Consider the following 94460-nt stretch of genomic DNA (forward strand, 5'->3'; position numbering starts at 1 on the left):
CAACGGGCTTGCCGGTCTTCTCAGGTCAACATAACGGTAGGGTTCCCCTGAGCGTTGCAAAGCGATCAGGATCGCCAGCTTGCTCTCAAGTTCATCCTCGTTGCCAAAGCAAATGGTTGTATTGCCATCAATCGTGAGGGTCATGCCCTTTTTCGGATCGTGATTGGCTTCGGTCACATACATGCCAAGGTCGGTGAGTAACCTGCCGACGACCCGGTGTGTCGCCGGATCAAGTTCAGGTTGATCGCCAACCGCTTGTTGCATCAAGCCCAGCTCGAAGGTCGGCATCACCCTAGCCTCACGCCCGCCCATCAGTTCCTCGACCCCCGCCCCTTCGGGCACCAGATCGGGCTCGATGGCCCCGAAGACCTTCAAAAACTCGGCATACTCAAGCGGATGTACATCTTCCATCGCGACTTCGGGGAGGCTTCGGGTCATAATCTGGCGTGCCAGGCGGTCAAAGATGACCTCAAAACGTGGTTCGGTGAGGGCCAGTTGGCATGCATCGGCGAGCTCGCGAACGCCACGGTCAAGTGGAATACTTGCCAGTACCGGCAGATTAATCCGCTCGGCAAAGCGTTCGGCGACACCACTCCCGTCATCCCGATTGACAATCAACCCGATCAGGCGCGTGCGCCCTCCCATCTGGGCAAAATAGCGGGCCGCACTCGCAATATTATTGGCCGCATAGAGGCTCTGGCGGTCATTGCCACAGAGGATGATCACCTCTTCGGCTAGCGACCGCGAGAGCGGTGTGGCAAAGCCTCCACAGACCACATCACCCAGGAAGTCCATCACAATATAATCAAGCGCCCACTGGCTCATCCCGAACTTTTCGAGCAGATCAAAGCCAAAGGTAATGCCACGCCCTCCACAACCGCGTCCGACCTCAGGGCCACCAATTTCGCAGCCATAGACAGTCGCCTGATCCATTACCCGTGTCTTAAAGATGACATCCTCGGCGCGCAACTGATCTTCCCGGCCAGCTTCTTTCAACTCACGCCAGACATCACCGAGCGTTGGCAGGCTGACCCCTCCAAAGAGGGCATTGCAACTGTCGTGCTTGGGATCGCAGCCGAGTTGCATCACCCGATTGCCAAGCAGGGCTAGTTTGCTCACCAGATTTGTCGTGAAAAAGGACTTGCCCATGCCACCTTTGCCATAGACGGCCAGCATCCGGGCATGGTTCGTTCCGTTTTGTCGCATTTTCGCAGGCATGAACGCCTCTCTTTGCACGTCTAACTTTGAGTCAGACCTCGCTCGTTGCTTCGTCCTGCGGCCATTCCACGACGACTTTGAGACAACTCGGATCTTCAAGGGCGAGCCGATAGGCGGCCTGAATGCGATCAAGCGGCACCCGGTGGGTCAGCAGGCCACTGACATGCAGATCGCCCGAGGCGATCATATCGCGCACGCGGGGCAGGTCACCATCGGCCCCAAATTGCCATTCGCGGGCCACCAGGATCTGTGCCTCACGCATAAAGACCGGGGCATACGGAATGTTGATATGATCATAATAGCCGAGCAGCAGAACGCGCCCATGGTTAGCGAGCAGCGGCAGGGCCCCGACAAGCGCAGGCATCGAGCCAGTTGCCTCAATGATGACATTGATATTGGCTTCGCCGAGTGCTTCGTCTAGTGACTCGCGGGTAATATCAATGACCTGATCCGCCTCGGCCACAGCCAGACGTACGCCCACCCGGTCGGCGACCGCCACATGCTGTGCCCCCTGAATACGAGCGAGGCGGGCGGCCAGTTGCCCAACGATCCCCTGACCAAGCACCAGTACGCGGTCAGTCTTACGGATCTGGGCGACATTGAGTCCATGCAGTGCAGTCGCGGCAAGGGCGAGCACCACCCCGGTCGCCGGGTCAATCGAACCCAGCGGCACGACGCGGTCGGCCTCGGCACTGATATACTCGCTTTGCCCACCCCAGGCCGGGTTGACGCCACGGAAACAGCGGGCACCACCAACATATACCCATTGCCCTAGCAATTCCTGAGGGGCTTTGGCCCCCACCTTCACGACCTGGCCTACCGTTTCATAGCCGGGGACTACCGGAAAGAGCAGCGCGGGATGCGGCATCCGGCCATCAAGCAGCATTCGCTCGGTTCCAGCGCTAATCGAGGTAAAGGCAGTGCGGAGTAGCACATCACCCGCCTGTGGTTCAAGGACTTGAACCGTGCGCAATTCAATGGTATTGCGGCGAGGGATGACTACGGCGCGAGATTTGATCGGCATGTGGGCCATCGCTTTCTAGCGAATGTCGAAAAAAGGTATCTGCAACTGGTGCAGATCATCAGGCCTCTAGGCACCCTACATTTGTGAGGCTGCCTGGCGGAGCGAACGGCGTTGGCGAGCTGAATTTACCCCTCGTATGATAAATTGAACCGCGTTAAAGAGGTAGGTGATATAGGCAAAGACCATTACCCACATCACGGTGCGCGAGTCGGCTCCCACCCATTGCGCCACAAAGTAGAGGTTATGCGTGATAATCGCAATCAGATTGCCGACATCTTCCCAGAAAAACTCTTTTGCCATGAAATAGTGATCAAACATATCATATTCCCAGAGCATTCCGGTAATCGTGAGCGCCCAGATCAGCGCAATTTTGATCCAGATACTGATCGTTGCAATCAAGTATCCTTCGCCAGTGGCAAGATACCGTAGTACTAGGGCAAAGCTGATCAAAAAGACCACAAACTGGATCGGGGCCAGAATGATTTGTACTTTTGTCCAGCGTGAGCGTTCACGACGGCGTAATTGATCCTCAGTATACATCATAACAATCACCAGGTTAGCTATGCATCACTTCCGGTTCAGTGGTGCCAATGCGCGTAACATTCAATATAAACCGTTGTTCTACCATTTCGGGTTCGGTCAGATCTGACCACGTTGCTTCAGCCCAGGCATGCACGCGCTCCATAACGGCAGCGAGCATTGTATCGCTGAGCACCCATGTCTCGGCATCAAAGCGTGCCGCCATCCCAGCCAGGACGTCGGCTGGGCTGATGGAACTTACCCACGTGGCTGCTACCAAAGGTTCGCTCGTCGTACCGCCAGCGCGAGCCAGCGCTGACGTAAGCGCCGCCCCTGCGCCCGGTGGGCGGCTTCCAGGCATGAACTCAATGGCGGCCAGTCGCAGTTGCGTCCGCAGGCGTCCGACACACGAATCAGGGTCTCGCCAATCGCTGCCTTGCACAAAGAGCCCACCTGGTTTGAGGACACGCACGATCTCACTCAGGGCTGAACGCCAATCGGGCAAGAGGTGCAACACATGCACCGCAAGCACGGCCTCAAAGCTCTGATCCGGGAATGGCAAGTGCTGGGCGTCACCACAAATCAGTGCAAGTTCTACCTCGGCAGCTTTGGCTCGTTGGGCTGCCAGAGCCAACATCTCGGCTGAAATATCCAACCCAGCCACCAACCCACCGGCCTGAGCCGTCGGCAGCGCAATGCGCCCCGTGCCTACTCCCAGTTCGAGCAGCGACGCACACGAACCGGTCAGGCCCACAATCGCCTGACCGATCTGTGCCGCTACTTCGGGCGGATGGGCTCGTTGCGCATCATAGACCGAAGCTATATTCTCAAAACTAAACGCAAGCGCCATAACAATCTTCTCCGCAGCGAGCGTATAGTTGCTCGCTGCGGCATTCCCTTTAGCTCAACGGACTAGCTCGCGGTATCCATCGCCAGCACCGTTCCGATATCCTGCTTGGTCAGGCCCTTGAACTCTTGCACACTGACACTGCGCAGGATGCCAATGGCGACGACCATCACGATGGCCTCGAAGCCAAAGATGAGGGTGTACCCAAGGGTTGGGCTGAACAAGCCCGTGCCAATCATCGCCGTGACGAGACCGCCACTAAAGACGTTGGCAAACCCATTGCCCAGACCCTGAGCCATACCCCAGATCCCCATATAGAGGCCCGTCTGCCCTTCGATCGTCATTTCCATCATCATCGAGAGCGCACCGACGTTGAAGAAGCCGATCCCAACCCCCATGACCAGCAGCGCCGGATAGACCAGGCCAGGCTGATAGGTAATCGAAGACATCGCAATCGTTGCCAACGCGGCGGCAATGCCGAGCCCCCCCAGGCTGGCGATCAGTTTTTTGGAGATGGGGAAGATCGAGGAGAGCACGCCAATCGAAAACATGCCGAGCAGTGCTCCGGCCCCCCATGCCTGCTGGTAGGCAGCCGTCTCGGCCTGAGTTTTGCCGAAGACCTGCGCGCCAAATGGTTCAAGGATCGCATCCTGGAGGAAGATGCCCATAATCGCCAGCAGGACAAAGAAGAAGAAGGCCCGTACGTGGGGATTGGTGCCCATCAGTTGACGCGCCACGCGGAAGGTGCCCAGGGGCGAAGTGCTCTCTTGCGGCTGTGCAGCCAGCAGGGCCGCGTGCTCTTCTTTGGTGATGCGGCGCTCCATCCCGACCACCCCGAGCAGAATGGTCACGACGGCAATGATTGGCGTCAGGTTGTAGAGCTGTCGCATAGCTTCAGGTGAGTATTCGGGCATAATCACCCGCGAAACACCTGCCGAGACAATGCCGCTGATGATGATCGCTGCCCAGATCACGGCCACGACGCCGCCACGCTCTTTCGGGGTGGTGACTTCGGCAACCAGCGAGTTTGACGCGCTTCCATTCATGGCCATAAAGACACCGAATATAGCCATCAACAGGAATGCTTCAACGGTTGCAACCAGTTCCCGTGCCCCAAGACCCACCGCAATATAGGGCAGAAACAGAAAAATCAGTGAAGCTCCAACACCGCTAATGAAGATATAGGGAGTGCGGCGATAGCCGAAAATGGGATAACGATCAGCAAAGCGCCCCCAGTAGACCTGGAAGAACGAGATGAAGTGGTGCATCCCGATCAGCGAGGTGACAATGACCGCGATGGCCCCGAGATCGGCAATCGCAACTCGGTTGAAGTTAAACGTTACGAGCGCAAACATCCAACCAATGCCCAGGCGCATTGTCGCCAGGCGAAGTGTTTTAATGACGAGACGCAGGAAACCCATGCGACTTGCCCCTTTCCGTATCTAGAACAGCGAATACTGTAAGAAGTACTACAGACTTAGAACTACATTATTAGGTGGGGATGCAGGATACGATAGAAACCTCTACATCGTGGGTTAGTGAAGAGGCGCGATCCCGCTGATATGCTTGATTGTAGCTACTCTCCTAATCCAGTTCAGCTAGATCAGTTGTAGAAAGGACGGGGCCAAAAGACGACTAGAGGGCATATCCTTAATGAGCGAAAGTATAGCATATGCTCAAAAAGGTTGCAATATGTGCAAAATTATGGCAAAACCTAGACATTTTGTTTATTACATTTATTCAAAAATTTGACTTGTTGTGCTATACTAGAACAACAACAAATTATTTGAGGTTACACATATGTATGTCCGCTGGGTGGTCAGGCGCCACAAAAACGCCACGATCGCGGATACCAGCTTTTATGATGCGTATCTCGTTGCCAGTTATCGTGACGAGCGGGGTGTTCCGCGTCAGCGCACCATTTGCTATCTGGGCAACATTCGTCAGATCGCTGACGAGTTTCCTATGATTGAGCGCGAGCTGTTTCTCCTCCGTGCCGAACGCATCCTTCTCTCGATTGAGGAATTGGGTGAAGTTGACCGTGAAGAAGCTCTCGATGCGCTTCGTCAGAAGGTGCCTCCGCTGACCCGTGAGGAAGTGATGACGGCCTTTGTCGAGAATTTACGCTGGTATCGGCGCTGGTGGGAGCAGAATGGTGGTGGCCCGACCGATGATGAGTTGATCAAGATTGTCCAGTTAGCCCGCGGGCGTCTCGGGCCTGTCTGATAGCGCGGTAGCGTTGTTTCACCCTTTACAGGTTCGGCCCATATCTGCTATGATCAGAGAGCTATGGGAAACGAGACAATTCTTGCTATTGACGATAATCCACAGATGTTGAGCATTCTGGCGGATCTCTTGCAGCCGCTCGGCTATACGGTCGTGTGTGCTGCCAATGGGCCTGATGCGCTGGCTCTGGCGACGGCCAACCCGCCCGATCTGGTGTTGCTTGATGTGATGATGCCCGGGATGGACGGCTTTGAGGTCTGTCGTCATATGCGCGCTCATCCGGCGCTTGCTCATGTGCCCGTTGTGCTCGTGACCGCGCTTGATGATCGCGAGTCACGGGTTGAAGGCTTTGAGGCTGGTGCTGATGAGTTTGTGACCAAGCCGTTTGACTATGTCGAGTTGCGGGCTCGCGTCACGACGATCCTACGCCTGAATCGCTATCGAACGCTTGTTGAACAGCAACGCCGTACGGCAACGGAACGAGCACGGTTTGTTTGGGCCGTGGAACATAGTGATGACGGTATTTTGCTTCTTGATGAGGCTGATCAGGTTCACTATGCTAATCCCCGCGCTCGCACGATCCTTGGGCTTGCCCCCGCTGTTTCCCTCGATCATGCCTTTTTGCCCCTCGCTACCCAACAGTATCGCCTGACACCCCCTGAAGCATGGGACGCCTGGCCCCAGGTGCCCGCTCACGATGATCAACCTCGCTTCCTGGTTAGCCCTGAACGCGCGAGCAGTGTCGAACGCTGGCTCCGCGTTGATTTGTTGCCCCCCGCCGAGAATGATCCGACCCGCGTCTTGCGGCTGCGCGATGTGACCGAACAGATGATTACCCAACGCGAGATGTGGACGTTTCATACCATGCTGGCGCACAAGCTCCGTACGCCGCTGGTAGGCATTCTCGGTGGGTTGAATATTTTGAGCGGTGGCGGCGCGACGATGGATCGCGAGAGCATCGTCCGTATTGCTGAGGTGGCGCTTGCCGGGGCACGACGTTTGCGCTCGGAAATCGAGGATATTCTGCATTACCTCCGCTCACCATCTGATGTCTATGGGCTCGATAGCATTATTGTCTCGGAAGTTTCGCTGTTGCTCGATCAGGTTGCCCGTGACCTTGACCTCAAACATGTGACGATCGAAGCTCCTTTGCCCGAGTCAGCTAATCATCGCATTGCGCTGACGCAGCATAGCCTTGAAGTGTTGCTGCGTGAAGTGCTGGAAAATTGTGTCAAATTCCATCCTCATCGTGACCCCGAGATTCAGATCAAGCTCTCACTGCTGGAACCTAAGATGCTGCGGCTGGAGATTATTGATGATGGCCCTGGGATGAGTAATGAACAACGTCAGCGGGCGTGGTACCCGTACTATCAGGGTGAACGCAATTTTACTGGTCAGGTGGAGGGTATGGGGCTTGGGTTGGCGCTGGTTGCCCGCATTGTCCATGCGGTCGGTGGGCGCTGTGCGCTTGCCAATCGCACTGATAGCCATGGGACAATCGTGACGCTTACGCTTCCTCTTGCGAGTTGACGTTGCTAGCGGCTTCTGCTACCATCCACCCGGGGTGAAGATTGCTGCGTACGCACGGGAAGGCTTGCATGAAGGTAGCAATTACTGGGGCACGTGGGCAACTCGGCAGTGAGTTGTGTGCGGTGCTGAGTGATGAACATACGATTATCCCGCTCGACCATACCAACCTCGAACTTGGCTCGCCCGAGGCTGTCGCGCAGATTGTCGCTACGGGGGCCGATCTGGTGCTGCATCCAGCGGCTTTTACCAATGTTGATGCCTGTGCCCGTGATCCCGAACTGGCCTATCGGATCAATGGCCTAGGCACGCGCTTTGTTGCGCTTGCCTGCCGCAAGCTCAAGGTGCCACTCGTCTATATCAGTACCAACGAGGTCTTTGCCGGTGATGCGTTGACCCCGTACTACGAGTACGATCAGCCTCGCCCGGTCAATGCCTATGGTCGCTCGAAGCTGGCCGGGGAACTGGCGGTGCGTGAGTTGCTTGATGCGTTCTATATTGTGCGGGTGGCTTGGCTCTTTGGTGGGACACGCAATTTTGTCCGTACGGTTCTTCGTCTGGCTGAGCAGCCACCAGAAGGCGGCTTGCGGATGGTTGATGATGAGTTTGGTAGCCCAACCTATACCTTTGATGTGGCTCTCGCGCTGCGTGAGCTTATCACGAGTGAGCAGTATGGGACATACCACGTGGTCAATGGCGGGGTTGCTTCACGCTATAGCTTTGCGACGACGATCCTGCGTCTTGCCGGTTACGAAAATGTGGCGGTGACGTCGATCAAACTGGCTGATTTTGTGCGTGATAGTACCCCGCCCCCTTATACGCCACTTGCTAATCTGGCCGGTACCGCGTTGGGCTTGTCCTTGCGCCCCTGGGAAGATGCCGTGGCCGCTTTTTTGCAACGCTAGACGATGATTGATATTATTATTCCCAATTATAATGGTGCTGATCTGTTGCCGACGTGCCTTGATGCGCTGCGTGCCCAGACCCGCCGTGATTGGCTTGTGACGGTTGTTGATGATGGCAGTACCGATCATTCGCTGGCCTTGCTGACCACAGCCTACCCCGAGGTGCGCGTTGTTGCCCTTGAACGTAATCGTGGCCTCGCTGCCGCCGTCAATGCCGGGCTCGCTGCAACCAGCGCTCCGTATGTGGTGCTGTTGAATAATGATACCGAGGCCACGCCGCACTGGCTTGCCGAGTTGATTGGAGCGCTTGAACGCTATCCGGCCTATGGTTTTGCCGCGAGCAAGTTGCGCCTCTTTGATCGTCGCGAGATGCTCCATTCGGCTGGTGATTATTATCAGTTTGATGGTGAACCAGGGAGCCGTGGTGTCTGGGAACGTGATCGGGGGCAGTATGATGCCCTCACCGAAGTCTTTGGCCCTTGCGCTGGTGCTGCGGCCTATCGTCGTGCGATCCTTGAAACGCTGGCGCAGTCAGGCCGGGTCTTTGATGAAGATCTTGTGATGTATTGCGAAGATGTTGACCTGAATTTACGCGCCAGACATCATGGTGTCCGCACACTCTTTGTGCCTACCGCTATTGTCTACCATCGGCTCAGTGCCACCGGTGGTGGTGTCCTCGCAAGTTATTACTGTGGGCGTAATTTTTTGCTTGTCTGGATCAAAAATATGCCGCTGCCTCTGGTTCGCCGTCATTGGGGCGCTCTGTGTGTTTCTCAGTTGCGCTTTGCCTTCGCTAGTGTGCGGCATCTCCGCGAGCCTGCTGCCCGCGCCCGCCTCAGGGGGCAGTGGGCGGCTCTCTGTGCCTTGCCTCTTTTTGTTGGTAAACGTCGGCAGCAGTCACATTTGAGTGATACAACGCTCGCTGGCTTTGCTGCCGCATTGAACCTCGGGCTTACCGCGAAAGCGAGGATGTAGTCGTGTCCGATACGATGCCCTGGCTTTCGATTGTGATTCCGGCCTATAATGAGGCAGGACGTTTGCCGCAAACCTTGACCATGATCCAGCGCTATCTGGCGACCCAGTCGTTTACGAGTGAAGTGCTGGTTGTTGACGATGGAAGCTCTGATGCAACGGCCGATCTTGCTGCCGCGATGCCGGGTGTAGCGGTCTTACGGCTCGATCATCGTGGCAAGGGGTTTGCTGTACGTGCCGGTGCGCTTGCTGCACGCGGTCACTATATTCTCGTGTCTGATGCCGATCTCGCGGTGCCGGTTGAAGAGTGGGCGCGCCTCGAACAGATGCTGCAGCATGGCTATGAAGTTGTCATTGGCTCACGTGAGGGTATCGGCGCGACGCGTGATGGTGAACCCTGGTATCGCCATGTGATGGGGCGTGTCTTCAATGGCTTGATTGCCTTGATCGCCCTGCGTGGGATTAATGACACGCAGTGTGGCTTCAAAGCCATGCCTCGTCACGTGGCCCATGATCTGTTCCGGCGGGTGCGTATTTATGGCGATGGTGCGCCGGTGCTTCAGGGGGCCGCTGTGACTGCGTATGATGTTGAATTGCTCTTTCTCGCCCGGAAAATGGGCTATCGCATCGCCGAAGTTCCCGTGCGCTGGCACTATGGCACCGAGACAAAAGTCAATCCTCTCCGTGATTCGTGGCGTAATTTGCGTGATGTGGTGACGGTTCGGCTTAATGATCTGCGTGGGCGCTATCGTGCTGCCCCAACGACGCTTGACTCTTCCGAAGAGGGTTGGCGTGATACGGTTCCTCCAAAAAACTCATGACACAACTGACAAATGCCCAACGCGCCTTTCTGCGCAAAATGGCACATCCACTCAAGCCCACGGTGATGCTTGGCAAGCAAGGGTTGACGGAACAACTGCTCGCCAAGCTTGACCAGGAGTTGAATGCGCACGAGTTGATCAAGGTGCGTTTGATCGATGGCAAAGACCAAAAACAAGAACTTGCCGAGACGATAGTGGCCGCAAGCGAAGCTACTCTGATCAGCATGGTTGGCTATGTGCTGGTGCTCTATCGTGAGCAGGTTGACCCCGAGCGGCGTACGCTTATCTTGCCCGCAGGAGGAGACGGGTGAGCCTTGATGCGCTTGTGATGCGCTGCTGGTTCTTCTGCTGGGGGATGGTGGCGCTTGTGCTGGCCCGCAAGAGTCTGGTGCCTGCACGTATTATCGGGGTTGACTGTGCGTACCTGTGCGGCGGTAACCCTTCGCTCGTGCATGTTCGCTGGATCTATAGCGAAGGCTTGCGCCCGCGTAGTGTCATCGTTGACCTGGTATACCCCGGAGATCGTGTCAGTGCCACGGTGGGCTATGGCATATGCGCGGCGGTGCTTCCGGTGGCTACCCCGCTTGAAGGCACCTGCGAGGTATCTTTGAGCGCGACCTATCGCAGCGTTGGGCCTGCGTATACCCTGATAACCCGTGTCAGCATGATTTGACGCAAAGCCGCAGAGGCGCAAAGCTGCGTATGCAGATCCATCAAACCTTGGGGCCTCTGCGGCTTTGCGTCAAATACCCCGACGTATGTGCAAGGTGTTGTGCCTAAGCGGAGGACGCCTGGTGGAGCGCAGCGATCTGAGCACGAACTTGCCGCGCAAGCCGTTCGAGTTCCCGGTTGACGACATATTGCCATTCTTCGGCCTCTTTGTCATCGAGGGCACCCCCGCCGTAACGTAACTCCATCGCCAGAGGCCAGCCTTTGCGGGCGGCAAATTGCTCAAGTTCTTGCTGGCGACTCGGCAACCAGCGGCGTTTGATAAATGCACGAAATGCACGCTCCATACGGTGTGAGCCATCGGGGTTGAGTGATGGCAGGGCGAAAAACGGTTCGGCATCACGTGGATCGGGATCGGTCGCCTTGCTAAAATAGAGGGCTTGATGGGGAATAGAGTAGCGCCATTCGCCATCACCGTCATAGTGGGACGGATTATTCGCAATGGCACCAGTGAGCATACGGTCAGTAATTGTCATAGTAGCCATCCTCAACAATACGACAATGCCTCTACGGGGTGCATGATCGCGCTGCTTCTGCCAGGATAGCATGCTCTGGCGTTGCTGGCAATGTCGGCTTACTGGCGTTTGGGCGAGCTTTATGCTACATTGTACGTGCATGTCTGGCCTTGCGGGAAAGGAGCGGAAAGGAATGGCTGAACAGGAAGATCACACCCGTATTACTCCCGCAGTGGAAGACTATCTGAAGGCTATTTATCATCTGCAACAGCATCAGCCAGTGGTTACGACGTCGTTGCTTGGTGAAGAGCGTGGCTCTCGCCCCGGTTCGGTGACGGGCATGATCAAGAAACTGGCCGAGATGAACCTGGTGCAGCATACTCCTTATCAGGGGGTGCAGTTGACCCCGGCTGGTGAGCGGATTGCGCTTGAGGTGATTCGACATCACCGTCTGCTTGAACTCTATCTGGTGGAAGCCCTGGGCTATAGCTGGGACGAGGTACATGAAGAGGCTGAAAAGCTTGAGCATCACATCAGCGAGAAGCTTGAGGCGCGGATTGCTGCTCACCTTGGTCATCCCACCTTCGATCCACACGGTGATCCCATTCCAAGCCTCGAAGGCACGTTGCCGACGAGTCTCGATCTTCGTCTCGCTGATATGAAGGTTGAGGAGTGCGCCCGCGTGATCCGTATGCGCGATCAGAGCGCCGAGCGCCTGCGTTATCTTGCCGACCTGGGCTTGATGCCCGGTGCATTGGTTGAGATTACCGCAAGTGCCCCCTTCGACGGACCAATTACGGTACGCCTCGGGGAGGTGGTCTATGCTCTTGATCGCCGTATGGCTCGTACAATCGAAGTTGAACGTGTCGAATGATCAGGCCCTCAGTCCAAGCCAGTCGCGGTAGGCTTGCTGTTGCTCAGCACTTTGCGCTTTTATTGGCACGAGTTCGAGCCCGTCGGGTGGGGCCTCGGCCAGGGTGAGCGGTATGTCGATGAGTTGCTCACCACGGAAAAGGGTGAACCGGACGACCTGACCTGGCTGATGTTCGGCGAGCCGGGCGTTTAGTTTTGTTTCGTTGATCCGCCAACCGTTGATCGCTAGTAGTTCATCGTCGGGGTAGATCCCGGCTGCATACCCTGGGCCATCGCTGTGTACGGTTGCCACGATCGTGCGTTGTCCTTCAGACCGTAGCGCTAAGCCTGTCCAGGCGCGTAAGCCATGACGCTTCCACACTAGCATTAGGCCGACCACCGCTAGCGCCGCATGATAGTCGAGCTCGGTTGTGCCAGCAATAGCGTTGGCAAAAAATTCGCGGAAGCGCCCATCGCATCCTCCCGCCACCTCTTCGACCGCAGCAAGGATCGCTCCATCCTCGGGCATCCCCGTCCCATTGAGGGGATATCGAGCAAAGAGCAGCCGCATAACATCATCAAATGAAGCCTGTCCGTGGGTTACCTCACGGATCGCAAGATCGAGCAAGAGGCAGATGAGGCTCCCCTTCAGGTAGTACGAAATACCAGAATTGGCGCTGTTTTCGTCAGGCCGGTAGAGCTTGATCCAGGCATCGAAGCTACTTGCTTCGAGGCTCTGCACATGGCGCCCCGGCTGGCTCTGGAGACTGAGGATGGCTTCGCTGAGGCGCGCAAGGTAGCGTTCAGGTTTCATCAGGCCAGCACGAACTAGCAGCAGGAGGTCATAGTAGCTTGTTGCGCCTTCAACAAACCAGAGCAGGCGCGTATAATTTTCGATCTGATAATCAAATGGGCCGAGTGCGGCAGGGCGCAGGCGCTTCGCATTCCAGACGTGAAACAACTCGTGGCTGGTCAGCGCAAGGTAGCGCTCGTAGCTGCGTTCTGGTTGAAACGTCCATCGATCAACCTGATTGCTCACACTATTGCGGTGTTCGAGTCCACCCCCGCGCCCGTCGGTCAGGTGAAGGATAAACGTATAGCTGCTGTAGGGCAGTTGCCCAAAAAAATCACGCTGAATTTCGACAATACGGCGGGTATCTGCGATCAGGCGGGCCTCTTGTTCGTTGCCCTGACCCCAGAGTGCAATCTGATGCGGAATGCCGTCTACGTCAAACGTCAAGAGACGGTGGGTGCCACACTCAATGGGACAATCAATTAATTCGTCGTAGTCGTTTGCCGTATAGAGATTGATTTTGGGGCGAGGATCAGGCATCAGGGCGTCACCAACTAGGGGGCGTAGCCCTGTCGTGACGAGCCAACCACTAGGGACATCAATTAATACCCGCACATGTTCGCTGGTGCGCTCGGGGACATACATAAAGACGGTCGCCCCATTGATGTACCCGTGGCTCGTATCGAGATGACTGGTGCGCACGGTGAGCTCATGCGCATATACCTGATAGCGGGCAATGACTTTTGAGGAAGCTTCGGTCGCAATGCGCCAGGTTGATTTGGTTACTTTCTGCCAGGTGAGAGGCTGACCATGATCAGTAGACGCCGAAAAAGACTGGACATGGCGGGCATACTCACGGATCATATATGACCCGGGTGTCCAGACTGGTAATTTCAGATCTACATAATCATCGGTTAGATTGTCGACTTCGACTGATATATGAAACAGATGCGTATGAGGCGCGGGCATCGCAATGGTATAGGTCAACATAGGCATCACTCCGGGAGCGCCTGTGCCAGCATCCGCAGCCAGTTATCACCCATGATCAACTGAATATCGGCATCGGCAAAACCCGCACGATTGAGGGCTTCGGCGACACGTGGGAGATCAGCGATGGTGTCAATTTCACGGGGGATCTGCTGACGGCCCAGTCCTCCATCGAGATCGGTTCCAAGGCCTGTATGGCGGGCATTGCCGGCGAGTTGACACACATGGTCAATATGGCGCACGACGAGATCAAGCCCATAGTTTTCTTTCGGCGCACCGCGCTGGTAGTCACGGGCAAGAAAGCCATTGAAAAAGACCGTCCCAATCACGGCACCGTGGGTGATCAACTCTTTGATCATCGCATCGCTGAGGTGACGGTCGGCGTTGAACTGAGGGGCGAGCGAGCGACAGTTGCTGTGTGATGCGATGACCGGGCCATCCCAGCGATCCATTGCCTGCCAGAAACTCTCCTCGGCCATATGGCTCACATCCAGCACCATCTGGTTGCGGGCGAGTTCAGGCAAGAGCGCCCGTCCGAGGGGGGTAAGCGGGCCTGGCTGCTTTGTCCCACCGCAATAGCGCGTGGCCTGCCAAGCCGGACCGACGAGACGCACACCCTGTTCTGCCCACCAGACACTCTCGGCGGGTTCAGTGATCGGATCGGCATTCTCCATCAACAGCACCAACCCCAGTGGACTGGAGGCCTGCTTCCAGGTGGCTTGATGGTGGGCGAGATCGGCCCTCGTACGTATAATACGCACCAGGTCACGTGCTTCGAGTTCTTGATAATACGTGAGTTGGGCCCGGGCAAGCGCGTGGGCCTCGGCAGGTGTCGCATAACTTGCTTCTTGGGCGAGGTCAGTCGCAAGCGCTGAGGCAGGCAGCGTAAAGAGCGTGGCAAAGACCAGCCCGACCCCACCTGTCCGTAATTCTGGCAACGCAACCGTTGCCTCCCCCTGAGTTTGTGAAGGCGGCTGTTCGTGGGTACGGATCGCCGCAACACCCGCCAGAAGATCACGCTCAAAAGATAGCGCGTTATAGGCGAGATCGAGATGACCATCAACCAGCATATTGTTCACTCGATATAAGGAAAAAAGAGCTTGGTAACCAGCACTTCGCTTCCTGGCGAGTCATCTGGAATGCGTTCATAGAGGGCAATGACCTTTGCCGCCTGGTCACGTCGTCGCCAGAGTGCCTCAGCGAAACGGGTATCAAAGATGACGCCGCGTTCTTTGAGAAAGGCATACAATTGCTTGATCGCGGTGCAAAGCTCACGTACCTGTCGTTCTGAGGTATGCGCACTCGATTGAGGATAGTAGAAAAAGAGATACTCATCCAGGGTGGCATAATCGCCTTCGGCGAGCGTACGTCCATAGAAAGTAGCCAGAAACTCGGCATATACATAGAGCGCCCGGCTGCGCACGCGCGCTGTGGTATCGCGCTTGCCCATCTCTCGCAGGTAGTCATAGAATTGGCCAATCAGATCGCCGCTCTGATCGAGGGCCGCAAGCGTTGTCTGATCTTCAAACTCATCATCTGGATCGTCATAGAGATCCGATTCTTCGTCATCGGCTTCATCATCATCCCAGGCCTCATGCCAATCCTCATCATCATCAAACGCGGTAACGGCGTGATCGACATAATCTACGGGTGTGATGTGATCGATGCGCGGAAAGAGCTCGGGTGCTTGTACGAGCAGCCTATTGAGGTGGCTTGCCACAATAACCTCGGCCTCTTCTGGGCGTGCCTCGCGGAGTCGTTCAACGTCACGCGGTGGGAGGATGGCAAAGAGCCGTTCCTGGATTTCTTCGAAAGTATAGGTGTGCGTATCGACCAGGCGGGCTGGATCTGGCTCATACTCTTCGCCCAGCCAGGGATCGTCCAGTTCCCACATGCCGTCATACAGCACATCTTCGAACCCCCCAAGGAGGCCATGTTGCCCTGGTTCGGTGTGTTCGAAACGTCCGAAATGGGCCGAAGCGCGCTGGATTTGCCCACTCCAAAGTCCCGCTTCAGCATCGTGTTGACGTGCGTAGCGTAATTCTTTCTGAAGTGCGTCAATTTCGGCGAGTAAGGCGGCATCAAATGCGTGCAGTGCCTGTTCGCTTTGGGGAGGGGCTTCAAAGACCTCATCATGCCCAAAGAGCGACAATACGGGCAAATGCTGAGTTGTTAGAAAGATATCATCGACCAGTTGGAGGCGTCTGTCATTCAGCACAAGATACTGCCACGGCGTACCAGGATACGTTGTACGCCACGAGGCCGTCGCAAAAATGGGTAGTACGATCTCATCACAAGGTACGAGCGCCACCTGTGAGCGTCGTACGCGTTCAACGATGGCATCAATTAATTCAGCATCCTGGGCCTTCACTGCGTCATTGCGCAAGGCTGTATAGGGTTCATGCTCAAGGCTCAGGGTAACTGGTTGCGCCTTGACCACAGTGACAATGATGCTATCACCAGGGCCGAAACCGGTTCGCTCATACCACGCACGGAGATCAACGGCAGGCAAAGAGGGATGGCGAAATTCCTCTTGTTCAATCCCAAGCAATGGAAGCAACTTGCCATCCGCATCTTGAACCAGGCAATCATACGTCCGCAGACCGGCAAATGGTTGCAGATGCACAACTGGCAGTAATCCATCGATTAGATCACAGTCGCGAGGTTGACAACGAAACGTCAGATCCTGTAAGGCAATACGGAGCGGGATCAACTGGGTACGGCTAAGCCGTACCCATCCCAACGTCAAGCCATCCCAGCGCAGGCGATCACGAATGGTTGCATATGGATTCTTGGCACTACTCGGACGTCGAGCTAGTACTTGATCAAGCAGGGTGCGTTCGTCCACAGAACCCTGGTGCTCTTCAGCGAGGAGACGTAGAATGCTCGCAATTGTAGGCTCGTGGTAGGTCATAAACCGACTCCATACGTGTGATCACCCCCACGGTTACAGGGTAGCATCAGGTGGTGGGGGTGTCAAGCCGTTTTACTGTAACACCAGCACCTTCAGAAAATTGGTTGGCCCAAAGCGGTAGATTGGATGGCCGCCGGTCAAAATCAAAACATCACCGCGTTGCACCATTCCGCGCTCGTAGAGTTCTTGCTGGATCCGTTGTTCCAGTTCATCGAGGCGATCCGCCGCCTGAATAAACAGGGGCGTGACGCCCCAGTAGAGGGCTGTCCGCCGTGCGGTCTCATCACCAGGGCAAATCGCGATAATTGGCACGTGCGGGCGATAGTGTGAGACTAGGCGTGCGCTGGAGCCTGTCTGGGTCAGGACGGCAATACCGCGCACAGGCTGATCGCGCGCAATCGTGCATGCGGCATCGGCAATGGCGCGTGGGATCGAAGGCGCCTGCGCAATGGCCCAGCGTGGAATGGCAATGTCACTTCCCTGATAGGCGTCGCTCCCCTCGATCGAGTCGGCGATCAGCGCCATCATCTGAACAGCTTCGATTGGATAGGCCCCTGCCGCGGTTTCACCACTGAGCATCACTGCATCCGAGCCGTCAAGAATCGCATTCGCAATATCGCTGGCCTCGGCGCGGGTGGGACGTGGATTGGTAATCATTGACTCAAGCATCTGGGTCGCCGTAATGACGGGAATCAAGGCCCGATTGGCTGCATCAATGATCTGTTTCTGCACCAGGGGAACCCGTTCAGGTGGCATCTCAACACCAAGGTCGCCCCGTGCAACCATCACGCCATCGGCGACGCTCAAGATAGCTGGTAGGACATCGAGGGCTTCAGGACGCTCGATTTTCGCAATGACGGGCGTGGTTTTGCCTGCCTGCTGAATGATCTCTTTGATCTTGACTATATCAGCAGCGTGACGTACAAAAGAGAGGGCGACATAATCAACTCCGTGAGCAAGCCCAAACTGGAGGTCGTCCAGATCCTTGGCGGTTGCGGTAGGCGCACTGACTCGAACATTGGGCAGATTGATGCCCTGTTTCTCTTTGAGGCGTCCACCATGCACAACTCGTGTAATGACCTCGGTGGTACTGTGATCGACGACAATCAGTTCGATCAAGCCATCTGAGAGCAAGATGCGATCCCGTGGACGAACATCCTGAGGCATGAGTTCATACGTGGTTGATACACGTGCCGCATTGCCTTCAATGAACTCGGTGGTAAGGGTGAAGGACTGACCTGCAACAAGTTCCACGGGGCGACCGCCTTCAAGCTTGCCGGTACGGATCTTGGGCCCCTGAAGATCTTGCAAAATCGCGATATGCTTCCCGGTTTGGGCTGCGGCCTGACGTACCATCGCAATGTGGGCGGCGTGTTCTTCGTGGGTTCCGTGTGAGAAGTTGAGCCGTGCAACATTCATCCCGGCGCGGATAAGCCCCGTAATTCGTTCGGGGGTACTGCTTGATGGCCCCAGTGTCGCGACAATTTTTGTCCGCCGCATTGACTCTCCTAATCCTCAATTAGCGTCCCACTGTGACGAGTGGTTCAAGTTGCCCAAAGAGTTTGTCGCCAATCCCAGGCACATCACGCAGTTGTTCAACGGCGGTATATGGTCCCTGCTCTGTTCGGCGTCCTACGATACGTTGAGCCAGAACGGGTCCAACGCCAGACAACGTTTCGAGTTCGGCAGATGTGGCTTGATTCAGGTCAATCAGTTGTGTTCCTCCTGCCGTATGCATTGTCTCACCTGGATCTGCACGCGAAGCCTGCCCATCCTGTTGATAGGGCACGTGAATATGCTCTGCATCGAGGATGGGTTGGGCCAGATTGATCGCTTCGGTAGCCGCATCGGGTGTAAAGCCACCAGCGGCCATCACCACATCTTTGATCCGTGCCTCGGCAGGAAGGCGGTAAACATCAGGCCTGAGCACGGCTCCTGAAATATAGATCACGAGTTCGGCAGGCTCAGTTGTTTCCAATGCTTCAATCGGTGCATCAAGCGGGACAACATCAGCGAAGAGATCGGATGGTTCACCCAAGCCAGATGTGAACCCTACCGGTTGTGGTTGTGACCAGTGACTGATAAAGCCTACTCCTGCCACAATGATTCCCAGCGCAAAGCAGACTACTGCTGCAATCAGGCGTGGTTGACGTAACCAAAATTCACGATCCATACGGTATTCTTCCAGTTTCAGTCGTCATTCTTTCAACGAGTCAACCTTGTGTCTGAGTTCAGGCGTGGGTTAGACTCACCTATCTATACCGTTTGTGACTGGAAAATGGTGCGTGCGTGGCTTTATTATACCAAACCACTCGGTGGTTGTTGTTCGGGATCCTGCAACCCATGCACATTACGTTGAGGGCCTCCGCTCTAAAAACCCATGGTGCTTCTGGGAGCCGTATCGCCAAACCTCGCTGCTGCACTCGGCAAACTGCCAGCTACCCTGGCAGTTTGCCGAGTGCAGCAAGGATCCGTGGGGCCGCAGGCCCTTGTCAGAAATGGTACAATGAGTATAGTGCTAGTAGCTACCACAGATTATGGAACAATCATGCATAAACCAGACCAACCAGATCCTGATATGCAGCCATCAGACCAACCAGATCCCACGCATGGGTCTGAGTTACCGACTCATCAGATCGATCTTGATGCCAGCCTGATTGGGGAGATGCTTGCCTCGTATAATCTCCTTGGGGTTGCCTATGGCGATGCTGATGCTCAGACCATCGCTGAAGATCGTTTTGCCGGTTATAACTTCCGGGTTGATCTTATGCACGAGCCGCCACAGTGGTTGTTGGTGGTCAAAGTTCAGCCGCTCCTTGACGCAGGGGTTTTGCTTCGCTTGCCTGATCGGATGCTGCGGGGTATGTTTGACCATGAGGGTGTCATCGTCTTTCGCGATCTACCCGTTGAGGGCTTGAAAGAGCACGTTGAACTTACGGTTGAGTTCGAGGCGGGCTACAACTAGTCTGGGTCTGGACGAAAGACTTTGAGCGGTTGCCATACGTTGTGCTCAGCTTCCTGCCGCTTCAGCAGGGCCAACAAGCTCTGATCAGAGCAATGAGCACGTAGATAGATGCCAGTCACGGGCGGCAAGGTGACTGGCATGCCATGAGCGATCCGTTGGGCCTGTTCATCTTCTACGATGATGACTGTCCAGTCGGCAATCGCTGTCTCTGGGGGCAGCAAGGCATCGGTCAGCAGAGCGGGGTTGTCGCGCAACTTGCTCAGCGGCAGGGCGTTGGCCAGGGTGAAATGACCGACAAACGTTCGCTCGAGGTTTGCGAGATGTGCGCCACACCCAAGGGTCGCCCCAAGATCGCGGGCAAGCGCACGAATATAGGTGCCCTTGCCGCATGTCACCTCCAGACTGAGGGTGTCTTCACGCGAGCGATGCCAGGCCAGGTGATGAATCATCACTGGACGTGGCGGCAAGGTTACCGTTTCACCCGCTCGTGCCAGATCATAGAGGCGCCGTCCCTGATGATGAAGCGCCGAATAGTGTGGCGGTACTTGCATAATCGCCCCGCGAAGGGGAGCGACTGCGGCCTCGATTTGTGCATCGGTGAGAGGTGGCACGGGTTGCTGGCTAAGTATTTCGCCCTCAGCATCGTCGGTGGTTGTCGTTATCCCCAGACGCACCAGCCCGCGATAGCCCTTGCGTGCGTCACTCAGGTACTCGATCAGCCGAGTTGCCTGCCCGAGGGCGATCGGCAATACACCTGTTGCTGCTGGATCGAGCGTACCTGCGTGGCCCACCTTGATGCCTCGGCCAACCATCCGGCGGACGCTAGCGACAACATCATGGGAGGTCATGCCTGCTGGCTTATTCAGATTCAAAAAGCCATGCATTGGAATGTTCACTCTGCATGCTCAAGGGTTGCCCGTAGCAGGGGTAACACTGTGGCCTGAGCCTCTTCAAGCTTCATTGGCAAGGTGGCCCCGGCAGCCTGTTTGTGTCCACCTCCACCCCAGATACGGGCAATGGCGGCTACATCAATGCCTGGTATCGAACGAAGACTGAGCTTGACTGTGCCATCAAAGCGTTCTTTGAAGAGGGCCGCAATCTGCATGCCCTCGACGCGTTGCAACTGCCTAATCGCATCGTCAGGGGCCTCGTCACCTGCCCGCGTGCTTGCCATCTGCTGTTGCGTCACCGTTGTCCAGATCAACCCGCCTTCACGTTGCATGGCACTGAGCGTCAGGGCACTGAGGCGCACGACACTTTCGGGGACGCTAAAGTAGATCGCCGAGATGACGGTGCGTTGATCGGCACCTGCTTCGAGCATATCTGCCGCAATGCGCAGTGAACGCGGTGACGTACTACTCGTCTGGAAACTCTGCGTATCAGTGGTCAGGCCGAGCAGCATACTGGTGGCAGCGGCTGGTCGGATGGGCAATTCCATCGCCTGGAGCAACTGGAAGAGCAATTCGGCAGTTGAAGCTGCGGAAGGATCGATCAAATTCACGACCCCGCCGCCGTCATTGGTGACATGGTGATCGGTGATGATCAATGGTCGTGCAGAAAGGGCAGTTTCGTGTTCGTCAAACACCGCCCCAACCCGACTCAGCGCTGCGGTATCGAGCATCCAGATCAAATCGACTTCGGGAAAGGCGCTGCCCCGCTGATAGATCTTCACCTCATCGATCCCTGCGAGGCACCTGGTATAGCCGGGGATCGCCGATGACGCCAGGGCCGTCACCTGTTTACCGACATCGCGCAGCGCGTGAAAAGCACCGAGCATCGAACCAATCGCATCGCCATCGGGATTGACGTGCGTGAGCAAGAGAATATGCTGCGCCTGATCGATCTGGGCGCGAAAAGCTGGCGCGGCATGGGTAGGGTCAGAATAGATCATTATCGTGATAGTGAAGGATAGATGCGATAAACAGTATAACCAGAGCGCTTTTTCATCTCTTTCAGTCGCAACTGATGGCGTGGTCCTAGCCGAGGGATCAGGTGATTCAAGCCGCTCACCACCACAAACCAGTAGACACCAGTGGGAGCAAGGAGGGTCAGCGGTTTGAGGACAAACTCTTCTTCAATGGCCGCATCGCCGATCTTCGCGGGAATGTTCGAGACGATCAGATCGTAGGGGCCAGGTGGCACCTGTTCGAGCCCAACACTTCCGATCGCGGTCGCATTGGTCACGGCATTGAGGGTCAGATTATGACGGGCATAGCGCACCGCGAGCAGATCCTTATCGGCCATCACCACCTCGGCATCGGGGAAGCGCCGGGCCAGGGCAATCCCGATCACCCCACAACCACAGCCCAGATCGAGCATCCGAGTTGGCGAGTTAGGCAGATCAATCGTACGCAGCAGCAAATCGGTGCCATCGTCAACCTGAAACGACGAAAAGAGCGTATGGCCCACATCAAACGCAAAAGGCTGATTGTGGAGGGTATAGGTAATGCGCTTTTTATAATAAGCGTCAGGCCCGTCCATGATCCTCGGGTTCATCATCAAGTTTTGGCGGATTAGCCTTGCGTTCAGCTTCTACTTCATGGAGGACTTCTTCGATGCGCATGCTATAGGCAAGCGATGTATCGTGTACCAGACGTAATTCAGGCACAAAGCGCATATGGCTCATCTCTTCGGCGACGCGCTTGCGCAGAAAGCCACGTGCACGTTGCAAGCCTTCCATGGTTGCGGCTTGCTCATCGGGCTCGCCCATCACCGAGACACGCACAGTGGCGCGCTGCAGATCGGCGCTTACCTCGACACCCGTAACCGTGACAAAACCGACGCGTGGGTCTTTCAACTCGTACTGGATCACCTCACCGAGGATCTGTTGCATCGTATCGGCGACCTGTTGTAAGCGTTGTTTGGACATACATGTTCCGACTTGTCGTGCAGTCTGGAGTGGTTTTTACCACTCCAGACCTCATCACGAACGGATCTAGAGCGTTGCCTCGACCCGTTCCTCGCGATAGAACTCCATATTATCGCCGACCTGAACATCGCCGAAGCCATCAACAATCAAGCCGCACTCATAGCCTGAGGTCACCTCACGGACATCGTCCTTAAAGCGCTTGAGGCTACTAATGCGCCCATCGTGGATGACCGCGCCATTGCGTAGGACGCGCACCTTCTGGCCTGTACGCGTAATCTTGCCATCAGTCACATAGAGGCCAGCGACGACCTCACGCGAGGGCAAGCGGAAGGTATTGCGCACATCAGCGAAGCCTTCGACAACCTCCTTAAAGGTTGGCGCAAGCATACCCACCATCGCCTTTTTGATATCATCGGTCAATTGATAGATGATATTGTAGAACCGAATATCAATGCCTTGATGTTCGGCTGCCCGGCGGGCAGCGGGGTCAGGGCGGACATTAAAACCAATAATGATTGCCTGCGACGCCATCGCGAGATTCACATCGCCCTCACTGATGGCACCGGTAGCGCGATGGATTACCCTGATCTGCACCTCATCTTGCGACTCACTGAGTTGCTTGAACTGGTGCTCGATCGCCCCGAGCGAGCCTTGCACATCAGCTTTCAAGATCACATTCAGATCTTTGACCTGTCCCTGTTGCACTTTGCTGAAGAGATCCTCGAGAGTCGTACCTCGTGTTGATGCAATAGCCTCCATCCGGGTCTGGCGGGTGCGTTGGAGGGCCACCTCGCGGGCGATGCTGAGGTCATCAATGACCTGGAGAATATCGCCGGCCTGGGGTACGCCTTCAAGTCCAAGGATTTCCACAGGGGTGGAAGGCTCAGCGTGACGAAGGCGTTTGCCACTATCACTAAACATCGACTTGATCTTGCCCGAGACCCCGCCGACGAGCACATTATCTTCGGGGCGGAGCGTGCCATTCTGGATCAAGACCGTTGCGACTGATCCTCGATTCTTGTCGAGTTCGGCTTCAATAATTGTCCCGACAGCAGGTGCATCAGGATTCGCTTTAAACTCTTCGATATCGGCCACGAGCAAAATCATCTCGAGGAGACCCTCGAGATTCAAGCGAGCCTTAGCTGAGACTTCTACCGAGGGCACCTCACCGCCATAGGCCTCAACCACCACATCGTGAGCAGCGAGTTGTTGTTTGATACGATCGACATTTGCGGTTGGCAGATCAATCTTATTAATCGCGACAATCATCGGCACGCCGGCTGCTTTCACGTGACTAATAGCTTCAAGCGTCTGGGGCATCACACCATCATCGGCTGCGACGACCAGGACAACAATATCGGTGGCTTGGGCTCCACGTGCGCGCATAGCGGTAAAGGCTTCGTGGCCGGGCGTATCGAGAAACGTGATCTTGCGATGATTGACCTCGATCTGATACGCACCGATATGCTGGGTGATGCCGCCGGCTTCACCTTCGGCAACGCGGGCGGAGCGGATCGCATCAAGCAATTTTGTCTTGCCGTGATCGACGTGGCCCATAATGGTTACCACTGGTGGCCGTGGACGAAGTTCGCCTGGGGCCTGGGCATTGAGCACATCTTTGACATTATCCACAATGCCAATTAGTTGTTCAGGCACTTTCTCGGTGGTTTCGATGGCGAAGTCTGCCGCGATCAACGCAGCGGTCTCATAATCAATTTGCTGATTAATGGTTGCCAGCACCCCACCCTTCATCAACGCCTTCAGGATTTCAGATGCTCCGATCCCGGTGGCCTCAGAAAGCTCACGTACTGTCATCACACTGGGCAATTCAACGGGGCCGCGCGGGCGCACTGGCACGGCAGGTCCCGGACGTCCCCCAGACCCGGGGCGTCCAGACGGGCGGCCACGACCACCGCCGAAACTACCCTCACGGTCATCACTGCCAGGGCGATTGCCACCCGGTCGACCACTGCGGCTCCCGCCACTGCCGCTTCCTGGGCGACTATTGCGATTTGCATTTCCCCCGGGGCCACGATTACTGCCGCCGCCGGGGCCGCCGGGGCCACCGGGGCCACGATTACTGCCGCCGCCGGGGCCGCCGGGGCCGCGATTACTGCCGCCGCTGGGGCCGCCGGGGCCGCGGCTACTACCACCACCGGGGCCGCCGGGGCCGCGATTACTGCCGCCGCCGGGGCCGCCAGGGCCGCGGCTACTACCACCACCGGGGCCGCCAGGACCGCGGCTACTGCCGCCACCGGGGCCACGCCCCCCAGAGCCACCAGGCCCCCCAGAGCCACCAGGCCCCCCAGAGCCACGGTTACTCGGGCCACCGGAACCACGTCCACCGGAGTCACCGGGGCCACGCCCTCCGCCACTACCAGATCCGCGGTTGCCACCACCTGATCCACCCGAGTCACGACTGCCAGTAGCAGAAAGATCGGCATCACGGGAAGAGACGCCTGTAGTAGTTTTCATTTCTTGTTATCCTTTCACTTCCCTGAGCCGTTGAGGTGGCCGAATACCACCCTGACCGACCAATGGAGTTAATCTTTGTCTGTACTTACATTATCAGCGATTCATATCTTCGTTGTTTCTAGATCGCGCACATATGCCAGTAACAGAGCACTCACGTCAGGTTCAATACTTGCCACGCGCAGGGCTCGTTCGAGGTGATGCCGCTTGAGGGCAACCTCCCAGCAGGTTATCTCAGGGCAGAGATAGGCCCCACGTCCATTGAGGCGACCCGTCGGATCAACCACTACCCGGCCCTCAGCATTACGCACCACGCGAATAAGACCTTGTTTTGCGTCGGTACGCCGACATGCAACGCAGGTACGTTGAGGGACGGGCCTAGTTTTACGTAATCCTGACGGATGTGCCATCTTCACCTCACGAGCAAGCTATTCTTCTTCTTCGTTGTCACCCTCACCTTCAATCAGGATATAGGATGCGATCAAGCGATCACGGTCATAGATATACAACTTCTGTGATGTTGCGCGAAGTTGTATCGTCTCACCGACCAGTTCATTGCCGAGCGGGCCATAGCGATGGTTTTGATACATCACGGTACCATCAGGCCTCACCTTGCGATGTTCAACCCGAGCGTGTGAAAGTTCAGCCTCAGTTTGCATCTGTTCAGCCTCGGCAAAGCCGCGCGCTTCTGAGGATGCCCGTTCTTCTTCCAAGAGGGCGGTTGCGCTCTTGATATCAATGCGCCAGCCGGTTAATTTTGCGGCGAGGCGAACATTTTGGCCCTCTTTGCCAATTGCCAGGGAGAGTTGCTTATCGGGGACGATCACGAGGGCTGCGTGTTCATCTTCATTCAGATGAACCTCAACCACCTGAGCTGGTGAAAGGGCATTAGCGATGAAATCTTTGGGATCAACTGACCATTGCACCACATCAATTTTTTCGCCGTTCAGCTCATTGACAATATTCTGAATACGGATACCCCGCATTCCAACGCACGAGCCTACGGGATCAATCCCCTCTTGACGGGCGGCCACGGCCACCTTGGTGCGTAAACCTGGCTCACGGGCGATTGACTTAATCTCCACCGTGCCATTATAAATCTCAGGCACTTCCATCTCAAAGAGGCGCATGATCAACTGTTTGTGCGTACGTGAAGCAATCAGACGAGGGCCACGATCCTCACGTCGGATCTCCATCAAATAGACTTTCAGGCGTTGACCGTGATAATAGCGGTCGTTATCCACCTGCTCTTTGGGTGGGAGGATGGCCTCGGCTTTGCCCATTTCGAGGATCACATTGCCTTTGGCCATACGTTGAACTGTCGCAGTGATCAGTTCACCCTCACGATCCATATATTCGCCATAAATATACTCACGCTCAACCTCTTTGATCCCCTGGAGCACAACCTGTTTTGCCGTTTGTGCGGCGATGCGCCCGAAGTCATGCGGCGTACTCTCAACCATAATCGTTTCGCCGAGTTGTGCATCCGCCTTGACTTTCTGGGCATCGGCGATATCTATTTCAAAGCGCTCATCGAGCACATCATCAACAACCTGTTTTTCGGCATAGACCACTGCCGCCCCGGATTGTGGGTCAAGGCGAACAGTGACCTCCATAGGGGGTAGATTTGTTCCCAGGGTGCGCTTATAGGCGGTGATGAGGGCTTTTTCCATCACGTCTAAAATTGCCTCTTTGGGAATGCCCCGCTCTGCCGCAATCTGTGAAATCGCTGTATAAAAGTCGCTCTTCATTGGTTTACTTCTCGCCTACAATTAAGAAAAGTGGGGGCTACCCACTTTTCCACAACCTCACAACTCAGGCCGCAATGCTAATAGATTGGTAGGCGCAACCAGTTCTGGTTGGGCGATACCTTTGCCTGGACGCAAACTCAGCGATACTTCATCGCAGTGTTCCTGAACGGGCTAATGCGGCGTGACCGAACGGTTTTCGCAAAATAATATGCACAGCAAGGCAGCAAGATGCTGCGCACACAACCGTGTCGCGGTGACAGTATAACATCTCTAGATCGCTTTGGCAAACCTGAGGTCTGGCAAAATTGTGAGTAAAAACTCACAATTTTGGTATGGACGTGGTGCCTAATCTTAGGTATACTTAGAATATAGACAACCACGTCGCCTGGCGACGATGGTAGTGTCATAGTCGAAAGGATTGCTGCTATGGCTCTTTTCTTCATGCTGGTTGTGATGGCCGCCGTCCTGGCGCTGGTCTTCGTTGCCTCCTTCGTGTCTTTGCAGCGTGAGCCTGTGCTGCTTCCGATTGAGCGTTCATCTCGTCATGTACGACGTCGCGATATGTAGGTCGATCCTGGCAAGGTACGATGAGGTTTGACGAATACCGTCAACCTTTGAGCGTGCCTTGCCAGTTTCTTTCTTCAGGCCACCTTCGGCTGGTTGCCCCGTCTGCCTTTGCGACTGTTTGCCTCGTTTGCATGTGATTCTCTGCGTTGTAGCGCTTGCTATCACGCTTTTTTCAGTTTGCTCCTGGCTGTTCAGTATTATACTGTGGGCGGTAGTGGTTCTAAGGTCACTCCCGCCTTGTTGCGTTGGCACCGGTAGATTTGCTTGTCTGAAGGCACGCATCTATGAAGTCGCGCTCACTGCACTGGTTGCCTGTGCTGCTCGCATTGGTGGTGCTCATTGCACCGATGCCAGCGCTTGGTGCTGCTCAAGCCGAGATGTTGTCGTTGCACGCCAGGCCGTTGTTTGGCGATGTCTTTCGCACGGCGACGTGGTTCCCTGTGGTTGTTGAGGTCGAAAATCGTGGTGCCGATCGCACGGTGCAAGTGCAGGTTGGTACGCGTGACGGGGCACAGTATGCAGCATTGCTTGAGTTGCCTCGTGATGCACGCAAAGCGGTGACGCTCTATGCATATATGACTCCTTCGTCACGGCGTCTTTTTGTGCGCGTGCTGGAAGACGGGCGCGAACTGGCAACCCAGCCCCTGCAGTTGATGCCAGCGAATGCACGGGCACATGTGATCGGTGTTGTTTCTGATCGTGATCGTTCGCTGCGCTTGCCCGAGCACTTACCTGATGGTCAACCTCTGCTGGTTATGCCGGTCATATCTGCCGATCTCCCTTCCCATCCCCTTGGCCTAACGATGTTTCATACGCTCCTCCTCGATGAGATCACGGCTACCGAGTTGCGCGACGACCAGCAGATGGCTTTGCATGAATGGGTGATGCGGGGTGGACGTCTGATGATTGGTGGAGGCGATCAGCTTCCGGGTTTGCTTGCCAGCCTCTCCGCTTCGCTTCGTGCAGCGCACGTCGTTGAGGTGCGGCCGCTGTCGGCGGTGACACTGGTGGGTGCTTCAGGGGTTGCCGTTGCGGATGTGCCGTTTGCGCGGCTTGAGCCGGTTGCCGATCAAGCGGGTCGCTTGTCCTATCGCTTGCCACTCACATTGCCAGGCATTGATGATCCCATTGCTCTAGAACAGACGCTGGGGCAGGGTTTGCTCACTGTCCTTGCCGTGCCGCCCGGCCACCCGACCTTGCTCGCCTGGGATGGGTGGAGCTTCTTCTGGGGTGAGTTGTTGCGCTCGGCAAGTCCACTTCCTCCGGGTTTTGTACCGGAACAGACGAGCATGGATAGTTTTCTCGAGAGCAATATGGCGGCGAGTCTGACCAGCTTGCCTGCCCTCGAGTTTCCTCCGCTTGGTTTGTTGATGGTGCTGGTTGCGACTTATATTCTGCTGGTTGGGCCGGGTACCTTTCTGCTACTGCGCCACCTCGACCGTCAAGCGCTCGGCTGGATCGTGGTGCCGCTGCTTACCCTGGTCTTTGCAGGCTTGACCTATGGCGTTGGGTTCTCGCAGCGGGGCAATGCGGTACTTTTCAATCAAGTGACCCTGATTGAACCTGTCGCAGGGAGTGGGGGTGTTGCGCGCGCCCGTTCGTTTCTGGGGATTTTTTCGCCCCGGCGTGAGCAGTACACCCTCCCTGTCCAGACAGTTGTCTCGTCGCGTTTCCGACCGTTGATGCGCCCGATTTCGATCCAGGGTCCCTGGGATCTGGCCGTGCCGGGCGGCGGGATCTACTATCAAGATGATCGTTTTAGCGCCGTACGGGATCTGGCGATTGCGCAGTGGTCGATGCGCGCCTTGATGACCGATACGTCGATTCCGCTGGAAGGGTTGCAGTCACGGGTGATGTTGCATGGTGAGCGTCTTGAAGGCGAAGTGACGAATAATACCCCGCTGATCCTGCGCGAGGTGCATCTGATGCAGGGCAATCAGGTCTTGCGCCTTGGCGATCTGGCTCCTGGTGCGACAGCGAGCGGCGTCTTGCAGGTGGTGCAACAGGATCAGATGTTTGGCGCGGGGTTTGTGCCGGTTAGCTATCTTATCTATGGGGAGGAATTGGAGCAGCAGGGCCTCCCCGGTGGTCAACCACTTAGCCCCGATCTCCAACAGCGGGTACGGATTCTTGATGCACGGTTTAGTTATGGGCCAGGACAGCATCAGAGCGAGCCGCTGCTGGTGGCCTGGGCTGATACGGCTGCGGTGCGTTTTGGTGACGAGCAATTGCGCGTGGATCGCCAGGAACTGGCCTTGATTACGGTAGTTCCGCGCTTAGAAGTCAGTGTCACCGAGGTAAACCTGAGCGAGCAATGGATGCAGGTTCAGTTTGAGCCGAGTGCGACGAATTTTTGCTATGGCGGCCAGGGCAATGGCCTCGCGCTAATGCCGCAGCCGCAAGTCTTGCAGCTGCGGCTGCCGCGTGATCTGTATGGGTTGCGTGCAACGGTGTTGACGTTGTTGACCAGCAGTGATGGGGGTTGGCCTGACGGCACCAACGTAGCCCTCTATGATTGGGTGACGGGCAATTGGGTTGCCCAGCCGGTTGGTTCGAGTATGCGTGATCGCTCTTTTGGTGTGGCCCAACCTGAGCGCTTTTTAAGCAGCAATGGGATGGTACGTGTGCAGGTGAGCAATGAATTGCCCCAGGTCGCTTTTAGTTGTGTTTACCTTGGAGTCAGTGTCAGAGGAGCCTTGCCGTGAACCCTGCGATTGAGACGATCAATTTGAGCCGCCGTTATGGGCGTATGATCGCGCTTGACCAGCTCAATTTACGGGTCGAGCGTGGCAGTATTTATGGCTTTATCGGGCCGAATGGGGCGGGTAAAACGACGACCTTGCGCTTGCTTGCCGGTCTTCTTGAGCCGTCGAGTGGAGAAATCCGGCTTTCAGGACAACGGTTAGTACCAGGAAGTGGTCAGCGTCTCGTCGGGTATATGCCTGATTTTTTTGGCGTCTATGATGATCTGCGTGTCTGGGAGTATCTCGATTTTTTTGCCCGTTGTTATGGTATTCCCTCGGATCGTCGTAGCCGTACGGTTGATGAGTTGTTGAGTCTGGTTGATCTCAGCAGCAAACGCACGGCGTATGTGCAGACGCTCTCGCGGGGGATGCAGCAGCGGCTGTGCCTGGCGCATGCGCTGGTGCATAATCCACCGGTTCTGTTGCTTGATGAGCCAGCCAGTGGCCTTGATCCGCGGGCACGCGTCGAACTGCGTGAGTTGTTGCGTACCTTGCGTGAAATGGACAAAACCGTGGTGCTGAGTTCGCATATTCTCAGCGAACTGGCCGAAATCTGTACCGAAATTGGCATCATCGAAAGTGGCAAAATGGTGATCAGTGGGCCTGTTGACGAAGTTCGTCGCCAGTTGCAAGGTGGTGCGCAGTTGCGGATCCGCGTGCTGCACAGTGTTGAACAGGCCGAAATTGTTTTGCGCGGACTCGTCGGCACGGCAAGTGAAACGTTGCCACATGTGCGGAATGTGCGGCTTGCGCCAACCGAGGAACGAACCCTGATCATCGAACTTGACGAAGCTGATGAGACGTTGCAGACGCGCCTGCTGCACTATTTGATTGGTCAGGGCCTGGCGATCAGTGAATTCCGTGCTCAGGCCGAGAATCTGGAAGAACTCTTTTTACGTCTGACTGCGGGTGAGTAGCTGGTGCATGCCATGTTCTGATGATTTAACGCAAAGACATGGTTTCAGGGTGTTGTACCGTTTACGTTCATCGGAGTGCCGACATCAGTCGGCTTCCATTTCAGCCGACTGATGGTTTTTCAGTACATAATCCGGTATGCGTGACACGGGCGAACCCTCACAGGTCTCGCAGACCTGTGAGGGCTGGTCGAGCGGATTCATTTCTGGAAGACCATACGTCGGCACTTCGAGGCGAGGGTAAAGAGGTGAGGCGCGGATGCGAGCATGGCATGTTCAACTGAACCCGATCATTGTCAAAGAGGTGCGCACCCGGATGCGGGGCATGCGTCCGTATCTGATCTTGACGGGATTTCTGGTGTTGCTGGCGCTGACCGGGTTGGGCATCTATCAACTGATGTTGCAGCAAGCGCGTTTTGGGGGGACAGTGCTGAGTGCGCAGGTTGGACAAGCGCTCTTCCGTGGGCTCAGTTTTGTGGAATTGCTCTTGATTATTATGTTGGCTCCGGCCTTGACGAGCGCGACGATCAGCAGTGAGCGGGAGCAACTTACCTACGATATGCTCATGGCTACCCCGCTGCGCCCGGGGCAACTCCTCTGGGGCAAGTTGCTTGCCGCCTTGAGTTACCTCTTTTTGCTCATTTTTGCTTCGCTTCCAGTCTTTAGCATTGTACTCGTCTTTGGCGGGGTGGAACCGCGGGCGTTGGTCAAGACGGTGGCGCTTTTGCTGGTAACGACGGTTACCTTTGGCGCGATCGGGCTCTTTTGTTCGAGCCTTTTTCGGCGTACGGCCCGGGCAACGACGGTTGCCTATCTGCTGGTCGTGCTCTTGATTGGTATTCCGCTGCTCATCGGTGCCGTGTGGGGCCAGTTCAGTAACCCACCGGGGCAACCACCGCCCCCAATGCTCTACTATCTAAACCCACTCAGTGCGCTCTTTGCGGTGACAACGATTGAGCCGGGGGTGATCGAAGGTGGCTTTGATCCAGGGATGATGCCGTTTATTGCTTTTGACTTTTCGACCGGGGGCTTGCCCTTTTTGCACCTCTTGAGCTCGGGGGTAATCTTTTACGGCCCGGCTGGCGTGGTCGTCATACCGATCTATCGGGCGACCCTGATTGGCTATAGCCTGATGACGGTGTTGCTCTGCTGGATGAGTGCGCACCTCGTCTTGCCGCATCGCCGCTGGCAACTGCGCTGGACTGATCTTGGTTTTGCTTTGCTGCTGATAGGGCTTGTGGTGATTGCGTATCTTACCTATGGATGGTGGTATCTTGTGCCGCCACCGTTGGTAATGGGGCCAGCGGGATGAAGAGGGATTTGAGGGAGGAAAGAAGGCCAGCTAAACTGGCCTTCCTTCCTCTCTCAAGCCGCTGTGGTCTATTCGACGCTACGGATCACACCGACCACGCGCCCCTGAATATGCAGATTATCAGGCGTCGTAAAGATCGGCTCCATCGTCACATTGGCTGGTTGCAAGCGGATACGTTCACCCTCGTGGTAGAACTTCTTGAGGGTGACCGCATTTTCGTCGACAAGGCGAGCGACGACGGTCTGCCCATTATCGGCGGTCTCTTGATAGCGCAAGAGCACGATATCGCCGTCGCCGATCAGCGCATCAACCATTGAATACCCACGTACCTTGAGGGCATAGACATCACGCAATTTGTCGGCTGAACCCAGTTCAGCGGGAACCTCGATTTGTTCAGCATCTTCGACATTGATCGCTTCAGGGTCGGGCAAGGGTGAACCGGCGGTAATCATCCCGAGCATTGGTACCGTAAAGCTGTGTGACGTTAGTGCAGTCTGATTAAGAACCATGCCTGGAATGCTGATGCCGCGGGAAATTTTGCCATCGCGGGAAATTTTGCCTTTCTCTTCCAGGATGCGCAGATTGTAGGCGACAACTGACGTTGAACTGATCCCGAGGTCATTCTGAATGTCACGAATTGCCGGCGGATAGTTGTTCTTTCTGACAAAGTCCTTGATGTAGTTCAGGATTTTCTCCTGGCGTACGGAAAGCCCATTTGAAGACCGCATATGCCCTGTCCTTTCTTCAGACCGCAGCCCAGACAGGGGGCCAACGGCAGTATGGATGCATTGTTCAATCGTCGACCTTAACACGATAGAACGTATGTAGGATGTATTATAGCAAGCAAACACTTGTGCTGTCAAGTGTTTTCTCCACAGAGAGTCAATCAGCGTGCTATAATCGAAGGTATGGACTACGTAATTGCAGTTGATATTGGGGGAACCCAACTCCGTGCTGCGCTTGTGACGCTCACGGGTGAGATTGTTGCGTCTGAGCGTACCGCGACGCTGGTGCATGAAGGTGCCGAGGCAGTTCTGGGGCGTGTCCTGAAGCTGATTGAACTGGTGCGGGCCGTGGTTCTGCCCAATGATCGGTTGTTGGGTCTGGGCATTGGTGCACCGGGCCCGCTTGATCCTGTCACCGGGATGATCTATTCGCCGCCGAACATGCCGGGGTGGGATGCCTTCCCGTTGCGTGATCGGGTTGCCGCAGCGACGGGCTTGTCTGTCACCCTTGGCAATGATGCCAATGTGGCTGCCCTGGGCGAGTGGCGGTTTGGACGTGGCCGAGGGCTACGCCACCTGGTTTATCTGACGGTGAGTACAGGGATAGGTGGCGGCATTATCGTTGATGGTCAATTGTTGCTTGGGCGCCTAGGGGCTGCTGGGGAACCAGGTTTTTTGATTGTGGATCAGGCGACCGGGGCGATCTGGGAAGATCTCGCTTCGGGGACAGCCCTTGGCCGTGAGGCGGCCCTGCAGATGCCCCACTATCCCGATAGTGCCCTGCACAAACTGGCGACACCGGCGACGGTCACGGCCGCCGAGGTCTCTCTGGCGGCGCAGCAAGGCGATCAGTTGGCCCGGCAGTTAATGCAGCGTGAAGCTCATCTGCTGGGCATGGGTTTTGCCTCGATGCTGCATCTCTTCAGTCCTGAAATTCTTTTGGTAGGGGGAAGCGTCATTCTGCACAATCCAGCCTTGCTGGAGACCGCTCGGGAAGTGGCGTATGCCAATGTACGGGTTCCACTCTATCGTGAGGTGCCCATTCTTGCGGCTTCCTTAGGCGATCAAGTCGGGTTGCTTGGTGCCGCTGCCCTTGCGTTGCAGTGCATAGAGTAGATAAACATTATGCAAACAGCTGATTCAGGTCTTGCCTTACGCCAGGCTGCTCAACAGCGGACGCTGAGCATTGCCTGGGCAAGCCTGCTCTTCTTTTTTGCCCTTTTTGTCGGATTGCTGACATGGGCAGGGTTGACCATACGGAATGTGTATCAAGAGGCAACGCTCACCGGTGAAGCGACGCTGATTGTGCGTGGTCCGGCTGAGTCGTTGAGTTGGCGCCCGGCGCAGCGTACGATCTATCAGGGTGCGCCTGATGGGTTGATGTTGGCTGAGGGCGACAGTGTGCGTACGACGGCGACGGCCGGTTATGGTCAGGTAGCGACGATCAAGCTTTTTGATGCGAGCCAGTTTGATCTGTGGACGGGAACTGAACTGACCCTTGAGACGATGGAGTTTAGTCGGTGGAGCCAGGATCATTTTCGCGTGGTGATGCGGCAGAATAGTGGCTACATCCGCTACGATCTGGCCGAAGCTCAGCCGTATGACCATGTCCAGTTCCAGGTTCATGTTGGCGATGCGGTGATCGAGTTGACGCCGGGGGGCAGTTACAGTGTCGAGTTGCGGCCCCCGGCACGCTCGGTGTTGCGGGTTGATCCCGGTCTTGCGCAGGAAGTTGACGTTGCGGTGCGCAGTGGTTCGGCCATGGTGATCGGGGTGGATGGCGAAGCGGTAAGCCTCGGTACTCGTGAACGAGTGACGATCGATGCGGCTGGTTACCCGGGGCTTGTGGTTCCGGCACGCTGGGATCTGGTACGGGACGGTGGTTTTAGCCAGTTTACCGAGGTGGAATACAATAATACCACGGTGACTGATCCAACACGACCACGTTCCGAGTACTGGCACGTCTATTCAGGGCCAGATCTGCCGCGTGAGAACCAGGGCTTCTTTCGGCTTGCGCAGACCTGTCGGCCCCCGATTGTCAATAACTTTTGTGCCCCCAACGAGCGACGGGTTGCCGCATGGTTTTATCGTGCGGGTGGGCAGACAAGTAGTTTCACCACCGGCATCAAGCAGGAACTGGGGACGCAGGGGCTGGGTGTGGACATCTCGGAGTTTCCCAGTTTGCGCCTATCGCTCTGGGTGCGGGTGCTCTATCAATCCTTGCCCGACACGGGTGATCGCGGCGTCGAATGCCCGGTGATGGTGCGGCTCATCGCGAAGCGGACGACCCCGGCTGATCCCGAAGAGCAGCGTGACTATTGTGTCTTTGTTGATGAAGATGCGGTTGCGCCGATGGTGCGTGAGCCAGGGGTGACGTATTATCCTGTGCCATTAGCCGAGTGGGCTTTGATCAGTTTTGATCTGCGTGAGCAAGATAAACTGCCCGATTTTCGTTATTTGCGGAGCATCCAGATCTTTGCGCAGGGCCATGACTATGATTCACGAGTTACCGAGGTTTCACTTGTTGGTGAGCAATAGTTCATGATTTATCATGGCATTGATCTCGTAGAAGTCGGGCGTGTACGTGAAGCGGTTGAACAGTGGGGCGAGCGTTTCACGCAGCGGGTCTTTACCCCAGGCGAACTCGAAGACTGTGGCCTCGCGACGCGAGCGCCACGCTTTGATTCGCTGGCGGCTCGCTGGGCGGCCAAAGAAGCTACGGTGAAAGCGCTTGGGCGTGGCTTTAGCGGCCTCGGGGCTGCCGAGGCGACGGTGCCGCTGTTGCATCTGCACGAGATCGAGGTTCGACGGGCTGATGATGGTCGGCCCCAGCTCGTGTTGCATGGCGCGGCCGCAGAGGCTGCGGCGGCTCTTGGTCTGGCCGAGTTGTCACTGAGCCTGACACATACGCGGGAGTATGCGATGGCGAGTGTGGTTGGATTGGCAGGCTTGCCGTGAAAATTGTTGCTACAGCAGAAATGCGGCGGCTGGAACAGGCTGCGGTTGAGGCCGGCGGTACGTGGCAAGGCTTGATGGAGCATGCCGGCCTTGGGGTGGCCCGTGAAGCCTTGCGTTACCTTGGCGACCCCGCTGGCCGCCGGGTACTGGTGCTGGTTGGTCCTGGCAATAATGGTGGCGATGGCTTGGTGGTCGCCCGTCATTTGCACGATGCAGGTGCTGTCGTCGCGCTCTATCTCTGGCGGCGCCAGCGAGTTGAGGATGATGCCAACTGGCAGCAGTGCCGTCAAAGGGGGCTCATTGAGCACGAGGCTGCGCACGATCCTGAGTTGCATTGGCTCACGGTCGCCCTGGATGGTACCGAGATGGTGGTTGATGCGCTGCTTGGCATGGGTGCTTCGCGGCACCTCGATCCGAGTCTGGCAGCGATTGTTACGCGAGTCAATGCCGTACGCCGTCAGGCCAGTGTGACGGCTGGCCCGCATCCACTGGTTGTTGCGGTTGATCTTCCCACGGGCGTGCAAGCGGAGAGTGGTGCTATCCTCGGAACGGCACTCTATGCCGATCTCACGGTGGCGACCGGCTTGCCCAAACCAGGGCTTTTTGCTTATCCCGGACGAATGTATCGAGGGCACCTTGCCCTGGCCGAGCTTGAAATTCCTACGCATGATTTGGAGGCGCTTATGAGCGATCTGCTGACCGCAGCCTATGCTCGATCGTTGTTACCGGAACGCCCACTCGACGCACACAAGGGAACCTTTGGCAATGTGATGGTGGTGGCTGGTTCACTTCGGTATCCTGGGGCGGCTTTTCTCGCCTGTGCTGGAGCGGCGCGTGCGGGGGCAGGGTTGGTGACCCTTGCCGGTGCTCGTACGGTGCTGGGAATGGCGGCGCGGCTCCCTGAGGTGACGGTGTTGCCGCTGGCTGAGGGTGATTGGGGGGCGTTGGGCCCTGCTGCGCTCGAAGAGTTTGGCAAAGAGGTAACTGGCTATAAGGCTCTGGTACTTGGCCCTGGACTTGGTCAGGCTGACTCGACCCGGGCTTTTGTGGAACGGGCCTTTGGCCTGGATACACCAAAAACAAAACCACGTGTTGGTTTTCTCGCCAGTAGTGCGGAAGAACAGCCTTCGACCGCAGTTCCTTCCCCGTCCTTACCTCTGACAGTGCTTGATGCCGATGGTCTTAATCTGCTGGCGACGATTGACGACTGGAGTGAGCGGTTGCCGAAAGAGCGTTTTGTTTTTACCCCGCACCCCGGAGAATTGCGTCGTTTGTTGAAGATAGAGAGCTTGCCCGAAGATCGGTTGGTTATCGTGCGTGAGGCTGCCGAGCATTGGGGGCAGGTCGTGGTGCTCAAGGGGGCAACCACGCTGATTGCAGCCCCGGATGGACGGGTACTTGTGCATGACGGGGCCAACCCGGCTCTCGCAACGGCGGGCACGGGCGATGTGTTGGCGGGGGTGATTGGTGGCCTGCTCGCGCAGGGGTTGGGTCTGTATGATGCCGCTGCGCTGGGTGTCTATCTGCACGGGGCCGCTGGCGCACGGGTGCGCGACGAATTGGGTGAGATGGGCACGTTGGCTGGCGATCTGTTGCCCGAGTTGCCACGGACGATCAAGGATCTACGTTATGCGCATGGTTGATCTGATTGCCAGGAAGCGCGATGGCCTGGCCCTGACCCGTGAAGAGATCGACTGGCTGATCGCTGGCTACAGTGATGGAACCATCCCTGATTACCAGATGAGCGCATGGGCGATGGCTGTATTGCTGCGGGGCATGGATGATCGCGAGACAGCCGATCTTACGCTGGCAATGGCGCAGAGTGGCGATATGCTCGATCTCCACGATCTGGCCCCAATCACGGTGGACAAGCATTCGACCGGCGGTATTGGCGACAAGACGACCCTGGTACTTGGGCCAATGGTGGCGGCCCTCGGCTTACCTGTTGCCAAGATGAGTGGACGTGGACTTGGGTTTAGTGGTGGCACGATTGACAAGCTCGAAAGCATTCCCGGTTTTCAGGCAACCCTTGATGGTGCTACCTTTCGCCGCCTGGTACGCGAGGTTGGCCTGGCGGTCGTCGCCCAAAGTGGCGACCTGGCTCCTGCCGATAAACGGCTCTATGCCTTACGCGATGTGACGGCAACCGTTGAGTCGATGCCCTTGATCGCCGCGAGTGTGATGAGCAAGAAACTGGCTGCTGGCGCAGATTGCATCGTGCTTGATGTAAAATACGGGAGCGGTGCGTTTATGCGTACCCTCGGCGAGGCCCGGCACCTGGCGCAGATCATGGTCAAAATTGGGCAACTTGCGGGTCGTCGGGTTGCCGCAGTGCTCAGTTCGATGCAACAACCGCTTGGCCAAGCAGTTGGCAATGCGTTGGAGGTACGTGAAGCGCTTGCTGTGTTGCGCGGAGGTGGGCCGTCTGATCTTGTTGAGCTTTGCCTGGTGCTGGGAAACGAACTTGTGTTGTTGGCAGGGTTGACGCATGAGCCTGATGAGGCGCGGGCCATGCTGCAAGCGACGTTAACCAACGGTTCAGCCTGGGCGAAGTTTCATGCGATGGTCAGCCATCAGGGTGGCGACGTGCGCGTGATAGAGCAACCGGATTTGTTACCGGTGGCCCCGGTGCAGCAGCCGCTCGTTGCGTCAGGTACAGGTTATATTGCCGCAATTGATGGTATGGCGCTCGGGTTGGCGGTGAATGCCCTTGGGGGCGGTCGCGCACGGAAAGAGGATCTGATTGATCCGGCGGTCGGGTTGATGATCCAGGCCCGTGTGGGGGATCTGGTTGAGGCCGGAGGCTCCTTACTGACGATCCATGCGGCCGACGAGTCCGCTGCTGCTCGGGTTGCGCCCGCTTTGTTGGCTGCCTACCGCTTCAGTGACCAGCCGGTTGCGCCTCCTGCGCTTGTTGAAGCCATCTTACGTTAAACTTCAGAAAGGGAGATACGGCTACCTATGCCAATTTACGAATATCTCTGTCCAACGTGCAACGGTACCTTTCAGAAGCTGGTACGAGGTTTTCAAGATCCCGAAGGCCTGAATTGCCCCCGTTGCGGCAATAGCGAGGTACAGCGCGCGGTTTCGCGGTTTGCTACCTTGAAATCAGAAGAGGCACGGATGGAAGCCCTGGCCGACCCTTCGACCCTCGCTGGACTCGACGAGAGCGATCCGCGCTCGATTGCACGCTGGGCCAAACGTCTCGGCAAAGAATTGGGTGAGGAGGCTGGCGAAGATTGGGACGAGATGGTTGAGCAGATGCTTGATGAAGAGCTTGCAGGTGAGGGCAACACGGGTGAAGAAGGCGAGGGTGAAGGAAAACCCGCCCCTGCGCGGGCCAAACCACACGATCTTGGGTGGGGCGATTAAGTGGCCTGGTGTGCGGAAGAGCGCTATGCGCCGATGGTCATATGGTATGCTTGCAGCGATAAAGGAGTGAAAAGATGAGTACGTCACAAACAGTTGATTTGAGTGAGCGACCTGCCGAGCTACCGGGGCCAAAGGCGCGTCATTTTGTTGAGCGTGATCAGCGGGTTATGGCCCCGATGGGTCGTGTTTATCCGCTGGTCATTGATCATGCGTTGGGGTGCGAGGTCTGGGATGTTGATGGGCATCGTTACCTCGATATGACGTCGGGCATTGCGGTGCTTGCCGCAGGGCATTGCCACCCACGGTTAGTCAAGACAGTTCAGGAGCAGGTGACGCGCTTTACACATATGGCGGGGACGGATTTTTACAATGAGCCGATGATCAAGGCTGCCGAAAAACTTGTGTCATTGATGCCAGGAGGCGCAGGCTGGCAAGTTTTTTATACCAATAGCGGTACCGAGGCGATTGAGGCAAGCATCAAGTTGGCGCGATATGCCACGGGTCGTCAAAATATTATTGGTTTTTATGGTGCTTTTCATGGTCGTTCATATGGAAGCCTCTCGGTGACGGCCTCGAAGCCCCGTCAACGTGAGGGATTCTTTCCGCTCTTGCCGGGCACCTTTCACACGTATTATCCCAACTGTTACCGTTGCCCGATCAATCTCACGCATCCTGCGTGTGGCATTGCCTGCCTCGATCTCATTGAAAAGACACTCTTTCGGACAACAACGCCCCCTTCGGAGGTGGCCGCGATTGTCGTTGAGCCGATCCAGGGCGAAGGAGGCTATCTGGTGCCACCAGAAGGGTCGTTGGTCAAACTGCGTGAGCTCTGTGATCGTCATGGTATTCTCTTGATCTGTGATGAAGTCCAGAGTGGGATTGGGCGCACGGGCAAGATGTGGGCGTTTGAGCATGAAGGCATTGTGCCTGATATCGTCGCGTCGGCCAAAGGGCTTGGTGGTGGCTTGCCGATCGGGGCCATGATCGCCCGCGAAGACCTGGCGCAGCGCTGGCTTCCCGGGGCGCATGGCAATACCTATGGCGGCAACGGTCTGACCTGTGCCGTGATGCACGACGTGCTGAGCCTGGTCGAAGAGGAGTTGATGGCTAATGCGGCGACGGTTGGCGCGCATCTGCTGGCTGGGCTTCAAGCCTTGCAGGCTGAATTTCCACAGATCGGAGTCGTGCGGGGCCGTGGCTTGATGATCGGGGTTGAGTTTATCGAACCCACCTCTGGGGCGCCTGACCACGATCTGGCCGAGGCGATTATGCAGGAAGCCTTTCTCAACAACCTGCTGGTATTAACCTGTGGAGCCTCAACCATCCGTTTCTGCCCGCCACTCGTGTTGACCCATGCCGAGGCTGACGAAGCGCTTGAACGCTTTCGCCAGGTGCTCATGATCTGTCTGGGGAGCTAACAGCGACGATGAGTGCGTTTGTCGAACAGTACTATGCGCTTGCCCCGCTGCACCTGCCATCGTATCGAACCTTGCGGTACGATGGCAGCGATATGAGTGTCGAACTGGCGGCGTTTCCCCCTGCCGATCAGCGGTTGCTAGGGCGTCTCTATCAGGCCTTAACCGATATCTTTGAACTGTTGCGCGTCCATCGCCATAACTCGGTCGTGGCTTTGCCCCACCTGCGCACGCTCTATCATCAGGGCGATTGGGCGGCCCTCGTGTATGACATTCGGGCCTTGGGTGACACGTTACCGGTTGAAACGACCTCGCAACGGGTTTATCAGGTGATTCACGACCTGCGAGGCGGGGCGTTCCAGGCGCTGGCGATGCATTTGCAACTGCTCACCCTTGAGATGGAAGGGCTTGCCAACCTGCACCGCATGTTTTTTCTGGCACGCGATCAACTCAAAATGATGCGCAATGCCCTGCCCGCGATTGATCCTGTCGGGTTGGCCCGGGATCAGAACGGATCCGTGCATGCGGTTGAACTACTGGTTGAGAAGTGGCAAGCGAGTAGCCAGTATTATGGGGGGCACGAAGCCGTGATCACGGTTGAGGCGCACTATACTGGTGCCATTGCCGAGCGTTGTTTGGAATTCTCGGCGCTTGATCGGGTGATTTACAATCTTATTAACAATGCGGTCAGGCACAGTGCGACCCAGGCGATCACGTTGACCATCCTGCCCCTCGGAGCGGAACCGGCAGACCTGCGTTTTGTGGTGACCAATCCGCTGACCGTACCGCAGCAGCGCATCCTCGAAGAACGGTTCCCTGAGGGGGTTGGCACGCTCTTTTATGGGGGCTTTACGACTGATGGGAGTGGCCTGGGGTTACGGATCTGTGCCGATTTTATCTGCAATGCCTATGGGCTGAAGGATGTTGCTCAGGGTCTGGCCGAAGGACATTTTGGCATTGTGCTTGCGCACAACCACTTTGTCGCCTGGTTTCACTGGCCGGTCGCGGCTGACTGAGTGGGTTGCTGCTTCAAGCCAGAACCGCAGGAGCATACCCTGCCTGGTTGAGCGCATCAAGAATGCGGGCCAGGCTGGCCTGTTGGTCGCGCTCAAAGCGAAGCGTACGGTCGGCAAGATTTGCGATAGGGTGATGGATGCCTGGTTGCTCGGCAACGAGGCTGAGGATCACCCGACGGTCGCGTTCGGTGCGCATCTGCTCGATCCGCAGGATTTCGAGAATCATGGCTGGGCCTTTGTTTGTGTGAGCATGGGTTCAATTCAGTGTAGCGTAGGTTGCTCTATGGGGCAAATGCGTGCGCAATGATCTGGGCTACGCTCGAGACCTGAGAAAAGCCAGCGTAGCTGGCTTTCCAGGGAAGCCATAAGGCCATAAGGCATCCTAGGGGCTGTTGCCTCCAAACCCCCTGCCGGAGGCAGGGGGTTTGACGCTCCTTCTCTTTGCTGGTATGATCCGCAGAGAGCATATTACATGCCTTGTTCGTAGCAATAAGGAGTGGGTGATGCCTGATTCAGGCCAGACCGAAGGGCGGAAGGTTGACCATATCAGGATTGTGCTTGGCGAAGATGTTGCCGCCAAAGGTATTGCGACCGGGTTTGCGGCGTATCGCTTGCCTCATGCAGCTCTGCCTGAGCTCGATCTGGCCCAGATTGATACACGGACAACGTTTCTTGGCAAAACGATTCAAGCGCCTTTGCTGATCAGTTCGATGACGGGCGGGGCGAATGTGGCTGAACGGCTCAATCTGGCGCTTGCCGAGGCTGCCGAGCATCTCGGGTTGCCGATGGGTGTTGGTTCGCAACGGGCGGCTGTGCTTGATGCACGCCTTGCCTCGACCTATCAGGTGCGCCGGGTTGCCCCGCGGATTCCCCTACTGGCGAACCTGGGTGCCGTGCAGTTGAATTATGGCTTTGGGATTGACCATTGCCAGCGAGCCGTTGATATGATTGAGGCTGATGCGCTTATTCTGCATCTCAATCCGTTGCAAGAGGCAGTGCAACCTGAGGGTGACACCAATTTTGCCGGGTTACTGGGCAAGATCGAGCAGGTTTGTCGTGCGCTTGAGGTGCCAGTTGTGGTCAAAGAGGTTGGGAATGGCATCGGGGCCCACGATGCGCGCCGCCTCGCTGAGTGTGGTGTCCAGGTGATTGATGTGGCTGGTGCCGGTGGTACGAGTTGGAGTGAAGTCGAACGGTTTCGTCAGCCAACTGAGCAGGGCCGCCGGGTGGCCGGGGCGTTTGCCGATTGGGGGCTTGCCACGACCGAATGTATTCGCCAGGTGCGTGCTGCGCTGCCCGAGGTTGGTCTGATTGCTTCAGGGGGCATCCGGAGTGGGGTTGATGTCGCCAAGGCGCTTGCACTGGGCGCTGACCTCGCTGGGACGGCTCGGCCTGCGCTGGTTCAGGCCGTTGATGAACGCGGTGCCGAGGCTGTCGTGGAGGGTCTCACCTCGTTCATGCGTGAATTGCGGGTGGCGATGTTCTGTGCGGGGTGTGGTGATCTCAAGGCGTTGCGCTCGGTGACGCTTACCGAGTTGCGTGGCTGATGAAGCATGGAAGTTACCCGGCTGAGCCTGCGCGATTTCCGCAATTACCAACACCTCGATCTCCCGTTATCTCCTGAGATTACGTTGCTCTATGGGCCGAATGCCGCTGGCAAAACCAGTGTGCTCGAGGCCCTTTTTTATCTTGCGACGACGCGGTCGCCCAGGGTTGGCGCTGACCGCGAACTTGTGCGTTGGGAGGCCGAAGCTGAGGCGGGCGTGCCACCGTTTGCGCGGGTGCTTGCTGAGATCCACCGGCTGACCGGGCGTATGCGGCTTGAAGTGATTGTGCAGCGGCGTACCGATGAAGAGGGTCAGTTGACGAATACGGCGAGCAAGCTCGTCCGCATTGATCGCCGCCCGGCGCGTGCGCTTGACCTCGTTGGTCAGTTGCGCGTGGTTCTTTTTACGCCCGCCGATCTTGTGCTAGTTGATGGCCCTCCTGCTGAGCGACGACGCTACCTTGATATTACGCTTTCACAGCTTGACCCTCATTATGTGCGGACGCTCGCGCATTATCAGAAGATCGTGCAGCAACGGAATAGCCTTTTGCGGGCCTGGCGTGAGCGACGCCGTTCACCAAGGGCGGTTGACGATGAACTTGGCTATTGGGATCAAGAGATGACAGCGGCGGCGGGCTATTTGCTGGCTGAACGCCTGCGGGCTGTCGGTGAACTGAACGCGCTCGTTGGCCCGCTCTTTCAGGCGATCAGTGGTGGTACAATCCCGCTGAGCATTGACTATCTGCCGAGTTTGCGGTTGCACGAGGCGCGTGATGCGGGCAGCCTTGCCCATCGGTTGCTGCAGGAATTGCGCAACAATCGTCGTGATGAACTGGCGCGCGGCCAGACGTTGCTGGGGCCGCATCGTGATGATCTGAGTTTTACAGTAGGGCCGGTCAACCTGGGGCGCTATGGTTCGCGTGGGCAGCAACGCAGTGTGGCGCTGACGCTCAAACTTGGGGAGGCTGCGCTGATGCGTCAGCGCGCCGGTGATGCGCCAGTGCTGTTGCTCGACGATATGCTGAGCGAACTCGATGCCCAGCATCGGGCGCATCTGCTGGAAGCTGTTAGTGTGCCTGGGCAACAAACGCTGCTCACGGCGACTGATCTCGCCGACTTTCGGCCTGAATTTCTGGCCAAGATCACCCGCCTGCGGGTCGAAGAGGGACGTATTTATTAGGTTCGGTGCGGGGCATCGCCCCGCACCGAACCGTCGGGCCGGCTTTAAGCGCAATACTTTGCAAATAAGGCGGTTGGTTTGACGCAAAGACGCAAAGGCGCAAAGGTTTTCGCGTAGGTGAGCGAACCCTTCGCGCCTTTGCGTGAGCTTATTTGCAAAGTATTGGCGTTAAGCTGTGGCAGCAAGATCGACGGGATCGTAGATCAGTTCATCTTCTGTCGCGGTATCGTCGGCTGGTTCGTCGGCTTCGAGTTGCGGCGGCAGACGTCCATACATCTCGGTAAAGAAATGGAGGCCGTGGGCCAGGCCAGCGTTGAGCACACCGTCACGGAAACGCCAGCCCCAGTTGCCCCCAAGGCGTCCAGGTGTATTGATCCGCGCCCTGGCATCGAGGCGAAGCACATCTTGCAAGGGCACGACCGCCATATCAGCGACCGACATCATCGCCAGGCGCAAGAAATCCCAGGCGATATCGTTGCCACTACGGCCAAGATAGCCACGAATAACTTCGCGCTCTTCTTCGGTCAAATCTTCAAACCATCCAACCGTGGTATTGTTATCATGGGTGCCGCTATAGATCACGCAGTTTGGCACATGATGATGGGGCAGATACACATTTGACGAACCGCCGCCGAAGGCAAACTGCAGCACCTTCATTCCGGGTAGATCAAACTGATCACGCAACTCAATCACATCAGGTGTAATGAGACCAAGATCTTCGGCGATAATCGGCAATGCACCGAACTCCTCTTCAAGGCGTTTGAAGAGAGCGGCCCCTGGCCCTTTTACCCAGCGCCCCTTGATCGCGGTCTCTTCGCCAGCCGGTACTTCCCAGTAAGCGGCAAAGCCACGGAAATGGTCGAGGCGCAGGATATCCATCTGGGTAAAAGCCGCCCGCAAGCGCTTGATCCACCAGGCATAACCATCCTCGGCCATGCGTTGCCAATGATAGAGCGGGTTGCCCCAGAGCTGCCCCGTTGCGCTGAAGTAATCGGGCGGAACGCCAGCAACCACGGTTGGCTTGCCTTCGGCATCGAGGAAAAAGAGCTCGGGATTGGCCCAGACATCAGCGCTATCATAGGCCACGAAGATCGGGGCATCGCCAATAATACGGATCTGATGCTCGTTGGCATAGGCCTTAAGGGGCAGCCACTGCTGGAAAAAGAGGAACTGGAAAAACTGTTGCAGCGTGAACGCCTCGGCATACTGGGTCCGCGCCTCGGCCAGCGCTTTGGGATCACGCGTACGCAACTCGGGTTCCCACTCGTGCCATGAACGACCGTCGTGAGCCTCTTTCAGGGTCATAAAGAGGGCGTAGTCATCAAGCCAAGCGCGCTGGTCACGACAAAACTGCGTAAAAGCCGCTGCCATGTCTGGTGCCCCGCCCTCATGGAGGCGCTCGTAACAATGGCGTAGCAGGGGCAACTTGAAGGCCAGCACCTCACCATAATGAACCTGGTCAGCATTCAAATCATAGCGACGTGAAGCCTCAACTACCTCGTCATAGCTGAGCAACCCGCGCTGGATCAATTGATCGAGGCTAATCAAGACGGGATTGCCTGCAAAGGCCGAAAAGCACTGATACGGCGAGTCACCATAGCCGGTCGGACCGAGGGGCAGAATCTGCCAGAGACTCTGCCCGGCGGCGGCAAGGAAATCAACAAACTGATAGGCGGTTGGCCCAAGATCACCAACACCCCATGGACTCGGCAAAGCCGTTGGATGAAGTAAAAGACCACTACTTCGTGGAAAATGCATGAAAAACCTCACGGGTACGTTTGGATACCGGGCGCTATTGTATCATGAAAAACGCACCTTCCGCCTCAGATTCATCAATCCTACGCACACAACAAAGAGACCAGCGAAGCTGGTCTCTTTTGTCTGAGCCAAACAAATTATCCTTTGACGGATCCAGCGAGCAGACCGCGCACAAAGTAGCGTTGCAGCGAGAAGAAGACGATGAGCGGGATCAGCATCGAAATGAAGGCCCCTGCCGTGAGCACGTGCCAATCCTGGCCTCGTGAACCGACCATGTCGGCCAGACGCATCGTGAGCACCTGGACATTCGGCTGGCTACCGATAAAGACCAGGGCAATCAGGTAGTCATTCCAGACCCAGAGGAACTGGAAGATGGCGAATGAGGCGAGGGCGGGCACCGAAAGGGGCAGAATGAGACGCGTAAAGATCGTAAAATGTGAGGCCCCGTCAATGAAGGCTGACTCAAGGATATCGCGGGGCAACTGACTGATATAGTTATAGAGCAGGTAGGTTGCGAGCGGCAGCCCAAAGCCTGTGTGGGCCAACCAGACCGCCATATAGGTGCCATTGAGATCAAGGCTCACAAAATCGCGCAAAATCGGGATCAGCGCCACCTGGAGCGGTACGACCAGGAGGGCGACGACAATCGTAAAGAGCAGAAAACGGCCTGGAAAACGCATCCAGGCAAACCCATAGGCAGCGAAGGCGGCAATGAGGATTGGGATGACCGTTGCCGGAACAACGACCGCAATATTATTGATCAAGACACCCCAGAGATCTTCACCCGATTCAACGACTTCATTGCCATTTGCATCGACATACGTAAACTCACGCCCACCAGTCACGGCACGATAGTTATCCATCGTAAAGTTGGCATTCATTGTCCAACTCTGTTCCTGGATCGCCAGGGTTCGGGCGCGTCGATTTTCCCAGGTGACAAACTCCCCACCGGGAACGACCACCCCTGCATTGAGTTGTTCAGATGTATAGGTTCCTCCACCTAATTCGGCAGGCAAGGTAATCGGTGCCCGCAGATCGGTATCAGGAGGCAACTGCATCGTCGCAACCGTCTCGAAGGCCCGGTGGGGCAGAACTGTCCACCAGCCCGTTGTACGGATATCGTCACGGGGGCGGAACGAGGAGATGAATAACCCGACGGTTGGAATTGTCCAGAGCAAACAGATCAGGCCAAGGATGGTATTGACAATAATCTTGCCGATCAATTGCTGGCGCTTCTGGCTCACGGCGCGGCGTGAGACCGTGACAGGTTTTGCAGTAACAGCAGTCATTTAGAAGACCTCCTGCTTTCTGATCTGGCGCAGATTGTAGACCATCACTGGAATGACCGCGATGAGCAAGACAATGGCAACAGCTGAGCCGTAGCCAAAATTACGGTTCGAGAAATACTGTCGATAAAACTCAACCGCAATCACATTGGTACCGTACTGTCCACCCGTCATCACGATGACAATATCAAAAATCTTGAGGGTGACAATCAGAATCGTCGTGGTCACCGTAACAATCGTACCCTGGATCGCCGGGAGCATGATGCTCCAGAAGATCTGGATCTCGTTGGCCCCATCAACGCGTGCGGCTTCAAGTACATCGTCGGGGATACCCTTGATCGCCGCCGAGAAGATCACCATCGCGAACCCGGTCTGCATCCAGACAAGAATGATCACCAGGAAAAAGTTATTTTGAGGTTGTAAGAGCGTTGTCCAGGCTTGTGGTGGAAAGCCCATATCGGTGACAAGCGCGTTGAGCAAGCCGATCTGCGGTTGGCCAGGAGGTGAGTAGTAGTAAATAAAACGCCAGATCACGCCGGCACCGACAAATGAAATTGCCATGGGCATAAAGATCAGCGATTTGGCCAGGGTCTCGAAACTACTGCGATCGGCGAGTACCGCGATAATCAAGCCTGCGACCACACAACCAGCGGTGCCAAAGATCATCCAGAAGAAGATATTGTTCCGAAAGGCCGTCTGCATTGAGCGTTCGGTAAAGACCGCAAGATAGTTGTCGATACCGACAAAGTTGGTTGAACTGGCGTCCAGGAAACTCAGATAGAAGGTACGGATGGTGGGAAAGAAGAGTGCCCACCCAAGAAACAGGACAGCCGGGCCAACAAAAACATAGGGGAGCAAGGTTCGTCGCACATTGCCGGGCATCTGTTCGACGATCATGTTCAGTGTGTAAAAGGTACCGGCGGCGCCACCAACACCCCAGATGATGGCGATTGCTGCGGTCAGTAGTTTTGGCAGCGTGTCACCGCGCTGTGCATCGCGCAGAAAGACAAAGCCTCCCCAGATGAAGAGGACGAGCAGGGCGAACAGGACGAGCGCGATCACAAGCCGCCCAGGATTGAAATCCTCGCTGGACGGTGACGTGGCGCGTCCCGGTGTCATCTCAGTTGTACCTTGCATGAGCGACGCTCCATTGCGTTACATGGGAAGGGCTGTCGCCCTCCAATCTCCTGCCGAGAGGCTGTGAACCTCACCGTGGATGGCAGGGTGGTACCTGCCATCCACGCCAACCTCTTAACGCGGCCAGGCCGCGTCGATTTCGCGCATGGCGGTGTCGAGATCAACGGTGCCAGCAACGAAGTCGGTCATGCCGGTCCAGAACGAGCCAGCCCCAACCTGACCAGGCATCAGGTCAGAGGCATCGAAGCGCAGGCTGGTCGCGTTGAGGATGATTTCACCCACACCACGCTCGATGTCGTTGGCGTACCAGCTCAGGTCTGAGTCATTGTGGGGCGAAATTGCGCCACCGCTCTGGAGCCAGTTCTGCAGCGAGGCCCCACTCGAGAAGTAGGACATCACAGCGCGAACTTCGGGGCGGTCGGTGAACATCGCCATCAGGTCACCAGCTACCAGCACTGGCTCGCCATAGGCTGGGTCAATGCCGGGCAGGTAGAAGAAGTCGAAGTCAACGCCAGCCTCAGCCGTGCTCGGGAAGAAACTGGTGATGAAGTTGCCCTGCTTGTGCAGCCAGCATCCCGGAGGATTCTGGAACATGGGCAGCGGGGCATCACCGAAGCCGGTGGTGACAATCGAAGCGCGGCCACCATAGACATACTCGTCGTTGAACCAGATCTCGCCCATCTTCTCGGCGGCAGCCTTGACCTCAGGCGAATCAAAGAGCAGATCACCACTAACCCAACGATCATAGTTTTCCAGCGAGGTGGTGCGGAGCATGATCTCTTCCATCCAGTCGGTGGCGGGCCAGCCGGTTGCTGTCCCCGACTCAATGCCAACACACCAGGCCGGATCGCCATCAGCCGCGATCTCGTCGGTCAGCGCCAGCAACTCGTCCCACGTCGTTGGAACCGTGTACCCGGCAGCCTCAAATTGGGCTTTTGGATACCAGACTAGGCTCTTGCCATTCACACGCTGCCAGATTCCAGCGGTAATCGGCCCGCTGGGGCTCTCCATGGTTGCCATATCAAGCCAGCTCTGGTTGTAGTTCTGGCTCAACCAGTCAGCACTGACAAACTGACCAACGTCAATGACCTTGCCGTCACGCACAAAGTTGGCGAGCAAGCCGGGCTGCGGGAAGTCGGCGATGTCAGGTGGGTTGCCACCGTCAACGCGGATCGAGATGCTGGTCTCGAACTCTTTCGAGCCTTCGTACTGAATATCAATCCCGGTCAGTTCCTCAAACTCGCTAATCGCATTGTTGAAGTTGACTGCGTCCTGATCGGTGAAGGGGCCGGTCATGGTGACCGATGTTCCACTGTATTCACCAGCAAATGCAGCAGCGAGTTCTTCGCTGATGCCAGCGGCGCGCTCGGCGAGCGCGGCGGTCGCCGATTCACTCGTAGCGGGCGCTTCAGTTGCGGCGGGCGCTTCAGTTGCGGCGGGCGCAGCCGTGGCCGCTTCAGTTGGCGCTGGTTGCGCTACTTCTTCGGTCGGAGCGGGTTCGGCCGGTGGGACAGTTGGCGTAACAGCCTGTCCACCGCCACAGGCGGCGATCATTGCCGTGAACAGTGCGATGAGCACAAAAAGCGAGAATTTGCGAAGCATAGATTCCTTCCTTCATTGGTACGGATGGCCCACATTGCCATGACAGAGCATGCGTGATCGGTGCATCTGGTGATCGAAACCACCTCCTTTCTGAAACATTGCACATCGTGTGCGTCGCTTGTTCATCGTTTGTCCATTACTCAGGGTGAGCTATAGCACTCCTATCTGGGTTATCAACAGGAGTGCCGGTTTTAGCCGGCTAAAGCCGGTACTCCTCAGTTACACATCGTCAAGGAGGGCTATATGTCTGGCTTGCTAATGCATCATACGAACAGCATTTCGTTGTTGCACGACGTCTTCATCTGGCGATGCGTCGTGTGGTACCACGGGCAATTAATTCAATGGGCAGATACTCGCGTTCAAGCTTGGCCGACGGGTTCGCCATCCGTTTCAGCAATAACTCGACGCCGCGCTCGCCACTTTCGAAGAGCAACTGACGAATTGTCGTCAACCCCAGATACTCGGCTACATCAATGTCATCAAAGCCGATGACGGAAAGCTGGTCAGGTACCGCAAGATCGAGATCCCGCGCTGCTTCGAGCACCCCCATAGCCTGGGTATCACTGGCAGCAAAAAGAGCAGTGGGTGGTTCAGAGAGTTCCAGCAAGTCACGGGCAAGCACGCGCGCCTCGTAGCGTCCGTGCAGGCCGTGGCGTTGATAGTCGTCACGAGGTGGAATCCCTGCCGATACCAAGGCTTGCTGATAGCCCTCCAGCCGATGACGGCTACTGGTAAAGTTAAAACTCATTGCATCAGCAATCAGATCACCGATAAAACCAATGCGTCGATGGCCCAGGGCAATCAGGTACTCGGTAGCCAGCGTTCCCCCCGCCACATCATCAATGGTTACCCCTGGCAAACTATCGGCATAGGCGTCGATCAAGACTACTGGGAGGCCCGTTTCTTGGAGGGCAAGAACCTCTTCGGGTTGGGGGGCCAGCGAGATAATCAACAACCCATCGGCGCGTTGGCTGCGTGGTACATCACGTAGGCAGTTATCACGGCGCGCTGGCGTCTCGACATTGAACACAACCAGGGCGTAGCCACCGCTTGCCAGGGCTGCCTCGATGCCACGTAAACGCTCGACCACCGAAGGGCGTGTAAAAAATGGAGCAATGGTCGCAACCGTCAGGGTTTTGCCAAGTGCGAAGCTACGCGCAATCTGGCTGGGGTTATAGCGCAGTTCAGCAATGACATCAAGCACACGCTGGCGGGTTGCATGGCTTACGAGTGGGCTATTGTTGATCACCCGTGAAACCGTACCAAGCCCAACCCCAGCAACGCGTGCAACATCGCGAATAGTGGCAGCCATGACACCCCCGGCCAATCGTGTCATCAATGACAGAATGAACCAGTTCCATAATTGGAACTGGTTCCAGTATAACACGCTTCTTGTGGCTGTCAAGCGTTGTTACCGTGCTTGCTTGTGCTCGCGCGCAGGTTCATTTTGGGAAATATAGCGCAGACAATACAATGATCATTGAGATGATCAGGAGGCTTCGCACCAGAGCTACGCTGCGTCTTGAAGCTCCTTGCTGATCAAGACCTTGTCGATCCGCAAGCCATCCATGTCAACCACTTCGAAGCGCCATTCGTCCCACGTGACATAATTGCCAGTCTTTGGCAACTGACCGAGCAGGGCGATCACAAGGCCCGCCAGTGTATCGTAGCGAAACGTCGCTTCGCCAGGCAGTTCTTCGACATCGAGCAAGGTCTTGACTTCATCAATCACCAGACCGCCATCAACCAGCCACGAGCCATCTTCACGGCGGACGATCGGTTCCTCCGAAGCTTCATCGAATTCATCATCGATTTCACCAACGATCTCTTCGAGTACATCTTCGAGGGTTACGACGCCTTCAATGCCGCCCAGTTCACTCACAACGACAGCCATATGGCGGCGATTTTTGCGAAAGGTTGCGAGCAAGACCGTGGCCAGACTATTTTCGGAGACATAGAGCGGTGGGGCGATGACTTCACGTACCTGTGATGCTTCACCCTTTCGACGATAGAGCATCAGCAGGTCACGGACATGCACGAGACCAACGACCTGATCAGGTGTTTCTTCATACACGGGAAAGCGTGAGTAGCCACTTTCCAGCAACTCATCCAGGACGTCACCGAGCAACGCATCGGCCTCGACCATTTCGACATCGCGTCGCGGGGTCATAATATGGCGTACTTCGCAGTCACTAAACTTGAAGATGCTCTCGATAAAGAGTTGCTCTTGCAAGGCAACTTCACCATCCTCAGCGCCTTCACGCACCAACGCTTTGATATCTTCCTCGGTGACACGTTCTTCGGGGGCATTGCGAAGTCCAAAAATCATGAGGATAATGCGTGCGATCAGGTTGATGCCACCCACGACAGGTGTACTGACCCGCGCAAAGAAAGTAATCGGGCGTGCCATCAACAGCGCGTAGCGCTCGGTCTTGATCTCGGCGAGCCGCTGCGGGATCAACTCCCCAAAAATGAGCGTCAAGAGCAGCGCACTTGCGACGACAAGCCCAGTCGCTACCAACGGGATGGTTGTTTCATCAAGTGGTGACCAGGGGTAGACCAGGGGTAGCGCGAGGGTTGCGATCGTGGTGGCACTGAACGCACCGATGAGGATCCCCACGGTTGCGATGCCCACCCGTACAGCCGGAAGAAACCGTTCGGGTTCATCTTGCAACTTCAAGACAAGGTTGGCTGCCTCATCGCCATCTTCGTCGAGTTCCTCAAGGCGAACCCGACTTGCCGAGAGAATCGCCCATTCTGCACCGACCAGGAGCCCGCGAGCAAGAATGAAACCAACTAGCAATGCGACCTCAACGGTCATACCACCTTGCCCTCCGGGGGAACGTTTGGAGAGACACCTGTCTCTCCAAACACAGTCGGGTACGGTTCACGCACCCGGTTCAGGGCGCTACTGATACTTCACAATTCGCAGAAAACTGCTGGCGGTCAAGGCAGCCCCACCAACGAGGGCTCCATCAATATCAGCCTGGGACATCAACACATCAATATTATCAGGCTTGACGCTTCCGCCGTACTGAATCCGTACGCCACTGGCCGTTTCACCGCCAAATTGATCCGCGAGCATCGCCCGAATCGCAGCATGCATGGCCTGGGCATCCTCGGGGGTTGCGGTATCACCGGTGCCAATCGCCCAGACGGGCTCATAGGCGACGATGCATTTTGCCATTTCAGTTGGCGTGAGCCCCGCCAGGCTGCCCTGAATCTGACTCCCGACCACAGTTTCGGCTTGCCCGGCGTCACGTTCGGTTTTGGTCTCACCGACACACACAATGGGCGTCAACCCGGCGGTCAGTGCAGCGCGCAGTTTGCGACTCACACTCGCATCAGTTTCGCCAAAATACTGACGGCGCTCGCTGTGCCCCAGGATGACATACTGACACCCCACGTCAACCAGCATACCAGGTGCAATTTCGCCGGTGTAGGCTCCCTGCGTTTCATGATAGACATTTTGTGCGCCAAGGCCGAGGCGGGTACCCACCAGCAGCGGACGCAGCGCATAGAGTGCCGTAAAGGGCGGACAGATCACCACCTCACGACCCTCTAGGCTACTTACCTCGGCCAGCAGAGCTTTGACCAGTTCTACGGCCTCGCCCACCGTCTTGAACATCTTCCAGTTACCAGCAATGATCGGAGTACGCATACCAATCCTTTGTCCACTTGCTGACGACAGCCCAGTGCTGTCGCTCGTTAGACCCGAATCCCGAAGGTTAAGAGCAGGGCTATCCCGACGGTTACTGCAAAGACGCGCCAATCCCAGGCGAGTACTTTGGCCCCATCAAAGGGGCCAGCAGGAATCATATTGAAGAGGCCGAGCCAGGCATTGATGCCATAGCCAATGCGAGCGAGATCGAGCAGGCGCACGCCAAAAATGGCATCACCTGGGGTAGCAACCATGCTCATCAGCAAAAAACCAACGGCAAGCACGAGGTTGGTCACCGGCCCGGCGAGGGCAATCAAACCGCCCTGTCGCGGGGTCAAATAGCCGCGATGCCAGACAGCCCCCGGTGCTGCAATGAAAATGCCGAGAAAGGCCACGCCTATCGAGATCAAGAGCCATCCATTATGCGCCACAAAATGGGCCTGGGCCCCAAAATTGCGTGCCACCACGCGATGGGCGAGTTCGTGTAGCAAAAAGCCAATGCCACAGGTGAGGGCGGCAATTGTCAGGACATAAAAAAACTGACTATTAAAAACCTGCCCCCGCATGATATAAATCGCAAAAGCCAGCGAGGTGCCAGCCCAAGCTTTGAGCAGTTCAAGGTTGTCATTGCGCCCGTGCATACTCATCTCATCGGGCGGCCCGGCAAAAATATCACGCACACATCACTCCTACATTGCTAAGAACGTGCTTGCATTGTAGCATATTGTGTGTAGGATGTGCTTCTTCCGACGCCAAAACGCCAGCATTGCTGGCGTTTTGGCGTCGGAAGGCAGAACGTCTCGTGAGGTTATTGCGCCCAGAGCGGCCAGCGATTCTGCGCCCCATTCGCGGTGAGGCGTGCCAGGTTCTGGCCATCAACCCCGATGGTGTAGATCTCATAGTTGCCGGTGCGGTCACTTGCAAAGGCGAGGGTACGACTATCGGCCGACCAGGTTGGTGCTTCGTTGTTCCCTGGCTCGGCAAAGATGCGCGTGCGCCCAAACACAAGATCATAGAGCGCCAGTTGCCAGCGTCCCTCTTGTTTGATCGAGTAGGCCAGGGTACGACCATCAGGTGAGAGCCGGACGTACCGATTGTCAGTACGATTGTCGGTGAGCCGTCGGGCATTCACGAGGTTGGCAAAGACGTAATCCTGCCCATCGTTTATATAATTGAGTTCGGCTTGATAGAGGTCAAAGGTGCCGGCGCAGTTGGCCGTCCAGTAGATCCGCCGTCCATCAGGTGACCACGAAGGTGTTTCGTTGACACATCCATCACCGGTCAGTTGCACCGGATTATTGCCACTGATTGGTGCGAGCATCAACTCTTGGCTGCCGTTGCCCATCCGATCCGAGACAAAGACCAGCTTGGTTCCATCGGGTGACGCTGCAGCGTTGTAGTCATTCGCTGTATTGTTGGGCAGATACCCTGGGAAGGGGCCGGGCATAGGCCAGCCTTGGCCGTCGCTGTAGCTGAGCCGTCTGACCCGAGCATTCCAGGCGTTGTCGCCATCATAGACGGTCACGATATCGAATTCATAGAGTTGACGGAACCCGGTGCCTGCACGTCGCGAGTCGCCAAGCAGGCTTTGCTGGCCGGGATCCCAGCTGCGGCGCCACGAGAAGGCCACCGTTTCGTGGTCGTTAAAAGTGATCCGCTGGCTTTGCCCATTGCCATCGTAACGATAGACTTCCCAGTGGCTACCGGTGTCAACATTCGACGCATAGACCAGGATCTCGCGTGGTTCTGGCGAGACCCAGGGCGTACCAAGGTCGGGATAGCGCCACTGGAAGTAGTGCTGGCCAACGTTGCCCATTTCGACTTTGTACCCAGCCGGGTTGGTGGGCACATAGGTCAGCACACGCCGCTCGAAGAGTTGCACCAGGACATTTTGTTCAACGGCGCCGATCTGGGCGCGTGTCCAGTAGGCATCCGTAATCGGCAAGCCCATCGCAAAGAGCCAGTCAACCACGGGGCCGCGTACGATGCGCCCATCAATGACGATCGGACCTTGCTGGCCCATAAAATCCCAGAAGATCCGGGGAATATTGTGACCGGTGACGCTGTTGTACTGCACGATCTCGGTTTCGGGAAGGGCCAGGTCGGGGCGTTGGCCCAGGTTGCCCGCCCGGTCAATGGTCAGGCTGATCCGGTCACCAATGCGCTGTGGGTCACGATAGCCATTGTCAATCGTCGCGACACCAGCAAACGAGCCATAGCCTGGCGAGGTCGGGTTGGCGTTGCGCGGATTGCCCGCAACGGGCACATCACTTGGCCCACGCATATCAACATCATACGGGTCATCGCCACGCTGCAACCGACCACTGACCAGTTCTTTGACCAGCAGGCCATTGGTGACACCCTGGGCAGGGCCGCCAAAATCACTGGGGTTGTTCAGTTCCATTCGGGCTTTGTCAAAATACTGCACGGTTCTGAGCCCGTTCGCGCCCTGGCGATAAAATTCGGCATAGTCGAACCATGGCTCTGGCCCCCAATACCATGTTCGCCCTGAACGTACCGCTTCGCTGTCCGTTCGTGTCCAAACCTGCTCGAACCGCGGATCGGCGAAGCGTGTCCTCCCGCCATCAAACGGCGCTGCCCCGATCGGCACAGCGGCGAAGAGCAACCCAACGATCAAAGGAGCCGTCAGCAGGGCCATCATACGTTGCGTCAATCGTCTCGTATTCATGGTCTCCTCCTTGTAGCTACATGCGCACAAGCTGCGCTTGCGATCTTGCGATGGGGATACCCATCGCATCCTCACCCGAAAAGCTTCTTGTGTGTCATGCACAAGATCAGGGTTTGGGGCCTGTGTCTCCTCCGCGTATCCCCGCAGGTGCTTATCCAGGCGTCTTGTTTGTAGTATAGGGCTTGACCTGTGCAAACTGAATGAAGGTTGGTTTTACAAGGGCTTGTACAGACCTGAACATGCGCTGAAGAAGGTATCAGGTTCTAGCCAGCCATGGGAGCAATGGTATAATACCCATGAACTTCGTTTTCTATTGGCGTAAACTGCATAAGCGCATAGCTCAAGGATCACGGTATGGCCTTCAAACTGGATCTACGTGCCTGGTTTGCCATTGTCGCGTTGGGGCCAACCATTTATGTCGCAATTCAGATTCTTCCCATTTTGCGGAATCTGCTGACCCTTACGATTGTTGCGGCGCTGCTGACGCTCTTGATCAATCCTGTTGCTGATCGGCTTGAGCGTCGCGGCTTCTCACGAGGGTTTACGGCGGGGGCGACCCTTGGTGGGGTGATTGCCATCCTTGCGGCCCTGGTGCTGATGTTGCTGCCGATCCTGTTTGAGAGTCTGCGCCTTCTTTCAGGGGCGTTGACGCGGCTGGCCAATGATCTGCCAGCCCAACTGGAAGCCACTTTTGGTCTCTCTGAGTTTGGGGCCTTTGGTGAACGCCTGATTGGTGATGCGGCGGCGGCGATTCAGTGGGGGCTTGGGCAAATTGGGGGAACAGTGGGGCAGGTGGGCGCGTTGGGCTTTGCCGCTTTTGTGCTCTTTGTCGTTGTTTTTACGCTGGTCAGTAGCAAAACCAGTGCCGTCTGGGTCATGCGGCTCTTTCTACCAGTACGCTATCACCAGCGGACGACCCAGTTGACGCATGCAGTCAGTCACGGGCTATCACGCTGGTTTCTGGCCCAATTGGCGATTTGTGGCTACTACACGATTGCCTATACGATTACGAATCTGATTCTTGGGGTACCTTATGGGGTGCAGATCGCAGTAGTGAGCGGGTTGCTCGAGTTTATTCCCTATCTGGGTGGCATTGTTGGGATGATCCTCGGTGCACTCGCGGCGGCAACGGTCAGTCCAACGCTCGCGGTGCTAACCTTGATCGTGAATGTGATCATCGGAGCGATCGCGGTCTATGTGGTGGCCCCCTATGCCTTCTCGAAAGCGGTGGAAGTTCCGGTCGCTTTGATTTTGCTAGGCCTCTTTATTGGCGGTCAAATCGGTGGTTTCTTTGCGGCCTTGCTGACCGTGCCAATCATTACGGCAGGTATGGTCATTTTGCGTGAATTGCGCCCCGATCTTCGCCCGAAATCTTCCCCAACTGAGCCATCGTCCGATGTCACCGTTGTGCCGGTTGGCCAACCGCGTGATCTACCAGGTAATTAATACCAGTTTAACTTGCAGATTGCTGCGCATGGCTTTCCAATGCGTTTTGGCGGTACTGCCTGTGCGGATTGCTCAAATCCAATTGGTATAAAACGTGGCTAGCGCAGATCGCCCTGGATTTCACGGTAGCTGTCGGTATACCACCGGATCACGGTACGATAACGATCTTCGGTGCCGAAGAGTTGGCGACTGACGGCGCTATCAGGGTCGTCAAGCCCTGAGCCGCCTAACTGAGTCTCAGTGGTAAAACGATAGAGGGGTTGATAGAGCGTGATGGCCGGCACCAGTTCGATCCAGCGTTGCTGAAACGTGACATAATCAGCAATACGGGCGGCTAGCTCTTGCTCGGTGCGTGCCCGCCGCAGGAGGATATCAATCTCGCGGTTTTCGAGCCCGGTCACATTCAGTTCACTGCTCGAATGCCAGAGCAGATAAGGATCGGGATCAGGTCCAAGCCGTGCCCAGCTATGGAGCGCAAGCGTGAAATCGCCTGCGCGCAGTTGCCGTTGGAGGGTTGCGCTCTCTAGCTCAACCACTTCAATCGTCAATCCCAATTCGGCCCATTGACGCGCCACTTCATTGGCGGCCATAATGCGGCGCGGTTCGCTGTCAACTAGCAGACTCGCCGTCACAGGAACATTATTATCCGTCAGCAGGCCCTGGTCATTGAGTGCATACCCGAGTTCACGGAGCATTGTTGCCGCACGTGCAGGATCGGCGTCGTACCAGGTGAGTTCGGGCGCGGCCGCCCATGATCCGTTCAAGATGGGTGTATCGAGTCGCACAACACTGCTGTTGAGGGCCTCTTCAATCAGGAGATCTTTGTCGAGGCCATGGGCAAGCGCTTGCCGAAAGCCGATATCATTAAAGGGGTAGGTACGAAGATTAAAGCTGAGTACCGTATAATCATCGAGCGGAACGACATTGCTGCGGAGGTTGCTTGCCGACATAACGCCTGGTTGCTCAGGGTCGATCCGCTCGCCGTATGCAGTCACCGTACCGCGCGACAGCGCTGCCTGGGCTGCGGCAGGGGCGGCAAGAAAGCGCAGTTCAATCCGGTCGAGGTAGGGGCGCCCGGTAGCATAAGCCTCATTTGCCTCGAGCAAAGCGTGCTCTTCATTGAGTTCGATCAGCCGATACGGCCCGCTGCCGACGAGTTGTTCAGCAAAAGCCGAACTTGCCCACTGGTCAGGGGGTAGGCCAAAGAGCAAGTGGGCTGGGAGGATCGGCACGCGGGCAAAACTCAAAAACGAGGCGAGCGGTTCAACAAGGGTAACTCGCACCGTATAATCGTCAAGGCGATCAACCAGCAATGAACGCCACACCTCGGCCACCCCTGGTTCACCTGGCTCTTCGAGGATCTGCAGGGTACGCAGAGTAAAGACCACATCATCAGCGGTGACTGGCTGCCCATCGTGCCAGGTGGCATTGCGTTGGAGCCTGAAGAGATAGGTTGTTCCCGTGGGATCAAGCTCATAGGACGCGAGGCCTGGTTCGAGCAGACCATCGGCCCCAATCCGTACCAGACTATCAAAAATCAGCGCAATGAGGTCACGGCCTACGGGATCAGTCAGTGGATTGTTGAGCAGCGGAATGGGCAGTTGGGGGCTGCCTACTACTGCCTCGATATGCGCCCCTCCCTCGAGGGGACTTGCCACCGAGGTGGTCGTGAGGGCAAGCCGCCCGAGGAGGCCCGTCACAAGCAGAATGCTCAGGGTCGCAATAACGAGTTGCCAGCGAATGCGACGCGCCATAGCTTTAGAAGATCGGTAGGCTGGTGATCAGCGCGAGCATCAAAAAGACGACACTCAACACAATCGTAGCCTGATGCATGGTCTTCTCTAGCCCGCGACGGGTGCGATAGATCGAACTCGTATCGCGATTGGCCATCCCAAGCGAGCGTGCCTGCAACACAACCAGCGTAATAAGCACGGCGCTGACGATAATCATGGAAAAATAGAGCGCAAGCTCCACGTTTCTTTTCTCCATACTAGACGACGAAGCAAACTTTTCTTAGTATACCACATGCACCGTGTATAATATTTCAGCGGGTGAGTCCTGCATATGTGTCCTGGGAAAGGCGGGGTGTGACACCATGGCAAGAGGTGCGCAGGTTGTAATCATTGGTGCCGGGGTGATCGGGTCGAGCATTGCCTATCATCTGGCAATACGGGGCTGTACTGATGTGTTGATCCTGGAGAAAGAGGAAGCGGAAATTAGTGGCAGTACTGCCCGTTCGGCGGCGGGGGTGCGGCATCAGTTTTCGAATACGACCAATATTTTGCTCTCGCGCCATAGTATTGAGAAGTTACGCGTTTTTGATGAAGAGGTGGGCGGCCATGCCGAGTTGCATCAGGTTGGGTATCTCTTCCTCGTCAATGATCCGGTTACCTGGCAAGAGTATCAACGCAATGTTGCCCTGCAGCGTGAGCTTGGTGTCCGCGTTGAGCTTCTGACCCCTGATGAGGCAGCCCGGTTTGTGCCACGGATGCGTACTGACGATCTGCTCGGGGCGACGTTTGGCCTTGATGATGGCTATTGCGATCCATACGGGATTGCTCTCGGCTACTTGCGGGCGGCCCAGCGCCTGGGGGTACGGTTGCAACGTGCGACTCAGGTGACGGGTTTTGACTGCGTCGCCGGGCGCGTTGCTGCGGTACAGACGAATCAAGGCCCGGTTGCCTGTGATACTGTCGTCAATGCGGCTGGTCCCTGGGCCGGTGAGGTAGCGGCACGCGCTGGCCTCGATGTACCGGTGCGCCCCTATCGACGCAATATCTATATGACGACGCCCTTCCCGCAGATTCCTGGGCCTATTCCGCTGACCATTGACGTTGGCTCTGGTTTCTATATGCGCCACGAGGGTGCCGGGATCTTGATGGGCAAATCGAATCTCGATGAGCCGAGTAGCTTTAATCAGACCGTTGACTGGGACTGGCTTGATCATGTGCTCGAAGTCGGTCTGGCTCGCTTCCCCCTTCTTGAAGAGGCTGGCCTGGCTGAAAGCCAGTGCTGGGCGGGCCTCTATGAAATTACCCCTGATCATAATCCGATCCTCGGCTATCATCCCGATCTGCAAGGCTATCTTGATGCCAGTGGCTTTAGCGGGCATGGCATTATGCATGCGCCGGCTACCGGGATGCTGATTGCTGAGGAGATTCTTGATGGACGAGCACAGACGATCAACATTGATGAGTTGCGGATTAATCGTTTTCGCGATGGTGCAGCACAGATTGAACGCAATGTGATTTGACGTTGTTATCAGGCTGTATGGGGGCACTGCCCCCATACAGCCTGAATGTTAGGGTGCCAGCATACGTGCAATTCCTGGTGGCCGCAGGCCCCCAAACCCCCAGCCAGAGGCGTACGTTCGGTTGGCGAGGAGTAGCCTGGATGCGCGTGGTCTATACTATTACGATTTTTGTTAGCGCGTTGCTGCTGTTTCTGCTTCAGCCGATGTTCGCCCGGATGATTTTGCCTCTGCTTGGCGGTACGCCAGCCGTCTGGAATACCGCGATGGTCTTTTATCAGAGCATGTTGCTTGTCGGCTATGCCTATGCGCATGTGACGATCCGTTGGCTCGGGGCACGCCGTCAGGCAATGGTGCATTTGGTGGTGATGTTGTTGCCTCTGGTGACACTGCCGATTACCGTTCCTGCCGGTTGGTTGCCGCCCACCGAGGCAAATCCAGCGTTCTGGGTGCTGGCGCTGCTGACGGTTGCGGTTGGCTTGCCCTATTTTGTTGTGTCGACGAGCAGCCCCCTTGTGCAGGCCTGGTTTGCCGCCGCTGGCCCTCGGGTGGGCAATCCTTATACCCTCTATGCTGCCAGCAACCTCGGCAGTATGCTGGCTTTGCTCGGTTACCCCGTGCTGCTTGAGCCATATGTCCGCCTCGATCAACAGAGTTTGCTCTGGTCGCTTGGGTATGGCCTGCTCGTCTTGCTTGCCCTCGCCTGTGCTCTGGTGCTCTGGCGGTTACCGATTGTTGCGCCCTTGTCGGGTGATCTTGCCACGCCCCCGGTTGAGCAGGCGCCAACCTGGCGGCAACGTGGACGCTGGGTCTTGCTTGCAACTGTGCCTTCGAGTCTGCTCTTGAGTCTGACGACCTATGTGACGACCGATCTGGCGGCGATCCCGTTGCTTTGGGTCTGGCCGTTAGCGCTCTATCTCTTGACCTTTACCCTGGTGTTTGCCGCTCGCCCACCTCTTCCGCACTGGCTGATGGTGCGGGCGATGCCAATTCTTGTCGTGCCCCTTTTTGTGACGATTATTGCGCAGGCGACGCAGCCTTTTGGTCTCTTGCTGGCGCTGCACCTCGGGGTCTTTTTTGTGGTTGCGATGGTCTGCCATGGCGAACTAGCCGCAGATCGCCCGGCCCCGCGTTACCTGACTGAATTTTATCTTCTGATGTCGGTTGGTGGGGCGCTTGGGGGCATCTTCAATGCACTCATCGCACCGACGATTTTTGTGACCATTCTAGAGTACCCGCTGGCGCTGATCCTGGCGGCCCTGTTGTTGCCGGTGATCACGGGTGAGACTACGGCGATGATTCCGCGCCAGCAACGTCTCAACGATGTAGCGATACCGCTTGGCCTTGGGCTGCTTACGGCTATCTTGATCATCGCTGGTCAGCGGGTTGGCATCGTTGGTTCAACCGGATTGATGGTAATGCTTGGTCTTCCCGCGTTGATTGGTTTCAGTTTCTCGCGGCGTCCCCTCCGCTTTGGGCTTGGGTTGCTTGCCCTGCTTGTGGCAGGCGCTCTCTTCAATCCTGGCAACGGCGACCAGATCTATGCCCAGCGTACCTTCTTTGGGGTTCACCGGGTGCTGTTAGAGCCAGGGGGGGGCTACCGTGTGCTGGTGCATGGCAATACCAAACATGGGTTGCAAAGTCTCGATCCAGCACGTCAGACCGAGCCATTGAGCTACTATACAACGAGTGGCCCGCTTGGGCAGATTTTTGCGGAACGGCAGGATCGGTCTGATCTGCGGGTTGGCGGGGTAGGCATGGGAACCGCCTCGATGGCCTGTTATGCGCGGCCCGGGCAGACCTGGACTTTTTACGAGATCGATCCAGAAGTGATTGCCATTGCCCGTGACACCGATCTTTTCACCTTTCTCAGCAGATGTTTGCCCGATGCTCTGATTGTCCCTGGTGACGCTCGGCTCTCGCTCCAGCAGACCGACCGCATCTATGATCTGCTGGTACTTGATGCCTATTCATCTGATGCGATTCCGATCCATTTGATCACCCGTGAAGCCCTGCAACTCTACCGTGACCGGCTTGCGGACGGTGGCTTGCTGGCGTTTCACATCTCGAATCGCTTCTTTGATCTCGAACCGGTGCTCGCCAGGCTTGCCGATGATGCCGGGATGATTGCCATGATACGCCACGATCTAGCGGTGACGCCCGAGCAGGATGCAGCGGGATACTGGACATCGAGTTGGGCCGTGCTAGCCGACTCCGAGGCTGACCTTGGTCACCTGCGCGATGATCCGCGTTGGCGGCGTGCGGTTTTCTCGCCGCAGACCCCTCTTTGGACCGACGATTTTGCCAGTGTGCTCAGTGTGCTGAAGTAGCCTTCAAGGTTGATACGGCAGCAGAACAGTAAAACAACTGCCCTGATTAACTACACTCTCAACTGTAACGGTGCCGCCATGCAATTCAGCCAGACGGCGCACGAGGGTGAGCCCGAGGCCGGTGCCATCGTATTGCCGCGTCAGTCCGCCATCGAGTTGGGTAAATGGTTGGAAGAGCCGTGCCATATCTTCAGACTGGATGCCTATGCCGGTATCGCGTACGGCAAAATAGAAGCTGGTCTGGTCTGCGGAGACACCCGCTTCGAGGGTGACCAGGCCACCGCTGGGCGTGAATTTCACTGCATTCGAGAGCAGGTTGACGAGAACCTGTTTGAGGCGCTTGGGATCAGCGGCCAATTGAACTTTGCCGTCCTCTTCACGTATCTCAATATGCAACGTCAGTTCCTTCTTGCGGGCCATCTCTTTGACAAACTGCATGCTCGCCTGGCACAATTCGATGACCGGGAAAGGGCTGATCTGCAAATCGAGTCGCCCGGCCTCAACCTTCGACAGATCGAGGATATCATTGATCAACGTGAGCAGATGCTTGCCACTGGCTTCAATATGGTGGATCGCCTCTTGTTGGCGGTCATTGAGCGACCCTCGTAGTCCTTCGAGCATGCTTTCACTCAGGGCCAGGATGGCGTTCAACGGCGTGCGCAATTCGTGACTCATGGTGGCGAGAAACTCATCTTTGGTACGCAGCGCGCGCGCCATTTCGGCGTTGGCAAGCAACTGAATTTTCTCGGCCTTCTTGCGATCAGTATTATCGAAAATCGTTGTCCGGCTCATCACAAAATAACCGGCCTCGTCTCGAATCGCAATGGCACTAATAAGTACGGGAAAAGTGGTTCCATTTTTACGAAGGAAATCAAGTTCGATATCTTTAATCCATCCCTGGGCTATAAAGATCGGAAACGCCTGTTGGAAGGTAGGTAAGCTGTGTGGGGCAATAATTTTGCTCACATGTTGCCCAAGCAGTTCTTCGTGGGTATAGCCGAGCCAGGCCAGTTCCGTCTGATTGATCATCAGAATGTTACCCTCGGCATCAAGGGAATGGTAGCCATTCGGGGCGCGATCATACAGATCTTGCACCTCGGCAGTGCGTTTTCGTACCAGCGCTTCGAGATTTTGATTCAGATTGCGAAGCTCTTCCTCGCTTGCGCGCAGGGCGAACTCAGCCACTTTGCGTTCGGTAATATCCTCAAAGGTCGCATAGACCTGGTAGAGGGTGTTTTGCCCAGGTTTGAAGAGTGGGATGGCATTGATCCTGATCCAGTTGGTTTTGTCAATGAGTGGATTATAGACGCCCATTACAGTATTGTAGACGGGTTGGCCGGTACGGAGGGCCATGCTCACTGGATGAGCCTCGCCCGGAAAGGTTGTCCCGTCTTCATAGATCGCCTTCCAGCGAGGATCACGCGAGGTGCGACCACGCATCTGGTCGAGGGTCAGGCCAAGGATGCGCTGCGCGGCTGGATTAGCGTCAATAATGTAGCCATCGAGATCGAGGTAGATCACCCCTTGTACCATGGTCGCAAAGAGCAAGCGATAGCGTTCTTCACTCTCACGTAACGAGAGTTCTGACTGCTTCCGTGCCGTAAGGTCAACTAGTTGTAAAACCAGGAAGCGCTCATGCTTCAAGACCAGGTACTCGCCAGAGATCAGGGCATGACACTGTCCGCCTCCTTTTTGGCGTAGCGTTGCCTCAAAACCATCAATTCTTCCGCGTGCATCGAGGTGATCCAACAAGCGCTGGCGATCGTGTGGTTCTTCCCAAAGGCCGAGTTCCATGGCAGTTCGCCCAAGCGCCTCTTCGCGGGTATACCCAATGAGTTTCATCCAGGCAGCATTCACTTCGACAATCACACTATCCTGGATGCGAGTCATGACAATGCCAATTGGGCTATGATAAAATATAGCTGCAAAGCGGGTCTCGGCATCAGCGTCAGCGTTTTGTTGCTCATTCATAGGCTCTGCTCTTCTCTTCTTTGCCTGGAAAGTTGCTTAATGATAACACTACCTTAATGCTTCTTATCACCGAAATGGCCGATACCGGTCTACGATATTCAGTAGACCTAGAGTGATCATGAAGATATGCGAACAAGAGGCGGAGACTTCGCGTTTGATTCTGTTCGGACGGTGATATCTGTAGCGTTGTGCCCGCTGCCAGAAAGGAACGAGACCATGTTGGTCCGCGATCGTATGAGTGCCCATCCCGTTACGATTGAGCCCGAGTCGAGCGCATTGTCAGCGCTTGGCATTTTGCAGTACCATCACCTTCGCCATTTGCCTGTTGTCGACGCGACCGGACGTCTGGTTGGCATCCTGGCCGAGCGTGACCTGCTGCTTGCGGCATCACGCCATCTGCACGCCGGAATGGAAGTCTCAGAAGTGATGTCACGCGATGTTGTTGTTGTTCATCCCGAGACACCGCTGGCCGAGGCTGCTTTGTTGATGGCCAATCATCACTTTGGGAGTTTGCCCGTCACAGATGCTGAGCATACCATTGTCGGTATTTTAACCGAGAGTGACATTTTCCGGGCCTTTGCTGATCTTGATGCTCGCGTTAAAGCATAACTTTGTTGGGAAACAATAAGATGGGGTAAGCGGGTAGGTGCGAGTGCCAATTCGTTTGGTGCTTCGCAGTATCTTGCTTGCCCTATCTTCTTGTGCTGCGGTGCGAGAAACGCCTTGCCCTTCCCCGCTGGTGGTAGAGATTGTGGTATGCTATGACTCTCCTGGCGATGATAATCGTCAACAGCAGATCGCAGCGAGGTTCGGATGGAGCAGCAAGATCGACTCGTTAGCCCCAGGTCTGAGGGGGACGATCAGCAGGTTGAAAAGAGTCTGCGCCCGCGTAGCCTGACCGAATTTATTGGTCAGGAGAAGGTTGTGGCGCAACTGCGGATTGCGATTGCTGCGGCGCGTGCGCGTGGCGAGCCCCTGGATCACACCCTCTTTTATGGGCCTCCTGGCCTTGGCAAGACGTCGCTCTCGAATGTGATTGCGCACGAGATGGGCGTCAAGATCAAGGTGACGAGTGGCCCGGCGATCGAACGGGCCGGTGATCTCGCCGCGTTGCTCACCAATCTCCAGAAAAATGACATCCTCTTCATTGATGAGGTACACCGCCTCAATCGGGTGGTTGAAGAGGTGCTCTATCCGGCGATGGAAGATTTTGCCCTCGATCTGATCGTCGGTAAAGGGCCGAGTGCGCGTAGTTTGCGGCTCAAGTTGCCTCGTTTCACCGTTATTGGGGCTACAACGCGCCTCGCTTTGCTGACTTCGCCGCTCCGCGATCGTTTTGTTGCGCCCCATCGCCTTGAGTTTTATGCCGATGCGGCGATGTGCGAGATCGTCGTTCGTTCGGCGCACATTCTTGAGGTTCCGATCACGGCTGAGGCTGCGCTGGAAGTGGGCCGTCGAGCACGTGGCACGCCCCGTATTGCCAATCGCCTGTTGCGTCGCCTACGCGACTATGCCCAGGTTGTCGCCGAGGGGCAGATCGATCTCGAGGTTGCGCGAGCGGCTCTTGCTCAGCTTGAAGTCGATGATCTTGGCCTTGATGAAAATGATCGCCGCTTGCTGCGGGCGATTATTGAACTCTTCAACGGTGGTCCTGTCGGGCTCTCGACGCTCGCTGCTGCCCTTGCCGAAGAAATTGATGCCATTGAGGATGTCTACGAGCCTTTTTTGCTTCAGCTTGGTTTCCTCCAGCGCACGCCCCGTGGCCGCATTGCGACGCGCCGTGCCTTTGAACACCTCGGTTTGCCGTTCTCCGAAAAGACACCTTCGTCGCCTGATGACAATGATTTGCAGCCCCGCCTCTGGTGAAAGCCCCCTGAGGGGGTGCCGGTGAGCTTTGCCTGAGGTTTCTAATCAGAGGCCAGCAGCGATGAGGATGAGACGATGCGATCGGGCTTTGTACGTCATTGGATGGTTGATCTCTTGGCTCTGGCGGTATTGTGTGGGTATGGAGCGTTGGTCTGGCTCGTGGCTGGGGGCACGCAGGGAACTGCGTCGGTTGCGCTTGACCCTGTCATGGCGGCAGCCCGTGAACGTGGGACGCTCCGCATTGCGGTAGATATCGGGGTGTTACCCTTTGCCGATCAGCAGGGCGAGCGTCTGGTTGGCTATGATATTGAACTCGTCGAGATCGTCGCTGCGCGGATGGGGCTTGCCGCCGAGTTTGTGCCGACGGGCTTTGATGGCCTCTATGATGCGCTGACGAGTGGTCGCGCCGATCTGATTGCCTCGGCGCTTGTCTATGCGCCTGAACAGGGTTTTCGGGCACGCTTTTCCACCTTCTATTTTGACGCTGGGCAGATGCTCCTTGTCCCCGAGGCGGCGCCGGTGAGCAAGCGACGCGATCTTGCCGGGCGCACGGTGGGGGTTGCGCTGGGGAGCGATGCCGATGCCCTCGCTCGGCGTCTTGTGCGTGATGGGCTGCCGATGCACCTTGTTTCGGCGTATGACGAGCCAGCCGATGCGGTCGCAGCGTTGCAGGCAGGCCATCTTGATGCCGTGATGGTTGATCATATGACAGCGCTTGCGGCCATCCACGCGTATCCTGATCTTCGCCTTGCCGAAGCATTGAGTTTTGAGCCACTGGTGTTGGCGATGCCGCGTTCGGCGTTTCAGCTTGAAGCCGACATCAACCGCATCCTCGCCGATCTTCGCCGGGAAGGTGTTTTGACGACTCTTGAGCAACGTTGGTTTGGGTCGGCTCGTCCGTAGGGACGGGTGCTTTGCCCCTACGTTGCTGCTCTGTGCTACAATAGAAAAAGGGGATCTATAGGCATAGTGTAGATGCATGGATAGCAATTCGCAATCAGGTGGTCGACATGGTGGGGGCGATCTTGTTACCGCCCTGCAACAGATTGCCCGCCAACGCACGCGCAACGAATCCCCGTTGCTTACGGTGCAAACCTTTGCGAAACGTGCAGGGGTGCGCATTTCCCACTTGCCTATTCACCAGCATCTGGAACAGGCATGGATTCGTGTTGTTGGTGAACCGTTTCATCAGCATCAGGCGCTGGCGCTCGCGTCTCTACGTCGTGGTGAACCGCTGGCTCTTATGGGCGGTGCTTCTGCCCAGCAAACGCTCTCGCTGCTGCTGGCAGAGTATGTGCGCGACTCTGCTCCTTCGACTGCGCTGGTGCTGGTTCCCGATGATCTGAGTGCAACTCATTACGCTGCCGATCTCGTCCGATTGACCGCAGCGCTACCCGAGCCATTGCGTGTGGGTATCGCTGCGGGATCTGGTGTGCGCACCGCTATGGCGGCTCAGGTGATCGTGGCGACTCCTGCCATGCTGCATCAGCGCCTCTTGCGTCACCATGATCGCGCCTGGACGGCCTTCTGGTTGCGGTTACGCACGGTGGTGTTACTCAGCGCTCATGCCTATACCGGTGTTGCTGCCGCTCACCTTGAGGCTCTGTTGCTCCGTGTGCGCCGTTTGAGCCCCGCACGTGCCAGCCTTCAGTATATGGCAACGATCGCTCCTGTTACCGGGGCAGAAGAGGCGCTTGCTACGATGAGTCGGGTCGCCTGGCGTGTTATTTCCGCCCACGATACCCTCTCCCCAGAGGTGACGCTCGCGGTCTGGCGCACGGGTGCCGAACGGATTCGCGATCTCGTGGCGCTCACCCTTGGTCTCGCGCGTACTGCAACCTCGCTTCATGTGACGTGCCCTCCGTTTGAATTGGCGCTGGTGCAGTCTGTTGTCGGTCAGGATGAACCAGCGGTGAGTATCGGCTTGCATGCTGTCCCTGCCGAGGTGCAGATCTTTCCTAGTCTGAGTGGTGTTGCGGCCTCACTCCGAGCAGCGCTGGATCGTACGCGGTTGATTGTTTTGATGCTCGGTGATGATCCTGTGGAACATATGCTCGTACGTATGGCAATGCAGGATCAGTTTCCTTTGCTTGATGGTCAGCCTCCTGTATGGATTGTTGCCCCTGGCAATAGCTATGTCGAGGCCCAGCATCTGTTGTGTGCCGCCAGCGAACAGCCGTTGCAAGCCGCTGAAGTGGCGGAAGAGTGGCAGTCAATGCCGATGGTGCAGCATTTGCAACAGCAGGGTCGGCTCCGTGTATTGCCAGGCTCTGCTCAGATGTGGCAACCTGCTGCTGGGCCGCAAGATCCCTATGCTGCCTTCACTGTGCAGAGCGTTGAGGGTGAAGTCGCTCGTCTTGTGAGCCCCCAGGGTGCGGATCTCGGTTCGGTCACGATGGCGCTGTTTGATCGCTGGGGTGCGGTCAATGCGGTCTTGCCCCCCTTTGGCCGTGGCTATCGTGTGCTCGAGCGCGATGAAGTGAAGCTTGTGCTGACGCTGAGTACGGCCTATGAGTCGCGCCGTACGATGCCGCTGCGCCGGTGTAGTGTGCATGTGCGCGAGCGCCGTGAACAGCGTGCGATCCGTGGCCTCGACGTTGCCTGGGGGCGGGTGACTTTTGATGAGGAGATCTATGCCCTGCGCGAAGTCAATGCCAGCAATGTGATCACGCAGGTGCCGCTGGACGAGCCAATCATGGGGAAGTGGACCGCCCCGGCGCTCTGGATTGATCTGGTAAACGGGATCAAGGCCGAGGGCCAGGTGATGGGTTGGTCGCTCGTGATGGCGCTGCCGCTTGCTACCCTTGCCTCGATCTACGATCTTGTGCCTGCGTATGATGAAGAAGCCCGCAGGCTCTATTTTGTTGATACCGAAGCAGGTGGCAATGGGGTCGCCTACTGGCTCTATCAGGCGCTTGAAACACTCTTGCCGCTTGCCTATGATATTGTGAATCAACGCGGCCTTGATCCGCTCTTCGAGACGGTGGCGCGTGCGGATAAGGATTGGTTGCTTGCCCTGCTTGCCGGCGGCCAGACAGTTGCGCCGCCCCAGCCACGTTCCGGCGTGCGTCCTCAGCCGGTGCCACCTCCTCAGTCTTCGCCTCCTGCTCGTTTGTCGCAGCGACCGACAGCGATCCCTCCGACCGATGCGCGGCGCACTGCCGCTTCATCCGTGCCTCCCTCGGGTGGAGCGGCGTCGGGGCGCGGGGCGTCCGGCGAACCGCCCGCGCCGGTGCGCCAGGAGTTGACTGGCCCGCCGGGTGGGGGGGCGTTCGGCGAACCGCCCGCGCCGGTGCGTGAGCCGGTGACGGGCTCGCCGGGTGGAGCGGCGTCGGGGTGCGGGGCGTCCGGCGAGCCGCCCGCGCCGGTGCGCCAGGAGCTGACTGGCCCGCCGGGTGGGGGGGCGTCCGGCGAACCGCCCGCGCCGGTGCGTGAGCCGGTGACGGGCTCGCCGGGTGGAGCGGCGTCGGGGTGCGGGGCGTCCGGCGAGCCGCCCGCGCCGGTGCGCCAGGAGTTGACTGGCCCGCCGGGTGGGGGGGCGTCCGGCGAACCGCCCGCGCCGGTGCGCCAGGAGTTGACTGGGCCGCCGGGTGGGGGGGCGTCCGGCGAACCACCCGTGCCAGTGCGTGAGGAAGTGACAGGTGCGCCGGGTGGCGTGGCGTCGGGGCGCGGGGCGTCCGAGGTGCCACCCGTGCCAGTGCGTGAGGAAGTGACAGGTGCGCCGGGTGGCGTACGTGGGTCGGGTAGCGAAACGCCGGTTCTCATCTCACCGCAAACACCTGCTGACGAACCGGATCAGGAACGTGAAGCGCCTCCGCCTCCCCGTACACGTTCATCAGGCAAAGCCCGGACGCCTTCGTCTTCATCATCATCGTCTGCACGCAAGCCGCCAAAGTCAGATGCGAATGCGGCTACGCCAGACGAAAAAGGCACAACTCCGAGTATGCCACGTAGTCGCCGTGCCGATCAAGCTTCGCGTCCACCTGCGCAGGCTGGAGCGCCTTCCAAAGCTGCTCCTCCAACGAGCCCGCCTCCGCGGTCTGCGCCACCCCAAGAACCGCCTGCGCCACCACTGCCCGAACCACCGCCCGTTATGCCTGACGCCGCCGCGATGGTGGAACGGTTACGGCGCATGCGTCAGCAGCAGGAAGCCCAGAAGCAGCACCAGACGACACCATCGCGGCCAGTTTCGTCGAGGTTCGAGCCGATTGAACCGCGTTTTCTCCCTGGCGACCAGGTGCTCTGCAATCCTTATGGGGAAGGCGAGGTTCTTGCCAGCCGGATCGAGGATAACCGTGAAATCCTTATTGTCGCCTTTCCCATCTATGGACATCTCACGATTGACGCCATTGTAAGTGCGGTACGTCTTGTTCAGGCACGCAGCTAGTGGGTCATAGCTTGTGATCGCTGACAATGACCCCATCGGCATCAGCATAGAGATACACACCTGGCTTGAGGGTAAGACCGGCGAGGTGCAGTGTTCCACCGCGGGTGCCCTGCCCTCGTTTGATGCTGCGTCGTGGATGTGGAGCGAGGGCCAGGATGCCCAGGGGCAAGTGTGCAAGGTCTTCGGTATCACGGACACAACCGTGAATCACCACACCGGCCCAGCCATTTTGTATGCCCAGGGCCGCTAACTGGTCACCGAGCAACGCACAACGTAGTGACCCGCCGCCATCAACAACGAGCACATGCCCTTCGCCGGGTTCTTCGAGGATCGTCCGTACCAGCGCATTATCTTCAAAGACCTGCAGGGTTGCGATTGGTCCGCTAAAGACGGTTACGCCACCAAAATGACGCCACATTGGTTCACCGACCTGCACCTCGGGATTGGCGTCGGAAAGATCAGTCGTCTTGAACGTCATTGACTCCTCCTTCTTGCATATCTATTTCTCTCTCCCCGCCTCTGCGCCTCTGCGCCTCTGCGTTAAAACCGTCTCTCTCGTCAATCCGCAACCGTTCCATCCAGGCTATCGCATAATCAACGAGGGGCCGCTGTGGTACCAGGATCGCCGTCCCTACGCCCACGGTACCGCGTCGTTCGAGGCCAGTCGCCTCGGCAAAATCAGCCCCGATCTGGGCAAAATCGCGGTCATTCCAATCAAGATCAGTCCATGTCACCCATTGTCGTTGCCCATCCAGCATCACCGGCGCTCCCGTCATAATCGTTTGTTTCTGCGGAAAATTGGCGCGGTACTCGGCCAGGTGGAGCGACGTATTGTTGGCGTGGCCGACACCGAGCAGCAACACAAAACCAGCGCGATCATAGAGGCGAGCGAGTGGCGAGCCTTCGCCGAGATTGACGTGATACGTATGATCGGCCACAATCCACTCGGCGTGGTACCCCCATGCAGCAAATGAGACCTGCGGATGCTGACTTCGCACGACCCCTGGTTGCCGGCGAAAGGTTTCGGCGATGATCCCCATCCGGCGTGACGGAGTGAGTGCCGGATCATAGGCGGGCATATGGTCACGGATCACAGGCCACCAGGGTTCGGGGACGGGTGGAGCGACCCAGGCCGCAGGATCGGAAAGGTCGGCGCTATGAGTTGGCATCACCAGGGTGCCAGCGCTTCCCAGAACCTCTTCGAGGGCCAGGATGACCGCAACCGGCCCCCCACAGACCCACCCCAAGCGACTCAAACTCGCATGCACCAGCACAGTCATACCTGCTTGCAGGCCGAGTCTACGGAGATCATCACACAGCGTGGCAACCGTAACAGGCATACCAACTGATTGGCGTATTGCTTCTTCCTCATTCATCATGTGTGCGCTATCCTATGTTGAGGGTTATTAGTCTGTCAACAAAGTTTTCCGATGGTTTGTCACCCTGAGCGCAGCGAAGGGTCTCAGGCATTCAGATGGCAGAGATGCTTCGCTGCGTTCAGCCTGACACGGCTGCAGGAATACCAGGAAGCTTTGCTTACAAACTAGTTAGGCCAATTCCTGTGCAAAGAAGGCCTCGAAGAGACCTCACAGGTCTTGATGATGGCGTCCCAATGCAGATGAGCAGACCTGTGAGGTCTTCTTTGCAAGGTATTGGGCTTAGACCATAGTTGGCTGCTGACGATAGTAGCCTGTTGCCTGTTCGAACGCATACCCGAGCCGTAGCACGAGGCGTTCATCGCGGGGACGCCCAACAATTTGCAGGCCTACAGGCAAGCCGGTGGAAGTAAAGCCACCGGGGATTGCCAGGGCGGGTTGCCCGGTCACGCTGATCCAGTAGCACGAGCGCATCCACTCGATATAGTTTTGCATTGGCACCCCATTGATCTCAGTCACATAGGGTTGTTCGATCGGAAATGGCGGCACCTGGCTCACCGGCAAGACCATCGCATCATAGCGGTTGAAGAAAGCCCGCATGTGGGCGAGCAGTTGACTATGCTTGCGCAGGGCTTGCCCGATCGCGGGACCCCGCAGCTGCTGACCAGCCTCGATATTCCAGATCACCGTGTCTTTCATCTGGGCACGATGCTCTTCAAGCAAATTACCCAGGCTCAACTCAAAGTGCATGGCACGGAGCGTGAGAAAGATCTCATCGGCATCGCTCAGGTCAGGATGCGCATCTTCAACCAAGCATCCGAGGCTTTCGAAGATCGGTCGCTGGGCTGCAAAGATCGTGGCGACCTCGGGCTCCACCGGCAACCCACCGAGATCCGGTGCCCATGCGATGCGCAGACCGTGAAGATCGCTTGCCAGCGGTTCGCGGAAGGATGCGCCGGGTTCATCGAGCGACAGCGGTGCCCGTGGATCTGGCCCTGCGATCGCCGAGAGCATCAGGGCGACATCGCTGACGGTGCGTGCCATCGGCCCAACCACCGACAGGGGCATATATGGAGCTAGGTCAGGCCACACGGGGACTCGTCCTGGGGTTGTACGAAACCCGACAATATTGCAAAAACTCGCCGGATTGCGCAGGCTTCCCCCCATATCTGAGCCATCGGCCAGGGGTAACATTCTGCAAGCTAAAGCGACGGCAGAACCCCCACTGCTCCCGCCACATGTTTTATCCAGATCATAAGGGTTACGCGTGGCACCAAAGACGGCATTGAACGTCTGGGAACCAGCCCCAAACTCGGGGGTATTGGTTTTGCCAACCGTGATCGCACCGGCCCGCTTGAGGCGTTCAACAATCAAGGCATCAAAAGCCGGGACATAATCGGCAAAGATGGGGGAACCGTAGGTTGTGCGTAGTCCTCGCGTTTCTGTCAGATCCTTGTGCGCCACAGGAAGGCCGTACAAGGGTGCCTCTTGTGACGAGGGCGCTGTCTCGTGAGCGAGGGCTTCATCGTACGAGCGGGCAATGCTCAACGCACGTTCAGGGATACATGTCACGAGCGCATTGACCTGGGCATTCAGCCGCTCAATGCGTTCGATGTGCGCTTGCATGACTTCAGTGCAACTCAGACGTCGTGCGCGTATATGCGTTGCGAGTTCGGTTGCCGTCATCAAGCAGAGTTCTTCTGACATAGAGTCTTCCTACAGTGTTATACTACCCAGGTTATAGTATACAATCTGTAGAGACAGACGAAACACGATAGAACCTATGCGCAAGCCAGAACAAAACATTCCTTCTCCACCTCATACCCTTGAACCAGTTGCCACACCAGAGCTATCAGAGCCAGAACTTACCCCCGAGCAAATTGAAGCAGCGGCTGCCATGGCCCGCCTAGAAGATCGGAGCGGTGCCTTTACCTCGGTGACGCTCGCCGCTGATCTGCTCGAGTTACGTGATATTTATCATGGAACCTTCGAGCGTACGCGTGACGAGGATTGGCTGCGGCGGTTGGGACGAAACGCAGAGGGTTGGACACGTCGTGAAGCCCTGGCATATGTCGAGGCGATGACGCATACGTATCATCTGGCGATCCTTGCGACCCTTGGTGGCGCCCCGTTGATTATCCCAGGCCTCAACGACATTGACGAATTGTCAACATTTGCCCGCCAACAGATCGAGGCGCGGGCTGAGGCTACCGAAGCCGAACTGATCGCTTCACTTGAGACAGCCTTCAGCGAGATCGCACGGATTGTTGGTCAACTTGGCCCTGAAGAGCTAGGACGTACGCAAGCTGTTCCATGGATGACGTCAGTTCCGACGGTAGCCGAACTCGCTGGGGCTGTGCTGGCGAACGCGGGAGTATTATATGGGTTGCATCTGGCGCTGGCCCGCTCACGCCCAACCTGGCTCTATTTTTCACCTGGCATGATGCGCCGGCAGATGACGCGTCTGATCCATCTGATAGGACTGAGTTACCGCAGCAATCAGGGGGGCGAGTTATATGCCACGATTGGGCTCAATATTGCTGGTCAGGGTGGTGGAAGCTGGTTCGTCCGTATCAGTCCAGAAGGTGGTATGGGCAAAATTGGGCTTGCACGTACGACCGATGTGACACTCGAGATCGCGAGTGCGGATCTCTTTTGCCGTCTCGTGCTGGGTCAGGCTTCGTCGTGGCAGCATTGGTTGCGCCGCACGTTGCGGATAAAAGGCAACCTGCGCCTGGCCCGCAGGTTGCCTGCTTTGCTTATCCCTGGATGAGTCATGTCTGAGTGCTAACGGCCTCCTTGCTGCTGGAGCAGGTGTTGCCGCTCTTCAGCAGTGAGTAGCGTGAAGCTTTGTTCACGGTTGACATAGACCATCTCTTCATTCTTGATCCGTACAATCAAATCATTGACACCGTCACCATTGATATCGGCCAGGCGCATGGTGACTGGTGTCAGGTCTTCGCCTGCTCCGAACAGGTATGGCCCAGGCATGGTGCGTACCTGGTTGACGTCTCCACCAGGAATCTCGATAATCATCACTTGCCGATCAAGATTCAGGGCGATCAGGTGCGTGGGTGCCCCGGTCTCCTCGGGTCGTCCAACATGTGCTGTCAGATGATAGGTGCGTGGACGCCCATACTGGACGTCGTCTATGGCAATGCGTACCCGGCTGACGATGCTGCTCAGCAAGACATAGCTTGCAAGCAGAACGAGAATGCCTGTAATTAGATAGGCAAGATTGCCCGCATACCCGCTAGGCATGCTGAGCGGCCAGCGCCGCTCAGGGCGTAATTCACGACTCTGGACAGCCATCGTAGACCCCCTCCAGGAATTGACACGGCACGATAACGGTCGTGTTTGGCTTTTGCGCTCTTCTGTGCTAAAGTATAGCAGAGGAAGGGGATTGCGTCAAGAACGGATTTTCTGATTTTATGAACTTATTGAGGACGAAAGGTGCAGGTTTTACGATCAACCGGGGTCTTCAACCCTTTGAGAAAGCCCTGCGCAAAGGCGATAGCGCGATTGAAGACCGGGGGCCGTTGGAAACGCCTGAGTGAACTCAGGGTTGGCCCGATGATGACGCGCCACAGTTCACATCCGCAGACGAGCAGCATCGCGGGGTGCCCACATTTTAGCAGCTTGGCATAGATCGCGGCCATGCCAAAGATGTAGCGCTTCATCAGAGTGCGACCATCGGTATGACTACGAAAGCCGTAATGCTCAACTGAGATATCCTTTGTGCGATAGATGGTGAAGCCACGCAGAAGTGAGCGCAGCGCTGCATCGGTCTCCCACGCACTTCGAAACATCGAGCCTGATCCGAGATGTTCATCAATGCCGCCGATCGCAAGCATCATCGAACGTCGCATGGCGACACCCGCTCCAATCCCGGTATTGCCGCCTCCTGCTGCGCACCAATCACGAATGCTTTTGATTGTGCGGTTGCGGTCAGCAAGGCTGACGGTAATCCAGCCAAGCGCACTATCGTGGGGGGCAGCGACAACATCGCAAAAGACCATGGCGGACTCGGGATGGGCCTCAAGTGCTTGCACCATGTCGTTGACCCAGGTGGGCGAGACGACACAGTCGTCATCGGTCATCACGAGGTACTCGGCTTGTGCTGCATTAATGCCAATGTTGCGCGCTAGGCCAACCCCTACCCCTGCGGTGCGAACATAACGCAGCCGTGAGTCGTGACTCAGGGGTTGCATGATGTGTTCCGATGCATCGCTGTCACTCTGATCAATGACCAGGAGTTCGAAGTTGGTGTGGGTGCTGGCTAGAACCGACTCGGTTGCACGGAGTAGATCTGATGCCCGGTTCCGTGTACAGATAACGACTGAGACCTGGGTCACTGCATCGGTTGATGACGTGGATGCGGAAGAGGAAGATAGGGTGAGCATGGCATGGTTCCAGTCTCGTGCCACACCATTGTGGTGAGTCACGTCATAAGGGAAGTGGGGCTATGTCCCGGCTTCCGTGTGCCGTTAGCTCAATTATACGGTATCGTGCAACCATGATGTTACTGTTTAGGTATGATCATGTAGGGCGATTGCATCTTCCTGCCGTGGCCTGATCCAGCCGGCGCAGGCCGGCTTTGCCATCCGTAGCCGAGCCGTTCACGGCGGCGGTGGGGGCGGATGGGAGCGATCCGCGAGCCTGGTGGCACGCACCACCGAACATGCCATCGCCCTGTATGATCATGGTTGCCTATGCCGTCGCTGGGCAAAATGTCGTCGTACTGCCGATCCACTCGATCCACGTACGAGCGAACGTGCCAGCGCAATCGCATGAATCTGCTCTGCTCCGGCGGCCAGCAAGGCTTCGGCGCATGCCGAGAGGGTGGCCCCGGTGGTGACAACATCATCAATCAGGATGACGCGGGCCGGCGGACGTCCCGGGCCATGCCAGAAGAAGGCCCCGGCAACATTGCCCTGGCGTGCTTCGCGATTCAGTCGGGCCTGATGCCCTGTGTCACGTTCGCGTTCGAGCCCCCGGCTACAGACTGGTATGCCCCAGCATAGGCCGAGGCTGTTGGCGAGTTCTTCGGCTTGGTTGAAGCCACGCTCGCTCAGGCGGTCAGGGTGCAGCGGAACCGGGATCAGGGCGTCAGCCTCGGGAGGCGTAAGCGTGGTCGCTAAGGCCGCGGCCAGTACGCCTCCCATCCGCCGTCGTCCGCGGTATTTCAGGCAGTGAATTGCCCGCCGTGCGGGTTCGTCGTAGATCCAGCCGACCTGGATGCTCACGAGATCGGTTGGTGCCGCCATCGTTGGGTATGCCTGCAATGTCGCCCGGCAGTTGCCACATAGCAAGGTGCCCCTCTGTCGGCACACCGCACAATGATCAGGAAAAAAAAGGGCGAAAAGATGTTGAGAGATCTGGTTGAGCCACTGTTGCATACTCTTTGTACCGCTAGGCTCGCAAAAAAGATGCGCGACTCAGCCACCTGCCGATGGGACGTGTTACAATAAGAAAAAGCATCTTGGCCTGGCTATAGTCTGGAGGATCGACGCATGGTTGAGGAAAAAGAAGCAGTGCATGCAGCACAGGCGCGCTGGGAACAAGCGACGCTCTGGCCGACGCTTGAGCGTACGCCCGAGCGGGATGTGCGGTTTATGACGACGAGTAGTGCGCCTATCGAGCGCCTCTATACGCCACTCGATCTGCAAGACAACGAGTATCTGCGTGATATTGGTCATCCTGGCGCGTACCCTTATACCCGTGGGGTGCATCCCACCAGTTATCGTGGCAAGGTCTGGACAATGCGCATGTTCGCCGGCTTTGGTACGGCCGAAGAGACGAATGCACGTTTCAAATATCTGCTTAGTCAGGGCCAGACCGGGTTGTCGATCGCGTTTGATATGCCGACCCTCTATGGCCGCGATACCGATCATCCGCTGGTTGAGGGTGAGTTTGGCAAGTGTGGGGTGGCGATTTCGTCACTCGCCGATATGGAACTCCTGCTGGATGGCTTGCCCCTTGATCAGGTCTCGACGTCGATGACGATCAACTCGCCTGCCGCAATGATCTGGGCCATGTATCTTGTCGTGGCCGAACAGCGTGGTATTCCCTGGTCGAGTCTCCGTGGCACGACCCAGAATGATATCCTCAAAGAGTATATCGCTCAGAATGAGTATATCTTTCCGCCTGAACCTAGTATGCGGCTGGTCGTGGATACCATTGAGTTTGGGAGCACGTATGTCCCGCAGTGGAATCCGGTCAGTGTGAGTGGCTATCACATCCGTGAGGCCGGCAGTACGTCGGTGCAAGAACTTGCTTTTACGCTGGCTGATGGACGAGCCTATGTCGAGGCTTGTCTTGAGCGGGGGCTCGATATTGATGATTTTGCGCCTCGGATTTCTTTCTTCTTCAATGCGCATAATGACTTCTTTGAAGAGATCGCCAAGTATCGCGCTGCCCGCCGGATCTGGGCGCGGTTGATGCGTGAGACCTATGGGGCCAAAAAAGAACGCTCTTGGTGGCTCCGTTTCCATACGCAGACCGCCGGTTGCTCATTGACGGCGCAGCAGCCTGAGGTCAATATTGTCCGCACGGCGATCCAGGCCCTTGCGGCTGTTCTCGGTGGTACCCAGAGTCTCCATACCAATTCGATGGACGAAGCCCTGGCGTTGCCCAGCGAGAAGGCCGTGACGATTGCTTTGCGTACCCAGCAGGTCATTGCCGCCGAGAGTGGCGTTACCAATACGGTTGATCCGCTCGGGGGAAGCTATTTTGTGGAGGCGCTGACCGACCGGATGGAACGCGAGACGAATGAGTATTTCAAGGCGATCTATGAGCAGGGTGGCGTGATTGCCGCGATTCGCAATGGCTATTTCCAGCAGGCCATTGCTGATGCGGCCTATCGCTATCAGCAAGAAATAGACGATGGTGAGCGTGAGGTGATCGCGGTCAATGCGCATACCGTCAAAGCACCGATCGAGGTTCCGATCCTCCAAATGGATCCCGAAGGCGAGCGCAAGCACCTTGAACGCCTCAATCGGGTGCGCCATGAGCGTGATCAGGCGCTGGTTGTCCAACGCCTTGCCGAGCTACGCGCTGCGGCCGAGGGCACCGACAATACCATGCCGGCCATCCTTAACTGTGTGCGTGCCTACTGCACTGTCGGTGAGATGTGCGATGTGCTCCGCGAGACCTTCGGCGTCTACCAAGAGACGCTCGTTGTTTAGGTTTTGCTCCGCTGGTTGCCCAGGCTCGTTAGGCTGGCCTGGGCAACTGCGTAGTAGAGATTCATAAGAACTCTGCCCCACACCCCCCAAGCCAAGAGCCTCTGTGCTACAATAGAAATGCCCGCTCCTAAAAAGAAGATAATAGATGGGGAAAATCCTATGCGATTAGAGCGCTTCACCGAAAAGGCGCAAGATGCATTTCAGACTGCTCAGGAAATTATGCAAGAGCAGCACCATACTCAGCTAGATGTCGAACACGTCTTCCTGGCGATGTTGCGCCAGAAGGATGGCCTCGCTCAACGTACCATGGTGCGTTTGCAGGTTGAGCCTGAGGTCATCTCACAGCGCGTTGAGCGTGAACTTGAGAAATCCCCCAAGGTGTATGGTCAATATGGTTTTGATAATCGCGTCTATGTTACCCCGCGAACCCAGCGTCTGGTCAAGCGCGCTGAAGAAGAGGCCGCTCGCCTCGGTGATAAGTATGTCGGCATTGATCATTTGCTGATTGCACTCAGTGGTGAACGTGAAGGTGCGTCGGCGCGGATTCTGAATAGTTTTAATATCGATCAGGAACGGATCTATCAGGCGCTGATGGAGATCCGAGGTTCCCAGCGTTCCGATGATCCTACCGCCGAGAGTCGCTATGAGGTGCTGGAGAAGTATAGTACCGACCTCACCCAGATGGCGCGGGAAGGTAAACTCGATCCGGTCATTGGCCGTGAGTCAGAGATTATCCGCGTGATCCGCATTCTTTCGCGGCGCACCAAGAATAATCCTGTGCTGGTCGGCGAAACTGGGGTTGGCAAGACGGCCATTGCCGAGGGCCTGGCGCAGCGCCTTGTCAGTGGCGATGTTCCGCCGACCCTCCGCGATCGCAAGCTGCTCGCGCTCGATCTCGCCGGGATGGTGGCTGGCTCAAAGTTTCGTGGTGAGTTCGAAGAGCGCCTCAAGGCGGTGATGGAAGAGGTGCGGAGTGCTCAGGGCAAAGTGCTGCTCTTTATTGATGAATTGCATACGGTTGTTGGAGCCGGCGCAGCCGCTGGCAGCATTGATGCCAGCAATATGCTCAAGCCAGCCCTGAGCCGCGGTGAGATCCAGGTTGTCGGAGCGACGACAATTGATGAGTATCGCAAGCATATCGAAAAAGAAGCTGCTCTCGAGCGCCGCTTCAGTCCCGTTTTTGTTGAAGAACCGGATCTCGAAACGACCTTGTTGATGTTACGTGGTTTGCGCAAACGCTATGAAGATCATCATCAGTTGACGATTAGCGATGATGCGCTCAATGCGGCCGTGCAGCTCTCTAGTCGCTATATCAATGATCGCTTTTTGCCCGATAAGGCGATTGATTTGATTGATGAAGCCAGTGCCAAGTTGCGCATTGATATCTTTGCGATGCCGACTCCGCTGAAGGAGAAAGAAGCTGAGTTGCACCGCTTGCAACAGGAAGAGGAGGAGTCTGGCGCACGGCGTGAATATGAAAAGGCTGCGTTGCTGCGTGCGGAATTCCTTGCCTTGCAGAATGAGTTTGATCAAGAGCGCGATGCTTGGCTCAAGTCGGCGAACCTCGATGAAGTTGTTGATGATGAGGATGTTGCGCAGATTGTTTCGAGTTGGACAGGGGTGCCCGTCAGTCGGATGCTCGAAACCGAGCGCGAAAAGCTTGTCCATATGGAGGAACGCCTCCACGAGCGCGTGATTGGTCAGCACGAAGCAATTGTTGCCCTCTCTGATGCGATTCGCCGCGCCCGCAGTGGCCTGCGTGATCATCGTCGCCCGATCGGTAGTTTTATCTTCGTTGGCCCCACTGGCGTCGGCAAGACTGAGCTTGCCAAGGCCCTCGCTGAGTTTCTGTTTGATAGCGATGATGCCCTGACGCGGGTTGATATGAGTGAGTTCCAAGAGCGCCACACGGTCAGTCGGTTGATCGGTGCCCCTCCTGGTTATGTTGGCTATGATGAGGGTGGGCAGTTGACCGAGAGCATCAGGCGGCGCCCGTATCAGGTGGTGCTCTTTGATGAGATCGAGAAGGCGCATCCCGATGTCTTTAATGCGTTGCTCCAGGTGCTTGATGATGGCCGTCTTACCGATGGGCAGGGACGTACGGTTGACTTCCGCAATACCGTCATCATTATGACGAGCAATGCCGGCACCGAGCATCTGCAGGGTGGGAGCATCGGTTTTTCGGCAGGGAGTCGGTCGGCGAAAACAGTTGATCTCAACGAAGCCCGCAAGAAGGTCTTTGATGCCATGCGCCAGACCTTCCGGCCCGAGTTTCTCAATCGCATTGATGACACGATTCTCTTCCATCCATTGACGATGGAGGATCTGACCTGTATCGTTGATCTCCAGATTGCCGAACTCGTTGAGCGTCTCCGCGAGCAGAAGATTGCTTTGAGCCTCACCAATGCTGCCAAGGAGTTTCTGGTCGTCGAGGGCTTTAATCCGGTCTATGGTGCTCGTCCGTTGCGCCGAACGATTCAGCGCCTCGTTGAGACACCGATCTCGCGTGAGTTGCTGCGTGGCATCTTCAAGGAAGGTGACGCGATTGAGGTTGATCTTGAACATGGGCAACTCGTCTTCCATCGCGGCGATGTGCTCACGATCGCGACAACACGTTCGACGGAACCGATGGGTGCGTGATGCGTGAGGGTGGGTACGTAGAAACGGCCAGCTTAGCTGGCCGTTTCTACGTACCCACCCTCACGCTTTTTTATGGATTACAAGTCTGTCATAAGACAACAAGGCCTTTTTGCGGTACAATTATTTTTATAAATCACTTGACGTATATCTTCTACGTTTTGCTATGGCAATGAAGCCCCAGTGAGGTGTATGTGCATACGGTTCCTACTACCAAGCCTATGTCAAAGCGCAAGAGTCGTACGATCCGTCTGCATCAAGCCCTCGAAGGCTATGGGCTTTTCCTCGCCGCAGCCCGTGATCTTGATCCTCTGCCCAGACTTCGCGATCTCGCATGCGATTGGATGTATGCGGAAGAAGTTGTGATTCATATCCCCGCTGGCTTGACTTCCCTCCACTGTAACGATAGCAATAAAATATGTGGTTCGATTCAGATTGGAAGACAGGTTGTTGGTGCAATTGAAGTCTATCGTTCACATCCGTTTGACGAGGATGATCGCGCCTTGCTTGCCACGCTCGGCAAGATGATTGGCGCTGCGCTTGAACACCATTCATTGCAGAGTCAAATCGCATCGCACGCGCTTGAAGCTCGGGCTTATAGTGATACGCTTGATCGTTTGCTCGATTTTGGCCGTCAGGTTGTTCATGGGGCGGCAACTCCTCTTGCGTTGACAAGCCTTATTGTGTCCCAGATCCCTGTCATGGTCAGTGGCGAACGTGCTTCCCTCTTGTTGTTACCTGATGAAACGGGTGATGAACCTGTGCTGGTGCTGAGTGACGGTACCATGACGACGACTGAACGTGCAATTCAGGTGAGTGAGCAGGGGCTCGTCGCGATGGTGCTCGATGATCGCTTGCCGATCATTATTGATGAGACTGATACTGACCGTCGCTGGCTCAGCCTGCCTATGCATCAGACCGATACGCCGACCCGTTGTGCGATGGCGGTTCCGTTGCTCTGGGGGAGTCACGTCGTCGGTGTGCTGACGGTGACAACTTCGCAGAGTCGCCTCTTTAGTCCGACCCACCTTAATCTCCTCGAACTCGTGGCTTGTCATGTCTCGCTCGCGGTTCACGCGGCGCTCCTCGATGCTCGCATCGCCGCGAACGCAGCAATGATGGGGGCCATGGCAACCTATCTCGAAACGGCTCTGCATGCTATTCAGGCTGGTGATGCGACTGCTCTGGCAACGGTTGCGGTCGTCGCCGAACGGTTGCGGGACGAGCAGCAGAGTTTGCTCGGCAAGGCTTCGTGACCCAATGCTTTGTCGCTGTGTTGTAACTTCTGTTCCCCAGGTGATACTTGCAGAACGGTGTCCATTGTCATATCATGACAATGATCTGCTTCGCTGCGGTCATGTTGATGAAGGGACGTTGGACACCGATGCAAAGCGCGCTCGCCGGACAGCCGTTTCTCCTTGGCCTTGCCTTTGTTGTAATCATTCTTGTAGTGGTTGCCGTCGTTTTTGTTGTCCTGCGCTTGCGTAGACCATCAGTTGAAGCTATTGATCCTACGACCCTTGATGTGAGCACGACGCTTGATGATACGCTCGATTTTGCCTCACTGGTTGCTCAGGATCAGCCTGATTTTGAGGCGAATGGCTACCCTTCCCTCTCTTTTGATGCTGACGGTGATGAGTATCCTTCGATTGCGCCCGAGGAAGAACCAGAGGGTTGGCGTGAGCGTTTCGCACGCTTGCCGCTCACGTCCAGGCTGCTCTTGATTCTGGCCCCCCTCTTGATGTTGCTCGGGCTCTTTGGACTGTTGCTTCTGTTGCCGACGGCTGACGAACCCGAGATTATTCTTGTCGAGCCTACCCCCATTCCGGTGACGTTGCTCGTGCAGAGTGCCTCGGTTGCGCGGGCCGATCCCCTGACGGTGACGATTGCTGGCGCAAGTACTGGTTTGCCTGATGGTACGGTTGTCCGCGCCGAGATGTTTGAAGATGACTTCCCTTTTCCCTGGTTTGACGCTGAGTTGGCGACGGCACGGGTGAGGAATAATCGCCTCGAGTTTCAGATTCCACGGGCCGCTGATGCACCTCAGCCGGTTGAAACGCGCCAGTATACGGTCAGGCTCTTTGGCCCTGATGATGAGGTGGCGAGTGTTCCAGCTGAACTGATTGTCCCGTCAATTGGCGGGATTGCCGATAGCTTCTTTAATCGTCCGGTGGCGCAGGTTCCGACGCCAACACCAACCCCGACGCCAACAGCGACGCTGTTCCCTGAACCCGAGTCGGGGGTGCCTACTGATGATCCGGCGCTTGAAGGTTCGGCAACGGCTACGCCTACGGTTGCTGGGCCGATTGGCGAAGGTACTCCGCCGCCAATGCCAACGCTGGCCCTGACGACGGTACCGCCTACAGCGGTTCCTCCGCCAATTCAGCCAACCCTGGTGCAACCAACCGCACTTCCTCTGCCAACGGCGTTGCCGCAACCAACGCCAACCGATGATCCAGTGGTGGTTGCGCCAACCACGCCTCCGCTCACGCCGATTGATCCGGCACCACCACCGACGGCGACACCCGAGCCACAACCAACTCTGCCGCCGCCACCGACGGTGCCACCGCCGCCGCCCGCCGATGTGCTCAGTGGCGATATCCGCTGGTCCCGCGAGCAGGGGCCACTCCGCATTGAACGTAATGTCCAAATTGCTCCCGGTAGCGAGTTGATCATCGAGCCTGGGGTGGAGGTGCAGCTTGCGCCTGGGGTTGCGATCTTTGTGGATGGCGGTCGGTTGCTTGTCCTTGGGCAGCCTGATCAGCCTGTCCGTTTCATTAGCGCAACTGGTGAGCGCTGGAACGGGATTTTTGTGCGCCCCAATAGCTTTGTGGTGCTGGAACATGCCGAGGTGCGCGGCGCGGGGCTTGGTGGCACCCTCCTGGCGAGTGAGCGTAGCGAGTTGATCGTGCGTTCGACCCGCTTTACCGATAATGGTGGGGCGATTTTGCTCAACGATACACGCCTCGAGATGCGCGATAGCGAAGTGACCGGCAATGATATGCCGTTTGGCCCCGCGTTGGAGGCGACGTATGGGCGTGGCAATTTCATCACGCTCACCAATAACCGCTTTGGTGGCAATCGGTTGAGTGAGGGTGCGCCGCAGGTGCGTATCAGCAACCGCAGCACCTTTGAGACCCTGAATCTGACCGTTGAAGGCAATTTGATCCGTGGGGGCGCACCTAATCTGCAACTCACGACGAATGGGCCGTTGCAGGGAACAGTCGGTTGCAATGCGCTGGTTGGCGATGCGCAGGGCTTTGGTCTTCGTACGCAGACCCCTCAGGTCAACCCCAATGGGGTGCCGCCGATGGCCTTGCGCATCGAAAACAACCTGATTGACGAGCATCTCCCGCCAATTATTCCGGTCTATCTGCGGTATGGTCTGGGACGTGGTGCGACGAGCGAGATTCTGCTTGACATGCGCAACAACTGGTGGGGTGAAGCCTCTGGTCCCTATGAACCCGAGACCAATCCACTTGGCCGAGGCGACTCGGTGGGCAACAATATCATCTATGCCCCGTGGCTCACGGCCCCACCCTCTTGCCTACCGCCGCAATGAATGGGGGTGTGGAGGTTTGTGCGCACGAAAACGGTCAGCGTAGCTGACCGTTTTTGTGCGCACACTTGACATTCTTGTTGGCGCTACTTGCAGACAGCGGTGATCGACTCGCCAATAATCGCCACCATGCGATCAATTGTTTCAACGGGCGTTACCAGGGGTGGTGCAATGCAGATCGTATCACCAACGACACGGGTAAAGAGCCCGCGGCTCGTCATCTCTTTCTGCACACGACCGCCAACGTTCTCGGCTGGGGGGAAGGCGGCTTTGGTTGCCTTATCAGCGACCAGTTCAACGGCTGCCATCATGCCCTTGCCGCGCACATTGCCGACACCTGCGAGCGTGCCGAGTTCGTTGAGGGCGTTGTTCATATGCGCTCCGACCTCGGCGGCGCGGGCAACCAGCCCTTCGCGTTCAATCAGGTCGATGTTGGCCAGGGCAACCGCACACGACGTCGGGTGGCCCGAATAGGTAAAGGCGTGCATCCAGCGCTTCTCACCCGGCACCGTCTCGATCACATCGCGGATCGTATCATTGACCCCGATGCCGCCGAGGGGGACGTAGCCCGAGGTAATGCCTTTGGCAAACTGGATAATATCCGGCTCGATGCCGTAGTCTTCCAGGCCAAACCAGCGTCCCGTGCGGCCAAAGCCAGTAATGACCTCATCGGCGATCAGCAGCACTTCATAGGTATCGCAGATCTCACGGATCCGTCGGAAATAGTCGTCTTGAGGCACAATGACGCCACCGGCACCCTGAATCGGCTCGGCAATGAAACCGGCGACCGTCTCGGGGCCTTCGCGCAGAAGCGCCGCTTCGAGCAGATTCGCCGCAGCGATACCGTCACTCACCTCGGGGGTTGGATTGACAAACCGATAGGGATAGGGCGAGTCGATATGAACAAACCCGGGAACACGCGGCTCGAACATCGGCCAGTAGGCCGGTAACCCGGTGGCGCTCATAGCGGCCATCGTGACGCCGTGGTAGCCCTTGATCCGTGAAATGAACTTGACTTTGTCGGGCTTGCCGACGGCCTTCCAATAGAAACGGGCCGTCTTGAAGCTACTCTCGGTGCTCTCGGCCCCGCCACTCGTAAAGAAGAAGGTGTTGATCGAGGGGTACATCAACTCAGCCAACTTCTCGCCCAGTTTGATCGTCGGCAGATTGGAACTGCCAACATACGACGAGTAGTAGGCGAGTTGCTGCATCTGCTCGTACGCAGCGCGGGCCAATTCCTCACGCCCATGGCCCACATTGACGTTCCACAAGCCACTGAGCCCATCAATAAATTCCTGGCCGTGCATATCCGTGACGATGGCCCCCTGGCCGCGTACCCAGAGTTTCATTGCCTGGTGCGCACTGGGATGGTAGAGCGAGTGCAAGACGTGGGCGTGATCACTCTCAATCAGGTCATGATCGATCAACACAACTCCTCCTTGCCAACAATAAGCGATTCCGCCTGACCGACGAAACCGCTGCGCTGCGTGTATTCTGACAGATGTGGGTTTGATTCTACTCGATATCACGGTGCTCTGCAAGGTGAACGCCTGTGGTTGCAAGGCTTGAGGAACCTCGTCCGCTGGTGCGTGGATGCGCCGAGGCGAAGCACCCCAGGCTTTGCTATGGCGTGATGGGTGGTGGCTTCGCCACCACCCATCACGCCATAGCAAAGTGGTAATAACCCCGTTCGATGCGTTTGATATAATTAAGATAAGCACACAACCAAGATTGCATTCTGTTACCGGAGCTCAGGAGATGTCGATGCGGCTTTCATCTTCACAATCAGGCCAATCACTCGTTGAAATAGGGGCGCTGCTTGCGCTTGTCTCGCTGACCGCTATCCTTGGCCTCAGCATGATTGGCGTGAATCTCGACAATGTCTTTTGCCAAGTTGCCTCGGCGCTGGGTGGTGACGACGTTTGCGAAGTCGGCCCGCTCTTTCAGGAACCCTTTGATAACCTCAGTGCCTGGTACAAACAGTCTGGCAATTGGCAACTCAAGGATGGACAACTCTGCATCAAGGATGGGGGGCAGATCTTTCGTCCTGTTGAACCCAGTGATTATCGGATCCGCGTGGATCAAACAATGCTTTTCAGCGGAAATGGTCACGGTGTCTTCTTTCGGGCGACGAATTTTGTTTCGCCTGCGAAAGTCAATGGTTATACATTTCAGTATGACAAAGGTTTGAATCAATTTGTGATGCGCAAGTGGACGGATGGAAGTGAAGCGAGTCCTTTTGCTCGTGTTGATGTGCCGGCGAATTATGATTGGTATAACACGAACCGCCGGATTGAACTCGAGGTGAAAGGCAATACCTTCACGGCCTATATTGATGGAGTTCAAAAGCTAACGGGAACTGATACTAGTGCAACGCCATATACGACTGGTGGTGTTGGCTTGCGTACCTGGTATGGTAGCGACGCCTGTTTCGATAATCTGAGCGTTACCGCGCTTCCATAGGCTATGAAAAAAAGAGACAAAGCTATGACGTTCCAGGATTCATTCAAGGATCTTGTGCCAGGATCCACCCCACCACCACCACCGCCACGCTGGCAAAAGCCCGTGCGGATCGCACTGATTGTGTTAAGCATCACCACCGGATTGCTGCTCGTCATCCGTCTCGTGCAGATGATGGATATTGTGCCGTCGGTTGCCGGTACAGGCAGTGGCACGGTGGCCGGCCAAGTGGTTGATCAGGCCGGACGGCCTCAACCTGCCGAAGTGATTATTCAGACGACCGATCTGATTGTGCAGACGGCCCCCGACGGGCGCTTTCAGATCGCTGGCGTCCCGGCTGGTGCCCAGGTACTGGTCGTTGCCCGTGACGGCGTTGCGGTTGAGTATCCGATCACCGTACGCAATGGTCAGACGATCAATGTTGGGACGGTCAAGTCGGAAACAACGACACAACCTGTGCGTTAGCTTTGGTCAAGGGAGACCAACGATGCATACACGAACTTACTAGAAGACCTGTGCGGTCTGCCGGGCACGCACTATGACGTCCTTCACCATTGGAGCATTCCTATGCGTCAGCAGCCTCTCCATCGCCGTTCAGGCCAATCGCTCGTGGAAATTGGCGCGCTTCTGGCCCTGGTTTCGCTTACCGCGATCCTCGGGTTGGGCCTGATCGGCACGAACCTCAACGCCGCCATGTGCCAGATTGTCATTGGTCTGGGTGGGAAGTGCGAGGATCTGCTCTTTCGTGATCCTTTTGATAACCTCAATGGATGGACGACGAAATATGGCAACTGGAACCTCGAAAACGGCAAACTCTGTGGAGGCCCTCGTGCCGGAAGCATTTACCGACCAATCGAAGCCGACAATTACCGGATCAAGGTTGATCAGAGTACCCTAATATCGGGTTATGGCTATGGGGTCTTTTTCCGCGCAAGCAACTTTGACTCATCTGGCTCATCTGCACCCGTCGGCAAAGTGAACGGCTACTCATTTCAGTATGATCCGGGATTTTATCCAGGTCAATTCATTATTCGCAAATGGACGAATGGAACTGAAGCGGCCCCCTTTGCGCGAGTTAATGCCCCGTCAGGGTTTGTCTGGAGTGGCGTCGATCGCCAGATTGAGCTTGAAGTGGTCGGGAATACCTTTGCTGTTTCGCTTGATGGCGAAGAGATCTTACGGGCCACGGATAATCAAAACCCCTATATGAGTGGCGATATGGGCTTTCGTACTTGGAATGCCGACTCAAAAGCATGTTTTGATGATCTGAGTGTGGAAGCCTTGCCATAACGTGGTGAGCCAGGCACCACGCCCGACAACGATCACGCTGTCAGGATCGTCATGACCCCAGCAAGGAAGGCGAGGCTCATGGCGAGATAGCGGAACCGTGCTGCTGGCAACTTGCCACCCAACTGGGTGCCCAGGTGGTTGGCGACCAGGGCGACACTGAGCCACAGCAGACCCAGTGGCAGCACACTTACGCCTGGCAACCTCCCCTGTGTCGCCAAAAGGATCAAGGTTGCCGTATTCGTCAGCACAAAAAAGAGTGCCAGTTCGCCCTGAAAACGGCGCGGCGCCGTCTGTTCGCGGGCGAGCAGCAGCACTGCGGGGATGCCATTCAACGATGTCGTTGCGCCCAAGAAGCCCCCGAGTGCCCCGGCAAGGGCTGGTGCGCCCGGCACAAGGCGTGCTGGTGGCCGCCGCGACGCACGCCAGATCAGCGCCGTGGCGATGATCACCACAACCCCTGTGACCAGTTTGATCGTTGATGAAGCAATTAACCCCAGGGTCACCAGACCAAGCCCGATCCCCGGCACACTCGCCCCAGCCATGATCAGCACCCGTTGATAGCGAATATGCTCGCGCAGATGATACGCGACTGCGATCCGCGTCAGCAGCGCGATGCTCAAATTGAGGGGTACCAGCAAGGCCAGGGGAAAGCCCAGCACGAGCAAGAACGGCATACTGACCAGGGCAAACCCAAACCCACTGATCCCCCCCAGAAGGGCCGCCCCAAAGACCACGATCAAAGCGAGCAGTGAAACGCCAACCTCAACCACACATTTACCCTTCTCACTGGGTTCCCGCGTGCGCGGCAACGACACAGAGGTTCGTCCCCATGTCATGCCCGTGGAAGCGGGCATCCAGCGGATGGTCACGGACGGACACAGCCAGCACCAACTGCGTGCGTAGGGAACCCTCGTTGTCTGAACAGGGCAAAAAAGCCGGCGGCGCCGACTTTTTTGCCCTGTTCAGACCAGAGCTAATGCGTGTTATTGGCTTCAGCTTCTTTCTTATGGGCCGCAATCACGGTCTCAACGAGATGCGCTGGCACTTCTTCATAGGCGGCAAATGCGATCGCAAAGCGCCCACGCGCCTGGGTCATTGCCCGCAGATCCGTCGCATAGCGTTGAATCTCGGCCAGCGGTGCCTGCGCCGAAATCGCCGTCTTACCGGTACCGGTTGGCAACATCCCCATCACCCGCCCGCGTCGCGTACTCATATCGCTCATAATGTCACCGGCGAACTGATCAGGAACCACAATCTCCATCGTGTAGATCGGCTCCATAATCACCACGCCAGCCTTCTGCGCGGCGAGCTTGAAGGCCTCTTTACCGGCTGACTTGAACGCAATTTCCTTTGAGTCAACCGGATGCTCTTTGCCATCAAAGACCTCAACGCGCACATCACTGATCGGGCTGCCCGAGAGCAAGCCTTCGGCCATGGCTTCACGGACACCCTTCTCGATGGCGGGCATAAAGCCACGCGAGATCACGCCCCCGACGACCGCATTGATAAACTCGAGGCCATCTTCACGGTTAGGATCTGGCTCGAGTGGTTCAACCCTGAGGGTGACATCGGCAAACTGCCCGGCGCCGCCGGTCTGCTTCTTGTGGCGATACTGGGCTTCCGCTTTACCCCGGATCGCTTCGCGGTAAGGAATGCGGGGCAAATCAACATCAATACTGACATCGAACTTGCGTTTCATCCGCTCGCCCACAAACTGGAGGTGGCTCTCACTGAGGCCAGCGAGCAACGTTTCGCCCGTCTGCATATCGCGTGACGTCTGAAGGCTCGGGTCTTCCTCGATCATCCGTCCGAGGGCGGTGCCCAGCTTATCGAGATCCGAGCGGCTATGGGGTTTGACGGTCGCAATGAAGGCCGGGGCCGGAAAATTGATTGGATCGAGTTGCACCGGACTAGCGGCTGCACAGAGCGTATCATTGGTCATAGTCTCGGCGAGCTTGGTCAGCACCCCGATATCACCTGCGCCGACACGTTCGATATCACGTTGCTCTTTGCCAAAGACACTATAGACGTGATTGATCCGTTCTTCTTTGCGGGTGCGGCTATTCAGCAGGCTACTATTGGCATGCACCTCACCCGAAAAGACGCGGAAGAGACTCACCTTGCCATAGGTATCCGAGACGGTTTTAAAGACCAGCGCACTGGCCTGCTCATCATTAGCGGCCCGCAGGGTAAGTGGCTCACCGCTATGCAGATCGGTCGCACTGACCGACTTGCGTGCAGCCGAGGGGATCGAATCGACAATTGCATTGAGCAGTTGTTGAATTCCGGCAACTTCGAGGGCCGAACCACAGAAGACCGGCACAATCGAGCCATCGGCAATGCCAGCCCGCAGACCAACCAGCAACTCATCACGGGTCAGCGCATCTTCGCCGCCCTCCAGATAGCGCTCGATCAGATCGTCATTCGTGGCGGCAATCTTATCAATCAACGCCGTCCGCCACTCGTGCATCACCTCATTGAGTTCGGCAGGGACATCATTCTCGATGAATCCGCCATCGTGGTCAGGTGAGACAAGCCAGGCGCGCTGCTGACGAAGGGAAATAATGCCGTTAAAATCTTTGCCCGACCCAATTGGGATCTGCATAGGGATCACCGCCGCATCAAGCACCTCGCGGGCGTGCTCAACGGTGCGATAGAAATTCGCATTCTCGCGATCGAGTTTATTGACAAAGAGGATCCGTGGCACCTTATGCTGAACGGCCATTTCCCAGATAAGTTCCGTGCCAACCTCAACGCCGGCCGAGGCATCCAGCACAATCACGGCACCATCAAGGATGCGCATTGCCGCTGCCACATCAGCCACAAAATCGGCAGAACCGGGCGTATCAATCAGATTAATCTTATCATCGTGCCATTCAAGGGGAAGAACAGAGAGGGAAACAGACATCCCGCGGCGGTGCTCATCGGGGTCGTAGTCGCTCACCGTCGACCCGTCCTCGACGCGCCCCATTCGCGGGATCGTGTGGGCGGTCAGAAGCATTGCCTCGGCCAGCGTTGTCTTGCCGCTGCCGAGGTGACCAAATATGCCGATGTTGTGAATCCTTTCGGGGCCATACGCTCGCATCGCAGTCCTCCTTGACCTATCCGACGTGCCGCCCGAGGGGTTGGGCGGTGAAAAAAGAAGAGGTTCATTAAGCACATATTATAGAATGTTAAAGGGCCGCGTCAAGGAATGACTTCGTAACACAGCTTTTGCGTCATAAATGCACACACGATTCAGGGCGTATGCACAAACAGCCTGCCAGCAAAACTGGCAGGCTGGGGGCGCACACGCTGGTTGAAGGTCAGGGTCGCTATGGCTGTACGGTGACTTTGACTATCTTGTCACCCTGGCGGATCGTATCAACGACCTCTAGCCCGGCGGTGACTTTCCCAAAGACCGTATGCTTGCCATTGAGGTGAGGCTGGGGCGCGTGCGTAATAAAAAACTGGCTCCCGTTTGTATTGGGGCCGGCATTGGCCATCGAGATGACCCCGCGCTCGTGTTTGAGCGGATTGCCATAGAGCTCATCTTTGAAGCGATAGCCGGGCCCACCGGTACCGGTACCGGTAGGATCGCCGCCCTGGATCATAAAATTGGCAATGACGCGGTGAAAGATCACCCCATCATAAAAACCCTCAGAGGCCAAAAACACAAAGTTGTTGACCGTGGCCGGGGCATGCTGCGGATACAACTCTAACTCAATGGTGCCCGCTGTCGTCTCTATCGTCACGGCATAGTTCTTGGTCGGATCGATCTGCATCGTGGGCGGATTGCTCCACTTCTTGACACTCACATGCATTCCTTTCATCTGGATCTTCCCTGGGCTTCAAGCTCGCTTGAAGCTTACCAAGGGATTATAGCATAGAGCTTTCTGGGTGCCTACGGCACCCAGGCGACCGTTACGACTTGGGGACTACTTCTGCCAGCCCCTCTGGGGGCCAGCCGAGCAACTGCCCCCGACAGAGCTGG

81 protein-coding genes (1 of these 81 cut by a window edge) are annotated in these 94460 nt (G+C 56.7%); 38 read left to right on the forward strand and 43 right to left on the reverse strand.

What is annotated here, in order from left to right; translation table 11 throughout:
• The 5 genes from EKD05_RS02175 to EKD05_RS02195 all read right to left on the reverse strand — a co-directional run.
• Positions 1-1218, reverse strand: the 5' portion of a protein-coding gene (locus EKD05_RS02175) for a chlorophyllide a reductase iron protein subunit X (protein WP_165360544.1). It extends 9 nt beyond the left edge of the window; 1218 of the gene's 1227 nt are visible here — the first part of the coding sequence; the start codon lies at positions 1216-1218; its stop codon lies beyond the left edge, outside the window.
• Positions 1219-1249: 31 nt separating this feature from the next.
• On the reverse strand, positions 1250-2242 hold the full coding sequence (locus EKD05_RS02180) for a zinc-binding dehydrogenase (RefSeq protein ID WP_129670672.1): 993 nt from the start codon (positions 2240-2242) through the stop codon (positions 1250-1252).
• Positions 2243-2317: 75 nt separating this feature from the next.
• A complete protein-coding gene (gene bchF, locus EKD05_RS02185) occupies positions 2318-2785 on the reverse strand; it encodes a 2-vinyl bacteriochlorophyllide hydratase (protein ID WP_240695582.1) in 468 nt (155 codons plus the stop codon).
• Positions 2786-2798: 13 nt separating this feature from the next.
• Positions 2799-3611, reverse strand: a complete 813-nt coding sequence (locus tag EKD05_RS02190; protein ID WP_129670673.1) for a class I SAM-dependent methyltransferase — start codon at positions 3609-3611, stop codon at positions 2799-2801.
• A 62-nt stretch (positions 3612-3673) separates the two neighbouring features.
• Positions 3674-5029: a BCD family MFS transporter gene (locus tag EKD05_RS02195; RefSeq protein ID WP_129670674.1), complete on the reverse strand. Its 1356-nt coding sequence runs from the start codon at positions 5027-5029 to the stop codon at positions 3674-3676.
• 379 nt (positions 5030-5408) lie between these two features.
• Between EKD05_RS02195 and EKD05_RS02200 the strand changes: the two genes are divergently transcribed.
• The 7 genes from EKD05_RS02200 (at position 5409) to EKD05_RS02230 (ending at position 10732) form a co-directional block, all read left to right on the forward strand.
• Positions 5409-5834 (forward strand): hypothetical protein, encoded by a 426-nt coding sequence (locus EKD05_RS02200; RefSeq protein ID WP_097651518.1) that lies wholly within the window; start codon positions 5409-5411, stop codon positions 5832-5834.
• Positions 5835-5897: 63 nt separating this feature from the next.
• Positions 5898-7364, forward strand: a complete 1467-nt coding sequence (locus EKD05_RS02205) for a response regulator (RefSeq protein ID WP_129670675.1) — start codon at positions 5898-5900, stop codon at positions 7362-7364.
• Positions 7365-7432: 68 nt separating this feature from the next.
• Positions 7433-8266 (forward strand): dTDP-4-dehydrorhamnose reductase, encoded by an 834-nt coding sequence (rfbD, locus tag EKD05_RS02210; protein ID WP_129670676.1) that lies wholly within the window; start codon positions 7433-7435, stop codon positions 8264-8266.
• A gap of 3 nt (positions 8267-8269) precedes the next feature.
• Positions 8270-9241 carry a glycosyltransferase family 2 protein gene (locus EKD05_RS02215; protein WP_129670677.1) on the forward strand — a complete coding sequence of 324 codons (972 nt, stop codon included), beginning with the start codon at positions 8270-8272 and terminating at the stop codon, positions 9239-9241.
• Positions 9242-9255: 14 nt separating this feature from the next.
• Positions 9256-10059 (forward strand): dolichyl-phosphate beta-glucosyltransferase, encoded by an 804-nt coding sequence (locus EKD05_RS02220; RefSeq protein WP_129670747.1) that lies wholly within the window; start codon positions 9256-9258, stop codon positions 10057-10059.
• Complete coding sequence (yhbY, locus tag EKD05_RS02225; protein ID WP_240695584.1) at positions 10056-10370, forward strand: ribosome assembly RNA-binding protein YhbY; 315 nt, start codon at positions 10056-10058, stop codon at positions 10368-10370. The genes EKD05_RS02220 and yhbY overlap by 4 nt, the downstream gene beginning before the upstream one ends.
• Positions 10367-10732 (forward strand): hypothetical protein, encoded by a 366-nt coding sequence (locus EKD05_RS02230; protein WP_129670678.1) that lies wholly within the window; start codon positions 10367-10369, stop codon positions 10730-10732. Before yhbY ends, EKD05_RS02230 begins: the two co-directional genes overlap by 4 nt.
• A gap of 103 nt (positions 10733-10835) precedes the next feature.
• Here EKD05_RS02230 and EKD05_RS02235 read toward each other — a convergent pair whose 3' ends face one another.
• Positions 10836-11264, reverse strand: a complete 429-nt coding sequence (locus EKD05_RS02235) for a hypothetical protein (protein WP_129670679.1) — start codon at positions 11262-11264, stop codon at positions 10836-10838.
• Between the two features lie 172 nt (positions 11265-11436).
• Between EKD05_RS02235 and EKD05_RS02240 the strand changes: the two genes are divergently transcribed.
• The gene (locus EKD05_RS02240; RefSeq protein ID WP_129670680.1) at positions 11437-12117 is read left to right on the forward strand and encodes a metal-dependent transcriptional regulator; all 681 of its coding nucleotides are present in this window, start codon (positions 11437-11439) and stop codon (positions 12115-12117) included.
• On the opposite strand, the gene EKD05_RS02245 is transcribed toward EKD05_RS02240, so the two are convergent.
• From EKD05_RS02245 to EKD05_RS02265, 5 genes are all read right to left on the reverse strand, one after another.
• Positions 12118-13878, reverse strand: a complete 1761-nt coding sequence (locus tag EKD05_RS02245; RefSeq protein ID WP_129670681.1) for a M61 family metallopeptidase — start codon at positions 13876-13878, stop codon at positions 12118-12120.
• A gap of 5 nt (positions 13879-13883) precedes the next feature.
• Entirely contained in the window at positions 13884-14945 is a 1062-nt protein-coding gene (locus EKD05_RS02250; protein ID WP_129670682.1) for a dipeptidase, read from the reverse strand.
• A 5-nt stretch (positions 14946-14950) separates the two neighbouring features.
• Positions 14951-16789: a hypothetical protein gene (locus tag EKD05_RS02255; RefSeq protein ID WP_129670683.1), complete on the reverse strand. Its 1839-nt coding sequence runs from the start codon at positions 16787-16789 to the stop codon at positions 14951-14953.
• Between the two features lie 72 nt (positions 16790-16861).
• A complete protein-coding gene (gene pyk, locus EKD05_RS02260) occupies positions 16862-18289 on the reverse strand; it encodes a pyruvate kinase (protein ID WP_129670684.1) in 1428 nt (475 codons plus the stop codon).
• A 19-nt stretch (positions 18290-18308) separates the two neighbouring features.
• Entirely contained in the window at positions 18309-18962 is a 654-nt protein-coding gene (locus EKD05_RS02265) for a ComEA family DNA-binding protein (RefSeq protein WP_129670685.1), read from the reverse strand.
• A 375-nt stretch (positions 18963-19337) separates the two neighbouring features.
• Between EKD05_RS02265 and EKD05_RS02270 the strand changes: the two genes are divergently transcribed.
• On the forward strand, positions 19338-19754 hold the full coding sequence (locus EKD05_RS02270; RefSeq protein ID WP_129670686.1) for a hypothetical protein: 417 nt from the start codon (positions 19338-19340) through the stop codon (positions 19752-19754).
• Here the strand turns inward: EKD05_RS02270 and truB are convergent.
• The 8 genes from truB to nusA all read right to left on the reverse strand — a co-directional run bounded on the left by truB (position 19751) and on the right by nusA (position 26846).
• The gene (truB, locus tag EKD05_RS02275) at positions 19751-20638 is read right to left on the reverse strand and encodes a tRNA pseudouridine(55) synthase TruB (RefSeq protein WP_129670749.1); all 888 of its coding nucleotides are present in this window, start codon (positions 20636-20638) and stop codon (positions 19751-19753) included. The two genes, EKD05_RS02270 and truB, sit on opposite strands and share 4 nt — an antisense overlap.
• Positions 20639-20646: 8 nt before the next feature.
• Complete coding sequence (locus EKD05_RS02280) at positions 20647-21645, reverse strand: bifunctional oligoribonuclease/PAP phosphatase NrnA (protein ID WP_129670687.1); 999 nt, start codon at positions 21643-21645, stop codon at positions 20647-20649.
• Positions 21645-22235 (reverse strand): class I SAM-dependent methyltransferase, encoded by a 591-nt coding sequence (locus EKD05_RS02285; RefSeq protein WP_240695586.1) that lies wholly within the window; start codon positions 22233-22235, stop codon positions 21645-21647. Before EKD05_RS02285 ends, EKD05_RS02280 begins: the two co-directional genes overlap by 1 nt.
• On the reverse strand, positions 22222-22623 hold the full coding sequence (gene rbfA, locus EKD05_RS02290) for a 30S ribosome-binding factor RbfA (RefSeq protein ID WP_129670688.1): 402 nt from the start codon (positions 22621-22623) through the stop codon (positions 22222-22224). The genes EKD05_RS02285 and rbfA overlap by 14 nt, the downstream gene beginning before the upstream one ends.
• A gap of 66 nt (positions 22624-22689) precedes the next feature.
• Positions 22690-24438 (reverse strand): translation initiation factor IF-2, encoded by a 1749-nt coding sequence (infB, locus tag EKD05_RS02295; protein WP_240695594.1) that lies wholly within the window; start codon positions 24436-24438, stop codon positions 22690-22692.
• The gene (locus EKD05_RS26620; RefSeq protein ID WP_240695587.1) at positions 24438-25070 is read right to left on the reverse strand and encodes a hypothetical protein; all 633 of its coding nucleotides are present in this window, start codon (positions 25068-25070) and stop codon (positions 24438-24440) included. Before EKD05_RS26620 ends, infB begins: the two co-directional genes overlap by 1 nt.
• 129 nt (positions 25071-25199) lie before the next feature.
• Positions 25200-25505: an RNase P modulator RnpM gene (gene rnpM, locus EKD05_RS02300; protein ID WP_129670689.1), complete on the reverse strand. Its 306-nt coding sequence runs from the start codon at positions 25503-25505 to the stop codon at positions 25200-25202.
• Between the two features lie 18 nt (positions 25506-25523).
• Positions 25524-26846: a transcription termination factor NusA gene (gene nusA / locus EKD05_RS02305; protein WP_129670690.1), complete on the reverse strand. Its 1323-nt coding sequence runs from the start codon at positions 26844-26846 to the stop codon at positions 25524-25526.
• A gap of 426 nt (positions 26847-27272) precedes the next feature.
• On the opposite strand from nusA, the gene EKD05_RS25625 reads away from it, so the two are divergent.
• The 4 genes from EKD05_RS25625 to EKD05_RS02320 all read left to right on the forward strand — a co-directional run bounded on the left by EKD05_RS25625 (position 27273) and on the right by EKD05_RS02320 (position 32383).
• Positions 27273-27413, forward strand: coding sequence for a hypothetical protein (locus EKD05_RS25625; protein WP_165360545.1), 141 nt, complete (start codon positions 27273-27275; stop codon positions 27411-27413).
• 284 nt (positions 27414-27697) lie between these two features.
• Complete coding sequence (locus tag EKD05_RS02310; RefSeq protein ID WP_129670691.1) at positions 27698-30118, forward strand: hypothetical protein; 2421 nt, start codon at positions 27698-27700, stop codon at positions 30116-30118.
• Complete coding sequence (locus EKD05_RS02315; protein WP_129670692.1) at positions 30115-31074, forward strand: ABC transporter ATP-binding protein; 960 nt, start codon at positions 30115-30117, stop codon at positions 31072-31074. Before EKD05_RS02310 ends, EKD05_RS02315 begins: the two co-directional genes overlap by 4 nt.
• A gap of 256 nt (positions 31075-31330) precedes the next feature.
• The gene (locus EKD05_RS02320) at positions 31331-32383 is read left to right on the forward strand and encodes an ABC transporter permease (RefSeq protein ID WP_129670693.1); all 1053 of its coding nucleotides are present in this window, start codon (positions 31331-31333) and stop codon (positions 32381-32383) included.
• Positions 32384-32451: 68 nt separating this feature from the next.
• On the opposite strand, the gene lexA is transcribed toward EKD05_RS02320, so the two are convergent.
• Positions 32452-33111 (reverse strand): transcriptional repressor LexA, encoded by a 660-nt coding sequence (lexA, locus tag EKD05_RS02325; protein ID WP_129670694.1) that lies wholly within the window; start codon positions 33109-33111, stop codon positions 32452-32454.
• A gap of 180 nt (positions 33112-33291) precedes the next feature.
• Between lexA and EKD05_RS02330 the strand changes: the two genes are divergently transcribed.
• The 8 genes from EKD05_RS02330 (at position 33292) to EKD05_RS02365 (ending at position 41869) form a co-directional block, all read left to right on the forward strand.
• Complete coding sequence (locus EKD05_RS02330) at positions 33292-34224, forward strand: ROK family protein (protein ID WP_129670695.1); 933 nt, start codon at positions 33292-33294, stop codon at positions 34222-34224.
• 9 nt (positions 34225-34233) lie between these two features.
• Entirely contained in the window at positions 34234-35646 is a 1413-nt protein-coding gene (locus tag EKD05_RS02335) for a hypothetical protein (protein WP_129670696.1), read from the forward strand.
• A gap of 3 nt (positions 35647-35649) precedes the next feature.
• Positions 35650-36066, forward strand: coding sequence for a holo-ACP synthase (gene acpS, locus EKD05_RS02340; protein ID WP_129670697.1), 417 nt, complete (start codon positions 35650-35652; stop codon positions 36064-36066).
• Positions 36063-37709 carry an NAD(P)H-hydrate epimerase gene (locus EKD05_RS02345; RefSeq protein WP_240695589.1) on the forward strand — a complete coding sequence of 549 codons (1647 nt, stop codon included), beginning with the start codon at positions 36063-36065 and terminating at the stop codon, positions 37707-37709. Before acpS ends, EKD05_RS02345 begins: the two co-directional genes overlap by 4 nt.
• On the forward strand, positions 37696-39000 hold the full coding sequence (locus tag EKD05_RS02350) for a pyrimidine-nucleoside phosphorylase (RefSeq protein ID WP_129670698.1): 1305 nt from the start codon (positions 37696-37698) through the stop codon (positions 38998-39000). Before EKD05_RS02345 ends, EKD05_RS02350 begins: the two co-directional genes overlap by 14 nt.
• Positions 39001-39027: 27 nt before the next feature.
• Positions 39028-39438 (forward strand): zinc ribbon domain-containing protein, encoded by a 411-nt coding sequence (locus tag EKD05_RS02355; protein WP_129670699.1) that lies wholly within the window; start codon positions 39028-39030, stop codon positions 39436-39438.
• A 74-nt stretch (positions 39439-39512) separates the two neighbouring features.
• Positions 39513-40856, forward strand: a complete 1344-nt coding sequence (locus EKD05_RS02360) for an acetyl ornithine aminotransferase family protein (RefSeq protein WP_129670700.1) — start codon at positions 39513-39515, stop codon at positions 40854-40856.
• Positions 40857-40864: 8 nt separating this feature from the next.
• The gene (locus EKD05_RS02365; protein WP_129670701.1) at positions 40865-41869 is read left to right on the forward strand and encodes an ATP-binding protein; all 1005 of its coding nucleotides are present in this window, start codon (positions 40865-40867) and stop codon (positions 41867-41869) included.
• A gap of 13 nt (positions 41870-41882) precedes the next feature.
• On the opposite strand, the gene EKD05_RS02370 is transcribed toward EKD05_RS02365, so the two are convergent.
• Positions 41883-42095: a hypothetical protein gene (locus tag EKD05_RS02370; protein WP_129670702.1), complete on the reverse strand. Its 213-nt coding sequence runs from the start codon at positions 42093-42095 to the stop codon at positions 41883-41885.
• 277 nt (positions 42096-42372) lie between these two features.
• On the opposite strand from EKD05_RS02370, the gene fni reads away from it, so the two are divergent.
• Entirely contained in the window at positions 42373-43416 is a 1044-nt protein-coding gene (gene fni, locus EKD05_RS02375) for a type 2 isopentenyl-diphosphate Delta-isomerase (RefSeq protein WP_129670703.1), read from the forward strand.
• A gap of 6 nt (positions 43417-43422) precedes the next feature.
• Entirely contained in the window at positions 43423-44595 is a 1173-nt protein-coding gene (gene recF / locus EKD05_RS02380; RefSeq protein ID WP_129670704.1) for a DNA replication/repair protein RecF, read from the forward strand.
• 168 nt (positions 44596-44763) lie between these two features.
• Here recF and malQ read toward each other — a convergent pair whose 3' ends face one another.
• From malQ to EKD05_RS02425, 9 genes are all read right to left on the reverse strand, one after another.
• Positions 44764-46353, reverse strand: a complete 1590-nt coding sequence (malQ, locus tag EKD05_RS02385) for a 4-alpha-glucanotransferase (protein WP_129670705.1) — start codon at positions 46351-46353, stop codon at positions 44764-44766.
• Between the two features lie 137 nt (positions 46354-46490).
• Positions 46491-47642, reverse strand: coding sequence for a carbohydrate ABC transporter permease (locus EKD05_RS02390; RefSeq protein ID WP_129670706.1), 1152 nt, complete (start codon positions 47640-47642; stop codon positions 46491-46493).
• Positions 47643-48758, reverse strand: coding sequence for a carbohydrate ABC transporter permease (locus EKD05_RS02395; RefSeq protein WP_129670752.1), 1116 nt, complete (start codon positions 48756-48758; stop codon positions 47643-47645).
• 132 nt (positions 48759-48890) lie between these two features.
• Complete coding sequence (locus tag EKD05_RS02400) at positions 48891-50378, reverse strand: ABC transporter substrate-binding protein (protein WP_205703843.1); 1488 nt, start codon at positions 50376-50378, stop codon at positions 48891-48893.
• 298 nt (positions 50379-50676) lie between these two features.
• The gene (locus tag EKD05_RS02405) at positions 50677-51690 is read right to left on the reverse strand and encodes a LacI family DNA-binding transcriptional regulator (protein ID WP_205703844.1); all 1014 of its coding nucleotides are present in this window, start codon (positions 51688-51690) and stop codon (positions 50677-50679) included.
• Between the two features lie 198 nt (positions 51691-51888).
• Complete coding sequence (locus tag EKD05_RS02410; RefSeq protein WP_129670708.1) at positions 51889-53199, reverse strand: hemolysin family protein; 1311 nt, start codon at positions 53197-53199, stop codon at positions 51889-51891.
• 87 nt (positions 53200-53286) lie between these two features.
• Entirely contained in the window at positions 53287-54039 is a 753-nt protein-coding gene (tpiA, locus tag EKD05_RS02415; RefSeq protein ID WP_129670709.1) for a triose-phosphate isomerase, read from the reverse strand.
• 47 nt (positions 54040-54086) lie between these two features.
• Positions 54087-54719, reverse strand: a complete 633-nt coding sequence (locus EKD05_RS02420; protein ID WP_240695590.1) for a peptidase M50 — start codon at positions 54717-54719, stop codon at positions 54087-54089.
• A 128-nt stretch (positions 54720-54847) separates the two neighbouring features.
• The gene (locus EKD05_RS02425; protein ID WP_129670710.1) at positions 54848-56728 is read right to left on the reverse strand and encodes a TolB family protein; all 1881 of its coding nucleotides are present in this window, start codon (positions 56726-56728) and stop codon (positions 54848-54850) included.
• 354 nt (positions 56729-57082) lie between these two features.
• On the opposite strand from EKD05_RS02425, the gene EKD05_RS02430 reads away from it, so the two are divergent.
• The gene (locus EKD05_RS02430; RefSeq protein WP_129670711.1) at positions 57083-58174 is read left to right on the forward strand and encodes an AI-2E family transporter; all 1092 of its coding nucleotides are present in this window, start codon (positions 57083-57085) and stop codon (positions 58172-58174) included.
• Between the two features lie 98 nt (positions 58175-58272).
• Here the strand turns inward: EKD05_RS02430 and EKD05_RS02435 are convergent, their stop codons facing one another.
• Together EKD05_RS02435 and secG are read right to left on the reverse strand one after the other, a co-directional pair.
• Positions 58273-59928 carry a peptide ABC transporter substrate-binding protein gene (locus EKD05_RS02435; protein WP_129670712.1) on the reverse strand — a complete coding sequence of 552 codons (1656 nt, stop codon included), beginning with the start codon at positions 59926-59928 and terminating at the stop codon, positions 58273-58275.
• A 4-nt stretch (positions 59929-59932) separates the two neighbouring features.
• Positions 59933-60148 (reverse strand): preprotein translocase subunit SecG, encoded by a 216-nt coding sequence (gene secG, locus EKD05_RS02440; protein WP_129670713.1) that lies wholly within the window; start codon positions 60146-60148, stop codon positions 59933-59935.
• Between the two features lie 121 nt (positions 60149-60269).
• Here secG and EKD05_RS02445 point away from each other — a divergent pair, with 121 nt between their 5' ends.
• A complete protein-coding gene (locus tag EKD05_RS02445; protein WP_129670714.1) occupies positions 60270-61427 on the forward strand; it encodes an FAD-binding oxidoreductase in 1158 nt (385 codons plus the stop codon).
• 140 nt (positions 61428-61567) lie between these two features.
• Positions 61568-63754 carry a fused MFS/spermidine synthase gene (locus EKD05_RS02450; protein WP_129670715.1) on the forward strand — a complete coding sequence of 729 codons (2187 nt, stop codon included), beginning with the start codon at positions 61568-61570 and terminating at the stop codon, positions 63752-63754.
• Between the two features lie 3 nt (positions 63755-63757).
• Here the strand turns inward: EKD05_RS02450 and EKD05_RS02455 are convergent, their stop codons facing one another.
• Positions 63758-65725 carry a PAS domain-containing sensor histidine kinase gene (locus EKD05_RS02455; protein ID WP_129670716.1) on the reverse strand — a complete coding sequence of 656 codons (1968 nt, stop codon included), beginning with the start codon at positions 65723-65725 and terminating at the stop codon, positions 63758-63760.
• A gap of 216 nt (positions 65726-65941) precedes the next feature.
• Between EKD05_RS02455 and EKD05_RS02460 the strand changes: the two genes are divergently transcribed.
• The 4 genes from EKD05_RS02460 to EKD05_RS02475 all read left to right on the forward strand — a co-directional run bounded on the left by EKD05_RS02460 (position 65942) and on the right by EKD05_RS02475 (position 71978).
• Positions 65942-66334 (forward strand): CBS domain-containing protein, encoded by a 393-nt coding sequence (locus tag EKD05_RS02460; protein ID WP_165360546.1) that lies wholly within the window; start codon positions 65942-65944, stop codon positions 66332-66334.
• A gap of 204 nt (positions 66335-66538) precedes the next feature.
• Positions 66539-67591 carry a Holliday junction branch migration DNA helicase RuvB gene (gene ruvB, locus EKD05_RS02465; protein ID WP_129670718.1) on the forward strand — a complete coding sequence of 351 codons (1053 nt, stop codon included), beginning with the start codon at positions 66539-66541 and terminating at the stop codon, positions 67589-67591.
• 75 nt (positions 67592-67666) lie between these two features.
• Positions 67667-68494 carry an ABC transporter substrate-binding protein gene (locus tag EKD05_RS02470; protein WP_129670719.1) on the forward strand — a complete coding sequence of 276 codons (828 nt, stop codon included), beginning with the start codon at positions 67667-67669 and terminating at the stop codon, positions 68492-68494.
• 76 nt (positions 68495-68570) lie between these two features.
• Positions 68571-71978 (forward strand): hypothetical protein, encoded by a 3408-nt coding sequence (locus EKD05_RS02475; RefSeq protein ID WP_129670720.1) that lies wholly within the window; start codon positions 68571-68573, stop codon positions 71976-71978.
• A gap of 4 nt (positions 71979-71982) precedes the next feature.
• On the opposite strand, the gene rraA is transcribed toward EKD05_RS02475, so the two are convergent.
• The 3 genes from rraA to EKD05_RS02490 all read right to left on the reverse strand — a co-directional run bounded on the left by rraA (position 71983) and on the right by EKD05_RS02490 (position 75061).
• Positions 71983-72456 (reverse strand): ribonuclease E activity regulator RraA, encoded by a 474-nt coding sequence (gene rraA / locus EKD05_RS02480; RefSeq protein WP_129670721.1) that lies wholly within the window; start codon positions 72454-72456, stop codon positions 71983-71985.
• Positions 72437-73354, reverse strand: a complete 918-nt coding sequence (locus tag EKD05_RS02485) for an AAC(3) family N-acetyltransferase (RefSeq protein WP_129670755.1) — start codon at positions 73352-73354, stop codon at positions 72437-72439. The genes rraA and EKD05_RS02485 overlap by 20 nt, the downstream gene beginning before the upstream one ends.
• A 282-nt stretch (positions 73355-73636) precedes the next feature.
• Complete coding sequence (locus EKD05_RS02490) at positions 73637-75061, reverse strand: amidase (RefSeq protein ID WP_129670722.1); 1425 nt, start codon at positions 75059-75061, stop codon at positions 73637-73639.
• A 76-nt stretch (positions 75062-75137) separates the two neighbouring features.
• Here EKD05_RS02490 and EKD05_RS02495 point away from each other — a divergent pair, with 76 nt between their 5' ends.
• The gene (locus tag EKD05_RS02495) at positions 75138-76127 is read left to right on the forward strand and encodes an SCP2 sterol-binding domain-containing protein (protein ID WP_129670723.1); all 990 of its coding nucleotides are present in this window, start codon (positions 75138-75140) and stop codon (positions 76125-76127) included.
• 14 nt (positions 76128-76141) lie between these two features.
• Here the strand turns inward: EKD05_RS02495 and EKD05_RS02500 are convergent, their stop codons facing one another.
• The 3 genes from EKD05_RS02500 to EKD05_RS02510 form a co-directional block, all read right to left on the reverse strand.
• Positions 76142-76666 carry a hypothetical protein gene (locus EKD05_RS02500; RefSeq protein WP_129670724.1) on the reverse strand — a complete coding sequence of 175 codons (525 nt, stop codon included), beginning with the start codon at positions 76664-76666 and terminating at the stop codon, positions 76142-76144.
• A gap of 125 nt (positions 76667-76791) precedes the next feature.
• Entirely contained in the window at positions 76792-77757 is a 966-nt protein-coding gene (locus EKD05_RS02505; RefSeq protein WP_129670725.1) for a glycosyltransferase family 2 protein, read from the reverse strand.
• 297 nt (positions 77758-78054) lie between these two features.
• A complete protein-coding gene (locus EKD05_RS02510) occupies positions 78055-78621 on the reverse strand; it encodes a ComF family protein (RefSeq protein WP_240695591.1) in 567 nt (188 codons plus the stop codon).
• A 246-nt stretch (positions 78622-78867) separates the two neighbouring features.
• Between EKD05_RS02510 and EKD05_RS02515 the strand changes: the two genes are divergently transcribed.
• From EKD05_RS02515 to EKD05_RS02530, 4 genes are all read left to right on the forward strand, one after another.
• Positions 78868-80541 (forward strand): methylmalonyl-CoA mutase family protein, encoded by a 1674-nt coding sequence (locus EKD05_RS02515; RefSeq protein ID WP_129670727.1) that lies wholly within the window; start codon positions 78868-78870, stop codon positions 80539-80541.
• A gap of 159 nt (positions 80542-80700) precedes the next feature.
• Entirely contained in the window at positions 80701-83181 is a 2481-nt protein-coding gene (locus EKD05_RS02520; protein ID WP_129670728.1) for an ATP-dependent Clp protease ATP-binding subunit, read from the forward strand.
• A 218-nt stretch (positions 83182-83399) separates the two neighbouring features.
• Complete coding sequence (locus tag EKD05_RS02525; protein WP_129670729.1) at positions 83400-84434, forward strand: GAF domain-containing protein; 1035 nt, start codon at positions 83400-83402, stop codon at positions 84432-84434.
• 74 nt (positions 84435-84508) lie between these two features.
• Positions 84509-86740, forward strand: a complete 2232-nt coding sequence (locus EKD05_RS02530) for a right-handed parallel beta-helix repeat-containing protein (protein ID WP_129670730.1) — start codon at positions 84509-84511, stop codon at positions 86738-86740.
• Positions 86741-86823: 83 nt separating this feature from the next.
• On the opposite strand, the gene EKD05_RS02535 is transcribed toward EKD05_RS02530, so the two are convergent.
• Positions 86824-88167 carry an aspartate aminotransferase family protein gene (locus EKD05_RS02535; protein WP_240695592.1) on the reverse strand — a complete coding sequence of 448 codons (1344 nt, stop codon included), beginning with the start codon at positions 88165-88167 and terminating at the stop codon, positions 86824-86826.
• Positions 88168-88501: 334 nt separating this feature from the next.
• Between EKD05_RS02535 and EKD05_RS02540 the strand changes: the two genes are divergently transcribed.
• The 3 genes from EKD05_RS02540 to EKD05_RS02550 all read left to right on the forward strand — a co-directional run bounded on the left by EKD05_RS02540 (position 88502) and on the right by EKD05_RS02550 (position 90487).
• Complete coding sequence (locus EKD05_RS02540; protein ID WP_165360547.1) at positions 88502-89200, forward strand: DUF1080 domain-containing protein; 699 nt, start codon at positions 88502-88504, stop codon at positions 89198-89200.
• A gap of 24 nt (positions 89201-89224) precedes the next feature.
• A complete protein-coding gene (locus EKD05_RS02545) occupies positions 89225-89662 on the forward strand; it encodes a carboxypeptidase-like regulatory domain-containing protein (protein WP_165360548.1) in 438 nt (145 codons plus the stop codon).
• 102 nt (positions 89663-89764) lie between these two features.
• Positions 89765-90487, forward strand: coding sequence for a family 16 glycoside hydrolase (locus EKD05_RS02550; protein WP_129670733.1), 723 nt, complete (start codon positions 89765-89767; stop codon positions 90485-90487).
• Between the two features lie 32 nt (positions 90488-90519).
• Here EKD05_RS02550 and EKD05_RS02555 read toward each other — a convergent pair whose 3' ends face one another.
• The 3 genes from EKD05_RS02555 to EKD05_RS02565 all read right to left on the reverse strand — a co-directional run bounded on the left by EKD05_RS02555 (position 90520) and on the right by EKD05_RS02565 (position 94290).
• Positions 90520-91257 (reverse strand): sulfite exporter TauE/SafE family protein, encoded by a 738-nt coding sequence (locus tag EKD05_RS02555; protein WP_165360549.1) that lies wholly within the window; start codon positions 91255-91257, stop codon positions 90520-90522.
• Positions 91258-91460: 203 nt separating this feature from the next.
• Positions 91461-93572 carry an elongation factor G gene (fusA, locus tag EKD05_RS02560; protein WP_129670735.1) on the reverse strand — a complete coding sequence of 704 codons (2112 nt, stop codon included), beginning with the start codon at positions 93570-93572 and terminating at the stop codon, positions 91461-91463.
• 229 nt (positions 93573-93801) lie between these two features.
• Positions 93802-94290: a peptidylprolyl isomerase gene (locus tag EKD05_RS02565; RefSeq protein ID WP_129670757.1), complete on the reverse strand. Its 489-nt coding sequence runs from the start codon at positions 94288-94290 to the stop codon at positions 93802-93804.
• Between the last annotated feature and the right edge of the window lie 170 nt (positions 94291-94460).

Source organism: Candidatus Chloroploca sp. Khr17 (assembly GCF_004138165.1).
Lineage (GTDB): Bacteria > Chloroflexota > Chloroflexia > Chloroflexales > Chloroflexaceae > Chloroploca.

Bases quoted from the DNA above. Each gene is read 5' to 3' on its own strand.
- EKD05_RS02190 (WP_129670673.1), bottom strand. From the start codon at position 3,611: ATGGCGCTTGCGTTTAGTTTTGAGAATATAGCTTCGGTCTATGATGCG.
- EKD05_RS02425 (WP_129670710.1), bottom strand. From the start codon at position 56,728: ATGAATACGAGACGATTGACGCAACGTATGATGGCCCTGCTGACGGCT.
- EKD05_RS02530 (WP_129670730.1), top strand. From the start codon at position 84,509: ATGACAATGATCTGCTTCGCTGCGGTCATGTTGATGAAGGGACGTTGG.
- EKD05_RS02515 (WP_129670727.1), top strand. From the start codon at position 78,868: ATGGTTGAGGAAAAAGAAGCAGTGCATGCAGCACAGGCGCGCTGGGAA.
- EKD05_RS02200 (WP_097651518.1), top strand. From the start codon at position 5,409: ATGTATGTCCGCTGGGTGGTCAGGCGCCACAAAAACGCCACGATCGCG.
- EKD05_RS02525 (WP_129670729.1), top strand. From the start codon at position 83,400: ATGTCAAAGCGCAAGAGTCGTACGATCCGTCTGCATCAAGCCCTCGAA.
- EKD05_RS02485 (WP_129670755.1), bottom strand. From the start codon at position 73,354: ATGAATGAGGAAGAAGCAATACGCCAATCAGTTGGTATGCCTGTTACG.
- EKD05_RS02280 (WP_129670687.1), bottom strand. From the start codon at position 21,645: ATGATCTATTCTGACCCTACCCATGCCGCGCCAGCTTTTCGCGCCCAG.
- EKD05_RS02390 (WP_129670706.1), bottom strand. From the start codon at position 47,642: ATGACTGCTGTTACTGCAAAACCTGTCACGGTCTCACGCCGCGCCGTG.
- nusA (WP_129670690.1), bottom strand. From the start codon at position 26,846: ATGAAGAGCGACTTTTATACAGCGATTTCACAGATTGCGGCAGAGCGG.
- EKD05_RS02505 (WP_129670725.1), bottom strand. From the start codon at position 77,757: ATGCTCACCCTATCTTCCTCTTCCGCATCCACGTCATCAACCGATGCA.
- EKD05_RS02240 (WP_129670680.1), top strand. From the start codon at position 11,437: ATGGCTGAACAGGAAGATCACACCCGTATTACTCCCGCAGTGGAAGAC.
- EKD05_RS02195 (WP_129670674.1), bottom strand. From the start codon at position 5,029: ATGGGTTTCCTGCGTCTCGTCATTAAAACACTTCGCCTGGCGACAATG.
- EKD05_RS02545 (WP_165360548.1), top strand. From the start codon at position 89,225: ATGACGTTCCAGGATTCATTCAAGGATCTTGTGCCAGGATCCACCCCA.
- rfbD (WP_129670676.1), top strand. From the start codon at position 7,433: ATGAAGGTAGCAATTACTGGGGCACGTGGGCAACTCGGCAGTGAGTTG.
- EKD05_RS02540 (WP_165360547.1), top strand. From the start codon at position 88,502: ATGCGGCTTTCATCTTCACAATCAGGCCAATCACTCGTTGAAATAGGG.
- EKD05_RS02220 (WP_129670747.1), top strand. From the start codon at position 9,256: ATGCCCTGGCTTTCGATTGTGATTCCGGCCTATAATGAGGCAGGACGT.
- truB (WP_129670749.1), bottom strand. From the start codon at position 20,638: ATGCATGGCTTTTTGAATCTGAATAAGCCAGCAGGCATGACCTCCCAT.
- EKD05_RS02265 (WP_129670685.1), bottom strand. From the start codon at position 18,962: ATGGATCGTGAATTTTGGTTACGTCAACCACGCCTGATTGCAGCAGTA.
- EKD05_RS02445 (WP_129670714.1), top strand. From the start codon at position 60,270: ATGGCAAGAGGTGCGCAGGTTGTAATCATTGGTGCCGGGGTGATCGGG.
- acpS (WP_129670697.1), top strand. From the start codon at position 35,650: ATGATTTATCATGGCATTGATCTCGTAGAAGTCGGGCGTGTACGTGAA.
- tpiA (WP_129670709.1), bottom strand. From the start codon at position 54,039: ATGCGTACTCCGATCATTGCTGGTAACTGGAAGATGTTCAAGACGGTG.
- malQ (WP_129670705.1), bottom strand. From the start codon at position 46,353: ATGCATTTTCCACGAAGTAGTGGTCTTTTACTTCATCCAACGGCTTTG.
- EKD05_RS02435 (WP_129670712.1), bottom strand. From the start codon at position 59,928: ATGGCGCGTCGCATTCGCTGGCAACTCGTTATTGCGACCCTGAGCATT.
- EKD05_RS02455 (WP_129670716.1), bottom strand. From the start codon at position 65,725: ATGAATGAGCAACAAAACGCTGACGCTGATGCCGAGACCCGCTTTGCA.
- EKD05_RS02250 (WP_129670682.1), bottom strand. From the start codon at position 14,945: ATGCTGGTTGATGGTCATCTCGATCTCGCCTATAACGCGCTATCTTTT.
- recF (WP_129670704.1), top strand. From the start codon at position 43,423: ATGGAAGTTACCCGGCTGAGCCTGCGCGATTTCCGCAATTACCAACAC.
- rraA (WP_129670721.1), bottom strand. From the start codon at position 72,456: ATGACGTTCAAGACGACTGATCTTTCCGACGCCAATCCCGAGGTGCAG.
- yhbY (WP_240695584.1), top strand. From the start codon at position 10,056: ATGACACAACTGACAAATGCCCAACGCGCCTTTCTGCGCAAAATGGCA.
- EKD05_RS02475 (WP_129670720.1), top strand. From the start codon at position 68,571: ATGGATAGCAATTCGCAATCAGGTGGTCGACATGGTGGGGGCGATCTT.
- EKD05_RS02370 (WP_129670702.1), bottom strand. From the start codon at position 42,095: ATGATTCTCGAAATCCTGCGGATCGAGCAGATGCGCACCGAACGCGAC.
- EKD05_RS02350 (WP_129670698.1), top strand. From the start codon at position 37,696: ATGCGCATGGTTGATCTGATTGCCAGGAAGCGCGATGGCCTGGCCCTG.
- EKD05_RS02285 (WP_240695586.1), bottom strand. From the start codon at position 22,235: ATGGACGGGCCTGACGCTTATTATAAAAAGCGCATTACCTATACCCTC.
- EKD05_RS02360 (WP_129670700.1), top strand. From the start codon at position 39,513: ATGAGTACGTCACAAACAGTTGATTTGAGTGAGCGACCTGCCGAGCTA.
- EKD05_RS02400 (WP_205703843.1), bottom strand. From the start codon at position 50,378: ATGCTTCGCAAATTCTCGCTTTTTGTGCTCATCGCACTGTTCACGGCA.
- EKD05_RS02550 (WP_129670733.1), top strand. From the start codon at position 89,765: ATGCGTCAGCAGCCTCTCCATCGCCGTTCAGGCCAATCGCTCGTGGAA.
- infB (WP_240695594.1), bottom strand. From the start codon at position 24,438: ATGACAGTACGTGAGCTTTCTGAGGCCACCGGGATCGGAGCATCTGAA.
- EKD05_RS02565 (WP_129670757.1), bottom strand. From the start codon at position 94,290: ATGCATGTGAGTGTCAAGAAGTGGAGCAATCCGCCCACGATGCAGATC.
- EKD05_RS02520 (WP_129670728.1), top strand. From the start codon at position 80,701: ATGCGATTAGAGCGCTTCACCGAAAAGGCGCAAGATGCATTTCAGACT.
- EKD05_RS02365 (WP_129670701.1), top strand. From the start codon at position 40,865: ATGAGTGCGTTTGTCGAACAGTACTATGCGCTTGCCCCGCTGCACCTG.
- EKD05_RS02335 (WP_129670696.1), top strand. From the start codon at position 34,234: ATGCAAACAGCTGATTCAGGTCTTGCCTTACGCCAGGCTGCTCAACAG.
- EKD05_RS02495 (WP_129670723.1), top strand. From the start codon at position 75,138: ATGCGCAAGCCAGAACAAAACATTCCTTCTCCACCTCATACCCTTGAA.
- EKD05_RS02430 (WP_129670711.1), top strand. From the start codon at position 57,083: ATGGCCTTCAAACTGGATCTACGTGCCTGGTTTGCCATTGTCGCGTTG.
- EKD05_RS02460 (WP_165360546.1), top strand. From the start codon at position 65,942: ATGTTGGTCCGCGATCGTATGAGTGCCCATCCCGTTACGATTGAGCCC.
- EKD05_RS02180 (WP_129670672.1), bottom strand. From the start codon at position 2,242: ATGCCGATCAAATCTCGCGCCGTAGTCATCCCTCGCCGCAATACCATT.
- EKD05_RS02395 (WP_129670752.1), bottom strand. From the start codon at position 48,758: ATGACACCGGGACGCGCCACGTCACCGTCCAGCGAGGATTTCAATCCT.
- EKD05_RS02255 (WP_129670683.1), bottom strand. From the start codon at position 16,789: ATGACCTACCACGAGCCTACAATTGCGAGCATTCTACGTCTCCTCGCT.
- ruvB (WP_129670718.1), top strand. From the start codon at position 66,539: ATGGAGCAGCAAGATCGACTCGTTAGCCCCAGGTCTGAGGGGGACGAT.
- EKD05_RS02450 (WP_129670715.1), top strand. From the start codon at position 61,568: ATGCGCGTGGTCTATACTATTACGATTTTTGTTAGCGCGTTGCTGCTG.
- EKD05_RS02205 (WP_129670675.1), top strand. From the start codon at position 5,898: ATGGGAAACGAGACAATTCTTGCTATTGACGATAATCCACAGATGTTG.
- EKD05_RS25625 (WP_165360545.1), top strand. From the start codon at position 27,273: ATGGCTCTTTTCTTCATGCTGGTTGTGATGGCCGCCGTCCTGGCGCTG.
- EKD05_RS02320 (WP_129670693.1), top strand. From the start codon at position 31,331: ATGCGAGCATGGCATGTTCAACTGAACCCGATCATTGTCAAAGAGGTG.
- EKD05_RS02510 (WP_240695591.1), bottom strand. From the start codon at position 78,621: ATGGCGGCACCAACCGATCTCGTGAGCATCCAGGTCGGCTGGATCTAC.
- EKD05_RS02215 (WP_129670677.1), top strand. From the start codon at position 8,270: ATGATTGATATTATTATTCCCAATTATAATGGTGCTGATCTGTTGCCG.
- fusA (WP_129670735.1), bottom strand. From the start codon at position 93,572: ATGCGAGCGTATGGCCCCGAAAGGATTCACAACATCGGCATATTTGGT.
- EKD05_RS02410 (WP_129670708.1), bottom strand. From the start codon at position 53,199: ATGACCGTTGAGGTCGCATTGCTAGTTGGTTTCATTCTTGCTCGCGGG.
- fni (WP_129670703.1), top strand. From the start codon at position 42,373: ATGCCTGATTCAGGCCAGACCGAAGGGCGGAAGGTTGACCATATCAGG.
- EKD05_RS02245 (WP_129670681.1), bottom strand. From the start codon at position 13,878: ATGTTGACCTATACCATTGCGATGCCCGCGCCTCATACGCATCTGTTT.
- pyk (WP_129670684.1), bottom strand. From the start codon at position 18,289: ATGCGGCGGACAAAAATTGTCGCGACACTGGGGCCATCAAGCAGTACC.
- EKD05_RS02405 (WP_205703844.1), bottom strand. From the start codon at position 51,690: ATGGCTGCCACTATTCGCGATGTTGCACGCGTTGCTGGGGTTGGGCTT.
- rnpM (WP_129670689.1), bottom strand. From the start codon at position 25,505: ATGGCACATCCGTCAGGATTACGTAAAACTAGGCCCGTCCCTCAACGT.
- lexA (WP_129670694.1), bottom strand. From the start codon at position 33,111: ATGCGGTCTTCAAATGGGCTTTCCGTACGCCAGGAGAAAATCCTGAAC.
- EKD05_RS02490 (WP_129670722.1), bottom strand. From the start codon at position 75,061: ATGTCAGAAGAACTCTGCTTGATGACGGCAACCGAACTCGCAACGCAT.
- EKD05_RS02270 (WP_129670686.1), top strand. From the start codon at position 19,338: ATGCATAAACCAGACCAACCAGATCCTGATATGCAGCCATCAGACCAA.
- EKD05_RS02235 (WP_129670679.1), bottom strand. From the start codon at position 11,264: ATGACAATTACTGACCGTATGCTCACTGGTGCCATTGCGAATAATCCG.
- rbfA (WP_129670688.1), bottom strand. From the start codon at position 22,623: ATGTCCAAACAACGCTTACAACAGGTCGCCGATACGATGCAACAGATC.
- EKD05_RS02330 (WP_129670695.1), top strand. From the start codon at position 33,292: ATGGACTACGTAATTGCAGTTGATATTGGGGGAACCCAACTCCGTGCT.
- bchF (WP_240695582.1), bottom strand. From the start codon at position 2,785: ATGATGTATACTGAGGATCAATTACGCCGTCGTGAACGCTCACGCTGG.
- EKD05_RS02470 (WP_129670719.1), top strand. From the start codon at position 67,667: ATGCGATCGGGCTTTGTACGTCATTGGATGGTTGATCTCTTGGCTCTG.
- EKD05_RS02310 (WP_129670691.1), top strand. From the start codon at position 27,698: ATGAAGTCGCGCTCACTGCACTGGTTGCCTGTGCTGCTCGCATTGGTG.
- EKD05_RS02355 (WP_129670699.1), top strand. From the start codon at position 39,028: ATGCCAATTTACGAATATCTCTGTCCAACGTGCAACGGTACCTTTCAG.
- EKD05_RS02500 (WP_129670724.1), bottom strand. From the start codon at position 76,666: ATGGCTGTCCAGAGTCGTGAATTACGCCCTGAGCGGCGCTGGCCGCTC.